A 115,343-nucleotide genomic window follows, 5' to 3' on the forward strand; every position below is an offset into this window, starting at 1 on the left:
AAAATGCTAAAACAAGTGCGCAAAAAACCACCTCACGTGGCTTAACGACCTCGTCTCCAATGTATATAGACCCCATACCCTGAAAGAGTCAACACCATTTTTATAAAAACTTACCTCTTCATTCAATAATAATATCAGAAAAATTCAAAAAGGATAAAGAATAGTGCCTTTTAAACAATAAATTGGCTTGTGATATTTTTATATAAACTTGTATTTTCGTTAGATGAATTGCATTCTTATTTTTCGTTGCTTTATACAAAAAAGAGTCTTTTCTTTCAATGAAAAGGATGTACGTTTGCTATACGATATTTTTGCTATACGATAATTTGTAATACTGTTGTAAAAACAACTTAAATTTACTAGCTTTTGACGTTGGAATATTTAAAGAATACGATGAAACTCTATGTGGGATAACCAATATCAAAAAAAAGATCCTGGGCAAGAACATGCTCTTGTCGTCAAACGCTTGAAACCTGGTCTTAGACAAGTTTCTTTGCGTTGGCTTATAGGAACTATTCTGACTGGATTGGCATCTTATATTCTTATGGCCATTGCACTTTTCACAGCTTTAGAGGGGCAGCAGCAACTTATCACCCCGTTACAATGGTTCAATGTTGATGCAGATATCCCCGATTTTGATAGAAACAAAAGTGACCGTATTGCCCCCACACGCGTGCGTCAAAGCTTTGATAGTAAGCGTCAATTTGAGTTATCAATTCTCCAAAACAAAGGCGATGCAAAAATTATTGATACACAAAAATTTGAGTGGATTCGCATGGCCTTGGCAGAAGAGCGCCCTCATCAATATACCTATCCTCAATTTGATGCTTTAAGCATGTTTACCAGAGATTGGGAAAAACAAACCCCAACCCCCTTAGGAAGTGGGCAAATTTATGGAGCAAAAACGCAAACAAAAATGACCTTACGCAGTCGTAATTTCATTGTTAATGAGATTAATTTTGACGGTACAGATACGTTTACTGATGATAAAGCGCAACAAGAAATACAAAACGCTGGATTAGCAGTGGACACAAAAAATGAATTTCTTTCAATTCTCACATTGGGTGAGCTTTTAAAGACAAATAACTTATCATCTACCCTTAAATTATCAGACAATCCTGAAGTGCGTATTACTCAAGAAAATCTTACTGTTTCATCTCAAAAAAACCGAATCGACCTTACAAAAAATTATGTTGAAGACATTATCCCCGTTCATAAAAAACAAACAATATTGGAAATACTTCAAGAATTTGAATCTGATTATAACACAGAGCAAATTGAACAAGTTGCACAAGCTTTAGCCACATTGAACAATTCAGATCTCCTTAAAGAAGAAAGTCTCTTACGCCTTGGGATCGTCACGCAACATGGTGAAGAAGACCATATTGTGCGGGCGAGTATTTATCGCAAAAAATATCATGTTCTCACAGTTGCTTTAAATGATGATAATCAATTTGTTGAAAGCACAGAGCCAGAAATGTCTCCTATTCTTCAAACTGCGTTTCAAAATGGCCTTTCCCATTCTTTAATTAACGCCGGGCGATTGCCAACAGTTTATGATGCTATCTATCGTGCTGTTCTTAGCCACGATATGTCACCTTCTGTCTCACAGCGCCTTATTCGCCTGCTCGCAACCAATATTGACATGAAAAGCCGCATCACACCAACCGATCAGCTTGAAATATTTTATGCTGTGCCCAAAGAAAACAGCAATGAAAAAGACAAAAAAAGCACACAAAGTGAGCAACAGAGCCAAAACACTCAAGAAACCCCCATTAATCAAGAATCACCCATTAATAATGTAGATCCTGAAATTCGCTATATCAGTGCCACTTTTGGTAATGTAACCTATAAATATTATCGTTATCAATCTAAAGACGGCAGCGTTGATTATTATGATTCAGAAGGAAAAAGTTCAAAGCCTTTTCTGCTCCGCAAGCCTACTCCAAATGGCACTTTTGGCTCACCCTTTGGGCCACGAAAACACCCTATTTTAGGCTATGTGCGCATGCATACTGGGGTTGATTGGATCGCACCAAAAGGATCACCCATCATTGCTGTTGGTGATGGTGTTGTAACAAAAGTGGGTGTAGCCAATGGCTATGGAAACCATGTAGTTATTCGACATGCCAATGGTTATGTGAGCAGTTATGCTCACCAAAATAATCACGCACCAGGCATTAAACCAGGGGTGAAAGTCCGGCAAGGGCAAGTAATTGGATATGTTGGATCAACTGGGCTTGCAACGGGGCCACATTGCCATTTTGAAATTATTGTTAACGGCACAAAAGTTGACCCCATGCGCATCCGCATACCCAACAGTAAAGAATTGCTCAATCAAGATCTGCAAACATTCTTGCGAGAAAAACGCAATATTGATTCTTTAATCAACAGCACCACAAAATCAACCAATGATTCTTAAATAAGGCTTTAAAATTCCAATGATTAGAAAAATGCTTAAACACATTTTTTTCAATTTTTAAAAACCATAAAAAGAGTAAAAGAGCTTATACAAACAAAACGCTCAAAATAAGCATGTTAAAAGCATATATAGAGAAAAATATATAGAGAAAATCAGGTGATACAGAAAAGGGCTTAAAAACACATAAAGGGAAATATTTTAAAACCTCCATAAAAAGCAATGTTTGGCTTTCCCTTACACAAGGAACAACACAAATAAAGTAAAACAACATAAAGGAGAGAAGAATTATTTTATAGCGCCTTTAAGAGACAGATGATGAATCATTTGCGCTACGGGTTTTCAATTTTGGCAAAGGAATGATCACCTTTGTTCCACCTAAATCAGATGTTTTAAACGATGGTTTTTCACCAAACTGCATACAAAGTTGTTCGATAACCAAGTGGCCAAGGCCTGCTTTTTCTTCTAAATTTTGGCTGTTGATGCCCACGCCGTCATCTTCAACGATCAAGATCATTTGATCATTATCTTGAGGGATAAAAGAAACATAAATATTTCCACACCGTTGATCGGGGAAAGCATGTTTTAAAGCATTTGTCAGCAATTCACCAAGAATAATCCCAAGTGTTGTAGCATCTCTTGATGATAATTGACACTCTTTGAAATCTGTATGAATGGTGATATTTTCGCGCAATTCAAGGGGCACCGCCAATTCAACATCATGAACAACTGAACTTAGAAATTCAGCCACTAAAGTTGTCTCCATATCATCACACAAACGCAAACGTCGGTGTGCAGTAGAGATTGTTTGAATACGATCGCGTGCAGCACCAAGAACAGAACGTACTTCTGCATTTTTGCTTCGATTTAATTGCAACGCAAGCAGAGAAGACACTGTACTGAGTGAATTTCCAATGCGGTGACTTGCATCTTGCAAAAGCATTTCAACACGCTGGCGTTCTTTTTCAGCATGGTTGCGTGCCTTTTCCAATTCTTGTGTTCGCTCTTTCACACGTGCTTCAAGAGCAGCATTTTCGCTATGAAGTAACAATTGATATGTTTTTAAGTAACGAACATCACGACGAAATCGGTTAATTACAAAATAAGCTGAAACAAAAGTGCTAACAACAGCAACAATCGCTGCTAATGTTAAAGCAGCACGCATCATAGCTATGTCTTTGCGTTGTTTTTGCCGTGTGGCATTATCACCATTAATAAAATTTGTCATTAACTGAGCTAAACGTGCAACTTGAAATTTTGAAATTTCAGGAGAAGATGGCAGCTTAACTGATGAATCGGTAAAAGAATCGAGAGAAACCATATGCGCAATCATAATGGCTTTACGCGCTTCGACTTCTTTTTTAAAAGCATTAAACCATTCATACCATTGCGGCTTGGAATAGACAATAAGGCTAGTATAATCAAGAATATCATCAAGATCACGAGCTGCATTTGTAAAGTGGGTTTTATCTTCCTCCCTGCGGCTACTTTCATAGCGACGGTCCGCTGCCGCCATATCAATTAAATTAATCAATACCAAATCAGCTTGTTCTCGCAATTGTGAACTTGTATTCAACCGTGCAACTTCCCGATCCACTGCGTTGGATAACAACATAATAAAGATTGCGGCTAAAAAGGCCATCAAAAGAGAGATGATAATTGCCACCCACCGCCAACGTGTAATCGTTGAACCAGAAGAAGATATTTGAGGAAGAAAATCCGTCTGTGTTGTCATAGAATTTCCATCAATAAACCTGACAATCATCATTCTTCAGTGTATAGGAGAAGGGTTTTCCTGATCATTGATATAAAAACCCTGGCAGATACCTGGTGCAGGCCTTTTTTATTTTTCCCAAAAATGCAGGCTAAATCGTTTAGAAGATCCTTCAAATGATGATTTCCTGTAAAAGTTGTAATGGAAAAACAAAAAACAAAGCTTTTAACCATCATGGTGACGCTCTTTAGCTATTAAATGAGCACAATGTACTTCCAGCCGAATAAGCATCGGGGCCATAATCGGATTCACCATCTACCTTGAGAAGTTCTTGCAAACGATTGCGCGCTCTGTTGACACGGCTTTTAATTGTCCCCACAGCACAGTCACAAATAACTGCAGCATCTTCATATGAAAAACCAGACGCACCAATTAAAATAATCGCTTCTTTCTGATCAGCAGAAAGCATGTCTAAGGCCTTTTTAAAATCTTGCAAATCCAACGATCCATATTGAGCAGGGTGAACAGCTACATTTTTAGACAAAAGGCCATCACTGTCTTGAACCTCTCTACCTCTTTTGCGCATCTGACTGTAAAATTCATTACGTAAAATGGTAAAAAGCCAAGCTTTGATATTTGTACCCATTTCAAAACTGTCTTGTTTAGCCCATGCTTTCATAATAGTGTCTTGGACAAGATCTTCTGCCTTATCGTGCTTACCACTTAAAGAAATAGCAAAAGCGCGCAATGCCGGCAGAATCAAAAGCAATTCTTGTTTAAAATTTTTCGTACCCGTCATCATAAAGGATCAAACCTCTTCTGCGCTGTTTAAAGAGGCGCGTTCTGCTTGATCCAATCTTTCCAAAAGTTCTAGAAAACGAACAGGAATAGCTTCTTCCTGAATCCCCATATAAAATTGACGCAATTTTAGAACAATCTCGTTGTTAACACCAAAAAGATTATCGCCAAGTGCAGAAGGATCGGTGAGATTTTTTTCACCACAGTCGTTCATTTTTCAGTCCCTTAACCCATATATTAACTCAAAGAAGATTTTTCTCTTCATGGTTGTAAATATAGTTGCGCTTAAAAAGTTCCATATGAGGGAAGGAACTTTTTCGTATGTTGGGAATTTTAATTTTCAAAAGCGCTTTTAAAGACAGAAGGAGTTATCAATCATGTCATTATCAATGCGTATTGCCCCCCATCTTCCTTATCTTCGACGTTTTGCAAGGTCTGTTACAGGCAGCCAATCGTCTGGTGATGCTTATGTAGCAGCGATGTTGGAAGCGCTTATTACCGATATCTCCATTTTTCCAAAAGCATCAAGCGATCGCATTGGAACCTATCGGCTTTTTTGTCACCTTTTTGATCAAACCACGCCCAATATCGCCGAGCCATTACCGCAATTTGGTCTTGAACAAAAGGCAAATGCAAAATTATCATATCTTACACCACGTGCACGCCAAGCATTTTTGCTGATTGCTGTAGAAGGCTTTAATGAGCGTGAGGCAAGCGAGATTATGAATATTGATGCACAACAGTTTCACCAATTTCTCAACCAAGCATCTATCGATATTTCAGCACAAATCGCCACACAAATTATGATTATTGAAGACGAACCCCTCATTGCGATGGACATTGAACAAATGGTGGCAAATCTTGGCCATCAAGTTGTAGGGATTGCACGCACCCGTGATGAAGCTGTTGTTATGTATCACCAAAAAAAACCTCGGATGGTTCTAGCCGATATTCAATTGGCAGATAATAGCTCAGGTATTGATGCAGTTAATGACATCTTGAAAAATGACCACATACCTGTAATCTTTATCACTGCTTTTCCAGAAAGATTGCTGACAGGGGAACGTCCTGAACCGACTTTTTTGGTCACCAAACCCTTTAATCCTGATATGGTAAAAGCACTTATTTCACAGGCTTTATTTTTTCAAGAAAATGCTTCCAAAGCCGCATAATGGAAAGCAATATTTCAATTATGAGCATCAACCCTGTTTCTACTCTGCCTATGGACAGATCTCATCTCAGCGCCCTCATGCAGGCCATCCGCAGCGCTGATATTTGTGTTTTCTATCAGACAACAAATCTGATCCATTTATGGGCTGAAAACTTGCCTCAGCATTTGCACAATAAATGGCGAGTGGGTTGCCGCGATAATGATTTTTTTTCACCTGATCTTGCCGATAATATGGAAACGATCAAATTGCAGGTCTTAGCCACTGGCAAAATGCAAACCATTGAAGTGCAATTTGAAGATATGGCAAAACAAGAAATTTGGTATAAATTCTCAATTGATTGTGACCGCAATGATCGTGGAGAAATTATCGGCGTGATCACGACAGGTGTTGAAATTTCAGGCTTGCGCCGACGCGAACAAGTATTGAAAATTTTGCTTAGAGAAGTCAGTCATCGTTCTAAAAATCTTTTAGCTATCATTCAAAGTATTGCTAGCCAAACTGCACGCTATACAGAATCGCTCCCAGTTTTTTTGCGCAAATTCCAAGGGCGTCTGCATTCTCTTTCCCATTCTCAAGATCTCATTACCGATTCCAACTGGCGTGGAGCACAATTTCGCGAATTGGTACAATCGCAAGCTTTGGGTTATCTTGTAAAAGAAATAAAGCGATTTTCCATTGAAGGTGCTGACCCTTACCTCTTTCCAAATGCGGCTTTGCATATTGGTTTGGCTTTTCATGAATTAATTGTCAATTCACTCTCTTTTGGTGCCCTGTCGCAAGAAAGGGGAAGTGTATCTGTGCGCTGTGAAATCCACACAAATACCAATAAACCAGCAAACCTCTTAATCACTTGGCATGAAAATTTTGAACCTGGAACCACTCTTTCTGAGCACAATAAAGCCTGTTTTGGCAGTACAGTTTTAGAAAAAATTGTTCCCATTTGCGTAAATGGATCAGCCTCTTTAAAAGTAACAGAAGAAGGAGTGGTTTATTGTTTATCTGTGCCTGATACTTATTTTGATCTTGATACGTTTTCTTAAAGAACATTTCAAACACAAAGAAATATACAAAGCCCCCTCACCATTCCCTAAATGATGAATGACTTTGATGCCCATCAATATCCATTGCACTCTTTTTGAAGCAAAAATTTAAAGTTTGCACTACCAGTTTTTTTAAATCAAATCGAACAACCAATCCTCTTGGCAATAAATTTACACCATTAAATTTACGCCATTACTCTCTTTAAAATAAATCGAGCTTTACTCATCTTCTGGAACAAACAAAATGTATAAGCGTTTAAGCTGCAAACCTCTCTTGTCAAAAGATTGCTTAAAGAAGCGATAAACATTTTTTCTAGAAAGTATTTTATGAACCCTATCGTTACCGTCCTGCTGCTTGTTTCATGTAACGATGATTTGAACAGCTGTTATTCCAATGACTCCATGGTGAAATTCTACCCAACAGCACAAATATGCGAGCAAGATATCGTACCATCAATTAAAAAACTCACATCCGGGCAGCAAATTTTTGCCCAGTGCACAAACATACCAATAAACTCAACTCAACAAAAAGTCTCTCTTGTTTGGTCTGTCACAAGCCAAGGCAATTTCCTGCTTCAAAGTCTCCATAACAACGATAACGAACAAATAGACCTTAAAACAAATGCCTTGTGACTTCTTTCTTGTTTTTTTAAAAACACTTATCCATTGTAAAAAAATCATTTAAAGCATAAATCCTTTAAGCTTAAAAAGAACAATGGAAAAATGCACCATGACCTACAATAATACGCATGCTTTTCAAGAAAACCATAAAGAACCAAGCACCCTACAAGATGAACCTTTAGATCCTGCAGTAGAACGGGTGAGAAAAAAGCTCATGCGTTTAATGATCATATCCATTTCAATTACAATCATTCTTATTCTTTTTGTGTTGGCGGGCGTAATCTATAAAATTATAACACCTGAAACAGCTTCCAAACAAACAAAGCCCCTTGCCCTTCAAGGCGAGAACCTACCCTTTGCTCATCACACGCTCTTACTGCCACCAAAAGCGCAGATCATATCGCAAAGCCTGTCAGACCATCACATCGCACTGAGAGTTTTAATGCCAAACGGGCAAACACATTTCATGATTTATAATTATCGCACAGGTGCTCTTATTGCAAATCTTGCCGTAACAATGACACAAGAAACACCTCTCACAAAGCCTTTTTAAGCGCAATAAACCAACACAAGCTTAGCCTTTTTCCTTCACTGAACGCGTTGGAGTTGTTTTGCGTCTACGTGGCTTTTTTGATGCCTCTTCATCAGATAAAGGAAGGGAAGAAACTTTTTTTGCAGACTCATTCCTTTTTTCAGAAAGTGCTGCGACTTGAGACAACTCACCAGAAGAAGACTCTTGAGTCTGAGCATGACGACGTGGCAAACGACGCGATTTTTTGGCGGCTTCATTCCCCTCTTCAGCAGTTCGTTTTTTTTGTTCAACAGTTTCAGTTAATTCAGAACTCTTAGCTTCTGGAGCATCAGATGAGCGTATATTTCTTTTGCTACCTTTTCGTCTCTCATTGTGTTTTTGTTGTTGCGTGTGCGTCACAGGCCTTTCATCATTGCTATCATCTATTTTAATATTTTCAGCACCTGTTTCTTCGCAACTCTTCTCGCCATTTTCATCACACTGAACTAGTTGAGAGCCATGCCCAACTGCTGCAAGGATAATACGTAAATAATGTTCAGCATGTTGCAGATAATTTTCTGACATAACGCGGTCACCAGCACCTTGTGCATCACGTGCAAGACTTATGTATTTATCAGCAATCTGCTGGGCATTACCACGAATTTTTACATCCGGTCCATTACTTTCATAGTTACGGGACAATGGATTAGGGCCACGACGATTATTGTTATTATTACGATTGCGTACCCGTCTATTTTGCTGTGACCTCATATGTATCCCTTTTATATGTATTCCTCTTGGATTATATTTTTAATTGATTTTCCTCATCGCATTATTTCTTTAATAATGCTGATCATGTTTAAAATACGGTTATGAGACTATCCCCGTTTTATTTAACTTAAATGATATTGAATTGATATCATATCAAAAGCACATATTTTTTGAAAATCACCCAACACAGCAGGGAATATCTCAGCATAATTCCCAATTTGCCTGCTAATAAACAAAGAGCGTAACGATGTTCTCATAAAATTCCAAGTGTTTTTTTTAAAAAAGCCCATATTTCTTAAAAAAAGTGATCAATCTTGTGGAAAAAGAGTAAAAACAAGCATAGTTTTTTCTAATGTTTTCTCTAACTTTCCTATTATCAACACTTCCCTTAAAGGCAACACAAAACGCTGCCATTCCTACTCCTTGCAACCTCGCAAATGAGAGCGCAATTTTAAGATAACAAGCCAAAAATCAAGTGGATCACCCTTAACCACAATGCATCAAAAGACCTTCTTTAATCAATGATGTAAAGGTTGCGCTTTAAGCATATTAAGGCTTGTATCAATTTTCACACACCATATCACGGGTTGTAACACCCTTATAATTACAAGCATAATCAAGAATATCAAGAGCCAAATCAAATAAAGAAAAAAGCATTTCTCGCTTTCTATTTTTACTGCTCATTGGCGTTTTTATATAAATTGTTTTTTAAGTTGATACAAAGCTAAGCTGTAGCTTTCTTGCAGTACACGCCCGCCCGCTATAAATTTCCTATCTCCATTCCTATCTCCATCTGACTGAATGAGAAATGAGAGGCAAGAAGCCTCTCAAATTCTTTAGAGTACTCTTAAAATTACAACGCGCTATATTATTTTAAAGTAATGCCTATTATTGGTTTTGTTTCCTGTCCATTACCTATAAAAGTTACTACTACTGGCCTGTCCAGAATGAGTGCTGTTTTAGCCAAATCCAAAATGCCTTTTCCATACAAGTCATTACACTCCCACCCTCCTAACTGGTAACCATTTGGGTTTGATGCGTATACCAACTTTAAAGAGCACTGTTTTTCATCGGTTCTAACCCAATCTATAAAGCCTGATTCATGATACGGTCCAGCGAATGCTGTTCCTATCATTAAAACCATCATACTCAAAGACAAAAGTATTTTTTGTTTAATTTTCATAATAATTTTCCTCCTTTGAACTTTAAAATAATATAAAACTATTTTTTTACTTCTTGTGTAAACGATATACTTATAAAGTATATAAATAGTATTATAAATAAATCTATTTATAATAACGGATTTCAATCAAGAATAGAAATTATTGTTCCAAGTATAGAGTAATGAGCTTTCCAAAATAACTCTGTTCCAAACTCCTGCGCTGATTTAGTAGGAAAACAAAATGACCTTGATCCGCAGTTAGCAAATTCAAACCATGGGTATTGTTCCCAAGCATAGTGACCATCGGGAAAACCAGCTAGTTGTGGTTGAGCACCTGATGATAAAAGAGTTCCATATAATCGCCCTACATAATCCGGATTAGGAACAAATTCACCAACATTCCCGCTTCTTACTCTTTCCCATCCAATAATTTGATTCCAATGAATAACACCCAATGCAGCCATTTCTAGCTCCTCCGGATGTGGTGAATACTGTCTTAATGATGCATTAACATCAATAAAATTAGGGGTAGCGCTAATATGATAAACATAACCATTATGATTAAGGTAATTATTAACCCAACTTATCGCAAATCCTCGAGAAGTTGTTGTTGAAACATAACCAGAATCATGGCGTGACATGCCAGTGGCCAATCCATGCGTATGATCCCATAAGTTTATATTTGGTGGAGGCTGATTAGGCCGCGATCCATCCATACCCCTAGGATAAAAACCACCAGCAATTTTTACACTTTCAGGAGTATCCATGGCCGCCCGATAGACTTGTTTGACATTATCGGCAAAAGCAGAACACGAAAATATAAAAATCATTAAAGAAATAAATGATTTAAGTATAGTTTTTCTCATAAAAATCTCCCCAATTATTATATAAATGACACATATATTGTATATTAATTTAAGCCCTGAAATTGAATAATAAACTGTCATCACACAGTGCAAAGAGCACCTTTCAAGTGCTTCTTTTTTAAAACACGCACTACTTCCCAAAACGTGCACTACCACCCTTAAAACTGCAGAGATCTTACTGCGTGTTCACACATAAAACTTAAAATAAGAGCATAATAAAGACAGCCCCTCTGACGCCCCCCTCTATACTAAATAAACCAAAGCCACTCCATTGTTAGAAGCTTTTTTTCGACTGCTCGCTGCCCGATATAATTTACTTGTGCGTGAAATCTTCAATAATTTATTATGTGTGAATCAAATAACCAATGGTGTTACTTAAGTAATACTCCCCCACAAATTGAAACTTTTAGTGAAACTCTTTAATTGTGTTATAAATGTGATCACTATATAATGTGGTTTAGTCAGTGATTCATCATAAGACTTAGTACCCAATAAAATCATGACGCACACTGAAAATCAGCAGTGGTTTCTTAATGTAAATTCTAGAGTGCTAAAAAACGCACTTATAAAAACACACTTAAATGATGAAAAAAGAAAAGCATAAGCGTTCAAATAAACAAGGGGAATAATTATCATGCTACAACGCAATACTCTTTTAGAAAAGAAGAGCGAGAGTAATGCTGTTCACCCCTCCCCTTGGGTCAAACTACCTGACAGGGAAAGTTTGTTCGAAAAGCGTGCACATCGTTTTATGCATTTAGCCACAACCAACCCCAATAAAGAAGATCTTTTATTTTGGGCTCATTTTTGCAATGCACAACAACAATTAACAAACACACTTAAAGATTTTTCCACAGCACTTAGCCGTTTTACGATGGTGTCTACTCCTCCTTTTGATCGATCAAAAATATTGAGCTTAGGATTTTATGATAGCGTTGTGCATAATTTTTTAAACCATATTTCAACCAGCGCACTCCCTGTGAAATATCAAGAAGCTTTCAATAAAGCACAACAGCAGCAAGACCAATGGCGCTTATGGGGGCATAATCTGTTAAATCATCCGCTTTCCCATCAACATTTAGCAGAACATATTTTCATCACCGGTGCTTTGCAAATTATTTATTGCCTCACCTCTTCACAGCTTGATCCTCAAACACTGACCCCACAACAAAATAACCTTTGCCCAGCCTGTGCAGGTACATACCTGGTCAACATCGTATGTGACTGGAAAGGGGAAGAAAAACCACAGCTTTGTTCTTGCCTTTATTGTGGCACATTATGGCGCTCTGCACATTTTCAATGCACTGTTTGTAACGCAGCACACAGTACACTTCATCATAAGTATGAAAAAGATCCAAAAAACATTCTACTAGACAACATTCTCATTGAAGTCTGTGAAGTGTGTAGACATGAACATGACGACAATCAATTCAACCAACACGAAAATTCACCTCTCAATGTTTGTGCTCATGATAATGAGCAAACTCATCCCAGATTTTTTCTTGAAAATTCACCCTCATTTGAAGCAGAAGAACTCTAACCCTTTTAAAACTAAAAAGCCAAACGGTTAAGTGTTCCCCTTTTCTCAACCACCTCATTTGCATCAATAGAAAGTGTTCACCTTGCACCTCTTTATGGCCGTTGCACTATTACAGCCATCAAAAATTAAAGAAATCAAAACACCTGGCATCTTTTAAAAAGATTTTTGTCCACAAACAAACGCACCACCTTGTAAAGAAATGGTCCACATATCAGTGCACTTCCTAATATAAAAAGCCCAATAATCATTTTTAAAAAACAAGCAAAAGACAAGCCTATAATTTTTATGCTTCAAGCCAGCCTTTTTACTTAACCAATATTCTTTAAAATAAGCATTCACTTACAGCACTATTAAAAAACTAGTGACTCCCACTCACCACGCCTATCACTTAAAATTAAACAGCTTAAAATTAAATTGAGTAATACTCGCCTTGGCTCACACATCTGCCTTTTATCGTATTTTATATGTTCTCAATTCTTCATTAAATAATCTAAAAATGATTGCGCACTTTACTACTATTTTCATCTTGTTCATTGATTAAACAATCCCGTAAGAGAAAATAATTTCCATCCCCCGGTCTGATCATTTTGATACATTTTTCCTTTGAGCTATCAGAAACCTCTTCCCACATTTCGCGAACTGTAAAATAGGCTTCACTCTCTGAGCGCAAGCAGCGTGAATAAACCTCACCCCTCATATCAGGCAAAACCGAAGCAGCAATTTCTTTACAATAAATGTACAAATCAAATTCCGGAATAACGAGCTTAACAGGCGCATGCTGTGGAACCTGTTTTGTGGAAAAAAAGTGATCAGCAATTTTTTGAACTGCAAGATAAAAAATCAACAAACACAAAAAAAATGCAAAAAGAACAACAGCAATCTTACGATATGCTTTTCTACGATAATACCTTAACCTTGTGTGGATTTTTTTGTCCATGAACTGTCTGCCTTTAACTGACTATGGCAAATTTTAATCGATCATGGCAATTTTTGAACAGTAAATAGTGCGACGAGCATAACGATCCATAAAGATCCATGAACAATCAATAGCATTATGAATTGTCTTGCACCAAAAAGCAATCACTCGTTCTATAAAGCCACCACCCTTTTCATAATCAAGAAGTCATAATCAAGAGAAGATAAAGCTTTAAATTATTCTGTAGCTCTTTTAAGTATCCTCAATCTTTTTTACTCATCATTTAATGAAACAAGCGTGCACTCCCCATCTTCTCCCCATCTTCTTGTAGGACCCACTCTCTTTTTAAAAATGGCAAATATAAGAATATATAAAAACACCACTAAAGACATTGGTGCATATTTTAAAAACCCTATAAAGATCAAAGATAGCCTGTCTTAAACACCATATCACCTCACCCATCTAAATCAAATTCATCGTTTGTGCTATCTATGCTTTGCCAACATTTTTGCATTTGATCAAAATGGTTTGTGCCCACAAATCCAGTGTGACAATAACGACTCTGTTTGAAGCAAATGTGCCGGCTTGTTAGTGAGAGGTGGTTTCATCCAATCTGCGCAAGACAGTGGATCACTCATTTGGCACCCCGCCAAGAAAACAAAAAAGAAAACGACAGACATGAAAGAGAGAAAGCGAAAAAACTTCATCATTGATTTTCTCACGTTTAAAAAGCCAACATAGTTTGGATAAGCATTTTTATCTGCTCAAAAGAGCGTTCATAAAAAAAGCCTCATACGAAGCAACAATACAAACAACAACCAAGCTCTAACCAGGTAACAAGGTCACAATTTTTCTTCTTTTATCCGAGAAAGATACACAAAAACACCTACCATCATCGCGATAATCATAATGGCTGCTAAAGCCCATTGTACAGGCCCATATCCGGTGAAAAGCCCCGTTACACCTGAAAAGGCCCCAATGACTGGTGCTAAAAATTCTGCTGTCAAAATAGAAACACCACCTGTAGCTTCCACCGCTTGATAATTGGAACAAACATAAGCCCCTTTAGCCCACAACCCCGCTTCAGCAGCACGTCGGTGCACAAGGCCTTGCAAGCGTTGCCCTTCTGATTTTGTCCATTTTTGCAATTCAGCCGGCACAGCTTCATAATCACCTTTATTGAGCTTTCTTAAAAGTGTAGAGTTACAAAAAGCGCTTGTTCCCACATTATAGCAAAAGGAAACAAGAGCTGCGAATTGCTCATCGGTCAAAGGTTGAGAAACCGCCTGTTCAACCGTTTGTTCAAATTGCGCTAAATCTTTTCGCAAAATGGCTTCTGCTTCATCTTTTGTGATCTTCATACCCTTTTGTACAACGGGCGCACCCGCCTTGGTTGTGTGTCCATAACCAATTGCCCACACATCCATGGCATCTCGGTAGGCTTCCAAACGCAAACCTTCCCATTTTTTAATCAACTCTAACCCTTCGTCTGATATTGTCCGCATTTTTTTAATCCTTAAATTTCCCCCAGGCGTTAATATTCACCACCTCAGATTATTGGCCAACACACAATTGCCTTATGCCTTGCTTTTAGTGCCTCTGTTTTCATTGTCCTGGAGAATTGTTGTCAATTGTTCTTCTAAAGCACAAACACGCTGCAACAACTGTGCAGTAACTTGAGTATTCCTTTTATCTTCGCGCCTCATTTCTTGCTGCATATTTTTTAAAAGAGCATTTAAAGGAGCATGGCCCATTCTCCCACTTGCATAAAGAACCAAGCGAATATGTTCAGGATCATCAATATCAGCAATAGAAAATGGAAAAAGTGCCATTTTGTTCTCTCATCCTTTTAGTGCTAAAAAACAACTCTTTTGGAAAATGCTTAAAATGCTCACAAACACAAACCAGCCACCCAACCACTCAAGTCAAACAAACAAGCTGCAAACGTTTAAACAAACCAAAAACCCCTCAACCCAACCGTTCAAACAAATCACACACCCCTCCTCTTTCGCAAAAAAAGGAAAGAAGCCTTCAAAACACGGGCCTGTCATCTTTTTAAATGAGGGTGTTATCCACCAATTTTCTGTATGACCTAATATTTTAATGAAAACAGTACAGTGAAGAATCTTCACATACTTGCAATATATTTAAGTTCTCATACCTTTATTTAGCTCTCATATCTTAATGGCGTAAACAACTGCAACATTGACAGGGCGTATTTCAGGACCACCTGTTTTATTGATTGTAAATGTGTGCGTGTGAATACCCGCAGGTTTTGTCAAAACCCGCTTTTCATAACTATGATATCTGGGCAAAGCACTTCCTTTAGCCGCATCAACCGTGAAAACTTGTTCTACAAATTCATGCTTATGCTCACCCGCACTATCAATTGTTCCCGTATGCGTATGAGATTTAATGGCATCATTTTGCCTGCTTCCTAAAACGCGGTCTTTATCAATTCCTCTTTGACTATCAAGCCCACGCAAAAACATTCCACGTAAATCAGGTACATTAAACGTAGTGCTTTCATCACCGCTGCCCCATGTTTCACCAATGGCTGCAAAAAGACTTGCATAATCCTTGCGCGCGTAAGCTTTACCATCACATAAAAGCCACCCTTCAGGAATTTTTTCCATGGCAAAAGTCGCAATGAAACCTGATGGAAAACTACTTACTGGTTTTGGAGCAGCCGCAGGTGTGGGATTGGTTAAATACCACCCATCTTTATCTTCTCCATCAATACCACATTGATAAACAAGTTCATAAAGACCGTTCTTTTGAATCTCTCCACCACTTAAAGGCACCAATCCATTTGGTGTTACCTTATAAACAGGCTGAGCAGGCAATTGATTTAACGCAACATTTATTGTTTTAGTATTAGCCTCTTGCGCCTTAAAGCGAACAACAATATCGTTCTGATACTCCTTAATAGGAGACTTAGTAACCAGATGAATAGATGTTTCATTCCCATCTTTTTGTGTAGTAAATTTTGCCTCAATTGCCCCGCCATTATCTGTTAAATATTCTCTAATACGTTGCATCATTGCACGCGCACTATCATTGACTGAGCTTGGTGGTTGTCCTTCTGCCCAGTTAATGATATCATCAGCACGTGCATTTTCGTGCGCAACCAGCGACCAATCATAAATCGAACTCATAGAGCTTGTCCTTCTTGCACCAAATCAATACCAGAAAAAAGGGGAGATGAAGAGGAAGAGTGGTTACTTTCAGCTGGTGTAACTTTTTCCATCTCAAAGCCAATTTTGTCATAATCAACATACAACAACTGTGTTTTGTCATCCATATGAACAGCATCAGGCTTCAAACGCACCAGATCTTGCGCCATCACCCCACGATAACGTTGAGGATCTCCTTTATAATTAAATTCATAAAGTGGGTAACCATTCTTCTCCCCCACAGACACGATATTGTCTTTAACTCTGGCATCAGAAAGGCCCATAATGCCACCAATTAATCCAAGCACTTGCTGTGCATCACGTAAAGGATCTTTGGTAACTGAAGGCACTGTCACACTCTGCCCTGTCTGAGTACCGTAATTTCCAGCTGCTGTTGTACCCACTTTTAGCAACTGCTCTAATCGATTCCACGCTTGATTGTCTTGCTCCATCCATTTTTCGCGCTCAACATCCAAAGCATGCTGGTTATTGGCATCTTGCACCATACCACCCTTTAAAGCATTGCTTTGAGCATTACTTTGCCCTTGATAGAAGTTATTTGCAGCATTAATCTGATTTTGAGTAGCCTTATCAATCATCTGATTGGCATTCATCATATTGAGCACATCTTGATTATATTGTTGTGCTGCTGCATTTGTTGCCAAAGCCCCTAACTCATCAGTTAACACACCAGTATGCGCCCCAGAACCATAGCGCCCTGCCCCTGCCATAGACTGATTAACAGCATCAGAAGTTTTAGAAAGTGCATTGTCCAGCGCATCATTAAATTTGCTATTGTTTCCAATCCAACCACCACTTGCCATATTGCTAAGATTTTGTTGACTTTGCGTGGGGCTATTTAACAACTGATTGATCGTTGGGTTGTTAAACTGGTTTGCAGCATTTCCCAACCCCTGGATAGCATTGAGCGTTGCATCACTCAAACCGGCATGGCGATCACCTTCATAAACATTTCCTCCAATACCTTGATTATATAAATCAAGAGCATCAGAACTTGCTTGTTGCAAAATACCTTGCGACCATACCGGTGGAGCATTTGTTTGTGTTGTTGTTTGAACTTGCGGAGTTTTTCGTCTACTCATAGGGTGAGAACCTTTCTATAATGAATAAGATTGATAGCATGTCCACGTTGTCTCAGCATTTTAGACCACCCAAACCTTCCCATAGTCAGCATTTCATCAGCGTGAATTGTTCGAGCCCACTTTTCAACCTGATCAATTAATTTGACCAATTTCAGCCCGCCTTTTCCAGCCAGGTCTAAAATGACAACGCGTTTTTTCCCAGTGTGCGTCATTTCAATTTTAGTGATCACGAAAGCACTAAATTGAGTTTCATTTTTTAAGATCAACCATAATTGTGCTTGTCCACCAGCAATCTCTTTTGCAATAGTGTCCAAACACACATCATCAGGAAACCGCTTGGCATATTTTTGCATCGCCGCATTAATAGCCTCTTGATAAAGGGCTATTTTTTCCCACGGCCATTGATTTGTAAGATGAATAGAATACAAATTTTGACTGTCTTGTTGAGCAGTCACATTTTGAGCTTTTTTACCCTTTTGGCAGTCAATCTCAGCATCTTTTTGTCCAACTGCCTTCACCATTTGTTGCACTTTCCTCCAACATCTTCTGCCCATCCATCCGCTCCCACACTCTTGTCTGCCCACTCGCCAACCCATTACTTGCCCTACTCACCAATCCCCTACTTTCCTACCCGCAAGCCCCCTACTCGCCAGCCACTTGTTTTCCTTACCCGCCAGCTCCTTACTCACTCACCCGCACTCTTGTCTGCCCACTCACTAGCCCCTTACTGCCTGCTCGTCAGCCCTTCGCTCACCTTCTCAACACCGCACTTTTGTCTGCCTACTCGCCAACCCATTACTTGCCCACTTACTAGCCCCTTACTTACTTGGCTCACCCACACTCTTGTTTAACAGCTCACCGTAGGCCAGCAGATTTTAACGCCACATCAAATCCGGTTATATGTGACCAATTAGCCCCTTCAGGAATCCGCAATTTAAAGCGATAAAACCGCGCCCTCACACGACAACGAACCTGACCTGTATGAGAGGAAGGTTGCCGTTCTGGAAACCAAACAATTTTTTCCTCGATCGATTGGCGCAAACGCATCCCCACAGACACATAAAATTCTGTACTATTGACCTGGGGCATAATATTGCTCACACGGGTCATTATGCCACTTGTCTGTCCCATTTCTTGCGATGTCACCACACACGCCATTGGTTCACCAGAAAATGACCCAAGCCTGCCTTTTTGATCAAACGCACCAAGAACAGGCGCTTCATTTTGCCAAACTTTACTGTCGAGAGAAAATGGCAAATCATCCAAACTACAAGAAACCCGATCAAGCCCTTCCAAGCTGTATCCAGCAGAAAAAATAGGCAAAATCACTGCAATATTAACAGTCGCCACAGACCACTTTTGCAAACCCCAATCATAAATCAGCAAGGTGCGTTCTTGCGTATTTTCATCAAGATCAATCATCCAATAAACACGCGTATAAACACCATCAATCGCAGACCACAAAATAGGTAGGCTACTTTGATTAATTCTTGTAATCATAGTCCGATCGACTTTTTCAAAGCCAATGGGTGTAATGTGTCCATCAATGGTAATTTGGTAAAATCCCCCCTCATCAATAAAAAAAGCAAGATCGCCTCGACACACAATTGATTCAGAAGTCTTTGCACCTCGTTTATCGTGGATCTTTTGAAAACTAAAAATAATCTTAGACCCAGGAATAAAGGACCCAGCATAAATAGCCGAACGCATAAAGATCAGTGGATTGGTAGTCTCTGTTGCTCCTTGCACATATCCACCATCAGGAAAATCTTGATAATCGCAGCTTTTTTTGCCCACAGTCCAAAATTCTGCATCATTTAACCCAGACCAATGCACACGTCGGGGGTGCTCAGTTAATTTCATCAAACAAACAAAATCACCCCAAACACGCACAATCCCAGCTTGTGGCGGATTTCCTCCTAAATCTCTAAAAGTTTCATCATGATCAATATCAATAACCTGTGGTTTATCGTTGGCATTAACAGCAATGACATAATCACCAAACAAAGCAAATGACCAAGGCGCATCGACATTAGCAAAATAAGTCTTTCCCTTTTGGCTAATATCTTTCCACTGCATGCTTGTATTATCGAGAAGGTAGATTTTTTGTTCCGTCCCAATAATAATAGACACACCATTTTTTGTCCTCACAGCAATAGCGCCTAAAATCGTATCAGGGCAAGGCTGAGACAAAGGACTAAAGCTTGGCATAGGAATATAAGACCCATCAGCAGGCAGCACATTGACAAGCTCATCAGTAAAAAGACCATTAATATCAGCAATATCAGGTCTATATTCAGCAACTGAAAAAAAAGCCATTTAAAACCCCATAAACCCAATCATCTAAACCCCACAATCACTTAAAACCCACAACCATCAAAACTCTCGCCAAACACCTAAGCCCAAGTACCTAAACCTAAGTACTCAAACCTCAAGTACCTAACCTTAAGCATCTAAAACCCCGTTGGCGCAATTTGTGAGCAACCCTTTTTGCGCGATGTTTCATAACGCAAAATCTGAAGCTGTTCTTGAAAATCGCCCAAAGAAACAGCAGCACATTCAGGATCTTTAAGGATATTTTTATAAAGTTCGTATTTTGCCCGCGCTTTAATAAAATCAAAAGCATGAACAAACCAAGGATGATCCTCCCCCTCCATGCCCCCTTCAACAAAACGCAAAGCACTATAGGAAAGACGAACTGTTCCAACAGTTTCAGGTGTTGGAAAAAGACCTATTTTGCGCTGACAATAAGTATAAAAAACAGGCATCCCCTGCGGTGGGTTGGACCCATAATCTTTTTGCAACGTCTTAGCAGTTTTATAGATAAGTTGTGTTCGTGTTGCACCACCATGTTCTAAAAACACACCTTCAAGAGCCCCTACTGTTTTAATTAAGCCCTCCACCGTCTTAATCAAAACATCGTCTTCTTGCCCATACCACGTTTGCCCACTTCGTGTTTTAAAAGTCACCTCTTTGTGCTCATTAAAGAAAAAAGGTTCCCGTTCACATATGCGCAAAGCAGCACAAATGGAATCATAAATTTGAACACAATATTCACCCGTTGTATCATCAATCTCATCTTGAATAAGCTCAACCATACGAGAAAAAGTTGTTGCACAACCTGATTTGAAATCAAAAGGATGAGTATCGACAGCTGGAATAGTCATTGGCATAAACAATCTCTTTATACGTGTTATCTTCTCCCCCAACAAAATGCTCTGTTGGGAAAGAACAATGTCAAAAACGCCTTAAGTACCCAAATAGGTGCATAAAAGCGCACCCTCACCTTAAAAAAGCCTCTTTAAAATAGGTGCGCCTTCACCTTTCAAACAGGTGTAAAACAGCCTCACAAAGCTACTTTAATAGGCGCACCCCAAGCCTCATCAAATAAGCACAAGGCTAATCTTAAAGACCTTAAGCAGGTTCTAAATAACCTTAAATAGGTGCTGCATAAGTTGAAATAACGATCGTTCCAAAATCCTGCTCCCCTTGGGAGTGTCCTGGCAAATGAAAGACAGGTTTTTTCATCCCAACAATCGTTTTGGCAGCCACACCAAATTCACGTTCATAGTCAAAAAGCTCTTCCACCAATTTATAGCGTGTAGCCCCACGGTCTTTACCAAAAGCAATAACAGCACTTTGCGCCCCAAGCAAAACAGCACGGCGCGTATTCTCAACATAATGATTATTTAAAATTGTCGCCACACCTTCAGTCACATGCGCAGCTTCACGCAAAATAACGCCATTATACATACCAAGAGACCCATTATAGATAGGGTTCTTCATGCGGCTTCCACTATAAATCGCTTTGGTAATATCAAGCCACTGACCAGGCTCTGTATTGGTGCGCAATTGTGTCACTTGTGTTGGGTGAAGATACATCACATAAACACTTTCCCCATCAACACGCACTGGTCTAATTTTTGGCATTGCAAGCTTAGCACGCTCCACCGCTTGATCAATCAACTGTAGAGTAAACACATCCTCTTCTTCCAGATCCTCATCTTTCTCTTTCCCATTAGGGCGGATGATGCGTTTATCGGTTGGAGCAGTTGGCTCGTTAAACCCATAATGGACAGGTTTTAGCTTAAACTCTTGTCCTTCAAAGTTTATTTTTTCTGCCGAATATCCACACACCTGAATGAAGAACATCATGCTTAAACGGTCAGCATACCAATCAACCAAAGCATTTTTAGCTTCTGCACGTAAATTATATAAAACACGTTGCTGATCGATTGTTCCTTCATTTCTAACACGCACAGCATGAGAAAGTTCATTAATAACCAAGCGATCGTTTGTAAATTTCAAGGCCTCTTCTTTGCCTTCAAGTTCCTCCCCTTCACTCACACCTTCACCACACAAATGCATACGCAAACCAAAGGTAATGGAATCACCACTTGCTTTAGTGGTTTCATCTTTCAACTGTATGATGCTATTGGAATCTCTCCCAATTAATGGAGCGATAGAAGTCGCCTTTGAAATTTCCCTATTAAGTAATTTGGACCATGCTTTTACAGTCAATGCGTTATTGACGTCGATACTAGTTACAGCCATTATTTCCTCTTATATATAGTCTTGATTAAAAATCCGGCCAAAAGCCGGTTGCCGAGTGTTCCCCCCTATCTGATAATCAGATGCCTGATAACCAGAACAGCGGTCACTTAATGATGCGTTGTGTTTTTTGGCAGATTTCTACCTCTCTTTTTAAAGATCCACATCGCCCATTAAACGATTAAAAGCAGCTTTATTGTTAGGATCATCAATCCAAGTACTAAACTCTGCCTCAGACATTTTGTCGAGCATTTCCAAAGACATAGGGCCCTTTGGATTCAAACCATTATAAGCAGAAAGTGTACGTGCAGAATTTTGCCTTTCCTGCACATGCTCAACAACATTTTGCATAGGGGCAACAGTGTTAACAGTGTTGCCTTGCTTGTTTGTATACCCCATATTGTGCGCAATAGAGTAGATCACTTGCGCAGGGTTTTGTTTGTTTTGCGCACAATCACGCAAGATCTGCTTCAACTCATTACCAATCAATGTATCAATAACTTTGGGATCGGCTCTTTCAGGGTAGAGAGAAGCGCAAGAAGCCAGCTGTTTTGCACGCATATCATAAACAAAATCAGCAGCTTGATCAAAATCATGATGCTTGTGCTTAACAGTCGCAACAGATTGATTAAAAAAGGAACGCAGCTGCTCTGCCTCTGAGGGGGCAGAGGTGTTTTTGTCGTCTTGCGCTTGCACCAATTCCTGTTGTGTCTGAGTTTTTTTCCCCAGCCACTGTACATAACCCATAAAATCTGCATTGGGGTCTGGCTGAACCTCACCCCCCTGAAGTCCCAGTGCTTCTTGAGAAACTTCGCCCTTTTGAGAATTGTCATCAAAAGATATGCTCTCGTTTTTCTCTATCGCTCCACCCTCTCCATTTCCTTGAAGAGGATCTTGTATGAGTTGGCTTTGCTCTTCTGGCGTTAATATTTCTTCATCCATTGTGCTAACCTTCTTTCTTCAATAATGCTTGCTTCTCAAATAATGCTTGTAATGCCGGCTTCTCAGGCAATGCTTCTTTTAAAAACAATGCCCTTCTTCTTAAAACAATAAGGTGTGCCTCTGCCTTCCCCTATCGCTTCACTCTCTCCACTTGTCTTTCAAGAAAACCCCGCATGCGTTTGTCCTGCTCATCTTCCAGCCTCAACGCCTCCTCATCTTCCAGCCACAACGCTTCCTCATCCAGTGTCCTCATCCACGGTACCAACTCTTGCCTCACACGAATGATCTCCCTTTAAAACAACGCTCTTTCCCCACACGCATGCCCCTACTAAATAGCCTCTCCCAGACAATAAGCCTTCCTCCTTTTAAAACAACGCTCCCCCTCACCAACTTCAACACTTCTTCATCCCCTCAAAACAACGCCCCCTCATTCCTCAGACACAACGCTTCCGCATCCAGTGTCCTCATCCACGGTACCAGCTCTTGCCTCACACGAATGATCTCCCTTTAAAACAACGCTCTTTCCCCACACGCATGCCCCTACTAAATAGCCTCTCCCAGACAATAAGCCTTCCTCCTTTTAAAACAACGCTCCCCTTCCCCAACTTCAACACCTCTTCATCCCCTCAAACAACGCCTCTTCATCTTCTAGCCACAACGCCCCCTCATCTTCCAGCCACAATGCCTCCTCATCCCTCAGACACAACGCTTCCGCATCCAGTGCGCCCCTCCTCTTTAAAGGCAACACCTTTCTCCTCAACAAAACCCCACCCCATCACCCATAAGGGGCAATGAAGATACATTTCTTACCCATTAGGAAGTTTGTTGGGCATTTTGCGCCATACGCAAAAGAGCTTGAATCGCTTGCTTTGTCTCTTGTGCACTCCCATCTTGTGTCCCAACTTGTTGGTCACTTTGCAATTGCCCCTGCTGCTGCCCAGCTTTTGTAGCAATTTTGTGAATGAGCGATGCCGGCAAAGGTGAATAGCGTAACAAATCGAGCATAATATCTGGTGTTGCAAAATTTTGCATCAAAGGAAGCAACTGCGTAATTACAGCAAAGGTACGCTCTTTTTCATTAGGGCTTGTTGGAGCATCATCCACCACAATATCATATTCCAAACTTGTAATGTCTTCGCGTGTCAGCGGAACATATTGAGCATTTTCTTCCCCAGCAATGCGCACCAATCGCCCATCAGAGAGATAATTTTGAATAAGATAAAGAATAATTTTTCCCTGTCGCTGTCGATAGCGTCGCAAACCATCAAAGAAGGATGCCAACAAATTAAGCGATGATTGACGACGTTGTTCTTCAAGAACACCCGGTTGGTTTACCGCACGTGTTCCAACAAATTCCGCAGACAATCCTGTAACTTGAGAAATAGCCCCCTTTGCTTCATTAAAAAGCTGGAAAAAGCCATTGGGGAATTGCCCAGCAGGTTTTGGCTGTATTCTTCCACCAGCCAAAGCACCACTCTTAAGCCACGTAATACTATCAGCCCTTGCCCAGCTTTCCATAGCTTGGCGATCATCATCAAAAGCATCTCGTTCAGCCATCACCCCACCTTTGGATTGGCTATTGAGCAAATGCATCACTTGACTAAAATACTTATTAGCCCACCGTTGTGGATCTTTTGCAGGTTTTACAACCCCGTAAAAATGTCGACTGAATTTATCAAAATAGCCCGTAATGCACTCCCATCCCAATTGATTAGATGGCACCAATGGCTTATCAGGGGCTTCAAGCAATCTTTTGCCCAAAAAAGCACGTTTAACAACTTTTCTTGTCAATCTTGTTGCTTGGATATGCGGATTATTTTTGCGCAAAAATTGAAAATCTTCCTCAGAATAATCAATATATTGCCCTGTTTCTAAGTTGAGAACTTTATAATAAACCTCACGTTCAAACCACCGGCATTCAGCCAGTGTCACCATTGTGCGCTCATGATAGCTAAATTCATCGTCGATTGTATCTCCATAACTTTGTGCACCACTTCTACCTGAGCGTGTTGAAACAAGGTGGTGTGCCCAATCGGCGTGCAGATCACTCCAATGAACATCGGGAAACATTTCTTGCGCAATCTCTAAAGGCTTCTCATCAATATACCATAGACGCTGCGCATCAATAAGATTAGGCTTAACAGCACTTGCATCCCATACCATTTTCATAGGATCCAAGCGCGCAATTACAGGCTTTCCATTAGGGTCATCTTCATAATCAAGCCGCGTATCAGTCCAACCCATTCCACAAATAATGGCATCTTGGAAAGCGTCAGAATCTTCATATTCCCCATCAGCCTCATCACGAAACCATTCAGCCGCTCCCGTTAAAATCTGATTGGCCAGAGCTGCTCCTGGTTGCCGAGGAATAAATTGAACCTGCCGTTTATTGTTGCGCTCAGCTCCAATTACAGCATTCACCAAAGGAGCAATGCGGTTAAAAGTCATCACCGGTCTATTATGTTCTCGCAATACAGCAAGATCTTGCTCATTCCATTGGCGCCCATTATAAAAGTCATAATCTTCTTGAGCGTTTTTTCGCCACTGTTCGACATGCGCAATATCTTCCTGATACCAAGCAACAAGCTTTTTAAACAGTGCCTGATGTTGAAGCGTCTCGATCGGATCGATGAAAGATGTCTGTTGGTCCATTAAAAAATCACCCATAATGTTAAAAACCCATCCACGATGGTAAATTCACTTACAATGTGCAAAACCTCGCACAAACCTTACCCCCTCACAAACTTAATCCTCGTCTTCACGGTTTTTCCCCTTCGTGCTCTTCACCCCTCTCATATCGCTTAAAACACCCATATGCTTCAAAACAGCTACAAGCTTAAAAAGCCACCCAATACACCCACGAACCTTCATATCCTTAATCCTCTCATATGCTCAAATCCTTCTCCCAGCCCCAATTCCTCTCACAGCCTCAAACTCTTCTCCCAACCTCAACCCTTCTCCCGGCCTCAATTTCCAACAAGCTCAAATCCCGCCTACTCTTCACACGAGTTTCCCCCTCACAACCTCAAATCTCACCTTCACGCTTACTCCCCTCGTGGCCATTCTCATCCCTCTTACAAGCTTTCACCCCTCATACGCTTCAAACCCCCATGAGCCCCCTCAAGCCACCCAATACATCCACGAACCCCCTCATATCCCCAATTCCTCTCACAGCCTCAATTCCTCTCATATCCCCAATCATTCTTCCCAACCTCAACCCTTCTCCCGGCCTCAATTTCCAACAAGCTCAAATCCCGCCTACTCTTCACACGAGTTTCCCCCTCATAAACTCAAATCTCACCTTCACGCTTACTCCCCTTGCAGCCATTCTCATCCCTCTCACAAAATTTCACCCCTCTCATACGCTTCAAACCCCCATGAAACCCCACAAACCACCCATGGCATTTCAAAGCATCTATGCGCTCAAAAAGCCATCCACGAAGTTGAAGAACTCTGAGAAGAACGATAAACATTTTTTCGCGGTTGAATATTGGGCTGTTCATAAGCAACACACATCAACCCAAAACTATCAGCCCCATGGCTTGCCCAATCATGTTCAGCACCCAAACCAATATTACGCTGTTCGTCGCGCTTTTCATGGTACCACGCAAGTGCTTTTCGTCCTGCTGTTGTCGTATCACGATTAAACCATATAGCTGGAAATAAACGCCTCACAGCTTCAATACGCATTTTGACAGCACCCACCCCTTGGTTTGGAATAATTTTGGTCTGAAAACCAGCGTGTTGGAGAGCACTTTCAAAACTAACATTACAAACACGATCTTTTGTCGCCCCATCATGGGGCAAAACCATTAAAGCCTTGTCATATCCCCTTTGGCACATCCATCCAATATGTTCAGATAAAGGTTGCCCTTGTGCTTCATAATAATCGAGAACACGGATCTCGCGCCCAATAAACTGCGCAACCCACAAAGCCGTCGCATCAGCCTTTGCTCCCGTTCCACCAATATCCCAAAAGATCTTGATCTGAATAAGCGGGTCACGCGGCACATGAGTAATGCGTCCTTCCTGCTCAGCCTCAAGTAATAATTTTTGATAATATGCTCCTTGCACAGCCTGTAAATATTCTCCTTCCCAAATATGATTGTACTGCTCAGGTCTTTGCGTAAAATCAGCTTCCCTGGCACGATTGAGCCTATCAGGAAATTGAGGATTATCCCTCCAATTGATTTCAACTCCCTTGATATGGGGGTCCTTCACAGCACGAAATCGCTTTTCAACAGGGGCATTCTCGCGTAAAGGGTTCCACGTAACCCATAATTCACAATGCCAATTTTCCCCTTCTTCTCGCAAAGTTGGAATCAATGTTTGCCAAGCAGTCTCAGTAACAGGCTCAGCCTCATCAACCCAGCAAAGCAGAATGCGCCCCATTGATTTAATGCTTGCAATATTGCGATCCAAACCAGCAAATGCATAAACAATACGTCCATCTTTTGATCTAACGTATTTATCACCAATCTCATAATAGTCTCTCAAGAAACTGTAAGATTCAATAGCGCGTTTAATTTCTTCTAGCGAACTTTCATTCAGCGAATTTTGGAACTGTCTTGCACATAAAATAATACCTCTCTCCCCTGCCTTTCCATGCCGATATCCAACCACAGCCGACATCAGGGCAAAAGAGCGTGTTTTACCAGATCCACGTCCTCCCCAAGCAGCACGCACATCAGCCTGACCAGAAAAAACAGGGATCAATTTCGGAATAAGAGCAATTTGAACAGTCGTCATTACGAGATATCATTGTAACATTATGAGAATAAGCCAACCCCATAGCAGATCAAGCACAATACCATCCATCCCCTCATGAAGGCACAGCCTCCCTCACCACATGGCCTTCTTCACTATGCCATACAGCCCCTCTCTACTGCATACAGTCCTCTCCACTGCACGCATACTTCCTCCAACACCACACACATCCCCTCACCAATTACACAAAACTTCCTCCCGTCATGGTGAGCGTCCTCACCACACGGGGGTCTCTCCTCACCACACAAACCTTTCCACTACATAAGACCTTCATCAACCACACCAGAGCCTTTTTGCCACACAAGCTCTTCTAGTTATCACACAAGCCCCCTCCCCACGTGGCCTTCCTCACTATGCCATACAGTCCTCTCCACTGCACGCATACTTCCTCCAACACCACACACATCCCCTCACCAATTACACAAAACTTCCTCCCGTTATGGTGAGCGTCCTCACCACACGGGGGTCTCTCCTCACCACACAAACCTTTCCACTACATAAGACCTTCATCAACCACACCAGAGCTTCCTCACCACATGGCCTTCCTCACTATGCCATACAGCCCCTCTCCACTGCATGCAGTCCTCCAACACCACACACAACCCCTCAACAACTCCATAAAACTTCCCCCGCCACGCGAGCCCTCTTCATTAAAACCTCTCACCCCTACAGCCAAACTGGTTGCACCGAAAAATCACTGCTCCACCATTAACCAAGAGCTCCACATAAAAAAACAGAATTCAGTGCTAAAATGCACGAGAAATTGAACACAAACCCACTGCCAACAAAACACTCACACACAAACAACAGAGCAAAAATTTTAGAATGTCATACATCAAAAACAGATGTCTTACGATCATCCGTTACTGCAGCTTTAGGAGCCACCGGCACAATTTCAACACGCGACACTGTCTTAACATCACTGCCTCCTTCCCCACTTACTTGCAAAGGCAAAACCTTTGCTAAAAGCGAGAAAAAAGACACCGGATTATTAATCGCATGATATTCAAGATAAGACACCAAGCCATCACGACCATAGTGATCTCCTGCTTGTGTAGCAGCCGCCAAAAGAGCATCTTTGAGTAATTTCGTGTTTTTGTTCAATGAGCCTTTAGGCCGCCCTCTTCCACGCACAGGCACAGACTGTTCTTTCGTCACATTAACATTCCTTTATCGGCTATAAACAAATTTATCGCAGCCCTCATAAACTCTAACACAAAGCCACTCATTCACCTGTTTTATGTAAAAAAGCTCGAAACTAAACACCAATCAAAAATCAGTAAGCACTCTAATGTTTCCAAACAAGAAGAACTCCATAACCTCTAAAAATAAGGACTTCCCACAATAAAGAATGGGCACCACCCAATCACAAAAAGCCCCTCTCACTTCATGCTGCCAAACACATCGTATCAATCACACGCCCCACTAATAATAATACGATTTCCCCACAAAGAAATAACTACGCATGAAAAGGTAAAAAATCTCCCCTCTCAAGGCATCCTACGCCCAAAGACCTGTAAAACCACTCCAGTCACCCCTCCTCATGAATCCCACCACGCCAATAATCTCCCCCATAAATCCACAGAAGATACACTCAAATGACAAGCAAACAACACTCCCATCAGGGCGCAAAACCATCAGCACATCACAGAAAAGCTTGAGAAAATTGTAAGCTCAATCACACATAAAACCGTGAGCAAAACCCCACTCAAATAACAAGCAAACAACACTCCCACCAGGGCGCAAAACCACCAGCACACCACAGAAAAGTTTGAAAAAACTGTAAGCTCAATCACACATAAAACCGTGAGCAAAAACCCCATTCAAATGGCAAGCAAACAACACTCCCACCAGGGCGCAAAACCACCAGCACATCACAGAAAAGCTTGAGAAAACTGTAAGCTCAATCACACATAAAACCGTGAGCAAAACCCCACTCAAATAACAAGAAAAGCGCAAAACCTAATCAAAAAATGACACGCAAATTATAAAAACACGATAAATCTGAAACAGTGAAAAAAGCTCTAAACACACCACGCACAAAACACAAGGCACAAACCCCAGACATAAGCCACTAAAACCTCTCTGGCCCGCCTACGCCCCAAACACCTTCAAAAAGCTCTTAACTTATTTTAAAAAGCTCTCACTTTAAAAACTCTCATCACCCAAGTAACAAACAATTGCAAGCAACTTCCCCCTCACAATTCACCCCTCAGCCCCTTCTCACAAGAAAGGCACAAAACTTATCCCGTCTCTCATATCGTCAACACCCTACATCGCCGGTAGTTTCCACACTCGCGATAACTCTTACATTATCAACATTTCACCGACATTTGTTTACTTATTCACCGTGTTCACTTGTTCACCGACATTTGTCATAAAATCATCATGTCTTATGAAATCTCGCCTATAATAGGCCACCACAATCACACCACACCCCTGCGCGGCAGATAACACGGCAGATACCATCCCCACGAAAACCTATTTTCAAACATTTATGGATGAGAGATACAATTGTGATTATGCTATAATAATATCAGTTTACGTTCACCTTGTCAACTCTTATTAACTTTTTCTCTTTTGATTCTAAGCACTTGTGGGCTAACCCGTAATAGGGGAAAAAGCCAAACGATCACCAGTTTTTATAATAGCAACTGTTGTTTCATCACCAATAGCCCCAAGCAAAATATCTTCAGCCAAAGGATCTTGAATTTCCTTTTGAATAATGCGCTTTAAAGGCCGTGCCCCATAAAGCGGGTCATAACCCTTATTTGCTAAAAATTCTTTTGCTTCTTGCTCGATCTGGACTGTAATTTTGCGCTCACCAAGCAAATTTTGTAAATGTTTGATCTGAATATCAACAATTGCTTCCATATCTTTACGTTGCAATCGCTCAAAGAGAATAATCTCATCAACTCGGTTTAAGAACTCAGGCCGAAACGCTGCTTTAACAATACGCATAACATCATCTCTAGCCGCATCGGTTGTTTGTCCTTCAGGTAGAGCCGTTAAAATATCAGCCCCAAGGTTAGAAGTCATAATGAGCAAAGTATTACGAAAATCAACTGTGCGCCCTTGGCTATCGGTTAAACGCCCTTCATCAAGCACTTGCAATAAGAGATTAAAAATATCAGGATGCGCTTTTTCAATTTCATCAAAAAGAATAACCTGATAGGGCCTGCGTCTTACAGCTTCTGTCAATACACCGCCTTCTTCATATCCAACATATCCAGGGGGCGCACCAATCAGCCGTGCACCGGCATGTTTTTCCATATATTCAGACATATCAATGCGCAGCATTGCATTAGAGTCTTGGAATAAAAAAGCCGCAAGTGCCTTTGTTAATTCGGTTTTTCCAACACCCGTTGGCCCTAAGAACATGAAAGACCCAATAGGCCGGTTGGGATCTTGCAATCCAGCACGGGCACGGCGCACAGCACGGGCCACAGCCTGAACAGCATCTTTTTGCCCCACAACACGTTGGCCGATCTCATCTTCCATACGTAACAACCGCTCACGTTCTGCCTCAAGCATCCGATCAACAGGAACCCCCGTCCAGCGTGAAACAATCTGTGCCACATGTTCAGCCATCACAATTTCTTCAATCAAATTGTTGCGTTGCTCATCATTTTCAGCAGCACTTAGTTGCTTTTCAAGATCAGGAATCACACTATAGGCCAATTCCCCAGCTTGTTGAAATTGCCCATTGCGCTGTGCAATAGCCAAAGCATTTCGCGCCTCTTCAAGCCTTTTTTTCAAATCAGCAGCATGCCCCAATTTTTGCTTTTCAGCCTGCCAAGCCCGCGTCATTTCAAAAGACTGTTTTTCTAATGTATCAAGCTCAGCTTGCACCGTTTGCAAACGCTCTTTTGCCGTAGGGTCAACTTCTGTTTTCAAAGCTTCTCGCTCAATCTTTAACTGCAAAATTCGCCGATCAATATGATCAAGCTCTTCTGGCTTGGAATCAACCTGCATACGCAACCGCGCCGCAGCCTCATCAATAAGGTCAATCGCCTTATCAGGCAAGAAACGATCCGTAATATACCGGTTTGAAAGGCGTGCAGCAGCAATCAAAGCACTATCAGCCAAGCGCACTTTGTGGTGCTGTTCGTATTTTTCTTTAATCCCACGTAAAATAGAAATCGTATCATCAAGTGTGGGCTCAGGCACAAAAACAGGCTGAAAACGGCGTGCTAAAGCCGCATCCTTTTCCACATATTTGCGATACTCCTCAAGCGTAGTCGCCCCAATACAGTGGAGCTCCCCGCGAGCTAAAGCAGGTTTAAGCAAATTAGAAGCATCCATAGGTCCGTCAGATTTTCCAGCACCAACAAGATTATGCAATTCATCAATAAACAAAATAATCTGCCCATTTTCAGCTTGCACATCTGCTAAAACGGCTTTTAAACGTTCTTCAAATTCACCACGATATTTTGCCCCCGCAATAAGCGCCCCCATATCAAGCGCATAAAGATGTTTATCGCGCAACGTTTCAGGGACATCCCCATTAACAATACGCAGTGCCAAACCTTCAACAATTGCAGTTTTTCCAACACCAGGCTCCCCGATCAAAACAGGGTTATTTTTAGTCCGGCGTGATAAAACCTGAATAGCCCGGCGAATTTCTTCTTCCCGACCAATAACAGGGTCAAGTTTCCCTTCACGTGCATCTTTTGTCAAATCGCGCGCATATTTTTCCAAGGCATCATACTGGCTTTCAGCATGCGCACTTGTCGCCGTTTTTCCCTTTCGCATCGCATTAATTGCATGATTGAGAGCCTGTGGTGTCACCCCTGTGTTGGATAAAATATCGGCAGTTTTAGCCGCTTTCTCCATAACAAGCGCTTGCAACACACGCTCCACAGTCACAAACTGATCACCAGCCTTTTGCGCCAAATCCTCAGCCATTTTTAAGACTTTCGCCAAAGGCTGCGACATATAGAGCTGGCCATTTCCACCCTGCACTTTAGGCAAAGCATTAAGCGCATCTTCAAGCGCATCTTTAAGCGCGGCCAAATCACCCCCAGCTTTTTGGATCAAAGAAATAGCCAAACCTTGACTATCCTCCAACAGTGCTTTCAACAAATGCTCAGGCATAAATTGCTGATGATCACAAGCAAGAGCACTACCTTGTGCTGTTTGTAGAAACATCTGCAGCTGTTCGCTATATTTATCCACGTTCATTGTTTTTCCCTCTCTTGCACTCTCACATGCCTATCCCTAAAAACACCACTTAAAGAACTCTCTTTAAGGCCACACTCCAATTGTTCATACATACAATAACACTAAGCAATCACCCACTGTAACAAATGAACACACTGTAACCAAATTATCACACCTTAAAATATGGGTTCTCACAATAATCATGGCAAGAGGGAAATGTGCCAATCATGGCAAAAGGCGGGCAAATAACAAGTATAATAAAAAGAGAATAAGCAATAGCATTATTGAAAAACATGATAACACGCATAAAAAGCGCACTTTTTTTAAGTGTTCTTTCTTTTTATATTTTTTAATCCCACACGCTTCTTTATTCTACAACATTCTACAACGCTTCTTTTATTTCAGCATACTTCTTTTAATCTATTCCATTTTTATTTTATTCAATTTTTACTCTACTCCATTCTATTCTCATTATCCTCATTCTATTCCACTTTATTCCACTTTCACGCCACTCTATTTCATTCAACATTTCATTCAACTCCATCACTTTCACTTAACTCCGCTACAGTCGCGATAGTGATGTATATTCTACTCCATTAACAACTCCTCCATTAACAATTAACCGTGTATTTTTGGCCAATCTTTTATTCTTCTTCATCTATTCTTCTTCATCTGTATTGTGTGGTGGTGGCGGTAAAATATAAGCACCTGAAAGCCACCGATTTAAATCAATTGCCCGGCATCGTGAGGAACAGAAAGGATAAGAATCCTGCTGTGACATTTTCCCGCATTCTGGACAAGGGCGCAATGGGCGCCGTGGTGTTGATTGTTCCTGCATCACTTCTCCTTTTTATAGATTTTCCTTCTCCTTATACATCATCCTCCTTCTTTTCACCCCCTCAAATTCATCCTCTCCAATCAAAACCCACAAGCACACACTCATACCACCCTCACACTCCACATCTCTCTTCTCCCTGCCTAGACTACCCCACACCTCTCTAGCTCTCACCCCCTTCATCTACAACTCTCCCCCCCCACTACCACTACCCCAAACAAGCACTCAACGCTTCTCCCTCAAACACTCCCTTCACCCTACAGCACCTCCTCTTCTCACACTTTCCACCACTCCAAGCACATCCCCTCTCGCATATCAATCTGCCTGTAAATCCACCTTCGCAACCCTACTCCCTCAATCAAAGCCTCTTACACCATACAACGCCCAACGCCTTTCCCTCTTACACTAACCTCATAGTAGTACCCACCAGCTCATACCCTCCTACAAATGCAACCCCTTCACACCCTATTCCTCTACAAACGCACCCCACATGCCCCGCAAAGCACACCTTCTCCCTCCTCATCCCCAGCTCTCCTCCTGCCTCTTCACTCTACAGCGCCTCCTCTTCTCACACTATCCACTACCTCAAGCAATCCCCCTCTTGCGCATCATTCCCCCTCCAAACCTACCTCTCAAACCAAAGCCCCGGTATCCCCCCAGCATTCCTCCACACTGATGCAACTAACCCGCTCCACAGAGCACACCCCTCCCCACAACTTTGTCCCCAGCTCTCCCCCACTCCTATTATCCCACACAAGCACTCAAAACTTCTCTCCCAAATACTCTCTTCACCCCACAACCTCCTCATCATACCCTAGCTCAACGCCTCTCCTTGCGTCTCTCTCTCACACACTATTCTCCCTCCAAACCTACCTCTCAAACCAAAGCCCCCAGTATCCCCCAGCATTTCTTCACACTGATGCAACTAACCCGCTCCACAGAGTACACCCCTCCCCACAACTTTGCCCCAGAGCACTCTCCCACTACCACTACCCCGCACAAGCGCTCAATGCTTCTCCCTCAAACACTCCCTTCACTCTAAACACCTCCTCTTCTCACACTTTCCACCACCCCAAGCACCCCCTGCATCATTCCCCTTCTAAACCTACCTCTCAAACCAAAACCCCCAGTATCCCTCAGCTCTCTCCCTCTCGCACTGCCACTACCCCCAACCCCTTCTCATCCACAAACCCTTCCTACAACCCGCCCCAGCACTCTCCCACCCTCACTGCCACTACCCCATACAAGTGCTCAACGCTTCTCTCTCAACACTCCCTTCACCCTACAGTGCCTCCTCTTCTCACACTGTCCATCACCTCAAGCAATCCCCCTCTCACACATCACTCTCCCCCTAGATCAACCATCTCAAACCAAAGCCCCCGATTCTCCCCAGTATTCCCCACACACTGATACAACCAACCCCCTTCTCATCCACAGATCCTCCCTACAACCTTGACCTCAGCACTTTCCCACCCACACTGCCACTGCCTCACACAAAGCACACCTTCTCCTCCTCATCCCCAACTCTCTCTCGCCCCTTCCTCCAACACCCTTCCACAATACAACGAACCCAACCCTCATCATTCAGCATTCTTCCATACTAATACAACCATTCCCCTTCTCATCCACAAACCCTCCTACAACCTCACCCCAGCACTCTTTCCCTCTCGCACATCACTCTCCCCCTAGATCAACCATCTCAAACCAAAGCCCCCGGTATCCCCTTAGCATTTCTTCACACTGATGCAACTAACCCGCTCCACAGAGTACACCCCTCCCTACAACCTTACCCCAACACCCTCACTGCCACTACCCCACACAGGCACCCAACACTTCTCCCTCAAACACTTCCTTCGCCCTACAACACCTCCTCCTCACACCATACACCTCCAGCTCTCCCTCACTCACACACCTCCCTTTTCCCTTTATTCCCACACATCACCTCCCTTTCACGTGCACCACTCCCCACCACACAATACTTTCCTGCCCCATACTACCACCCTTCTTTACGCTATCTAAGCAGCACCTTAGCCTCCTCATTTTTAAAGAGTATATTTTAAGTCCACTTGGAGAGAACAGGGTAATGATAAGATGTTAAAAGATCCATTGTTTGAGCCAATGGCAAACCAACCACATTGGAATAAGAACCAGAAATATTGGTAACAAAAGCCCCAGCTTTACCTTGAATAGCATAACCTCCAGCTTTTCCTTCCCATTCCTGGCAAGCTAGATAAGCCTCAATCATTGAAGGGGTCAAACATCGAAAACGAACACAACTTTTGACCAATTGAACAGTTTTTCTCCCACATTCATTCACAACACAAACAGCACTATATACATTGTGAGAACGCCCAGACAAAAAGCTCAAATATTCATAAGCTTCCTCTTTGCCACCGGGTTTAGGAAGAATAACACGCCCAACAGCAACAACAGTATCGGCAGCCAAAATCAGACATTTTTTCGACAACACAGCATGTTCGCTAACATGATCAGAACATAACAGGCTTTCATAAGCGTTGAGTGCTTTTTCACATGCCAAGCGCTTAGCCAGATGAGCGGGATGTTCTTTTGGTTTTGGCGTCTCATCGATCACAGCCGCATAAACCCGGCTTGGACTAACACCAATTTGCGCTAAAAGTTCTAAACGCCGTGGAGAAGCAGAAGCAAGTACCAAATCGATTTCCATAGCGAAAACCCCTTTCAGATTGCGTTAAAACGCATCACCTGACTTTACTTTGACACTCTTTCCCCTACAAAAGGAACTTCTTAGAGCCACCAGACCTTTTTGGCAACCATCAAACTTTATTGTGTGAACTTTATGCCACACCCCACTTTGCTTACGACCCGCTTTTCCCCCACAAACAACTTGGAATTTTTAAACACATGCACCAAATCGTTTTAAAATTTCTGCATTTTTGAGCAACTTTATGAACTTTTATTGAAGCAATTGGGAAAGTTTTGAGAAAGCAGCCCCTGCATTCCTTTATTTATAGCGATACGTAATACGTCCCTTTGTCAAATCATAAGGGGTCATTTCAACCATAATTTTATCACCAGCCAACACACGAATACGGTTTTTACGCATTCTTCCAGCGGTATGAGCAATAATTTCATGATCATTTTCTAGTTTTACGCGAAACATTGCATTAGGCAAGAGTTCGGTTACAATACCAGAAAACTCCAAAACTTCTTCTTTGGACATAAATAAAAGGCTTTCTTTATAATGAATTGATTGGATTTTATTTTACTGACTTTATTTTTATTTTACTGACTTTATAATGCAAATTTAATGTAAATTTATTGATTGCTTATACATCGCAAATTATTGCAGGGTACTCATATCGTATTTTTACGGTTTTGTGAACAGGGATTTAACAAAGAATGAGATTTTCCTTTGCATTTATTAACAATCATGATCAAAACAGTGTTGATTTAGGGTTTTCCTGCCTGTTTTAATTTAAGAGTTTTGATCTTAAAAATCCTACTTTCATCGTTCTCTCCCACCTCTTTCCAACATGCCCCTCTCGCACATCACTCTCCCTTCAAATCCACCCTTGCAAACCCACCCCCTCCAACCAAAGCCTCCCCAGCATACACTCAACGCCCAGCACCTTTCTCCCAAACATCCCCTTCCAATCCTACAACGCCCCTTCCCCTCACACCATAACCTTCCACTAACGCATCCAATCTTCCCTACAAAGCACACCCTTTCCCTCCTCATCCCCCAGCTCTCTCCCACCCTTTCCTCCAACACCCTTTCACAACACAACAAACCTAGCCTCTCATCGCCCAACATTCACCACATACCTCGCAGCTCTTCCTTCTCATTCACAGCCCCTCTCCACAACCTTGCCCCCAGCACTCCCCCACTCGCAACCACCCCACACAGCACTAAACGTTTTTCTCCTCATCCCTCAGCTCTCTCCCGCCCCTTCCTCCAATACCTTTTTCACAACACAAAAAACCTAACCTCTCATCGCCCAGCATTCACCCCACACCTCTAGTTTCCCCTCCAGAACCATCCTCACAAACCTATCCCCTCCAACAAAAGTCCCCGGCATATCCCCCCAGCATTCCTCTACACAAACGCACTCAACCCACCAAAAACACCCCCACACTCTCATCACACACCGTGCACACTTCCATCACCCAATAACCTTACCCCATTATCTCCATTTACCTCCTGCAAAGTACAATCTGAGATAAGTCAATTAAAGAAAAACAGTTGACGCTTATTATTCAACTCTGCAAAAAATTACTTTGATCGTGCAAAAATTAACTTTGCAAAAAAATGGAAAACTTTTAGAATGGCAAATTTTTAAAAAGCAAGAAAGTGGATCTTTCAAGCAAGAAAGCAGGTCCCTTTGACAACACATAAAGTCTGGCAACAAAAAAGGATGTGGAATGGCCAAACACGCATTTGACGTCGCGATTGTAATGGGCAGCCAATCAGATTGGCAAACAATGCGCCATAGCGCGGATATTTTAACACAGCTTGGCATTTCTCATGTCTCACAGATCATTTCCGCCCACCGCACCCCTGATCGGCTTTATCACTTTGCAAAAGGGGCAAAAGCAGCAGGCTTTAAAGTTTTGATAGCAGGCGCTGGGGGGGCAGCACATCTTCCCGGCATGCTTGCAGCCTTAACTCCATTGCCTGTTTTTGGCGTTCCCGTGCAATCACGTATCTTATCGGGTCAAGATTCTTTACTTTCCATAGTGCAAATGCCTGCAGGCATACCAGTTGGCACGTTGGCAATAGGTAAAGCAGGCGCCATTAACGCAGCGCTTTTGTCAGCAGCAGTAATGGCTGTTTATGATGAAAGCCTCGCTAAGCGCCTTGAAGAATGGCGAAAACAACAAACAGAAAATATTGCTGAATACCCTATGAATGAGGTTTTAGATGCCCCATCCTCCTGAGAGTTTACAACCGGGAAGTATGATTGGCCTGATTGGTGGCGGGCAATTAGCTCGTATGTTAGCGATGGCAGCAGCAGAACTTGGCTACCACACAGTTGTTCTTTGCCCTGAAGCACATTGCCCAGCAGCGCAAACAGCCAATCATCATATCGTTGCCCCTTATGATGACGAGATAGCGTTAGATCGTCTGATTGAAATGTGTGATGTTGTTACATATGAATTTGAAAATCTTCCTCTCCAAACAGCTCATTATATTGAGAAAGAAAAACGCCTTTATCCCTCATCTAAAGCTTTGGAAATTGCGCAAGACCGGGTTCTTGAAAAAACCTTTTTAAATGAAAAAGGCATTCTCACAGCTTCATGGTATGCCGTCCATAACCGCGCTTCTTTAGTTTCAGGGCTGTCTGCATTGGGTGGACATGGCATTTTGAAAACAAGGCGCTTTGGCTATGATGGCAAAAACCAGGTTGTTCTTCATCACCCCAGTGAACAGGCCATTGACGCAGCTTTAAGCACCCTTCACTATCAACCCTCGATTTTAGAAGAAATTGTGCCCTTTTCATCAGAAATTTCAGTCGTTTCATCCCGCTCACCCCAGGGAGCTTCTACTGCTTATGACTGCCCTGAAAATCAGCACAAAAATGGTATTCTTCATAAAACATTTGTTCCATCAAAAGTTTCATATGCCATCCAAGAAGCTGCGCAAGAGGTAAGCTCTATGGTTATGCGCACGCTTGATTATGTTGGTATCTTGTGCATTGAATTTTTTGTTTTAGCAGATGGCCGTTTTCTTGTGAATGAATTTGCCCCTCGTGTACACAACTCTGGTCATTGGACGCAAAAAGCATGCATAACCTCACAATTTGAACAGCATATCCGTGCCATTTGTGGCCTTCCTTTAGGCAGCACATACCGCCATAGTAATTGTGAAATGACCAATCTTCTTGGCCATAATTTGGATGACTTCAAACATTTTCTCACACAAGAACGCACATCAGTCCATCTATATGGTAAAAACTCTGTACAACCAGAACGCAAGATGGGTCATGTCATCCAATTAACAGGGCCAGCCACTCCCTCTCCTCATCTTCCATAATCTACCACCCTTTGCCCCCATAAAGCCCCTCCCAAGCACTCCCCTCTCATTTTCCATCCTTTTCCCTAATATCCTTCCCACTCCTTAGCCCCACACCACATTGCGCACTCAACGCTTCTCCCACTCCCCATCCACAGATCCCTTCCCTCACAGCTCTTCCTTCCCACCAGTACACCCCGCCCATCATCTACTCTCAATCTCTCCCTTTACCACTCGCACACCATTCCCCTCCAAACCCGCCTTCTCAAACCAAAATCTAGCATCTTCTCTCCCCACCATTCTCTCGCACCAATACAACTAACCTATTCTCATCAATGCTCGTTTGCTTCCCCCATTTCTCCTAAACTCCCCCTCACTACCAACGCCCCATACCCTCTCCCTCCCAAGCATTCCCTCCTTTACCCGGACCCTTCCTCTTACCTTCTAACCTATATCCTCCTATTACCCAGTACACCGTGCACTCAACGCTTCTCCCACTTCCCATCCACAAACCTTCTCGCCTCTTGACCACCCTTAACACACCCCCCTTCCCACACACCACACCGAAGCCCGCACCCCTCTATCACCCCAGCACAAACTTCCCCCTCAGCACACCCCAATTCGCCCTCAAGCCCTCTTCTTCCAACACCCCCTTATCTGCAACACCATTTCCCCTCCAGATCCACCTTCTCAAATCAAAGCCCTCGACATCTTCTCCAGCATTTCCCCTACACCAATACAACCAACCTGCTCCCACCAACACACTCAAGCACTCCTTTCTCACCACACATCACCCCCACCTACACAACGCCCATACCTTCTCCACCCCCATGCCCCATATCCTCCCTCTCCCACACACACTAACCCACAGAGCCCCCACAACTTGTCCCCCCACACCACACCGTAGCCCGCGCCCCTTTATCAACCCAGCACAAACTTCCCTACCAGCACACCATACACTCAACGCTTCTCCTACTTCCCACCCACAAATCCTCTCGCCTCTTGACCACCCTTAACACCCCTCTTCCTAGACACCATTCTTGCGCACCGATACAAACAGCCTATTCCCACCAACACTCACCTTTTTCCACACACTTTCCTCCTCTCCCTCTCAAACTACCCTCCCCGACAACCTCACTTGTTACATTCTCTTCCCAACACAAACTCCCCCATCAGGATCCTCAATTGTCCCTCAAGCCCTTTTCTTCCAACACCCCCGCACCCGCATGCCCCCTCCAAATCCGCTCTCTCAAACCGAAATCCCCAGTCTTCCCTCTATATCAATGTACTCATAACTTCTCCCACCAATGCTTACTTACTTGCTCACGCACTTTTCTCCTCATCTTATTAAATTCTTCTCCCCTACAACCCCTACCTGCTCCTCCCACGCACACTCCCCCGCTCCCCCCTATCCTCGCCTTCAATATCTCTCCCACGCACACTAACCCAACAGAGCACACACAACTTGTCCCCCACACCACACCGTAGCCCGTGCTCCTTTATCAACCCAGCACAAACTTCCCTACCAGCGCACCTCACCCACCAGCCTGCTCCCACCAACGCCCTCAAGCACTCCTCTCCACCCACACATCACCCACCTACACAACACCCCATACCTTCTCCACCCCCATGCTCCATATCCTCTCCCTCCCACACACTCTCTCCCCCGCTCCCCCCCATCTTCTTCCCTAATATCCCTCCCACTCACTCACTCACACTAACCCAACAGAGCGTCCACAACTTACCCCCCACACCACATCTCAGCCCGCACTCCTCCCCACCAACACATCACCCACCTAGACACCCCATACCTTCTCCACCCCCACGCTCCATATCCTCTCCTCCCTCACTTGTCCCCAAGCTCTCCTTGCCTTCACACCTCACACCAGCCTCCCCTACTCAACAATACACTCAATACCCTTCTCTCTTTTCCTTAATTCCACAGCAAATGCTTAGTTGACAAAATTAAGACACCCTGCTAGAAATTTATCTTTCTTCTTATTCATTAGCGATGAATGGTGTTATCTCTTTAAGAGAAGCGTAGTGTTGTTTTAAAGCGGTGATGAGAGAAACTATGTATGATGATGCCAAAAGGGTATCGTATCATGAGTATGCGTTATAAACGGTGATTATTATGAAAATTAAAAATTCGCTCAAAGCACTCAAAACACGTCACCGCCACAATCGGTTGGTGCGCCGCAAAGGTCGTATTTACATCCTTAACAAAACCAATCCGCGGTTTAGAGCACGTCAAGGTTAATAATGGTGTGGCCTGCTGTTTTTTGCAGGCACTTTGCTTTTTGAAGGCTCTCAAAGCTTTTCTTATAACATATCTTTTTTGATGACACATTTTCTTCCTCTGTATTTCAAGACTTTGAAAAAACAGATATTTATTTCAGTCTGTGTCAGCGCTCTTTTTTTGCTTTCTCACGGTAATGGATATATCCCTTCATTCGCATTCGCCTCATCTACTCCTGCCTTATCTTCACCCACAACCTCACCCTCCTTGCCAATTATAACTTCACCCCCACCTTCTCTTAGTGTGTCCTCTCTCTCATCATCTCTACCCACCCCACCTCTACCCACCCCACCTCTACCCGCACTATCTCTACCCACACCATCTCTACTTACTGCGTTTTCACCACCACCGCCTTCACTTGTGCATTCTTCATTTTCACCTACTCCACTTGTTTCTGCTGCATCTTCCCCATCTTCACCATTTGAAGAACCTTCCCCACAATCACTCCTACCGTTGGATGATCTCATCCCGAATCAACCATCAACAACACCTCGTGAACCAGATGCGGGCGCAACTCTTTTAGAAGATCAAAAATCGCCATACCACGGCCACGCTCATCAAACTAAACAGCGTAAAGAAAAAGAGATTGTGCGTTTATTGAAAGAATTAAAATACTGCGCCAATGCAAAGGAAGCTAAAACTATAAGTCAGCAAATTCAACGATTATGGTCGCAATCTGGCAGCGAAACCATTGATCTTTTGATGACATGGGCTGAACAAGGCATTAGCGCAGAAAATTATGGCCTTGCCTTAGATTATCTTGACACAGCAATTGCACTTTCCCCCACCTATGCTGAAGCCTGGAGCAGACGTGCATGGATACACATCCAATTAAGCGACTTCAAACTCGCAATGCTAGACCTTCATCACGCCCTTCAACTTGAACCTCGCAATTATATTGCATTTTTTGAGCTTGGAATCGTCATGGAAGCAACAGAAAGACCAGACCTTGCCATCAAAGCTTACAAAACAGCTTTAACATTTTACCCACAAATGCAACAAGTCCAAAACCGTATTGATACGCTTTTAAGCAAAGATTTTGATCAAAATATTTGAGCCATTTTAAAAAATCATAAAATAATTTTTTTCTAGTAGAAATCATTAAACTACCCTATAATGAAAGGTGGTGTTCTGCGCTTCTCGATAGGAAATAACATATTCCTGAGACCTTATTGATTCCCAAGGGAGCTGTCCCTGAAAAGGCTCGTGGGCCTTTTCACACGGCACCCACCTAGTAGCCTAGGTCCTCGGAATCAAACTTTTCCATCGGTCGTTGCGGTTCACCATTTTCCCTTCCACTCAAGATACCCTCTCCCCCCTAGTCATCTTCCTTTCCCTCTAGCGACCTTTCCCCCTCCAGCATTCCTCCACACCAACACATCCATCCTTCCAACCCCCACCACCCCCCCAATACCTTTACACCAGCCTCCTATACAGCCGGTATAACCAATTTGGTTTCCACAAACTCTTGGCCTGCTCCCACGCATCTTCACACCTCCACCAACGTAGCTCACCTTCCTCCCCAAAACACTCCCAAATCTCCTTTAGAAAAGCCCCCACGACACCCAATGTTCCTCTCCCCATCACCAACAACTCTCTCCACCTCTCCTTCCAATACTCTTCCACAACACGAATGAACCCCGTCCCCATCACCCAGAGCATTCACCGCACACTTCTAGTTTCCACTCCTCACCCACATGCCCTCCCCACAACCTTGCCCCCTCCTTGCTCGCACCAGCCTCGCCCATCCCCCACAAAACTTCCCACACACCAATGTTAAGCCAACATCCCCTCAACAAGCACACTTAAATCTACCCTTAAAAGCCCACACCCGCTCTTCCTCCTATACATCTGTCTTTGTAACACCTTCCTTTTACCCATCCTTTCTTTTATACTGATTGAAATAACCAGCTCGTCCCCACCCAAAACATTTTTCAAATGTGATTGCTTTTTATTGATTGAAGAGATAACAAACTGAACAATGCCCACAACCTCCCAACGTTCGCAATCCATTTCGTCTGAGAGATCACGTTTGCGTACTCTTGGCATATCACAGCGTAATGCCCTTTGTGCACATGAGCGCACCGCCTTTTCGCACCGTGCCTGTTCCCACATCGCACATTATCTTGAACAAATGACTGGGGATTGTTCACATACAATTCTTGCCGGCTACTGGCCAATCCATTCAGAAATAGACCCACGCCCTTTGTTCGATTTTGTCTCATCGCGTGGGGGGCATGTAGCACTGCCCGCTGTTATTGATGAAACAACAATGGTTTTTCGAACATTTGCATCAACAACACAGCTAGAGCTAATGCGGTTTAACACATTTGGCCCCAGCGCAAATAATGCAGTTGTCGCCCCCACCGTGATCATCGTGCCGCTTTGTGCGTTTGATAACCAGTGCCACCGCCTTGGTTATGGTGCAGGCTACTATGATCGCGCCATTGAGCATCTTCAAAAACATGGGCACCGTGTACATTTATGGGGCTTAAGCTTCTCATGTCAGGAAGTGGAGTCTATCCCTGAAAGAAAGCATGACCTTGTTTTACAGAAAATTTTCACAGAAAAGGGTTTTATAGAACGCTAAATTATGCTTAAAACCCTTATGCGATTTTTATTTTTAGGAGACATTGTGGGGGAAATAGGCTGCTCTACTGTTTGTCACACACTTCCCCAACTCATTGAACATTGGCAACTTGACTGTGTTGTTGTAAATGGTGAAAACGCTTCTCATGGCTTTGGCATCACGCAAGATGTGTACCAAAATCTCTTAGCAGCAGGCGTTGACGTTGTCACCACAGGCAATCACGCTTTTCACCATAAAGAAACTTTGAAATTTGCCACTTATAGTGAGCGTTTTTTACGTCCTGCCAATTTTGTCCAAGGCACCCCTGGTAGAGGCTCTTGTTTCATAACAGCAAAAAATGGAGCGCAAGTTCTCGTCGCCAATGTTTTGGGAAGCGTCTTCATGCCGTGTACCACCGACGATCCATTTGAAGCAGCTGAAAAGATTGTTTCCGCCTGCCCTTTGCGTGAACAAGCAGACGCTATTATCTTTGACTTTCATGCAGAAGCCACAAGTGAAAAGCAATGTTTTGGCCATTTTCTTGACGGTCGCGTCAGCGTCATCGTAGGAACCCATACACATATCCCCACAGCTGATGCACAGATTTTAGAAGGAGGCAGCGCTTATTTATCAGACGCAGGAATGTGCGGAAATTACAATTCCTCTCTTGGTATGGATAAGGAAGAGCCTTTATACCGTTTTCTTTATAAGAAAAAACGGAGTCGTTATGAACCCGCGCAAGGCCCGGTAACACTTTGTGGATTTGCCGTTGAACTCTCAGATCGCACAGGCCTTGCCCAACATGTTTCAGCCATACGCTTAGGCCCCCGTTTAAAGAATGAGGTTCCAGATTTCTGGGAAGCGCTCCCCGAAAATTTTCAGCTATAAGACCACACTTCTCCCAAGCCCCCTGGCCAGCTTTTCTCCAGCATCCTATTCACCCCATCCCCCATTCATGCCCCACACCTCCCTCTCCCACAGGGCTTTTCCAAACCTGCTCCTCTCCTGAACTTAAAGCCCCCTCCTTTCCTAAACTCAAAACCTCATCCCCTTTCTCCCCAACTTTATGCAACCTCTCACACTCACGCCCCCATCAGATTCACCCTCAAAATACGGTTCCCCAACCCCCGCACTTCTCCCTCGCTCGCACGAGCCTTGCACCCTTGCCTTTCATGCTCTTTAAAAAACATCCCTCGAAGATGGGCCCCATCAAAGAAAAAATCCCCTCGAAGAACGCCCTAAAGAGAGCATTACTCAAGCCGTTATACGTTGAATATTGGCCCCACAATTGGACAATTTCTCTTCCAACCGTTCAAACCCACGATCAAGATGATAAACACGGCCTACAATTGTCTCTCCTTGTGCAGCAAGTGCAGCAATAACAAGAGAAACGGAAGCACGTAGATCTGTAGCCATCACTGGTGCCCCTTGCAAATGATCGGTTCCATGAATAATGGCCGTGTTTCCATCAAGCGTAATCTGCGCACCCAACCGCACCAATTCTTGCACATGCATGAATCGATTTTCAAAAACGGTTTCAGTAATCCTCGCACACCCTTGAGCACACACCATCAAGGCCATAAATTGTGCTTGAAGATCAGTTGGGAAAGCAGGAAAAGGGGCAGTTGTAATATCAACTGGCGTAATCTTTGTTTGTGTATGATCGCGGGTAACTTCAAGACCATCTGGTTTGTGTTCAATAGTAAGCCCCGCCTTTTGCAACACTTCAAGCACTTCAATAAGATGATCAGGGTTTGCATGTTTCAACAACACCTGTCCACCGGTCATTGCCACAGCCATTGCATAGGTTCCTGCCTCGATTCGATCAGCAATCACACCAACCCGTGCACCGTGCAATTTTTCAACCCCATGAATTGTAAGGGTTGAGGTCCCTTCCCCGGTAATATTAGCCCCCATCGCTTTGAGTGCTTGAATAAGGTTTGTCACTTCAGGTTCACAAGCTGCATTTTTAAGAACAGTTGTGCCCTGTGCCAAGGTAGCAGCCATCAGCATAATATGCGTTCCCCCAACAGTGATTTTAGGGAATTGATATTGCGCCCCTTTTAATCCCTGGGGTGCTGTGGCATGAACATATCCCTTTTCAATGGTGATCTGTGCACCTAAACATCTGAGCCCATCGAGGACAAAATCAACCGGCCTTGTTCCAATAGCACATCCCCCAGGCAATGAAACATTTGCTTCCCGGCACCGTGCCAGCAAAGGCCCAATAACCCAAAAGCTTGCACGCATTTTTGTCACAAGTTCATAAGGAGCACGCGTTGATGTGATTGTTTTTGCAGTAAAATGGATTGTTCTTGAATCGGCACAATCTTTATGAACTTTGCGTCCTTCAACAGCATAACCGACACCATGATTATTCAAAATTCGGATCAAAAGCTCAACATCGCTCAAATGAGGAATATTGTCTAAAATCAATGTCTCCTCGGTAAGCAATGCTGCAATCATCAAAGGCAAAGCAGCATTTTTAGCGCCCGAAATAGGAATAACCCCCTGGAGTGTATTTCCTCCAATAATTTTAATCGAATCCATCGTATTTGCACTCTATCCTATTGTTATCTTACTCTACCTTACTGTCTATTCTACTCTACCTTATCCCATCATATATTCTATCTTTTTGAGATCTCTTTTCACAATAATGTCATTTTTGGGGCAGTGATTCTTTGCTCATGGTTTAGCACTCATTCATTAAAACCACACTGGTGTATGGTGTAAACAATGGCGTCACATTTTTTAAACCATGCGTTCTTTTTCGCAAACTGAAAATTCTTTTGTACACTCTTCTTGCGAGCGTTTTCGACTTTGTTCTTTTCGTCGTCTCAGATTGTCGCGCAATTGCTTTGTCAGCCTTCGCTCACGTTGTTTTTTCTTATCATTTTGGGCATCTTTTGTTTGTGTATTCTGGTTTTGATGTGTCATAGCAATAACTTTTACAACCCTTGCAATAACTCTTATAGCCCTTTAGCTTTCACAAGCTTTTTGCTTTTATAACCTTTTGGAAGAATAATACATTTTAAGTCAAGAATTTCTTTTAAAAAACGTCTACGTCATGCCATAAGAAGCGTTTTCTTGCAAGAAGAGATAAATGCTCTCTTGCCTATTTTATAACAATATGGCACAAGGCAGCGCAAAGACTGACAAGTGCTGCGGTAGCTCAGTGGTAGAGCACTCCCTTGGTAAGGGAGAGGTCGAGAGTTCAATCCTCTCTCGCAGCACCATTCCACCGGCCTCTTCTCCCCTCCAAATTTTCCAATCTCCCATCCCCTCTCCTCACACTAAATCCCCTAGCCTCTTCTCATCAAACAATCTCCCAATCTCTCGACAATCACCATCAAACCTCAACCTCCCCGGCCTTTCCTCCTTGGCACACCTTCAAACAACCACCTCCCCCACCGGCACACCCCAATCTTCCCACCCCCTCAACCTTTTCTCCACCAACGCAATCTGCTTTGCGCCTCCTTTCCACACTCTTTCTAAACATCTCCCCATACCCAATCATCACCCTCAAACGCCATCCAACATCCATCCCCTCAAACCCCAGCCTCTTCTCATCAAACAACTTCCCAATCCCCCAAGCCACCTCCCACAGCCGCTATTAAACCTCGCTCATCCTCTCAAACCCCCAGCCTCCTCTCCTCGGCACACTTTCAAGCAACCACCTCCCCCACCGGCACAGCCCAATCTTCCACCCCCCCTCAACCTCTCTCCTCCACCAACGCAATCTGCCTGCCACCCCTCTTTGCCACGTTCTTGCCAGATATAGCCCTTCTCAAGCGCCCCCTAAATCCCCCATAAAAAAGCCATTTTCCAAAGAAAATTCCCTTAGAAGAAAGGGCCAAATCTTCCCCCTCACCTCCCTGACCTCTCCCCCTCACCTCCCACTGGCACACCTTTAAGCAACCACCTCCCACTACCAACACAGCTAAACCTTTCCAGATCCACCTTTTAACGCATCTCTCTAGGCCCGTTTCCTCGCACTATTGTGAAGAACCCCCTGTCGGCTTGTTGAATTTTATGCACCATATTTTCCAAAGCATCATTAAAACGGTTAATTTCAGCTTCAAGCCTACGAATATAAGGTTCATCACGATAAGCACGTTTAATTAAAGGCGGCATATCAGGCCAATAAAGCATCAAATCCACCCATTCACGTTGAGCAATCCATAACCCTCCCTGGCATTGTGCCTTATGCTCAACAGGAAATATATTTTGATAAAAATGAGGGATCAAAATTTCAGGTTTTTTCGTTTTAATTTCCAACAAACCATTTTCCCCAATAAAAGCATCGGGCGAAAAACCTTTCTTACGATCATCAGCTAAAACAAAACCAATACATTCAGGCTCTGTCTGCGTAAACATCCCATATAGCTGGCGTGCACTTGGTTCCAACTGTGTACCACGTCGCATAGATGGTGTTGTCCCCTCTTCTACAGATTTTCCTGTGATTCTTTCTCCAGCAAGTTTCATCATCACACAGTGATATTTCTGTGTTTTTTGTCCATCTCTTTTGCGCGCCATAACCATCTCAAACAAAGAAGCTGTAATCAAACCATTGCGTACCTGGCGCCATTCATCTGTTCCTTGAACACAATCAATAATAATTGGCATTTTCTCTCCATCTCCCTTTCTTTATTCTCTTCTCACCCCCCCGAACCATCTCCCACAGCCGCCACCAAACTTCACCTAATCCTCCCACCAGTACCACCTTAAACAACCACAACACCACCGGCACACAGCCTGATCTCCGGCTTCCCCAACATCTCCTCCATCAATAAAAGGTGCCTACTCCTCTACTCTCTTGCCAAACCATAACCTCCCACACTCTCTCACCACACACTTTCTATGCGGCCTCTCAAACTCATGCAGCCTGCCGAAATCACACCCCTCCTCTCCAACCCATGCTCTTCATAGATTTCATCCCCCAAAGCTCATGCTTGGCCTCACCACATCTCTTCCCACACCCCCCCGGACCATCTCCCACAGCCACCATCAAACTTCACCTAATCCTCCCACCAGTACCACCTTCAAACAACCACCCCACCACCGCGGCAAACCCAACCTGGCTCTTATCTTCCTCCACCAACGCACAGAGCCTTCACCCCCAAACGCCATCCTCCTCTCACCAACACAATCGACACCCCTTTCTCCACTCGCACCAGCCTCAACACCCCACACCATACGCTCTTTTAAAAATCCCTCTCGAAGAGAGCCCTCCCAAACCCACCTCTCACACTAATGCCCCAGCCATCTGACCATCTCCCACAGCCACCATCACACTTCACCTAATCCTCCCACCAGTACTACCTCAAACAACTACCCCACCACCGCGGCAAACCCAACCTGGCTCTTATCTTCCTTCACCAATGCACAGGGCCCTCACCTCCAAACGCCATCCTCCTCTCACCAACACAATCTACATACCCCTTTCTCCACTCGCACCAGCCTCATCCCCCCATCATATGCTCTTTTAAAAACCCGCTCGAACAGGGCCCTCCCAAACACGGCCCCTTATAAAAGCCCCATACATAAAGATTCCCCCCTCTCTATAAGAAAATCTCCCTTAAGAGAGGGGGCAAAGCAACCAACCTATGGCACTACATAAAAATCGTTTTGGGGTGAACGGCAGCTCAAATTATAAGCAACACGCTGAGCAACCTTTCGCGAAATAAAAGGAACTGCCTTGTGTTTTTGTGGTTCAAGCCTAATCGTGTTGCGAAGAGTTCCAGCATAATAAAGGGGAACCCCATGATAAATTGTTTGAAGATAGTTTGCCATAATAATTTACCTCCAATAACGGTCCAAAACATCACACGGGCGCAAGCGATGCTGCTCTTCATAAGACCCATAGACACTATCCTGATACACACGGGTAGCCTTGTCTTCTAAATACTCATGATACACATCACTATCGAGAATAAAGGGATGAAAGTAACCATCTTGCTCATCAAGATCGTGACATTTCATATACACTTCAGCAACTTGCTCACTCACATCATCAGCATGGAGAGTCTTTAAATCGAGCCGTAAAAATCTTTGAACAGCATCACATTGCTCCATAAGGTCCAAAACCTCCTCAAGGTAATCAATAGGCCCAACGTAAACATCATCATCTGCATCCTCACCAAGAATGATGAGGATTTCATCCTCTTTAACGAATGGAATGTCTTTCATAAATTTCTCCCTCAGACAGTTGATAAAGCTAAACTCTGTCTTGACATAGTCAAATATAGCGTTAGTCTTATCTCCTCTATGGGAGATATGTCAATTGTTTTATCCTTAATAGAAGATATATTTTTAATTTTTACGAACATTCTAACAGTGCGTAAAAATTGACTAATTTTCTATCCCATTTTCACATTGTTCTCTATTTGTTCTAAATAGACACAAAAACAAACAAAAGAGCACAATAAATAGGCAAAAACAGATGAGTCAATAAACACAAACAGATTGGGAGAGCTGAAATGAGTGATTTAAAATTGATACAGTATTGGGGAAATCTTGAGCCTGAAAGTCAAAGAGCTGTTATGGTTTTACTTCGTCAGTTGGTCTGCGCAAGAGAGTTAAAATTGCCTGTCGTTCCTCAGGAGAAACCTTTGCCAGAAGATCAATAAATTCCCGATCTTCAGGGGCAGGATTTTCTCCATAAAGAATATAGCTCATACTCACATTAATTGTCTGACACACGTTTGCAAGCGATTCAATCGTGGGGTCTTTCCCTTCAGAAAGAATAGAGTGGAGATAACCAGCTCCTTTTCCTGCTGCAAGGGAAATAGAGCGCTTTGATCGTCCACTTTTTATAAGTGCTTCATTTAATCTATGACGCCAACCATCAATATTCATAAGTCTCACCCTTAGCTGTCTTCAATAAAATACACAGTCTTTCATAAAATTGACTTGCAATATCCTTTAAAGAGGATATAAAATTATAAATAAATTTTATTTTAGGGAGTGAATTCTACATTTTATCAAAAAACAATGAAACACCCCAAAAGATACAAACAGCCCACCTCCAAAGCCTGTATGTCTTCTGTATGTATTATTTATCCTTTACAGTTTATGCAACCTCAAATTGCAAACTCCATCCCTTCTAGTAAATACGACTGACTTTCAGATGATTTAAGAGAAATACAAAAATGAATACAACACTCTAACAAATAATAGAACAAAATGAAACAAAACCAAAACAAATCAGAAACATTTTACAAAATCGTAAATTTTGATTGCGCGCATTAAGGAGGAAGAAAAAGGCTGTTTTTAGTTTTTTTCTTTCACAAAAGCCGCCTTAATCAAAACCTTTTAAACAAAAAACGAAACCTTAAAAAAGGTTTATCCCCTCATTTAAGAAAGCTTATCCCCCCCATGAAACAAGCTGAACAATCTGAATTTCCCAATTATGAATCGTCTACACTTCCTTATGTTTGCTGGTATCAAAATGACTTTTTAGGTGGGGTACGTGGAATGCGTGCGCACGAAATTGGAATTTATACAATTCTTCTTAATGAAATTTATGCAAGGGGCCGTCCTTTAGATTTATCAGAAGAACGTTTAGCACGCCTTTGCGGTTGTGATAAGCGAACTTTTATCAGTGTTTTAGAAATGTTGATTGCAGAAGGCAAAATTTTAAATTTAACCTGTGGATTATGGAATAAGCGATGCGAAAATGTGTTTCGTGAGCGTGCACAATTGCTTGAACAAAAATCTTCTGCAGGTCGCTCTTCAGCACAAAAACGTAAAAAAATCAATGCAAAAATTCAACATCTGCTCAACACATGCCCTACAGATGATGAACTTAACTCAAAAGCTCAGAAGGAAGAAAAAGAAACACCTAACGGTGTTTCACAAAAGAAGGATGTCTATTCTGATACCAAACCCCACTCCACAAAACATCTCCCCACACAATCCCACTCCACAAAGCACCCTGCTGAACATCCCACCGAACAGACCGCTCTACGCCCATCCACCACCCACTCATCCACCACCCACTCATCATCCACCGAGCACTACCCTACCAAGCTCCTACCCACTGGGCTCCTCGCACCAGACCTTGCCACCACATATTCTGAAACAACCCCCCACTCCACAAAGCACCCTGCTGAACATCCCACCGAGCAGACCGCTCCATGCCCATCCAGCGCGCATTCTTCCACCGCCCTCTCATCATCCACCCCCCTCTCATCCAGCGCGCATTCTTCCACCGCACTCTCATCTTCCACCACTCCCCTCTCATCCACTGGGCTCCTTGCACCAGATTCTGCCACCACATATTCTGAAACAACCCCCCACTCCACAAAGCACCCTGCTGAACATCCCACCGAGCAGACCGCTCCATGCCCATCCAGCGCGCATTCTTCCACCGCCCTCTCATCATCCACCCCCCTCTCATCCAGCGCGCATTCTTCCTCCACAAAAAGTTTGAAAGGCCACCGCCTTCCTGCCAACTGGGTGGGTGACATTCACGCAGCAATCTCAGAAGGTCTAAGCGAAGAACAAGCCCGCTGGCAAGAAAAGAAATTTCGCGACTATTGGCATGCTAAAAGCGGCAAACAAGCCCTAAAGGTCGACTGGTCAGCCACATGGCGCAATTGGTATCGGCGTGAAATCGAGCGATTAAGAGAAAACCAAGAAAAGCTTTGCGCTTTATCATCTGGTTCAAACACACGGCCTCACAGCACTCAAGAAGATGCCCTTTACCGTAACCTTATCAATTATCAAGCAAAGTAACAAAAACCCAAATTAAAAACCAAAGCCAACACAACCAAACAAACAAAGCAACATAAGAAAACCAATGCAAACATAACTTTAAGCGCCATACAAATACAACACAAACATAAACTTCAAACACAACACAAACACGATATAGACGACTACAAGCAGGGGAACATGAGCACGATTTTTGAAATCAAACAAAAGCTTGCATCTCAAGCAGAATCGGTTGCACAAATGCTTCTCCCACAAGGAAAAAAACGCGGTAATGATTGGATTGTGGGCAGCACACAAGGTGAACCGGGTCAAAGTTTATCGCTTTGTTTAAAGGGCAGCAAAGCAGGTTTGTGGTATGATTTTGCAGAAGGAAGTGGCGGTGACCTTTTAGACCTGTGGTGTGCTGTTAAAGCAATCAGCCTTTCTCAAGCATTAGATGAAGCCCGTTCTTACTTAAATCTTTCACGCCCAAAACCCTTTATGGCCCCGCGTCATTCCTATCGCCTTCCCCCTGTTCCAAAAGGGGGCGAACCCCGCCATGAGGTGAAAAATTATTTACACACAAAACGGCATATCCCCTTGGATATCTTAAAACGTTATCGCATCCAAGAAGATGGAAACCAGATCATTTTTCCATTTTATAAACCCGATGGTACGCTTGCATTGGTAAAAGCGCGCACTGCACAAGAAGGCGCAAAAGCAAAACCCACAGCTTCTCATTGTGAACCGATTTTATTTGGCTGGCAGGCTCTTTGCCCAACACAGCGCACCCTTGTTATCACCGAAGGTGAAATTGATGCGCTTTCATTAGCAGCCTATGGGTACCCAGCCCTATCAGTCCCCTTTGGAGGGGGCAAAGGGGGCAAACACGCTTGGATTGAAAATGAATTTGATCACCTAGAACCTTTCGAGAAAATTTTCTTAGCAACCGACATGGACAAACCAGGTGAAGAAGCCGCCCTTGAAATTGCCCACAGGCTTGGTCGCCACCGGTGTTATCGTGTCCACTTGCCATGTAAAGATGCCAATGACTGTTTAAAATCAGGTGTTAAGGCTTCAACCATAAAAGCCGCTTTTTCAAAAGCCCAAAGCTTTGCACCAGAGGGATTAAAACGTGCATCTGATTATCACAACCAGGTGATCGAGCTGTTTTGGCCCACTCCCAAACAGCATCTTGGTTATACACTTCCCTATCCAAAGTTAAATGGCAAATTGTATTTTCGCCCAGCAGAATTAACCCTCTGGAGCGGTGCAAGTGGTGCTGGCAAAAGCCAATTGTTATCAGACTGTATTGTCCATTGGATTGCGCAAAAAAGCCGTCTTTGTTTAGCCTCACTCGAAATGAAGGGGGAACAATCGCTTCGCCGTTTAATCAGACAAACAGGGGGAGATAACCAACCAACAAAAACCATGATCGAACAAATTCTTCATTTTTTAGATGATGGTCTCATTTTGTATGAGCACGTAGGCAAATCAGACATCCAAACCCTGCTTGATGTCTTTGACTATTGCCGTGCAAAATATGGTTGCGATCAATTTATTATCGATAGTTTGATGCGCCTTGGCATCGCTGCAGATGACTACACAGGGCAAGAACAAGCAGTCTATAAAATTGTTGACTGGGCAATTTTAAATGCCGTGCACGTTCACCTTGTCGCCCATGCACGCAAAAGTGGTATAGAGAGAGATATTCCTGGCACTGAAGATATAAAAGGAGCCTCAGAAATTGGAGCCAATGCATTTAATATCATTACAATCTGGCGCAACCGCTCTTTAGAGGATAAAATTCTTTCAGCCCAACGTGCAACAGAAAAAGCTGAACTAGCAGCCCGCCCCGGGGTAATTATGAACATCGCCAAACAACGCTCAGGCGATTTTGAAGGAAAAATCGGTCTTTGGTTTGACCCTAAAACCTACCGCTACCGTTGCTCTTCAACACCCCACCAAGAACCACGCCATTATCTTGAATTCACAGACAAACACCCCTCATCACAACCTCATTCTCATCCCCCCTCACAACTCCATTTTTCATCACAACCCCAAGAGCACACAAACACACAACCCCCACAATCACAAAAGAAAAACACAACCTCCCCTCTCTTACAACCCTGCCCAACAATGCAGCCTTGCCCCACCCCTTAAAGCAACCCACCACCCAACACACACCACACCTTTAAAACAGATCACCCCTTAAAAACAAAACCATACAAAAACAAAACCATCCCCTAAAGAATACTCCCCTGTCCTTAAAAACACTCCACAGCGTAAAAAACACTCACACCATAAAGAGCCCATGTTAACACACACCATTTCAGTAATTTTTTCTCACTTAAAACCCCGTTTCCACCCATCCCCATCATTCTTTACTCATTCCCCTCAGTCTCATTCATTCACCCCCGTTTTACTCATGCTCATCACCCTCATTTACCCCCTCATTTTCATTTACCCCCTATCATTTTTACCAACCACCCTCTTATGTTCACTCATCCCCTCCCATTTTCTTAAAACCCCCATCCTTATTTAAAAGACCCTCCCACTTTAAAGCCCCTCACTCATTCTCATTTAATCCCTTTCATTTCCATTTGAAAATCTTCTGACACATTTTTCATCTTAAAGGAGGAAAGCAATGAAATATCACCACGATAAAAATACCAATGCACTCAAAAAAAACACTGTAAATTATGCACACCCATATACAAAACACCAGCACATTGGCCACCTAAAAACAGAAGAAATGCTTATCGAAACAAGCAATCCTTATTTTCAACCAACCCATCAAGAAAGCCCCAGCAACCCACGCACCATTGTTGTAGTGGCCGACGCCCACAGTCGCCCCATTGCCCTTTTATATGCAAAAGGACACATCAGCAAAGCACAATATAAAGCAGCAGAACGCTTTTATTATTATTGGAACATACAACAAGGTAACACACACATGGGCATCGATTACACTCGTCAAAAAGTCGATGGCGGCCATTATTATACAGATACCCTTGAACGCCAAATGGAAGCAACAGATCAATTACAAGCGATTAAGATTCAACTGGGTGTTCTTGGCTATCAACTTGTTGAGCAAGTAATCGGCTATAACCAATCAATCAAAGACTTAAGCCCTGTAAAACGCAGGCAAAATTCTCTTGCCGATCATTTGCGCGACTGTCTAGACCTAATGGCAACCTATTGGGGTTATGCGAAAACTTAAATAGTCTTAAATAAATGCATCAAAACTCCCCCACTCCAATCCAAAACAGCCCCCTCACTCAACCAAGGGGGTAAAATCCCTACCCCCTACCCCCACTCACTTAAATTGAAAAAACAGCATACACCCTCGGGTCTCTCCCAAATAAACGCGCACCTTCATTCACATTCTCAAACCACAAGACAAACCACTTCCCCACTCCAACTCCAAAACAGCCCCCTCACTCAACCAAAGGGGGGTAAAATCCCTACCACCTCCCCCCATGGCACCTAAATTGAAAAAAACAGCACACGCCCTCGGGCCTCTCCTAAGCAACCGAACCTTCATTCACACTCTCAAACTACGAGACAAACCGCTTCCCCACTCCAACTCCAAAACAGCCCCCTCACTCAACCAAAGGGGGGTAAAATCCCTACCCCCTCCCCCCACTCACCTAAATTGAAAAACAGCACACGCCCTCAGATTCCCCAAATAAACGCACCCGTTCATTTACCCAAGTAAAAATCCATGCCTGGAAGAAATTTGTCTATGGTGCGGGTGGTCGGACTCGAACCGACACTCCTCTCGGAACCAGATTTTGAGTCTGGCGCGTCTACCAGTTCCACCACACCCGCACACTGCAGCTTTTATTACACTGTATTTATCAAGACATAAGGCAAGCTTGTGCCCTTTTCTCTTGCACTATATGAAGAAGTAGAGATTCGTCAACACTGGACTTTCATTTTTTAACTGGACTTTTGTTTTTTTAAGTCTATGCATCATGTTTAACCCATCAAATTGACCTGCTTTAATTTTGAAAGTATGTGCAAAAAACTATAGGGGAAACTATACTATAGGGGCTTTAAAACCATGATGTTAAACAAATTAAAAGCATGGGTTGTATCATTAGCACAGCGTCGCACAGCACCACATTGGCTTGGGTTTATTGCTTTTTTTGAAAGTTCCTTTTTTCCTGTTCCGGCTGATGCCTTGTGCATTCCAATGGCGCTTGTTCGCCCGCAAAAAGCCTATCACTATGCATTAATTGGCACATTGTGTTCCACTTTAGGTGGTGCATTTGGCTGGATCATAGGTTTTTATGCTTACGATACCATCGCCAAACCGATCTTAGAATTCTACGGTAAATATGAAAGTTTTCAGACATTTCAAAATGCTGCAACACTAAAATTTCTCGTAATTTTACTGATCACATCAGGGCTTTTCCATTTTCCACCCATCAAGCTTGTCACGCTTTTATCAGGGGTCATGGGCGTACCTCTCCCGCTTTTTATTGTCATCTGTCTCTTAGCGCGTGGGGCTCGTTTTTATCTTTTTGCCTGGTTTATTCGACGTTTTGGTCAAAAAGCGATCGATCTGCTCCTTCGTCACTTTACATGGTTTGTGCCCATTGGTTTGATTATTCTCTTGTTAGTCTATAACCTCTTAGTTTATAAATTATACTCTGCTTTTTAAAATCATTTCCTCGTCTACTTGAAGGAATTGTTAAAATGAATGCCTCTTTGCCTTGCCAATGCTTTATAAAGAAACATCTTTATCGCAAACAAAGCAATAAAGAGCAAAGTTTGTGGGCCTTTTTTCTAACCCTTTGCCTTGCCGCCACACTGGCTATCGCACTAAGCTTTGAAATTATCGGTGGTTATTTTCCATGCCACTTATGCCTGCTTGAGCGCCTGCCCTATTACGGTGCTCTCCCGCTTTTAATCTTAGCAGGCCTTTTAGCATGGGTTTCTTGCCTGTCTTCTCTGGTACGGTTTTTATTTATATGCGTTTTTGTGCTCATGGCAACAAGCCTTGGGCTTGCAATCTATCATACCGGTGTTGAATATCACTTTTGGCCAGCACCAGCCCACTGCAGCTTAAATACAACAACACTCACAACAGGTGTAGACCAGCTTTTTACTTCACTGGAAAAGCCTCCAGCATCTCCCTCTTGTGCTCAAGCACCAGTGCGCTTTCTTTTTCTGTCATTTGCTGGGTGGAATGTCCTTGCCAGTTTGTTGTTCATGCTCCTTAGTCTGTATGTAGCATCCAAAGGGCTCCTCTCAAATGATGGATGAACAATAAACACCATAAAGCAAAAACCTGCAAAGCTACAGCACCGCCCTCTAACACAAGGCACATCCCCCCCTCCAACACGCGCCACCCGTGTAACACACCCGCACACGCTTTTTAAGCGCATCCCTTCCCCTACACACCCTAACACCTACAACACAAGACATACCACCCACAACCCAAACTGCCATCTTGCAACACAACCCGCACCCCCACAGTGCAGCTAAACTTTAAGGGCACTTTATACCCAAAAATTGACTCTACACTTAAAATTGACTCTACATCCCAAATTAGACCTTACATTTAAGATTGATTTTACACCCAAGATTTGAGTTTTGATATCCAACCCAACGATATCTAAATTTGACTTTTGTTTGATGCCCCCTACATTTTAGAATTATTCTAATAATGAGAGCAACAATGTCAAAGTCCTCCTCCCCCTCTTCACATCATAACACTTTTGACCCCCCTTTATGCCAAGAAATGGTCGCTTATGCTCTCAAATTACAAGAAGAACAAGCAGCACTTTATTTAAAATATGCCAAAGCTCTACAAGAGCATTGTCCAGAGCAAGCAGCAATCTTTGCCAAAATGGGCACCAAAGAGCTTGAGCATTTTCAAGAATCTCTGCGTACAGCTTGCAATATTCCTGCACCAACCTCAGAGCTTTCATCTGATGAGCCTACTCTTTCAGACATTTCGAGCAATGAAACAAATTTTCAAACAGCACAAGAAGAAGATCAAACCACCTCATCACAAACGCAAGCATATAAACAAACACTTTTAACGTGGATTCAACCTGGCCTTGCAGGTCTAATGGACGGGTCTGTCTCAACCCTTGCCCCCACTTTTGCAGCAGCCTTTGCAACAGGTGATACCTATCAAACTTTTTTGATAGGTTTTTCTGCTGCAATTGGTGCAGGTCTTTCAATGGGCTTTACTGAAGCAGCCCATGATGATGGAAAATTATCGGGGCGTGGCTCTCCACTTAAAAGAGGCATTGCCAACGGCGTCATGACAATGCTTGGGGGGCTAGGCCATGCTCTTCCCTATCTTATTGACAACTTTTACCTTGCAACAACCCTTGCTTGCCTTATCGTATTTTTTGAACTCTGGGCTATTGTCTGGATCCAAAATAAATTTATGGCCACACCTTTCTGGCGCGCTTCTTTCCAAGTTATCGTGGGTGGAGCCTTAGTCCTTGCAACGGGTATCCTCATTGGCAGTATATAAACAATCCCACCTTGCCTCTTCCCACCCCACCAAACCACCTTGCCTCCCTCTCTACCTCCCTCTCGACCGCACCGCCTCATCCCTCCTCCCACTTTATTCTTTCTCCCATCTCATCTCTCTTCACCTTCCTCCACCTTGCCTCCCCTTTTTCCATCTCATCCAACCGCCTTGCCTCACTCCCCTATCCCACTTCATCTCACCTCTTCTCCCACTTCATCCTTCCTCCCATCTCATCTCTTTCCACCTCCCTCTCTACCTCGCCACCTCATCTCCCTCTTACCTTATGCCACGCTTCTCCCACCTCCCCTCTTTCCATCTCATCCAACCGCCTTGCCTCACTCCCCTATCCCACCTCATCTCACCTCTTCTCCCAATGCTTATGCACATGAGCCAAAAGAGCAGCACCCCTTGTGACCTTCCTCCCCCCTCTTCATGCTCCTTGTACCTCACCGATAAATCTTCATTAGCACCCCTTATCAACAAACCTCCACACTAACACACCCCCCACCGATAAGCCTTTCATCAGCAGCCCCTTCATCAGCACACACCTTTACCGGCTTGTCTTGCTTGGAAGCTTTTGTTAAAGTGGCTCGCTGTCATTTATATTTTGGAAACTCCACGTTATGTCTCATCCCTCCTCCACTTCGTCTCACCCTTCCCCTAATGCTCATGCACACAGCCAAAAGAGCACCTCTACCTCTTCTTGTGATTTTTCCTCCGCCCCTTCACAAAAGCTTACCCTTTCGGTAGAACGCCTTGCTCACGGGCAAAATTTAGATCTTCCCCAATATGCCACAGCCGGCTCTGCTGGTCTTGATTTGCGGGCAGCATTGGCAGAAAATGAAACAATCGTTTTAACTCCCGGGCAACGTGCCCTCATCCCCACAGGTTTAATTTTCCACCTCTCACCTGGCTATGAAGCACAAATACGTCCACGCTCTGGCTTGGCTTTAAAACATGGTATTACATGCTTAAACACCCCCGGAACGATTGATAGTGACTACCGTGGTGAAGTGAAAGTTCTTCTCATCAATCTAGGGCAAGAAGACTTTCCCATTCAACGTGGAATGCGCATTGCACAAACAGTCATCGCACCTGTTACTCAAGTCGATGTACGTGTCATCAAACCAGATCAGGAAAATACCTCATGTAAAACACATGAAGGAAACCACACACAAGGGCGTGGAACAGGCGGGTTTGGCTCAACAGGGCACAATTAATAATCCCCCGCGGCCCTAATATCTACCCTCCCCCCGCTCCTGTGTAAGGTGCGCTGGGGTTCTTAGCGTTTTTAAAAACCTATTCTCCTGCCTTTAAACGCAACCTTTTAGCGCACTTTTTATAAGAGAGTGCCTCTCCCATCACCATGCAAGTAATATAAACAATCCCCTCTCCACTTCTGGAAAACGAAAGCTCTTTTATCTTAAAAAACAGCTCACCCACTATTTTCAAGAGAAAGGCTCTTCTTTTTTCAGGCTCATAAAAAAACCTTATTCATGAGAAAACGTGGTATCTGCTGCAGGCTCTTTGCTACCCCCGCTACCCCCCTCACCATTGTTTCCTCCATTGCCCCTATTTCCCCCTTCACCATTGCTGCTCCCATTACCATCCCCCTCACTATTACCACCGCCCTTGCCATTATTATCACCATTACCCCTATTTTCTCCCTCACCATTATTTCCCCTATCACCCCTGTTTTCTTCCCTACCATTTCTCCCTTCACCATGGTTTAAAGTTTTGTGCATTCCCACAAGACCAATTTTGGTATATCCGGCTGCTTGCAACTGATCCAGCACATTAACAACGCGGCCATAGTCAATTTCTTCATCTGCTTGAATCAAAATCTTTGTTTCTAAATTTTCTTGAGTTTCCCCAGACAAGATCTCAATAAATTCTCCCTCCTCCACAAGAGTGTCGCCAACATAAAAAGAATGATCCTTTTGTAAGGTAATATAAAGAGGCTTATCAGGCTGGGAAACAGGCGTTTTTGTTACAGAAGGCAACTGAACAGAAATAACAGATGTTGCCAAAGGTGCAGCCACCATAAACACAATAAGAAGCACCAAAACAACATCGATAAAAGGTGTTACATTGATCTCACTTTGGACCTGAAAATCATCGCCCTCATATTCATTATGATAGTCTGTTTTCATTGTTTGCGGCTTTTTTGCTGTCTTTGTTGGTCGAGTTCACGGCTCAAAAGCCTTTCAATAGCCGCAGCAATATCTCCTAAATCATTTCGATATCCATTAAGAGCACGCGTTAAACCATTATACATAACAACAGCAGGAATAGCGACAAAAAGCCCTATAGCCGTTGCAAGCAAAGCTTCAGCAATTCCCGGCGCCACAACATCCAAGCGCGTTGTCTGAGTTTGAGCAATTCCAATAAAAGCATTCATAATCCCCCAAACGGTTGCAAAAAGCCCAACAAAAGGCGCAATAGCACCAATAGTTGCAAGAACAGCAGTCCCACAAGCCATGTGTCTTGTAGCCGCCAACACACACCGGGCTAAAAGCAAATGCACCCGTTCTTTCACCCCCTCATTGAAAGCACACAAAGCACTATCGTCATCTTTTCGTTCTCTGGTACCTTGAAACTTGATGAAGACTACCTGCTGAGTAGAAAGATTCACCTCTTTGAGCGTTTCTTCCAAAAAAACTGCACCTGCCCCCAGAAAGACCGAATTCGCTTCTTGCTGATTTTTGAAATCAGAGGTCAAATGCGTGAAAGTTTGAGCATTTAGAACAAACTGCAACGCACGATGTGCCTTGCGTTTTGCCCACGTTATTTCAACAATTTTAGCCAGAGCAATTGTCCAAGATATAAGAGAAGCAAGCATCAACACAACAATCACAGCTTGCACAACCCCATCGGCAGCCATAAACATCGAAAAGGGAGAAAAATCACCCGCTGAAAATAAAGTAAAACTCTTATCTAAAGCCCCTGTTTCAGATTCCATTGTTTCTCACAAATCTCCAAAATAACCCCACCCCTCCTTTTTAAAATGGTTATAAAAAATAAAAGAAGACAAATCAAGTCCAGTTTATAATAAAAAGTGCCATCACTTTTACTCACAAAACCCAATCATTCACCACCTCACTCACCCTCTCACACCTCAACATCCCCCCCACTCACACACCTATCACGCACACACATACCTCACGCACCTAACCTATCCCACACAGCACACCTTCTCCCCTCAAGCGCACACTCCCAACCCTCCCTCACTTGACTACCCTGACCACCTTTCCCTCTCACACTAATCCCACAACAGCACCCACAGCTCAGCTCGTATCATCCCTCCAAGCTCGCACACCACAGCATCCCCCACTCACACCTCTCACGCAACACCTCCCTCACGCACCTAACCTATCCCACACAGCACATCTTCTCCCCTTCTCAAGCACACTCCCAACCCTTCCTCACTTGACTACCACAACCACCTTTCCCACTCACATTAATCCCACAAACAGCCCCCACAGCTCAGCTCGTATCATCCCTCCAAGCTCGCACACCACAGCATCCCCCACTCACACCTCTCACGCAACACCTCCCTCACGCACCTAACCTATCCCACACAGCACTCCTTCTCCCCTCAAGCGCACACTCCCAACCCTCCCTCACTTGACTACCCTGACCACCTTTCCCTCTCACACTAATCCCACAACAGCACCCACAGCTCAGCTCGTATCATCCCTTCAAGCTCGCACACCACACAACACTCACAACCTCCTCGCTCTCATCCCCCCTTCCCCACACATTACTCCTCTTCTCAAGTCTACCCCGCTCATTCCCACCCTTTCAAACCAAAGCCCCAACCATACACTCACATACCCCTCATTCACCATCTCATTCCTCACTCACCCTCTCACACCTCAGCATCCCCTCACGCACACCTCTCGCACGCACCCAATCCATCACACACAGTACATCTTCTCCCTCTCACGCATATCTCTCTTACGCATACTTCCCCTCATGCACTTATGCGTTCTTCCTAAAGAGAGCTCACACTCCCTAAAGGCTCGCATATACAACCATAGGTTTATCTATAAAACCTAACAACTCAATCACAAAGGGGGGCATAGACTGCCGCAAAACTTCATGAAAAAAAGAATCATAAAAATTTTGTCCATGCCATCATGTCCTCTTTTTCAAGGTTTTTTTGCGTAATCTGCCTTATACCGTTAAGAATCTCTAGGAAAAACAATATTTATAAAAAAATACACTTATAAATTGTATTAAGCATGGAACCAATATGATTTGGGGGCGTTAAACACTAACGAATGTTCAAATCTTTGACTCAGGTGATGGCCTTCACCATGAATCAAAAATAACACAAGAAAAAGAAGGAAGAATCATTATGGCAAACAACAAAGCAGCAGATGACAGAGCAACATCAACAGAAAAAGACCTGCACGCTCAATTGAAACAATTACGCAGTGAAATGGCAAACATAACCTCAGCACTAAGTGACCTTGGTTCAAACACATTAAGTGAAGCCAAAAACAAAGCAACAAAACTCTACGCTTCAGTAAAAGACAATGGTGAAGATATTGCATCACAAGCCAAAGATGTTTTAAACGATTTTGAACATAACTTAAGCAGATGTGTACGCAAAAATCCTAGCAAGAGCGTTTTGGTTGCAGCGGGCATTGGTTTTGTTCTCTCTTACCTGATCCGCCGTTAACTCATGCAAACGTCTATTGTATCCTTACTGTACCAATTGACTGGTGGAAATCTCAAAAATACGATCAAACAGATTCGTATCCAAGCAATTTGCTGTGGAATTATTGGGTTTTCATTATTGATGGCTCTAGTATTTTTAAATGTCTTAAGCTTCCTTGCTTTGTGTTTAGTGATGCACCCAGTTGGTGCAGCCACAACAATGGTATTCATTTGGTTTTTTGTTGCAGGATTAAGTGTTTTGCTAAGTCGGTTTTTCAAAGCATATCAACAACGCAACTATCAAAGACACTATGAAGAACAGCACCGTAAGTTTATGACAGAGTCAACCCTTTCCAGCATCGCAATGCTGGGTAAATACTTGCCTCTTGTTAAATTAGGGTTACCAGCCTTGGGACTTGCAGCTTACTTTTTGTGGCAAAAAGATAAAAAAGATCACTTTTAAAACATATAGCTATTGTGATTCACCCCCCAAAGGCACATTCTTTCTATACTAAGAGAATGTGCCTTTTTCCTCTGCAAAAAGCACAACCATTCCACAAGAGCACATCTGCCCCCTCTCAAAGCACATCTCCAACCCCCCTCATGCTTGACTACCTTCAACACCTCTCCCACGCGCACTGACCCCTCAAGAAAACCCACAGCTCGCATCATTCCTCAAACGCACTCAACCTCAATATCCCCTCCAACCAAGCACACACCACAATAACACCTAAGCCTCTCGCTCAGCCAAAGCCCACACACCCATCTTCCTTCCCCGCACATTCACCTTGTGCAAAAGCACACACACCTTTAAATCAAACTTGCTCATAAAATATTGAAAAAACCTCAGCACACAAAGGATACGAATAAAATACCCCCCATTACCCTCATTAAAATGATAAACGGAATGAAATTGATTTAATTCAGCCTATAGCCGCGATTTGTTTCCTGTTTTCACCAGCCTTTAAGGGAAAGAATAATCCTTAACCATCCAAAATCCCGCGCAAGATAAGGCGCTTTAGACCTCTCTTAAAACACCCCCTCCCCCAGGAAGGGCATTCTACATCCACCCTTGGAGCACTCTAAACACGATCATTGCGCACAATAACATCTGCAATATCTGCCGCAATAGTTTCAATGGCTTTAGTATCATCACCTTCAACCATCACACGGATCAACGGCTCAGTTCCAGAAGCACGAATAACCAACCGTGTTTCTTTTCCCAGCCCTTCTGTCACTTGATCAATCGCAGCTTTGACCGGAGATTTATTCAACACATTTTTATCTTTAATTGTTATATTTTTCAAAATTTGGGGCACAGGCTCAAAACGCTTACACAGCTCGCTCATCGAAAGTTGGCTTTCTTTCATGCACGCTAAAATCTGCAAAGCAACAACCAACCCATCACCTGTTGTTCCAAAATCACTCAAGACAATGTGCCCACAATTTTCCCCACCAACATTATAACCCTTCTCACGCATTGCTTCGACAACATAGCGATCCCCAACCTTAGTACGCACCAAATCCAAACCCTTAGCATTTAAAAAACGCTCCAACCCAAGATTTGCCATAATGGTTGTCACAACACCATTGCACTGCAGCCGCTCAGTTTTGTGCCAATGCTCAGCAAGCACCGCAATTAATTGATCACCATCCACGGTTTGGGCTTTTTCATCAACCATTAAAACACGATCACCATCCCCATCAAGAGCAATCCCCACATCGGCACGCACCTCATGAACTTTCTCTTTTAAAGAAGTCAGATCAGTGGATCCACATTCTTGATTAATATTAAAACCATTAGGCTCATTATTGATCGCAATAACCTCTGCACCCAATTCCCATAAAGCAAGTGGTGCAGCCTTATATGCAGCACCATTGGCACAATCAACCACAATGCGCAAAGAATCCAAACGCACATCACGTGGCAGCGTGCGTTTTGCATATTCAATATAACGGTAAATATCCCCTTCAACCCGTTTTGCACGCCCAATTTCTGCACAATTTGCTAAAGAATGTGAAAGATCTTTCTCAAGTAATTGTTCAATTTTTGCTTCAATTTTATCTGAAAGCTTAAAACCATCAGGGCCAAACAGCTTAATTCCATTGTCGTAATAAGGGTTATGAGAAGCAGAAATCATCACTCCAATATCTGCTCGCAGAGAACGGCAAAGCATGGCAACAGCAGGGGTTGGCACAGGCCCAAGCAAAAAAGCTTCCATTCCAGCAGCAGTAAATCCTGAAACTAAAGCATTTTCGAGCATATAGCCAGACAATCGAGTATCTTTACCAATCACCACACGGCACGGCTGCCCTTGTGAGCGAAACAAAACACCCACAGCCATCCCCACCTTCATGGCAAAATCTGGTGTCATAGGAAAACAATTGGCTTTCCCCCGAATCCCATCTGTTCCGAAATATTTTTGCGCCATCTTTTTTCCCTTTCCACCCAGAAGCCCCTTCGGGTCATCAACCTTCCAAATTAATTACCAATCACTCTACCACAACCTCTTCAGGAATCATCGCCCCCTCAAGCTATCACCCCTTTAAACCACAAACCACTCAGCTTACCAAAATGCCCCCACCAATTCTGCCAAATTACCAACCACTCCTCACAAACCTCGCTCTTCAAGCCCCTTCAGCTTATCAACCTTTCAAACTAATTACCAACCACTCTACCACAACTTCTTCAGGAATCATCGCCCCCTCAAGCTATCACCCCTTTAAACCACAAACCACTCAGCTTACCAAAATGCCCCTATCAATTCTACCAAATTACCAACCACTCCTTACAAACCTTGCTCCTCAGGCCCAATCTTTAGACCCCTCCTCACAAAGCCATCAATCTTTTAAAAAAAAACCAGCCTCTCGCACGAATCTATTAAGATAAACAACCTTTACCCACGCACAAAAATCCTGTTCCCAATAGATAACTCACTAAAGCAACACCTTAACACTCTTCCATCTCTTCAAAACTTATCTGCACGCACAAGAAAGTCTACACACCCAGCCAAAGACCTCTCACTTATTGTTAAAATCTTCGACTTAAAGTCAGCAAAACCTCCTGCTTACTGCTTTACTCAAATCTTAAAGGGAAGTTTTTTGTATTGAGCACTATTTACCCATTTCTAAGCATCTGGATTGCTCGCAGAATCACTCTTTGCTTTCACCTTCTTGTCATTATTTGCTTTTAGCGTATTTTTAGAAGCACTTTTAGAACTACGCACCTTTTTCTCAGCAACATCAGTTTTCTTTTCCACAATAGAAGATTTGGGCTTTTCTTTTCCACCCTTACCACCTGTCTTAGGCACAGATGAAGTACGTGAAGGCACATGATCATTACCCTGTGTGCGTGAAGGTGGTTTACCCGCAATCACTTCGTTAATTTCTGCACCAGTTAATGTTTCATATTCTAACAAGCCTTGCGCCAACGCAAACCATTGTTTCTTTTTTGTTGTAAGAATTTTTGTTGCACTTTTATAAGCATCATCAATGAGTCTACGAACTTCCGCATCAATCATGCGTGCCGTTTCTTCAGAGACATTTTGCGTTCTTGCAACCGAATGACCTAAAAAAACTTCATCCTGATTATCGCCATAAGCAACATTGCCAAGCATATCAGAAAATCCCCACCTTGTGATCATAGCACGTGCCAATTTTGTGGCTTGTTCAATATCAGAAGCCGCACCAGATGTGATATTTTCCTTTCCAAATTTTAATTCTTCGGCCACTCTTCCACCCATCATAATCGCCAAGCGTGAAATCATCCACCGATAGCTCATGGAATAACGATCGCCTTCAGGCAATTGCATGACCATCCCCAAAGCTCTTCCTCTTGGCACAATTGTTGCTTTGTGAACAGGGTCAGCAACAGGCACATTTAAAGCCACAATAGCATGCCCCGCTTCGTGATAAGCAGTCAGCTCTTTTTCCTCTTGTGTCATAGCGGTTGAACGGCGTTCAGCCCCCATCATGACTTTATCTTTCGCGTCTTCAAACTCTTGCATTGTCACCACTCTTTTGTTGCGGCTTGCAGCCATTAAAGCAGCTTCATTAACAAGGTTCATCAAATCAGCACCGGAAAATCCTGGTGTTCCTCTTGCCAAGACTTTCAAATCAACATTGGGTGCTAAAGGCACATTGCGCACATGAACTTTCAAGATCTGCTCACGCCCAGCAACATCAGGGTTTGGCACAACAACTTGTCGATCAAAACGCCCTGGTCTTAACAAAGCAGGGTCAAGCACATCTGGCCGGTTTGTTGCAGCAATTAAAATAATGCTTTCATTAGGTTCAAACCCATCCATTTCAACAAGCAACTGGTTTAATGTCTGTTCACGCTCGTCGTTTCCACCGCCAAGTCCTGCACCACGGTGGCGCCCAACCGCATCAATTTCATCAATAAAAATAATGCAAGGAGCATTTTTCTTAGCTTGTTCAAACATATCACGAACACGGCTTGCCCCAACACCCACAAACATTTCCACAAAATCTGACCCTGAAATGGTAAAAAATGGAACATTAGCTTCCCCAGCAACAGAGCGTGCAAGCAAGGTTTTCCCGGTTCCTGGTGGCCCAACAAGTAAAACCCCACGGGGAATACGCCCCCCTAAACGCTGAAATTTTTGTGGATCACGTAGAAAATCAACAATTTCTTGTAAATCCTGCTTTGCTTCTTCAACACCAGCAACATCTTGAAAGGTGACCCGTCCATGCGCCTCGCTTAGCAATTTTGCTTTTGATTTTCCAAACCCCATTGCACCACGTGATCCATTTTGCATTTGTCGCATAAAAAAGATCCACGCCCCAACGATAATAATAACAGGAAGAAGAGAGAACAATAAATTGAGAAAGATACTATTCCCAGAACTTTCAGGCACAGCCTTCACATTAACCTTCTTATCTTCCAACTTCTGTACCAAAGAGGGATCTCTTGGTGCATAAGTTGAAATGATTCGACGATCAGCCGTATGTCCTGTTAACTTTTGACCTTGGATAGTCACAGTTGTAAACTCGTTATTCTCAACCTTCTTTAAAAAATCAGAATAGGAAAGCTCACTATTCCCAGTCCGCTGGGTGCTTCCATTAAAGAAAGAAAATAACGCAATGAGTACTAAGGCAATGAGCCCCCAAATCATGAGGGAGCGGTAATTGGAATTCATATTCAGTCCATTTATCAGATATAAATTTTTATAGAATTATGAGTAACATATAATCTTGTCCACGCCTTGCCAAGACATGAATGAGATGTTTATCATTTTTTAAAACGATTTTTCTGCATCTTTTTCACATAATGTTTTCATGTAATGTTAAAAAAAGGTTCTACAACATTAATAAGAGCGGCATCTTCACGCAACGATAGCCAATTAAAGGGTGCAAGAATGCGCTGCACAGTCACTTTATGGCAACAAGAGAGGTGAGAAAGCTCTGGAATATCAATACCTTTGGCCCCTAAAACCAATGGAAGAGATTGCAACGAAGGAAAATGAGGTCGTTTACGATCAACCATAGCTTCAAAATCAACCATATCCCCAATCACCTCACCCTCCCCAATTATATGAGTATTGGAAAAATATTTTCCATACCTAAAAAACTGTTTTAAATGAACAAGATCAGCTGCACGCACTTTAAGGGCATCTCTCTCATGATTGGTGATCTGATAGCGCCCATCCCATAAAAAGGTTTGCCCAGGAAGGATGATTGCTTCTTGAATATTTCGAGCTTCACGCCAAAAAGCAATCCCCTTTTGACTATATTCGATAAGAGACCCAGCCAAAGTAAAGCGCTTTTTTTCTAAAGAGTGGAGACACAATTTTTGATTAAGAGCATTCAATTTTTGAGATGCAAGCAAATAAGGGCTACCCCCCATCAACACAGCAAATAACCCCACAACAAATGGAAAACCAGGATGACGGCATAAAAAAGGCTCAGGCCTTTTAATAAAACATCGCCCATACTTAACAACAATATCCAAGGCTAGAATCAAATCAGCAATCATCTGCGCGTATTGACGCCGTTTTAATGCAGCTTCATTGACCTTTTGCGCAACCTCGGAAAAGTCTTTAAAATGAATAGAACGACGCACACGTACGCGTTCAAAACGCAAATCATCATTCGTGGGATCATCAATCCACTCTATTCCTCGCAAACGCAAATAAGCACGCAAAGTATCGCGCTTGATGCCAAGTAATGGGCGAATCAAACGCACTTTTCGGCGCAACAATGCCTCACGCGCAATACAAGACAAACCACGTTCAATCAATTCACCATTGTCTTTCAAAACACTAGCGCCTTTTAACGGGCCTGTTACACCCATTTCCTCCCATGTATTATTATAATCACCCCGCTCCCCCTTTTGTGAAACACCCGCAGCCCCAACACCACACCGCGCACCAGCAGCCTCATCATCCTGTTCTACACCAACACCCCCCTCACCCTTTGATCTTAAAGCAAAAACCTCATCACCCCACCCCCCCTGTTGTGAAACACCCGCAGCTTCAACACCACACTGCGCACCAGCAGCCTCATCACCCTGCTCTACACCAATAACCCCCTCACCCTTTGATCTTAAAGCAAAAACCTCATCACCCCGCCCCCCCTTTTGTGAAACAGCTTTACCCTTCAAGACACGTTGGCAGCGCATGTAATAGGTTTCAACCTGATCATTGAGAGTGTGCCCTGTCATAATGAGCGTTGCACCCTGTTTTTCAGCTTCTTGGAACAATAAATCATACCGTGCAACACGTGCTTTTTGAGAAATATCTGTCTTTGGCTTCGTGCCTTCCCACCGCACAATGACATGCTTAATCTGATAAGCGCGACAAATCTCTGCCACCTTCTGAGCTTCACACGCTGATTCCTCACGCAATTGATGATCAACCGTAACAACAATAATCTCAGGGGGAGAAAGCAGTGTCTTAAAATAATCTTTAAGCAAAAACAACAAAGCCAGCGAATCACCCCCCCCAGAAGCTGCCACAATCAACTTCTGACAATGGGTAAAATCTGACTTCTTAAAAATTTTTGCTAATTGAATGAGCACTGAGAACGACTCTGTTCTTGTTTAAGACGTTTACAAAAAACGCACTCTAACGTTTGGTAGTGTTTTGGAATGTCAGCAAAAACATCACAAGCTGCTTTATTTTGACCAAGAGCAGAAACACTCATCGCTAATTTTAGCAAAATTTCAGAACCATATAAGGTATTTTTATACGTATACCATACATACAAATAAACCTGCGCGGCTTCATGATAGCGTTCTTGCCCAAGCAAAGATTCTGCTAACCAAAAAACAGCATCACCAACTAAAGGGTCTTGTTTATAACGCTTGTGAAAAGCACAAAAAGCTTTTTCAGCTTCAGCATAATTGGCAGAAAGAATAAAATGATAGCCCTCTCTATACAGTTTCTTAGGCAATAAGCGTTGATCTTCATCCCCGTCTAGCTGTTTGGCAGCACCACCCTTTTCACGCTCTTGCTCCCCACGCTGTAAAGGCCCACCATGCCCTGCTTTTATGCCATTTTTACGCTCATCATCCATACCATCAACAGCACCACTCTTATCCCCTTTTCCACTGTGCTTGTTTTTCCTCCCTTGCTCTTTACTGTAACTGTACTTGCCAGCTGGAACCGCTTTCTCTTGACTTTCATCCCGGCTTCCACCTTGCCCCTTAATCACCTGAGCTGTCTCTTTTAAAGCTGTCTCTTTTAAATAAGGGTTATTCGAAGGGCAATAATAACGAAAAGAGCCCTCTTGATTAAAAAGATCAAGCAAATGTTGCCGAAACAAACGCTCTTCCCTCTCTCCTCGTTTATCGCGCTCTAAAACCCCCTGTATTGCACGCAAAAGAAGATCCAAATCTTTGTCTTTCAGAAGAGTATCCTGACGATCCGCAGCCACCTTTTGCCCCGCATCTACATTGTAAACAAAAAGTGGGTCCATGCTCGGGGGAAGAGATGGACCCACGCTTTGGGCAACCAATGTGCCCAAACTCTGGTCAGAAGATGGACCCCTGCTCGGGGGGAGAGGCGGGTCCATACTATGGGCGGACGATGTACCCAGACTCTGACCAGAAGACGGGTCCATACTCGGGGGAAGAGATGGACCCATGCTTTGGGCAACCAATGTGCCCAAACTCTGGTCAGAAGATGGACCCCTGCTCGGGGGGAGAGGCGGGTCCATACTGTGGGCGGACGATATGCCCAGACTCTGACCAGAAGACGGGTCCATACTCGGGGGAAGAGATGGACCCATGCCTTGGGCACTCAATGTGCCCAAATTGAGATCAGAAAATGGATCCATACTCGAAGGGGGGGGAGATGGACCCACACTTTGGGCACCCAATGTACCCAAACTCTGATCAAAAGCCGAATCCATACTCTGGGGGAGAGATGGATCCATGCTGTGGGCAACCAATGCGCCCAAACTGTGACCATAATATGAATTTAAACCGTGATCAGAAAATTGAATAGCATTTTGAGGTGTACTTTGAACAGGCCAAAAGAAACAAACCACCACAATTAATGTAAAAACGCAAGCATGCCAGAATGATAATTGATACAAAAAACCAGCTTTCCAGCTCTTTTTGCGCCCAGCATGCAAAATTTTTTTTCCCCTAAATAATTGTTAATGATCTCAATAGACCATTGATTTCACTTCTTTGACCACCATTGACCTACGGTTTTAATCCACCGCTTATAGATTTAATAACCCCCATTTCCGGAATTGATTGTCAAAACAACACGCCGATTTTGATTCCAACATGAAATATCATCACATACAGCAACAGGTCTTTCTTTTCCATAAGAAATTGTTTTCATCCGCTGTGAAGAAACCCCAAGAGAAACGAGATAATCGCGAACAGCAATAGAACGGCGCTGCCCAAGGGCTAAGTTATATTCGCGTGTTCCACGGTCATCAGCATGCCCTTCGACAGTAACAAAATAATGAGGATAACGCAACAACCACTCGGCTTGACGCTTCAAAACATGCTCAGCATCAGGCTCAATAGAAGAAGAATTAAGACTAAAGAAAACACGGTCTCCCACATTCACCGTAAAATCTTGTGTTGAACCACTTGCAGCACTACTAAAATTTGCATCCCCCATAGAAGAATGCATGCCACCAGCCTCATTGAAATTCTTTTTGGCACAACCAACAACACTCAACAAAACAAAAAAGACCACAATCAGTGGACGACGAAGCATGTTCTGGATAAACCCCATATGCTGATTCTCCTTAATAAAAAGCACCAAAGTTAAGGAATTTTAACACATTATCCCCTAAAAATTTTTTATCACAAAAAAGTAAATATTTGACTTAAAACAGCACTCCTAAAAACAACACTCTCAGCAATACTTTCTTTGTCATTTACCTATCTTTTTCTTTTTCGCATTTTCTTCCTTTTTGATATTCTCTCCCTTTTTGCAGCCCTTTTCAAGTCTTTTCAAACTGCTTTTTACTCTTTTCGCGCAACCTTTAGTGCTTTAACAAGCCCTTAAAGTCCCAAGGCCCTTTCAAGCTATAAATATTCTACACGCTCGCTTTAGCAACCTAAATGGCCTCTTAAAAATATATTGAGCTCGGCAAAAATATTACAAGCTTTTACCTATAATTGATTACCCCTTGATTCCCCCAACATTGGCAATTAATTTCAACCTCACCAACATTTAAATCATCCTTTAAAATCACTCTCGTTTAAGATACGCTCTCATTTGAAATATGCCATTACTTGAAATACACAATCATTTGATGAGCGTCTTACTTTAAAATTGACGATCACGTGTTTGAAATTGACAATCGCGTGAGATTGGCTGATCACTTGAGATGCGAATTCTTCTTCTCAAAATTTTTTTCTCAAACAAGAGGGGTGCGAAATCTTAAAGCCCCTTTGCATAAGAATAAACCACCACCACTTTATACACTTTCAATGCTAAATAATGCTACTATTCGTTATCGGAATGATCTTTTTTAAGCGCATTTAGTTTGGCAAAAACCTTATCAGCATCAAAATTGTTGTCCACCATTGGTCCATCCTCAACATTGGCAGCCGATTGAGACTCACCACCACCAAGAGCAAAATTTTCTGTCACTGATGCAGGAAGCAAAGTTTCACTTTCTTGTTGTGTAGGCAGAGGGCGATTTTTTGCAGCCCGTTGGAGTTCAATATCCAAATCAATTTGCAAGCACAAACCAAGTCCCACAGGGTCAAGAGGAACTAAATTAGCACTGTTCCAATGTGTCCGATTGCGAATTTGCTCAATGGTTGTTTTTGTTGTTCCAATCAATCGTGAAATCTGTGCATCTTTTAACTCAGGGTGATTAAGCACTAACCATAAGATTCCATTGGGGCGATCTTGGCGTCGAGACAAAGGGATGTAGTGAGCGCGTTTGCGTTTTGGCGTTGGAATACGCACCCTTGATTCGCAAACCTTTAAACGTGCTTTTGGATCAGCCTCCACACGAGCAATTTCACTGCGTGTCAATTGCCCAGAACTAATGGGATCAAGACCTCTAACCCCATGAGCAGATTCACCATCAGCAATGGCTTTTACTTCCAAAACATGCAACTGACAAAATTCTGCAATCTGATCAAAAGAAAGTGCCGTGTTATCAACCAACCACACAGCTGTCGCTTTGGGCATCAAAAGTTTTGTTGCCATCTTTATACTATCCTTTTGTTTGCCTTTTTTAAGACTAAAGGCAAGTTACTGCCCACTTTAGGAACTCTGGGCGTTTATCTTTGAAATGTCCAATGGCTTATCACGGCTTCCAATGAAGAGCCATAGAGTAAACCATTTTTCCACGAAATCTCCTCCTTTTTCATGAAACCGCCTTTATAGCGTGATTTTTCTACCACGACAAGACATCTGTCTTTGGATGATCATAACAAGAGTGTATTTACCTTTGTCGTGAATCTTCTTATAAAGTCTTTTTCAATCTGCACACCCTATGCTGCAACACATATATTATTTGCTAGACAACATATATTATTTTGCTAAACAATATATTTTGCCAGACAATCTATAAACATATATCTTGCCAGACAAGGTTATTTTGCCAGATAAGGTATGTGATCGTCCAAACTGAAAGGGAAGCCATGGCAGGCCACTCACAATTTAAAAATATTATGCACCGTAAAGGGCGTCAAGATGCGATACGCTCAAAAATGTTCTCTAAACTTGCGCGTGAAATTACAGTTGCAGCCAAACAAGGTGCTCCTGATCCAGCAATGAATCCGCGTTTAAGACTAGCTATCCAAAACGCTAAATCGCAATCCATGCCAAAGGATAACATTGAACGCGCCATTAAAAAAGCCTCAGGCGGTGATGTCGAAAATTATGATGAAGTGCGCTATGAAGGCTATGGCCCAGGCGGTGTTGCAATTATTGTTGAAGCTTTAACCGATAACCGTAACCGCACCGCTTCTAATGTGCGTGCTGCCTTTACAAAATCTGGCGGGGCTTTAGGGGAAACAGGATCTGTCAGTTTCATGTTCAACCGAATCGGTGAAATTATCTATAATCTTGAAGCCGGCACACCAGATACTATCATGGAAGCAGCCATTGAAGCTGGTGCTGAAGATGTCCAAACAGAAGAAACTGGACACCACATTTTATGTGCCTTTGAAAATATTGGTGAGGTTTCAAAAATGTTGGAAGCAACACTTGGTGAAGCACAGTCTATTAAAACCGTTTGGAAAGCAACCACCCTTGCACCCGTGGATGAAGAAAAAGCCCTGTCTATCCTACGCCTTCTCACCACATTGGAAGACGATGATGACGTGCAAAATGTTTATGCCAATTTCGATGTTAGTGATGAAATTTTAGCCAAGCTATCTCCATAAAACTGGCTTAAAATCATCACCTGCTCTACTACCCACGAAGTTTAATTGAATGCATCAAAGAGTATCTCTTTGAAAGCAGCAAGGGGGGTTTTTTAATTTTTTTAGTTTTTGTAATTTACACGCTTGAGCATTTTTAATTAAAAATTTCCAATGCATGATTCAAATGCATGATATTGAGCATTCAGTATACAAAAGTCTCTCATCACACGCATATTCACCACATGCATAAAATTTTAACGTTCATTCCCCCTTCAAACATTCAACTCATCCCCACGTGATTTCAACTCTCGCAAATCGCCTCAAACCTCATACACCCGTATTCTTGAAAACGGATTTTACCTTTAAAATCAGCTGAACACCCACTTAGACTTCAAAAAAACTTTATCTCCCCCTTAAATCATCACGCTCCCCACGCGATTTTCAATTCTCGCAAATCGCCTCAAGCCTCATATATCCGTGTTCTTGAAATCTGGTTTCACCTTTAAAATTGTTGAACACCCCCTTAAGATCTCAAAACCTTACACCCCTTCAAATATCTACTCATCCCCACGTGATTTCAACTCTCGCAAATCGCCTCAAGCCTCATACATCCGTGTTCTTGAAAACGGATTTTACCTTTTTGAAATCTTGGATGCGCCCCTCCCACATCACACGTCAAATCCACGTGCTCAAATGCGCTCAATTCTCACATTGCAAACTTCACAAATACTGTTTTTAGAAGTTAAATATTTTAAACGCCGAGATTACCAAAGCGATTTTTGAACTTAGAAACACGACCACCACGATCGACCAATGTCTGAGAACCACCGGTCCAAGCTGGGTGGGTTGTAGGATCAATATCTAGAGAAAGGGTATCTCCCTCTTTTCCCCATGTCGAGCGAGTCTCATATTTAGTTCCATCAGTCATAGCAACATAAATCATATGATAATCGGGATGAATATTCGCTTTCATACGGCATACTTTCGTTTTTACATAACGAAAAAGCGCTATTTTGCTTTTTTAAGTGCGCTCGCTTCGTCTTTTTGATACATTAATTGAATTGAGATTCTTATAGCTGAGCGTACATAAAAAAACAAGTGTGCAAAGCCTATCAATCCATAAAGTCTTATAAGGAATAAAAAAGTCTTATAAGATACAAAAAAAAGATAAGGAATAAGATGAACATGCACACCACCACAAAGTCATCAAATCATTCTGACAAATTTGCAAAGCCTTCTAAAAAAAGAGTTTCTTTTGCTTTGCTTGCAACTTTTGCTCCTTATATTAAACGCCATCACTGGCTTGTTCTTTATTCCTTTGTCGCTTTATTTATTGCCGCTTCTGTCACATTGGCCTTGCCCCTTGCCATTCGTCAAATGCTTGATCACGGTTTTTCCGCTTCAAGTCACGGTAATATTAATTTTTATTTTGGCATTTTATTTGTATTAGCCTTACTTTTAGCACTTGCTTCAGCATGCCGTTACTATTGTGTCATCACATTGGGCGAGCGCATTGTTGCTGATTTACGCCGTGATCTTTTTGTTCACATCACACAACTTTCACCTGATTTTTTTGATCATTCTCGCTCTGGTGAAATTATGTCTAGGCTTTCCACAGACACAACACAAATTAAAACAGCTGTTGGGTCAACAACCTCGACAGCTCTGCGTCATCTCATTGTGGTAATTGGCGCAATTGTGATGATGGTCATCACCAATCTTAAGCTATCTCTTCTTGTTGTTCTTGCCATCCCCCTTGTTGCCATTCCACTGATTATCTTAGGGCGTAAAGTCCGCCAACGCACACGTACTGCGCAAGATTGTTTAGCAGATGCAAATGCTCTTGCATCTGAACAGATAAACGCTATTCGAACTGTACAAGCCTTTACATCTGAAAACTTTATTGCTTCTCGCTTCACATCTCTTGTTGAACGCGCTTTTCAAACAGCGCAATTGTCTGTGGTTTTGCGCTCTTTTTTCACTGGTTGTGCAATTTTCCTAGTTTTTGGAAGCATTGTTGCCGTCTTATGGATCGGCTCACGTGATGTTTTAAATGGCACCATGTCTGGTGGTACACTTGGTCAATTTGTTCTTTATGCAATTTTCGGCGCCATGACCTTTGCACAATTATCCGAACTTGGTGCAGAATTAGTACAAGCAGCAGGTGCAACAGAACGAATTGCCGAATTGTTGCAAGAAAAACCAACCATCACAACACCAGATTCCCCCTTGCCTTTAGCTCACCCGGTTCAAGGAGCCATTGTTTTTAATCAGATTGATTTCAACTACCCTTCAAGACCCCAAGAACAGGTTTTGCAAAATTTATCCTTTTCCATCAAAGCCGGTGAAACTGTTGCTTTTGTTGGTTCCTCAGGGGCAGGAAAAAGTACTCTTTTTTCTCTCATCTTGCGTTTTTATGACCCCCTAAAGGGGCAAATCCAATTTGATGGCGTTGATCTTAACCGCCTCTCTCTTTATGATTTACGCTCATCAATTGCTTACGTCCCGCAAGAAGTCGTTATTTTTGAAGGCACACTGCGCGACAACATCATCTTTGGTACAAAAAATGCTGATGAAGCACAAGTCATCGCCGCAGCAAAAGCAGCAAACGCACTTGAATTTATCGAATCTCTTCCTCAAGGCTTTAACAGCCAGGTTGGAGAACGTGGAATTATGCTCTCTGGTGGGCAAAAACAACGCATCGGCATCGCGCGAGCGATTTTAAGAAATGCCCCGCTATTGCTCCTTGATGAAGCCACATCAGCCTTAGATGCACATAACGAAAGACTCGTGCAAGAAGCCTTGGAAGGCCTCATGCACAACCGAACAACATTGGTGATAGCACATCGTTTAGCAACAGTTTTAAAAGCAGACCGCATCCTCGTGCTCGACAAAGGAACCATCATTGAAGAAGGAACCCATACCCAATTGATTGAGCAAAATGGGGTTTATGCACATTGGGCTCAACTGCAATTTTCACCAGACCAAAAATCATAAAAGATTTTTTAAATATCCAGAAGTCTTAAAACACATCAAAACATAGCACTCAAATAATCTCTAAACATTTAGAGTGCTATCAACTATACCCCTCACAGGCTCCATCAACTATACCCTCATGAGCTTCAACCAACGCTGAAAACTAGGCACCCCCTACCCTCTAATCTCGCAAAAACAGCAGGCAGCCTCTCCTTCCTTACAAGCTCCAACAACTCTACCCTCACAAGCTCCAACCAACGCTGGAAACTAAGCAACCCCTATCAACAATCTCATAGAAAAGTGGATAAGCTCTTCCCCTCTCATCTTATGAACTCACACGCTTGGCGCATATCTCAATTGCCAGTTATAATCTGGCCTTTCACACACCTTTTTTAAGGGTTTGACTTAATTGGGCATGAATAAACTCATTACCAGCAATGATGTTTTTTGTGCCAAACATAGCACTCCCACCATCTTTATCACTAACAAAACCACCCGCTTCACGAACGATGATGATTCCAGCAGCCATATCCCAAATTTGCAGGTTATCTTCCCAGAACCCATCTGTTCTTCCTGCAGCCACATATGCCAAATCAAGAGAAGCCGCACCAAAACGGCGAACACCAGAAACTTCACTCATAACATTGCGCAACTCAACAAGATAGTGCCCATGATTGCGCCCTCCAAAATGGGGCATTCCTGTTGCAATCACACATTCCCCCAATTTACGCCGTGCCGCCACACGGCAGCGCCGATCGTTTAAAAAAGCTCCACACCCGCGTTCAGCTGTAAAAAGCTCATCTAAAATAGGGTTATAAATCACGCCAGCAACAATCTGCCCTTGACGTTCCAAAGCAATAGAAACAGCAAAAAAAGGAATACCATGTAAGAAATTTGTTGTACCATCTAAAGGATCAACAATAAAACGATGTTGAGAATCCTCCCCAATAATTTCTTCTGATTCTTCCATTAGAAAACTAAATTTAGGCCGCGCCTTTATCAATTCAGAAAAAATAATCTTCTCAGCTTTGCGATCTGCCTGGCTCACATAATCAGCCGGCCCCTTTAAAGACACTTGTAAGTTTTGAACCTCACCATAATCACGCACCAAAGAGCGGCCAGCCTTAAGGGCAGCTTGAACCATGATATTCATGATTGCAGAACGTGCCATATTTTATCCCTTTTCATTTGTGCGACGCACATAAATTAATTCATTGGTGTCAACAACAACACGTTCCCCAACCTGAATGAAAGGTGGCACGAGAATACGAATACCATTTTCTAAAATCGCAGGTTTATAAGATGAGGTAACAGTTTGCCCTTTAATTGCAGGTTCAGTCTCAGCAATTGTCACAACAACCTGATCAGGCAGTGATATGCCAATTGGTTTTTCTTGATAAAGCTCAACCGTGACAACCATTCCATCTTGTAAAAAAGCAGCGCGATCACCGACAAAATCTTTGTGCAATTCAAGCTGTTCATAAGAACTTGAATCCATAAAAACCAACATCTCACCTTGCTCATAAAGGAATGTGAAATCCTTTTGTTCAAGCCGCACTCTCTCAACAGTCTCAGCAGCACGAAACCGTTCATTGAGTTTTGTTCCATCAATCAGATTTTTCATCTCAACCTGGTTAAAGGCACCACCTTTTCCTGGCTTGACAGCATTACATTTAACAGCAACCCACAAACCTCCTTGATGCTCGATAACATTTCCAGGGCGAATTTCATTACCATTAATTTTCATCGTGTATATTCCATTTGATCCCTTTAAAGACCCACTAATTTTTCCAGGTCTTATCTGGCTTTTTCAAGCCATTGCATCTTTTAAAGCTTCATTAAGCTTCATTTTATTCTTTCAAACCATTATTATTTTCTCAAACCATTATGGTTTTTAAAACCTCATTTGGTTTTTTCAAATAAGAATCGTTGTGTACCCTAGCTTTTCAGCTTTTTGCAAGACTATAAAGCACCTTGGCAAAAAACCTTAAATAATTTTGCAAAAAAACCACCCTTATATAAACAATCACCCTATAGGATTTGCAAAAAAACACTTTTATGAAAATTACTCAAAAATGATTTGGTGAAAATAATCTCCTAAAACCATCAATCAATCTTCACCCAAAATGCGCAATCTTCACCCAAAACGCGCTTAAAGAACAGGTATGAATGCGATCGCTTTTTGTTCTGCTTCCTTTAATTGAGTCTCATCCATTCCCTGGAGCATCACTTCAAGATCAGAAGCTTGCACTTTCGCCTTCTTTGCCACCATATACCACGCAGCAGCAGTAACAATATCGCCCTCTACCCCTATTGCATCGCGATAAAGTCTTGCCAGATTAACTTGTGCCACCGCAACCATCTTAACGGCATTATCAAACAGCAAATAAAAAGCCCGTTTAAAATCGGTTTCCCCACCACGACCTTCAATCAACCATTGTGCCAACAGCATTTGAGCCATAAGGTGCTTATTTTGGGCTGCAACCTCAATCAATCTTCGTGCGTTATAATCATCTTTTGGTTTTGTTAAAGTTCCCTCAGACAAAATCTTTGCAGCAGCAAAAGCAGCCTCAGGGTTACCAAGAGCAGCACCCTTTAAAAACAACTTCAAAGCCTGTTCTTTTGCTTCATCTTGTTTGTTTTGTAAAGTCACACCCTTAAGATCGTTTTTTTCATCAAACGCTTTATGAAGAAGAATTTGCCCATAATAAAAATAGGCTTCCCTCACACCAGCATGTAGCGCTTTTTGAACAAATTCTATGCCACGCTCTTTGTCTTTTGTGACAAAGGTCCCACTAAACAACATAAGGCCATAGCGCAGTTGTGCTTGTGGGTCCCCGTGTTTTGCAGCGCTTCCAAACCATAAAGCAGCACGCTCACCATCAAGGGGAACGGCATATCCTTCCATATACATTTGACCAATCAAAGTTTGCGCAGCTGGATCATTGTATTCAGCACGTTTGAGTGCTTCATGAAAAGCTTTTAAATAATTGCCTTGCATATAATAATCATAGGCTTCATCATATTGGCCTGCTTTTAATATTTGAGCAGAACTCTCATGATCTTGGGCTTTTGCAGTGTTTTCAGACACCTTTAAAGTGGATTCATCTGGTGATTCTTCTGTCTTACTAGATTCAACTTCAACATCTTGTGCTTCTTCTCCCACAGGGTCTGCAACAGCAGAAAAAGACAAAAAAGCTGTAAAAATCAACACACACGCAAACACTTTACTCATAAGATACCCTCTGCCCGCTAATTATGAATATCCTTATTCCTATGATAAAGGATGATTTTTGCATTTTTCTTTAACCCTATCAAGTACAATAAAGGGGTGATCATGAGCAAAAATCATCTCTTCAATGGCAATAAATTCGCATGTCGTCTCTAAGGTTTCATCAATAGTTGCAAGATCACTGCCTGCTTGAATAATAGCAGGTACTTCCATAATCTCAGCCCACCATTTTGCCAATGCAATATTTCGAGGATGGGAGGATGGCTTTTTATCAGCACCTAATTTCCCAAAAAACACATAATCAACCCCAGCTTCAGCAACACTCATAGCACAATGACGTGTTCGTAAATTCCCAAAACCAACTATTTTTTGGTTTTTTTTCTGATTTTCCAACACGTCAAAAGCATCAAGACCACCTTCCAAATGCATCCCATCAGCTTTAATTCTGCCAGCAACACGGCTATCTTCAGCAATAATAAGGGCAGCACCATTGTGTTGAATATCATCAGCATACATCTTGGCACTATTTTGTAAAAAAGCACCATCGCCCTGATCAACAAATGAATCATATAAAATAATGCACGCAAAGGACTTTGTTTGAAAGAGCTGGCATAAAAATGCAGGCTCAATAACACGACGAACATCCAATGTTAGAACCAACTGAGGAAAAGAACAATGTTCAATTGGTTTATTTTTCTGATGGACCATACAGCCTCCCTTAAAGATTAAATTAAATAAAGATTTATTTTATCATCACGCTTTGTTAAAGGCAGGTTTACCCCTTTCATCATGAAGAAGGATTTTTCGATGGCGCATCATAGCACTTCCCCTCACGATACACTTCCTTCAAATTATGAAAAGCATAGCCCCCCTTTATCTTACCGTGATACCCGTATTGATGTATTGCGTTCTTTAGCTCTGTTGATGATTTTCATCAACCATATTCCCGGAACATTTTATGAGCATCTCACACACAAAAACTTCGGTTTTTCTGATTCGGCAGAAATATTTGTTTTGCTTTCAGGCGTTGCTCTTGGATTAAGCTTTCATACTCACACCCTCAAAAGCTGTTTTACTTCACATGTGCACAAACTTTGGAAGAGAGCTTTTGTACTCTATAAAGCACATCTTTTTACCACTTTTACTACATTAGCCCTCTTTTTGGGAGCCTCTCTCCTATGGCACTCAGAACAACTTTCATCTCAGAATAATGTGGGTATATTTTTAACACAACCTTTCATCACATTTTTAAGCATTTTAAGCCTTGGCCATCAACTAGGCTATAATAATATTCTTTCCCTTTATGTTGTTTGCATGTTGTTTGCCCCTTTTGCCCTTTATCTGACTGGCAAATATAAAGGGCCTCTTCTTTTCATATCATTAATGATATACCTTATATGTGGCTTTTATAGCATTGCACCACCTTCTTATCCACTCCAAGGGCAGTGGTTTTTAAACCCTTTATCGTGGCAGTTTCTTTTCATTATCGGGTTAACAAGCACTATATACCTCAAACAAGGAGGGAAAATCATCTTTCGTCCTTTAATTGTGATTGTCTCAGCAAGCTATCTCGTGTTTGCACTGTTATGGGTGCGCCTAGAGTGGTGGGGAAGTTTTGGTTCATCTGACTGGTCTTCACCCCTTATGAATTTTAATAAAACATTCTTAAGCCTTCCCCGCTTGGTGCACATTTTAGCCTTAGCATCTTTGATCCTTTGCCTTCCCTGTTTGCATGAACGATTTCACGTCTCCCCAAAGCATCCCTTAGCGATTTTAGGCAAACAGAGCTTACCAGTTTTTATCACCGGCACCATCTTTGCAATGTGTGGGCAAATTTTTAAAACACTAACGACAAGCACATTTTTTTCCGACACTCTCTTGATAATAAGCGGTATCGCAATACAATTTGCTGTAGCATACTATTATGAAAGCCAAAAAACATATCGTCTTGCACCTTCCAAAAGATAAAACAAATTTATAAATATTTATAAATATTGTCCATCTTGCTCATTAACCTTAGCATAAGAAGTGTATTGCGTAATTGTCTTTAAAAAGGCATCCTCTACAACAATGAGAAAATGAGTCTTTAAATCGGTCTTTAGTGTCATTATTTTTCTCATATCACAGTTTGGAGTATAAAGACGTGAATGCACATGAACCTTCAAAAGATAAAACCATTATCATGATGGAACACGATGCTTTTGAAAGTGTTTTTAACCGCCTCTATGAAGAGACGATGGACCTTATTGAAGAAACAGCAGACTATATTGATAAAGAAGGTAAATGCGCTGCTCGTCACCTTCCAGTCGAAACTTCTGCACTTTATGCAAAAGAAGCCATGTATTTAAGTACACGGCTAATGCAAATTGCCTCTCGACTGTTGCTTTTTCGTGCAGGGCGTGAAGGGGAAATGTCTCCCGAACAAATACAAAAAGAGATCGCAAAAATTTCTCTTCATACACCATCACTAGGACCTCAGGCTGCTCATTGGACAGAATTGCCAGAAATTTTCCGCCACTTTGTAGCACGTTCTTTGCGTTTAGAAGAACGTATGCGCCATGTCAGTTATGATATCGATCAAGCCTCTTGCAAAACCTTAAAAAAGAACAATCCTGTAACCAAACAAATTCAATTGCTCAAACGTGCTTTTCGACGCTCTTAAAAAACCTTGCCACCATTTTAAAAAAACCAGCCTCCTCACCACCGCTACCAGCACCTTCAACCTTACACCTCCCCCTTCCCTTACCTTTTAAATGCCATCCTCTTCCTCCAACATTTCCCCCAAACTCCTGACCCTCTTCCCCCAAGCCATCTCTCCAATCTTCCAAGCCCCCATCCTCTCACATTATAATACCCCACCTTCCACCAACACAGCTCAATCTTGCTCTTAAATCTTGCTTCCATCAATGCAAGCTTCATGCTCCTCCCCACCCTTACCAAAACGCCTCCACCAACGTTTCCCCCAAACTCCTGACCCTCTTCTCCCAAGCCATCTCCCCAATCTTCCAAGCCCCTGCCTTCTCATATTATAATACCCCACCTTCCACCAACACAGCTCAATCTTGCTTCCATCAATGCAAGCTTCATGCTCCTCCCCACCCTTACCAAAACGCCTCCACCAATACTCCCACCCCTCACCACTTTAAAACTCTCCATTCCCTTCATCCATTTTCAACCTCCTGCCCTTTCCCATCATCATCAAACCTCTTTGAAATCTTGCCTCCACTTAAAAAAACCAACTCCTCACCACCGCCACCAGCACTTTCAGCGCTACACATTTACACATTTGCCTTCATTAAGAGAGCCCAATTCTTTTTTAAAAAACCATTTTTATTATGCTCTTTTAGTATTTCATTGTATTCTTTTAACGTTTTTACTGTATTCTTTTGGATTGTATTAATGTTTCTATGTTCTTTTTATGTATTGCATCTATTCAAGAACAAAGAAATAACATAGGCTTAATCATATGGTAAAAGCGATTCGTATTATAGGCATCGATCCTGGATTACAGCGAACAGGGTGGGGCGTCGTTGATCTATTAGGCAATCATCTACACTTTATTGCATCAGGCACACTGCGCTCTGATGCAAAAAGCCATCTTGCTTCCAGGCTGTATCAACTTCATCAAGGGCTGTCTGATGTTGTGCACCGTTTTATGCCCCATGAAGCAGCTGTTGAAAATGTTTTTGTCAACAAAGATGCCACTGCCACTTTAAAACTTGGTCAAGCACGTGCCATTGCACTTCTTGTACCAGCTCAAGCAGGTCTTCCAGTTTCTGAATATGCCCCAAACACCATCAAAAAATCCGTTATTGGTGTGGGCCATGGCGCAAAAGAACAAATCCATATGATGGTCAAAACTCTTCTCCCACGCGCTGAATTTGACAGTAGTGACGCAGCTGATGCATTGGCACTGGCACTTTGCCACAGTACCCACCGTACTAACTTATCCTACAGCTCACAAGGTTAATACATGATCGGCAAATTAAAAGGCATACTCGACAGTATCTGTGACGATCACATCATTCTTGATGTGCAAGGTGTGGGGTATAGCGTTTTTGTGTCAAACAGGCTTTTATCTTCTTTACCAACCCTTGGTGAACATTTAAACCTATTTATTGAAACGCATGTTCGCGCAGAAGCCATTCGCCTTTTTGGTTTTACCACAAAAGCTGAACGAGATTGGTTTTGCCTTTTGCAAAATGTGCCAGGGGTAGGTGCAAAAGTTGCCCTAGCTATTTTAGGAACTTTATCACCTGGTGAACTTGCCCAAGCAATTGCATTAAACGACGTGGCAATGATCAAACGTGCTCCTGGCATTGGTCAAAAAGTTAGTGAAAGAATTATAAGCGAATTCAAAAACAAAGCACTGCCCTTTAATGAAGAAAGCAAAAATACCGCACATCTTGCTTCCAACCTTCAAGCGCAAGAAACCAATCAACCAGTCAACGATGCACTATCAGCTTTAATCAAGCTTGGTTTTGATCGTGATCAAGCAGCACAAGCTTTGTCTTGCGCCCTCTCTAGCCTTGAAGAGGAAACTGTTTCCTCAGCGCTTCTCATTCGCCATAGCCTTAAACTGCTTTCCAATTCATCCAACACAAGGTAACTTTTTAAAATACAATCAATATTTTCTGCTCAGACAATATAAGGTAACTATACAAGGTAACATATATACAAGGTAACAATGCGTAAAGATGAAAGCCAACGCCTTCTTGGTGCCATACCCCTTCCCAATGACCCAGACCGTTCCTTAAGGCCACAAGTCCTTGATGATTTTATTGGTCAAGAAGCAGCGCGTGCAAACTTAAAAATATTTATTGAAGCAGCAAAAGCGCGCCAAGAAGCTTTAGATCACGTTTTATTTGTAGGGCCGCCAGGGTTGGGAAAAACAACACTTTCGCAAATTATGGCTAAGGAATTAGGCGTTAATTTTCGTTCAACATCAGGGCCAGTCATCGCCAAAGCAGGTGATTTAGCAGCCCTTTTAACCAACTTAGAAGAACGTGATGTTTTGTTTATTGACGAAATTCACCGTTTAAATCCAGCCATTGAAGAAATTCTTTATCCAGCAATGGAAGATTATCAACTTGATCTCATCATTGGTGAGGGGCCAGCAGCACGTTCAGTCAAAATTGAGCTTGCTAAATTTACCTTAGTGGCAGCAACCACCCGTTTAGGGTTATTGACCACCCCTTTAAGGGATCGTTTTGGCATTCCCATCCGGTTAAGTTTTTATACCATAGAAGAATTAGAATATATCGTTAAACGTAATGCTCGCCTCTTTTCAGTCCAGATAAGCGATGATGGCGCCCATGAAATTGCATGTCGTGCACGTGGCACCCCGCGTATTGCAGGAAGACTGTTGCGCCGGGTTTGTGACTTTGCTCTGGTTAAAAGTGCAGAAAAAATTGACCGCTTCATTGCAGATGAAGCCCTCTCGCGCCTTGAGGTTGACCACCTCGGTCTTGACCCTCTAGACAGGCGCTACCTGATCCTCATTGCACAAACTTTTCTAGGTGGCCCCGTTGGCATTGAAACAATTGCGGCTGCTCTCTCAGAGCCACGTGATGCCATTGAAGATATTATTGAACCTTATTTGCTGCAACAAGGTTTTATTCAACGTACCGCTCGCGGGCGAATTATTACAGAAAAAGCTTGGGCACATTTAGGGCTTTGTCCCCCTGAACCAGCAGCCTCACAAAAATCTACCCCATCAGCTGACACACAAGATCATTCCTCAACACAACCCACTCTATGGGAAAAAGAAGATGACTAAAACCACCACCAATAACACGCACACAACCAACCTCCACGCTAACAACCACCCCAACAATACTGGCACCAGCAACACGCTCCCCAATACCCCCCACGCCGACATCCCCCACACCATCCCCCATACCAACAATTCTCATCCCAACGACACCCATCCCAACAACCCTCACGCTAACAACCCTCACACTCATAATCTTCATGCCAACAATACTTGTATCAACAACACTTCACTCAATCACAGTGGTGAGAGTTTAGCTTATGTTCATGACCTCCCCACAAGAGTTTATGTTGCAGATACCGATTTTTCTGGTGTCGTGTATCATGCGCGTTATTTGGAATTTTTTGAGCGCGGGCGCTCAGAGTTCTTGCGAAACATAGGGTGCAATAACACACAGTTAGCATCAGGCGCACGATTTGCATCAAGCACAGGGGAAAAACTATTTTTTGTCGTGCATCGCATAGACATTACTTATTCCCGCCCTGCACATATTGATGATCTCTTAACGGTTAAAACACGACTAGAATGTGTTCAAGGGGCACGTTTTTTCATGAATCAACAAATCATGCGTGACAACACCCTGTTAGCTGAAGCAAAAGTAACACTTGCTATTATGAATCAAGCAGGAAAACCACGCCGTTTGCCCAAAGATCTTTTTTCTTCCACACTTGTTTCAAAATGAAACTGCCTTATTTTAAAAAATAAAGGGGCAAAATAAGCCGGTTTTAAGCGTTTTTTCTGCTTGAATATCTTTTTGTTTAGGAACTTAAAACTTTGTTTTGTCAAATTTAGAAACTATAAAACAATATGCTTTAATGAGATTTTATACATAAATCTTTCATTTAAAGGAACGATACCATGGCGCACATAGAACTGGCCTCTCCAGATACCCTTGGAATGTGGAGTTTGTTTATGCAAGCCAATTGGGTTGTCAAAGCTGTCATGATTGGGCTTATTCTTGCATCAGTATGGAGCTGGGCGATCATTATCGATAAAATATTCACTTACCGAAAAATACGCTATGACATCAAGCAGTTTGAGCAAACTTTTTGGTCAGGCAAATCTTTAGAAGAGCTTTATGTAACCTATCAAAATCAGCATACCAACAGCATCTGTGTTGTTTTTATAGCAGCAATGACGGAATGGAAAAAATCTCTTACCAAAGGGGTTCAACCATCATTGAATCTACAAAGCAGAATCGAAAAAGCTATGGATCTAGCCTTAGGGCGTGAGAGTGCAAAAATAGAATCAAAATTAGGCTTTTTAGCCACACTTGGATCAGCAGCCCCCTTTATCGGTTTATTTGGAACAGTTGTTGGAATTATGAATTCATTTCTTTCAATTTCGGCTTCTCAAAATACATCTCTTGCAGTGGTAGCACCAGGCATTGCAGAGGCTCTTTTAGCAACAGCAATTGGCCTGTTAGCTGCCATCCCAGCAGTGATTGCTTATAACAAACTCATGCATGAAAGCACTCAAATCATAACGCATATAGAAGGCTTTGCTGATGAATTTTCAACGATTATGTCACGGCAAATTGATGAGAAAATAACCTCAAACTCATTACAATAGGTGGTTTTCAATGGCACTTTCTCTTGCTTCTCCTTCTCAGAAAAACACACGAAAACGCCGTCGCTCGCAAAGTCATTTAATCAGTGAAATTAACATCACGCCTTTTGTAGATGTTATGCTTGTTTTACTGATTATTTTTATGGTTTCTGCGCCCCTTTTGGTCAATGGTGTTCCTCTTGATTTACCCCAAAGCCAAGCAGGAGCAGTGCAAACAGACCGCCCCCCCTTAACGGTTTCGCTTGATGCACAAGGGCGTTTTGCAATCAATCAAGACTATTACTCTACATCACAAGCATTGATTGCAAAATTAAAAGAGCAATTATCAACCGATCAAACATTGCAAAACCAACGCATTTTTGTGCGCGCTGCCAAAACTGTTGAATATGAAAAAGTTTTACAACTTCTCGCAAATATTCAAAAGGCCGGTTTTTCGCAAGTTGCTTTGGCTAGTTTAGCGCAATAAAACCATAATATCATAAAGAACTAGATGATCGGCAAAAGGCGCACACAAAACCATACAACAGTACCATAATAGTATCATACAATAGTCGATCAACAGTAAAAAAAGGCTAAGGCTTAAAGAAGATGAATATAAGTTCTCATCATAGCATGAAAAAAAGCTTAGCTTTCTCACTTGCAGCCCATATAGCCATTCTCATCTGGGGTGGAATACATTTGACACATCCCACCTCTTTTCCTCAACACCAATTAGAGGCCATTCCCATCACCTTAGCCCCTCTTGATCAAGAGCTTGCAAGTGCACAAGGCTCAGAAAATGCACCATTTAACGAACGCCCAGCACCAAAACCAACCACGCGGACACAAGAAAAAGAAGATGCACACCACATAGGTGATGGAAAACTCGACACTAAAGCCCCCTTAAAGCCAAAAGAAAAACTACAAAATAAAAATGTTGAGACAACACCTCTCTCTTTTGGTGAAAAAGATGCATCTGAAACACAAGCCCAATCCCTTATAACACCAGAAAAACAAGAAATAAAAACACAAACTCCTCCACCAACAACGCCAGAAATTACCTCAAAAACCACTGAAGAAACACCAAAAAATGAAAATATAACACTGCCAGAAGAACCACAAACACCAGAAATACCTGTTCCAACAGAACCTGAAAATAAACCACAGCCAACCACCGTTCAGCTACCAACAAATGTTCCTCGTCCAACGACAAAAATGAAGCCAAAACCTACCAAACAGGCTTCCTCCCAAAGCGCACAATCTTCTCCTAAAAAAGGTGAACAAACCATTGAAGATATCTTAGCAATGGATGAAAGCAATCTAATCAACCGTGCACGCACACAAGGAGGTGGGGCAAAACGCTCTAAAGAACAAGAATCTCAAGGGGCACGAAAAGATATTGGCGACACCACAAAAATGGCACAAACCCTTGTCAATCTTGCGGGCGCATGTATTCAAAAAAAGCTTAAACTTGTTGCTATTGGTGGAAATTTAAATAACCGTCCAGTTGTGCGTTTGCAGTTTCAATTAAACCGTAATGGAATGATTATAGGCACACCCATCATTGAACCCTTAAAAGGTGATGAAAGCCAACAAGCCGTCATGGTTCAACAAGTATATGCCGCCGTTTTTGCATGCCAACCCTACCCAGATCTCCCGCGTGACCAATATAACTTATGGGGGCAAGGTTTTGATTTTAATGTTGATCCCCTTCAAGAGAAAGTTCTATAACAAGAAAAAACTCTATAATCTTAAGAGAAAGCTCTTAAAAAGAAAAAACCCGTATAATATGAAGATATTGTCTCTCTTAAAAGAAAGGATAAATCCAGCATGACAGGAATGAGATACACTCTTTTTTCGTGGTTAATTGTTACCATAAGTGTATGGCTTTCCAGTTTTTCATCAGCCCACGCACAACTGAAGGGGACTATTTCGAGCGCTGATTTTAACCCCATCTCGATCGCAATCACAGATTTCATATCCAACGATTCAATAGGGCTGAAGATTGCTGCTGTCGTTGCAGCAGATCTTGAACGGTCTGGACTTTTTTCACCACTAAATAAAGCATCTTTTCCTGAAACAATCATCAATCCCGACAGTCAACCACGCTTTCTCGAATGGCAGCATACCAATATTCAAGGGTTGGTCACCGGGCATGTTAATAGAGAAGCAAGTGGACGGCTGAGAGTTGACTTTCGTCTATGGGATGTCTTTGGCAACCGCCAAATCAAAGGGCGGCGATTTTATACAACCCCAGAACACTGGCGACGCGTTGCGCATATGGTTGCAGATGAAATCTACAGTAAAATGACAGGCGAACGTGGCTATTTTGATACACGCATTGTTTTTGTTGATGAAACAGGCCCGCGCGATGCACGCGTTAAACGCTTAGCCATTATGGATCAAGATGGTGCAAACCTAACCTATCTTTCCGATGGGAGCGAATTAGTCCTCACACCTCGTTTTTCACCCAATAGGCAAGAAATTACCTATATGGCATATGATAAGAATAAAACGCCTCATGTGTATCTTCAGCAAATTGAAATGGGGCAAAGAGAATTAATTGGAACTTTTGACAATATGACAATTGCCCCTCGTTTTTCGCCAGATGGGCAAAAAGTAATTATGAGTTTATTACAAAATAATGGCAGCGCAAACCTTTACACAATGGATCTGCGCACACGCACCATGACGCGCTTAACCACAACTAAAGCCATTGATACCTCAGCCTCTTATTCACCTGATGGCAAACAGATCGTCTTTTCATCTGACCGTGATGGCACACCACAAATTTATGTCATGAATGCCGATGGCACTAACCCTCACCGTATTTCTTTTAATGAAGGCAACTATTCCACCCCCGTTTGGTCACCGCGCGGTGACTATATCGCTTTTACAAAGCAATTTCAGGGACAATTCTCCATTGGTGTTATGCACCCCGATGGGCAAGGCGAACGGCTTTTAACCACAGGTTTTCATAATGAAGGGCCCACTTGGGCACCCAATGGTCGTGTGCTCATGTTCTTTCGTCAAAATGCAGGTGTAGGAACAAAAATTTACACAATTGATATTACTGGGCGCAATGAACGCCAATTACCAACCCCCCATGATGCCTCTGATCCAGCATGGTCAGCCTTACTTACTGTGCATTCATATAGCAAATAAACAAAAAACCAACCAACACACACCTATCTTGCAATGGCGCTTTATTAATTTTCCACAAACTATAATGAAACCGCCCCCACTCTAATCTAAATACTGCCACTCTCTCAATCACCGCATCTACCTATCACCACCCACTCACTTCACTCTATACATACACCCCCACCCCAATACACCACAACCACTCTACAATCGCATCTCTTATGCGCCATCCAGCGCACGTTTTCACCCCATGTCCATAAGCTTCCACCCTACGTAGATTTCCACACCCCATACATCCACCCTACACACTACTATCTACCATAGGCATGCTTGAAAAGCCTTCACTTTAACACCATCACTATAACCTCTCCCACATGAGATAAACAGATGCACCTTAAGAGAAAAAACCAACCCCGATCATGATCGGTGCACACGAATCAACACGTCAACAACAACTGGCCCAGGCCCACAATCACCGTATCTACCTATACATTGCCCCCACTCTACAATCGCATCTCTTATGCGCCATCCACCGCACATTCTCACACCATGGCCATGGTTTTTGCCTATGTAGGCTTCCACACCCCATACATCCATCCTACACACTACTATCCACCATAGGCATGCTTGAAAAGCCTTCACTTGAAACACCATCCACCACAACCTCTCCCACAGCAGACACAAACAGATGCACCTTAAGGGCAAAACACAACCCCGATCATGATGATACGCGCGATCAACGCGTCAACAACAACTGGCCCAGGCCCACAATCACCGCATCCACCTATAATCGCCCCCACACCTTACGCATCGGGCCATCCACCCTATGCACGCATCCCCATCTATAGGCACGCTTGAAAAGCCTCTACTTCAACACCATCAACCACAGCCTCTCTCACAGCAGACATAAACAGATGCACCTTAAGGGCAAAACACAACCCCGATCATGATGATACGCGTGATCAACGCGTCAACAACAACTGGCCCAGGCCCACAATCACCACACCTACTCTATACACCACAACCACCCTACATATCGCATCTCTCATGCGCCATCCAGCGCCACGTTTTCGCCCCATGTCCATAGCTTCCATCCTACGTAGACTTCCACACCCCATACATCCATCCTACGCATGCATCTCCACCCGTGGGCATGCTTGAAAAAGCCTCCACTTGAACACCATCCACCACAGCCTCTCCCACATAACACAAACAGATGCACCTTAAGGGCAAAACATAATCCCGATCATGATGAATGCACACGAGTCAACGTCAACGCGTCAACAACAACTGGTCACTCTCACGATAATCGTGTTTTGCCCACATAAATGGTCAAGCACAAGAATGTTCGTGCTCTTTTGTCCATTGTCCTAAAGCTGCCAGATGGTTCATCCGTGCACGGTGATAAAAAGCCTTTTGTGCAGCTGCAACATTGTCCTGTTTTCCACCCCATGTCTTCAAAGCAGCAGATTGCAACGCACGACCATAAGAAAAAGTCAATGTCCAAGGCCACGGGCCTGAAGCATTCATAGCGGATAAATGAGCCGTGGCTTCTTCATCTGACTGGCCCCCTGAAAGAAAAGCAATCCCTGGAACAGCAGCAGGAACAGTCTGTTTGAGAACACAAAGAGTTTTTTCAGCCACTTCTTCAACACAAGCTTTGCGCGCATCTTTCCCATCAATCACCATATTGGGTTTTAAAATCATACCCTCAAGTACGACCCGTGCCTCGAATAATTCTGTAAATACTGTCTTTAAAACCGCTTGTGTCACCTCAAAGCAGCGCGCAATTGAATGCTGGCGCGACTGGCCATCCATCAGCACCTCTGGCTCCACAATTGGCACAAGACCTGCCTCCTGGCATAAAGCAGCATAACGTGCCAAAGCTTGCGCATTTTGGCGTATCGCTCCTCTTGTTGGCAAAGAATGCTCATCAATAGCAATCACCGCACGCCATTTGGCAAAACGTGCTCCCAAAGTAAAATAGTCCTTCAAACGCTCCCGAAGGCCATCTAACCCTTCTGTAATCGTCTCATGAGGAAAAGCTGCCAAAGGCTTAGCGCCCGTATCAACCTTAATACCTGGCAGTGCACCAACATCTCGAATAAGGTCGGTCAACATTTGACCAGAGGATGCTTTTTGACGAATGGTTTCATCAAATAAAATCACACCAGAAATAGCGCACTTCATCGCGTCCTTTGCAGTAAAAAGCATTTCACGATAAGCCCGGCGATGATCCTCATTTGCTTCTAAACCAATTGATTCAAACCGTTTACCAATTGTCGCATTGCTTTCATCTGCGGCCAAAATACCTTTTCCTGCACTGACCAAAGAAAGCGCTATATCTTCAAGACGTTCTTTCATAAAAAGCTCCTCTTTTTTCCCAATTTCTCTCAACAACAATCAACAACAATAGCTCATCAGAAAGCTTCCCATAAGCCATCATATATGCATAACTTATTCAAGCCTGCACTAAAGCCAAAACACCAGGAAGGCTTTTTCCTTCCATCCATTCCAAAAAAGCCCCTCCAGCGGTCGAAAGATAAGTAAAATCATCCGCAACACCCGCATGGTTGAGCGCAAAAACTGTATCACCACCCCCAGCAATTGACACTAACTTACCTTGTTGCGTACATTTTGCAACATGGCGTGCAACTGCAATCGTCCCCTGATCAAAGGGGGAAACCTCAAAAACACCAAGTGGCCCATTCCACACAACAGTTGCAGCAGTATCAATCATCTCATTAATCTGGGCAATAGAACGCGGGCCAATATCCAAAATCATCTCATTATCAGAGATATCCTCAAGATCACACTGACGATGCGGGGTATTTTTTTCACAACGCAATCCAACCACCACATCCACTGGTAAAACAAGCTCACAGTCATACTCGTGCGCTTTTTCAATAATTTCTTCAACCGTTTCCATTAAAGTGTGCTCATAGAGTGATTTACCAATAGCATAGCCTTGTGCTGCTAAAAAACTATTAGCCATACCACCACCAATCACCAAAGCATTAACCTTTTGAACCAAATGATTGAGCACAAAAAGCTTACTTGAAACCTTAGCACCACCCACAACAGCCGCTAGCGGATACGTTGGGTCACCAAGCCCTTGTTGTAAAGCATGCAATTCGCGTTGCAAAGAACGCCCCGCATAAGAAGGCAAAAAATGCGTAATTCCCTCTGTTGAGGCATGAGCACGGTGCGAAACAGAAAAAGCATCATTCACATAAATGTCAGCACTGCATGCTAAAGCTTCAGCAAAAGCATCATCATTTTCCTCTTCATCTTGATGAAAACGCAGATTCTCAAGAAGCAGAATCTCACCCTCTTTTAAGTCTTGAACAGCAGAACGCACCTCAAGACCAAAACATTTGTCTAAAAAAGAAACTTCCTGCCCCATGATTTTGGAAAGAGCCTGCGCAACAGGACGAAGCGAAAGCTCTGGAACCTTTTGCCCTTTAGGGCGACCACAATGGGAAATCAGTATAATCTTAGCACCGCGCTTTTGCAGTTCAACCAGCGTTTCTTTATGTCGCTTAAGACGTGTCTCATCACATACTTTTCCCTGCAACATCGGAACATTAAAGTCCACCCGTACCAACACACATTTTCCTGCAACATCAGCCTCATCAATTGTCCGAAACCCCATTACTGCTCCCTCTTTTTGATTCTTTTCATCAATTGTTTTAGCTTAACTCTTTTATCCAAAAAGTTCTCGCAACCCACATATCTCTTTTTGAAACCTCTCAATTAAACAGCAATACTTTTCTTTAAGTTCAAGAGTAAAAAACAAACGTTCATCTCCATTCTTTTTAAAAAAGACACTTTCTTTTTTAAAAGAAATTTCATGAAGCTTGCTGCACAAAGAAAACTCTCGCTAGCATGCCCATTAAAAAGAAACCAAAGCTCCTCTTTTTGTCCTCTTTCTTTACAAGGTTTTGGCAAAAGCCACAGCAGTATCAGCCATGCGGTTTGAAAAGCCCCATTCATTATCATACCAAACAAGAACCCGGCAAAGCTTACCATCAACAACTTTAGTTTGCTCAGCTTGAACAATGGCTGAATGCGGATTATGATTAAAATCACTGCTGACAAGTTTTTCTTCTGTATAGTCTAAAATGCCCTTAAGCTGGCCTTGCGCAGCCTCACAAATGGCAGCATTAATCTCTTCAACAGTTGTGGAACGCTGAGCTGTAAAGGTCAAATCAACAACAGAAACATTAGGCGTTGGAACACGAATGGCCACCCCATCTAACAGACCTTTCAATTCTGGCAAAACCAATCCCACTGCCTTAGCAGCCCCCGTTGATGTAGGGATCATAGAAAGAGCAGCAGCACGAGAACGGTAAAGATCACGGTGCATTGTATCTAAAACAGGTTGATCACCCGTATAGGAATGGATTGTCGTCATAAAGCCCTTTTCAATGCCAACAACCTTGTGGAGCACTTGCGCAACAGGTGCCAAACAATTGGTTGTGCAAGAAGCATTCGACACCACCTGGTGTTCTTTACTTAAAATCTGGTGGTTAACCCCATACACCACAGTCAAATCAGCATCATTAGAAGGTGCAGAAATAAGAACACGCTTTGCACCTGCCACCAAGTGGGCACTGGCTTTATCGCGCTCGGTAAAAAAACCTGTACATTCCAGAGCCACATCAATACCCAAATCCTTCCAAGGTAAATGCGCCGGGTCACGCTGTGCTGTTACCTGAATCAAACCATTCCCAACATCAAGTGCATCACCCACCACCTTAACAGGTGCACCAAAACGCCCGTGCACCGAATCATAGCGTAATAAATGGGCATTGGTTTCCACAGAACCTAAATCATTGATCGCAACAACCTCAATATCTTTGCGTCCACTTTCAACAATAGCACGCAAGATACAACGCCCAATACGACCAAATCCATTAATTGCAACGCGAATACTCATTTGATTTTTCCCTCATTGATTTGTTTCAATCTTTCTTCAACAACAGCAACTACATTTTCGCATGTAATCCCAAAATGCATATAAAGATCGTCCATCGGTGCACTTGCACCAAATCCTTCCATACCAATAAATACACCATCACTACCAATAAAATAATCCCATCCTTGCCGAATGGCTGCCTCAACAGCAATTTTAAGGGGGGCATCGCCAATTAAAGCATTTTGATAGACAGCAGATTGTTCAAAAAACAACTCAAAACAAGGGACAGAAACCACACGCGTTGGAATACCCTTTTCTTCTAAAATAGCATGCGCTTTTACAACAATTTCCACTTCTGAACCTGAAGCAAAAAGAGTAACTTGAGCTGTATCACTTGCCATGAGTAATTCATAAGCACCAAGCATACATAAATTGTCTTCTTTATAATCCCGGCGCAAAAGTGGTAAATTTTGCCTGCTCAAAGCCAAAGTAGAAGGCGTCTTACATGCCCTCAAAGCCAATTGCCAACATTCCACCGTTTCCACAGCATCAGCAGGCCTGAAAACAAAATGATTAGGAAGTGCGCGCAAAGCAGCCAAATGCTCTACTGGCTGATGAGTCGGCCCATCCTCACCAAGACCGATGGAATCATGGGTCATCACATAAATTACCCGCAACCCCATTAAGGAAGACAAGCGCATGGCAGGGCGCATATAGTCAGAAAAACATAAAAAAGTCCCACCATAAGGAATGAATCCTCCATAAAGAGCAAGGCCATTCATCACTGCACCCATTGCGTGTTCGCGAATACCATAGTGTAAATAACGGCCTGAAAAATCCTCAGCAGTAATGCTTTTCATCTGGCTTGTTTTTGTACAGTTGGAACCGGTTAAATCAGCAGAACCACCAATGGTTTCAACAACCACCCCGTTAATGACTTCAAGAGCCATTTCAGAAGCTTTACGCGTTGCAACATGCGGACAATCTAGAACCAATTGCTTTTTATATTCATCAAGCACACTCTCAAAGCTACTTACAAGATCGCCACGCATTAACCGCTCAAATTCAGCCCGCTTTGACACAGGTAAAGCAGAAAGCTGTGCTTCCCATTTTTTGCGCTTTTTTGCAGCACTAAGACCTGCCAAACGCCAACTATCAAGAATATCAGCAGGAACAACAAAAGGCTCTTGTGCCCAACCTAAAGCTTTACGGGTTGCAGCAATTTCTTCTGCCCCCAAAGGTGATCCATGAACCTTATTAGTCCCCCCTTTACGAGGTGCCCCAAAACCAATAATTGTTTTACACGCAACAAGAGTGGGTTTATCAGAAGTTTTTGCCGTCTCAATGGCTCGTGCCAATGCACTTTGATTATGCCCATTGACCTTAATGGTATTCCAACCACACGCTTTAAAACGTGCCACTTGGTCTGTACTATCTGTAAGAGAAATAGCCCCATCGATCGATATATCATTATCATCCCAAAATACAATCAGCTTATTTAGTTTTAAATGACCAGCAAGCGAAATTGCTTCTTGGGCTATGCCTTCCATTAAACAGCCATCGCCGACCAAAACATAAGTATAATGATTGATCAAATCACCAAAACGTGCGTTTAATAAACGCTCACCCAATGCCATCCCCACAGCATTAGCAAGCCCCTGCCCAAGTGGCCCGGTGGTTGTCTCAACTCCTGCACCATGACCATATTCTGGATGCCCCGCAATTTTAGAACCCATTTGGCGAAAATTGCGGATATCATCAAGAGAGATATCTTCATAGCCTGAAAGATACATTAAAGCATAAAGCAACATTGACCCATGCCCGGCCGATAAAACAAAGCGATCGCGGTTGGGCCAACGAGGGTTTTTTGGGTCATGCACTAAAAATTTTGTGTAAAGAACTGTCGCAATATCAGCCGCCCCCATTGGCAAGCCAGGGTGACCAGACTGTGCTTTTTCAATCGCATCAATAGCAAGAAAGCGAATAGCATTGGCCATTTGATTTTGTTGTTCAGTATTTGTCATGAATGATCGACCATTTTTTTAATTTGTTATTTTTCCACAACTTGAAGACATTTTATAATACGTATATACTTTGCTGTATATGTCTTGTAATTACGTCTTTCTATTTTCTTTCTTACACTTTTTATGCCTCTAATTTTACGTTTTTACGCCCTTAAACTATGCCCTAACATGCATGCCAATTATGCTTATAACATTTATGCCAACAGTGTTTAAAAATCCAGTTTTTAATTAATATCAACATCCTGTTTTTCTTGCCAAAATATTCTTTATCTTTCACAATAAAATGCATGCAACAAAAGAGAATGAGTGATTCGTCTTTATAAAAAGGCTTAAAGTTAAAGGATATAATCACTATGAACCAAGAGACTGATATTCTGCCACAAGCTTTAAAGCAACTAGAAAAAGCACTCAGAAACTTAGAAGCTGCCATTACCAATCAGCATACTATTATCGACAAACACAATGAATGGGAAGCAGAAATTCAACAAATGAACGCTGATCGTAGCCGCCTTGCTCAAGAACTTGATAAATCAGAAGCCCATGCAGAGCGGCTAGAGATAACCAATAAAGAGGTTTCCAAACGGTTGATTCGTGCTATGGAAACAATTCGTATTGTACTTGACAGGTAAAGGTTTAAACCATGGAAACTGTTTCTGTCACTATTGATGGCAAAATTTATCGTATGGCTTGCGATAAAGGGCAAGAAAGCCACCTTCAGCAGCTTGCTGCCCAATTAGATCAATATATCACACACCTGAAAAATGATTTTGGGGAAATCGGTGATCATCGCTTATCCGTTATGGCCGGCATTATGATTATCGATGAAATGGAAGAAATAAAACGAGAAAATAAAAAATTGCAAGAAAGCTATGCAACTCTCTTACAACAAAACTCTGAACGAGACCAAACCTTAAGCAAAATTGTGCACGAAACAACTGAGCGTATTGAAAAGCTGACCAATCAATTACTCCTGCAAGACGATGAGGCTAATCTCACACCCTCTTAAAATAACAGAAAAAAGCATAAAGATAAGGTTTTCATGCGTCCAAAAAATCATTCAAATGTCAAATAATCATTTAAATATCACTTAAATGTCAAAGCTTGCAAACACTCAAAGCACAAGCCACACATTTTCTAAGCCTTACAGCTTTCAAGCTTTTTGCTAAAAGTTAAGAGTACGCATCTGTTCAACAGGTTTCTTTGAGCACCTTTTTTAAAACACCTTTAAGGGTCAAACACTTTTTGTATTGTTTAAACAACAAGAAGCAATACGCAATAAATTTGTTGCACCAGGCGTTCCAAAGGGAACCCCAGCAATCACAATAAACCGATCACCCGCCTGACAAAAGCCTTCCTGAAAGGCAATTGCAGCTGCACGATGAACCATATCATCTAAATCATGCGCATCCTCACTAACCACACAATGAAGCCCCCAAACCAAAGCCAACCGCCGCGCTGTTTTAACAATCGGCGATAAAGCAATGATAGGTCTGTTTGGGCGTTCACGTGATGTACGCACACCTGTTGCGCCTGAAGCAGTATAAGCAACAATAGCTTCTAACTGCAGTGTTTCAGCTATCTGACGGGCTGCAAAAGAAATCGCATCTGGCCCTGTTGCCTCTGGCTTGGGGCGCTGCGCATTAACCATTGTAGCATAGGTGTGATCACACTCAACCTGCTTTGCAATACGGTCCATCATGCCCACAGCCTCTTCAGGGTAAAGACCAGAAGCTGATTCTGCCGATAACATCACTGCATCAACACCAGCATAAACAGCTGTAGCCACATCAGAAACTTCTGCCCGTGTTGGTACAGGCGCCGTAATCATTGATTCAAGCATCTGCGTTGCAACAACCACAGGCTTTCCTGCCAAACGGCACGCTTTGATAATCTTCATCTGAAGAGATGGCACTTGTTCTAAAGGCACTTCCACCCCAAGATCTCCCCGCGCAATCATAAGACTATCAGAAACATCAATAATGTCTTCTATATGCTCTAAAGCCTGAGGTTTTTCGATCTTAGCCATCAAGGATACTTTGCCTTGCGTTAGCTTGCGAACCGATAAAATATCTTCCGGGTGTTGGATAAAAGAAAGCGCCACCCAATCAACGGACTGTTCTAAAACAGCCATAAGATCAGCATGGTCTTTTGATGTCATCGTCCCACAAGGCAAAACCGTATCAGGAAGATTAATCCCCTTGCGATCAGAAATATGTGTTCCAGCAATCACACGGCACTCAATAGAAGCACCATCACAAGCTTCAGCCAAAAGTTCAAGCTTCCCATCATCCAGCAATAAACGATCACCGGGTTTAACAGCCGCTAAAACTTCCCTATGGGGTAAAAAAACACGCCGTGCATCACCAAGCACATCTTTATTATCTAACGTAAAACGCTGCCCAATAACCAAATTCTCTTTGCCATTTTCAAAACGCCCGATTCGTAATTTTGGCCCTTGCAGATCTGCTAAAATGCCAATAGGCCGACAAACCGCCTTTTCAACAGCCCGTATACGCTCAACCACATCACGCATTGTCGCATGATCTGTGTGGCTCATATTAATCCGAAAAACATCCGTTCCAGCTTTAAAAAGCTTTTCAATCATTGATACTGAAAAAGAAGAGGGACCAAGTGTGGCAATGATTTTAATGTTACGTGCACGTTTCATGGTGAACCCTCCCCTAAAGTATTAGGAGACTTTGAAGTTGAATTATTCAAAAAAGGCTTATCAGTTAACTGGACCATCCAACTGGTTTGATTACCTGTATCAATTTCTTCAAATGTAGCCTTTTGAAACCCCCTAGCAAAACAATCATGAACGCCCTCAATAACAAATTTGCTATCCTTTACACACATTGTGATAGAACCAACCCAACTGCCCTTTTTTTGTGCATCTTCTGCATATAAATAATAAAACCGTGATGAAAGTGGCCCATCAATCAGGGATTTACACACTGTAGGTGGAATAACCCACCAACCTTCACTCACCCAATCTGAAAGTGTGCGATAGCCAAGGGCAATACCCACTGTTTTTTGAGTCATATTACAAACCCGAAAATCAGCTTTTACATATCCGGTAAATAAGAACAAAAGAAGAACGTTTAACAGAAAAACCTTCAACTTTTTATACCTTCCCTGTCCAAACATACTTTTGTGCTTTTTGACATTTTCAAGCCCAATTTTACAAAAACAGTCCTTACAATAAAACATTCATCCCTTCTTTTCTTTTTTCTTCAAAATACTGCAGCTTTAAAGTGTGATTTATCATATTTTTATTTTATTTCTTTTTTATCTTCTCTTTATCCATGTATAAGCTTATCTTCTCTTTATTCACGCATATATTTTTTCATTCACACTATTTAAAGCGAATTTGTAAAAAAGTGAAACGATTGACTTTTTTCCCACTCTTCAGGCACCCTTAATGTATCAGGCACCCTTAATGTAAGAGTTTATTATTCAAAGAGTTAATTTATAACACACACCTTGGAGAAAAATATAATGAGCACTCTAGCCGATGAAACACAAGCCGTATCCGCCAATCAATTGCGCGCTTTTATTGAACGTATTGAACGATTAGAAGAAGAAAAAAAAGCAATTTCCGACGATATTAAAGACGTTTATACAGAACTTAAAGGATCTGGCTTTGACAGTAAAGCCGTGCGCCACATTATACGACTGCGCAAAAAAGAAGATCATGAACGTAGCGAAGAAGAAGCTATCATCCAACTTTATAAAAATGCACTCGGCATGGATTAATTTAAATAATGGATTAATTTAAGCAATTGTCTTTTTCAATAGCTTCACGCAAAAGTTCAAGATCCAACCATTCTTCTTCCTTTTGCGTGCACAAATTCTTTTTCTCTTCAAGTGCTGCAGATAAACGCTCAAAACGAGCCTGATCACAGCTATAAAGTGCAGGATCAGACAATTCTTTTTCAAGGTTTCTGATCTCATTTTGTAAAAGCGTTATGTGTTCAGGCAAGTGCTCTAGCGCATAAACTTGCTTATAAGACAATCTGCGCGGCGTTATTTTTGAAGAAGAAGCTGTTTGTTTTTTCCGATCACGTGCAACAGGCTTTTGCAATTCTTGACACTGCGAAAGCTCAGCCTGCTTTCTTTGTGCCATCATATCACTATAACCACCAGCATAAAGGGTCCAGCGCCCATTACCTTCAGGTGCCAAAACATGAGACACAGTTCGATCTAAAAAATCCCTATCATGGCTAACCACTATCACTGTTCCTGCAAAATCAGAAATAAGTTCTTGAAGCAAATCCAATGTTTCCATATCAAGATCATTGGTTGGTTCATCTAAAATCAAACAATTTGCAGGCTGTAATAAAAGCCGTGCTAACATTAAACGGGCTCTTTCCCCCCCTGATAATTCTTTAATAGGGGTATAAGCTTGTTCAGGCAAAAACAAACAATCTTTAAGATAAGAAACAACATGGCGCTGCTGCCCATTAATGAGCACACTATCACCCCTGCCACCTGTTAAATAATGGGCTAAAGTTTCTTCCCCATTTAAAATCCGTTGTTGATCAAGCAGAGCCATCGTCACATTAACCCCATGCTTAATCACCCCACTGTCTGCCAACTCACGGCCAATTAAAATAGAAAGAAGCGTTGTTTTTCCAACACCATTGGGACCTACAATGCCAACCTTGTCACCACGCTGCAAACGCAATGAAAAATCTTTAACAATAACGCACTCACCATAAGACTTAGAAATCCCTTTTGCTTCAAGCACCAATTGACCACAATCTTGGCGCTCAGACACGGCAAAAAGTGCGCGTTCTGCAGGCCCTTTATAGGTTCGATGAAGTTTTCGCATCTCCTTTAATGCGCTCAAACGCCGTTCATTACGCTTGCGCCTTGCGCTTACTCCATAGCGCACCCATTGCTCTTCACGAACAATCTGACGCTCCAATTTATGATGATCACGCGCCTCTTTTTCCAGCTCTTTATCACGCCAACTCTCAAATGCAGAAAAACGCTTTTCAACCCTTTTAGTCACACCCCGATCAAGCCATACTGTTGAATGCGCCACTGTTTCTAAAAATCGCCGATCATGCGAAATAACAACAATAGCTGAACGTAAAGAACACAAAACACCTTCAAGCCACTCAATGGTTGATACATCAAGATGGTTGGTCGGCTCATCTAATAAAAGAATATCTGGCTTTGCTGCAATCGCCTGCAGTAAGGATACGCGCCGCTTTTCTCCACCAGAAAGCGTTGCTAATTTCTCAGTCCCTACAAAACCAAGATCTCTAAGAAGGGTCTGCACCCATTGAACATCATACCCATCGTTTAAACCAGCCTCTACACAAGTATAAACATCATCACCCCCTGAAAAATCAGAGCTTTGTGATACATAACGCACATGCGCGCGAGGGTGGTGAAAAATTTCACCTTCACTGGGTTCCAATAGACCAGCTGCAATTTTTAAGAGTGTTGACTTTCCACACCCATTGCGGCCAACAAGAGCAATACGTTCCCCCTGCCCAACCGATAAGCAAGCCTGATTGAGCAAGGGGGTTGTTCCAAAAGTTAAAACAATACGATCAAGTCGTAAAAGCGGTACACCCATTAATAAGGCTGTACGGGTTGCGGGCAAGGAGCCTGATAAAGCTGACCTCTCACATCACGATAAGTGCACAATTGTGGTACAGGTTGTGGGCAAGGAGCTTGATAAAGTTGACCTCTCACATCACGATAGGTGCACAATGGTACTTGCTGAGGCATTTTCTGTTTTTTCTGAGCAGCAGCAGCACCTGTTACTGTACCTGCAATAGCACCAATTGCTGCACCTGGAACCGCTCCAGAACTGCTTCCACTAATCGCTGTTCCGGCTAAAGCACCTAATGCAGCACCACCAACACCATACCCTGCAACTGTTTGCTCAGTTGTTGTGCAAGCTACCGAGCTTAACCCAACAATTGCAACAACCGTCATTGTTAAAATTGACTTTAACATATCAAAACCCTTTCTTTGTTAAAAACAAAATAAAGTTACATGTATCTATCAACTCTTACCCTTTTTGCTCTCACTATTTTATTCTTATACATTGAAAAGAGCTTCGTAGAATAAGTATAGATATTTATAATATAACTTTGCTATACCATAAATGGCAATAAAAAGTTCTACAAATACAATTAGTTTACAATGGTATAAATCATAATAATATGAATATTGTACCAGAAGCCACTTTAAAAAAACTCCTGAAATTTCTGTATTTGCTTAAAGCACCCTCAACCAAAACATGAACAGGGCACCATGAACATTATAATCTGCAGTTTATTGCTTAGTTGTTGTATAAACTACAAAATCTAACTTAATGATTGAAACAACCACCATTTGTTAAAACTGATCTTAAGTATATCAAAATTCCCTCCTTGTAAAAATAAAACCATACGCCTTATTAGCGCTTATCTTTAAGGCCCCCGCTATTTTATTTATAGATTAAGAGAAAGCTTGGTGGAACTAAATATAAATGCTCACTCTATTAATTTTACCACACTATAACATGGCAAAAAGCTCACAAATACAGTTAATCCGCAACAGCCACCAATTGCTGCACCAAAACCGCTCTAAGAGAAGTTTTTCAGGAATCTGTAACCCCTGCCAAACTATTTTTTAAACATAGAACCATATGTTGCAATCTGTTCGTCAGTAGGAGTACAAGCCACTACACTCAAACCAATGATTGAAACAGCTGTTAATGCAAAAATTGATTTTAACATATTAAAACCCCTTCTTGTTACAAATAAAACAAAATTACACCCCATCAGCACATATCTTTCTGCCCCCGCTATTTTATTTTATGCATTAAGAAGAGCTTTATGGAATTAAGTATAGATGCTTATAATATAAGTAATATACTATAGCGTTCAATAATATAGTCTCCACATTATAAATAACAATAAAGAGTTGTACAAATATTTAGCATTCAGCGGCAATTGCGCTGCTGCACTCACAGTTATCGCAAATTTTCTTAAGTTATCTCCAAGAATTATCTTTCCTGTCACACATGCCTGGTGCATAATCAACTGGCAAATCACTAAAAAGAGCATCTAACAATTCTGGATCAACGTGCCTACAAGCCATCGAACTTAAACCAACAACTAAAACAATTACCATTGTTAAAATTGGTTTTAACATATCAAAACCCTTTCTTTATTAAATACAAAATGACTTTATATGTTTTATCAGTTCTTATACCTCTTGTATTCTTGCTTCTTTACTCTTACACATTAAGAATAAGCAGGTATAGATGCTAATATTATAGCTTTGCCATAGTATAAATGACAATAAAAAGTTCCACACACACGGTTAGAAAGTGTTAAAGAAGACCCAAAAGACACATTTTGGTTCAAAATGGGCCATTGAACACCTGACATCGTTAAACCTTGCAAATCAGAAAATCCGATAATACTTAACAGACAACCGTCAGGTAAATCACACGAAAAGGGCTTTGGTACAATCGGCCACCCTTCTTCACGACCACTCGTCAACAAAACTGAAATACCTTGCTCTTCTAGGGCTATTGCTTGTGTCATATGAGAAAGGCTATGATCACTACGCTCACCTCCAAAAGCACCGCATAAAATAAGCCGTTGAGCTCCCTCTCTTAAAGCTCTCTGACATGCTAATGCACCATCTGTTGCATCTTTATCAGTAGGAAAAGCTTCGCGGGGAACATCACCATATGTGTGCAGTAAAGTTTGATCACAAGAATCAAAATCCCCCAACCAAAGTTCAGGCATCACATTTAATGCTGCAGCATGGCGCATCCCCCCATCAGCAGCAATGACTCGGCTTTTGCGAATTTGGTTGAGCAAACGATCGGTGACAAAAATATCTCCATTTAACAATATTGTAAATGTTGTCATGACATATTATGCCTTTCATGAAGCTTCTTTTATTATCATTTCTATAAGCTATCATCATAAAGAAGCCAAAAGGACCCTCGATTGTAACAAAACAAACAAAATACACATGAAGTTTTTAAAGAAAAATATTCAACAAACAAGGTGCACAATGATCCAAGGCATCAGATTTCTGATCCAAAGCATCAGATTTTTTCAGCAAATAGGCGTTTTTAGTAAAATCTGGTCAATAGCGATCATAAGCTTCCTGTTTTTATTGTCTGCATGTCAGACTGCTTTCCAAGTGAACAATAAGCTTCATTCTTCCCACTCTCCTGTTACAGAAGGGCACACTGGTGAAATAGTCGACCAAACCAACAATAAAAATGATCTCTACACGACACTGGGCGCTACATACCATTCACGTATTTTGCAAACATATGGTGGTCAATATTACAACCCAAAACTTGAACACATGTTAGTAAAAATCGTAAACAGACTAACAGCTTCCTCACAAAATCCTGACCAAACCTATCATGTTACTATTTTAGACACAGAAAATATCAACGCATTTGCCCTTCCAGGTAGCTATATTTATGTCACCCGTGGCATGTTGGCATTAGCCAATGATACTTCAGAAGTTGCAGCAATCTTAGCCCATGAAATAGCACACATTACAGCCAATCATGGCATCTTGCGTCTTCAAAAAGAAATTGAGTTAAAACTTGCAGATCATGCTGCTACAAACATACTAGAGCATTCTAGCACCAAATCGCACAATATTTTGAAAGATAAAAAACAACTGGCGCAATTTACGCGTAGTCAAGAACTCCAAGCCGATTTAATAGGGATCGAAATGCTTAACCAAGCTGGCTATAATCCATTTGCATTTCCACGCTTTCTAAAATCAATGGAAGCTTATAGTGCCTTTCGCAATAGCTCATCGTCCACAAATGTTTCACTTGATTTTTTGGCAACCCATCCAACCACTCCGCAAAGAATCCAACTTGCTATAAAAAAAGCTCACGAAATCAGTGCACCTAACATTGGAGAAACCGATCGTGACAGTTTTTTAAAATATATTGATGGTATGATTTTTGGTGGAAGCCTTCACGAAGGATATATCCGAGGAAACCAATTTATTCATCCACAATTACATATAGCTTTTTCTGTCCCCAATAATTTTACCATAAACACGTCAGGATATGCTGTTGTTGCCAGTGGCCCAAACAAAACCGCCATTCGTTTTGATGCAGTACCCCTGCCTGAAAATATGTCTGCTAGTGATTATCTAAAAAGTGGATGGGTCGCAGGGCTTGATCAAACCTCTGTTAAGTCCACCACCATCCAAGGTTTAGCCGCAGCTTATGCCCATGCATCCAATGAACATTGGCAATTTGATGTTGTTGTCATTCCCATTAAAGATCAGGTCTTGCGTTTTCTCACCGCCGCCCCTCATCACCCTCAAAACTTTAACCATATTACTAAAAGCACCATCGAAAGTTTTCATTTACTTTCACCGCGGGCGTTAAATAAACTCAAACCTCTAAGGCTTCGCGTTATACGCGTAAAAAAAGGAGAAAGTGTTGCAGACCTTGCTGAAAAAATGCAAGATACAGCCCATAAAGAAAAGCTGTTTCGCATTATGAATGCACTTTCTCCAACCCAAATTTTACATGAGGGAGAACGCGTCAAAATCATTGCTGAATAAGATGTAAACAGCTCAATTCTTCAAGAAACTTTTAATTTTAAAGCAACTTTTAAGGCTCATTTAAGCGTTTTACTGGTTTGAGCACTTCAAATGACTTATACTTTACGCCTAATGCCTTCACTTCAAACGCTTATGCTTTAAATACTTATAGTTATACTTTAAATACTTACACTTCATAAGCATCAGCTGGGTTAACATTAAGCAAAGCACAACGCAGCTTTTGCAAAGCGCGCGCTTCAATTTGGCGCACCCGCTCTTTTGAAATTCCTAATTTCTCACCTAAAAATTCTAAAGTAGCACTTTCTTCATTTAAGCGGCGAAAACGAATAATTTCAAGCTCTCGCTCATTTAAAATTTGTAAAGCATCATAAAGCCACTGTGTGCGTCTTTGACCATCAATCACTTTTTCAATTAAAGAATCAGGAAGCGGCTTTTCATCCACTAAAGTATCAAGTTTAGTAACTGAATTATCATCATTCTCAGAAACAGACATACTCAATGAATTATCAGTACCAGAAAAGCGGAAGTCCATCGTTTCAACATCGCTCACTGAAACACCAAGCTTTTCAGAAATAACGCGAAAAATATCTTGTTTGCTCATGGTGCTATCATCTTGCACCAATTGAGCCCGCAAACGACGAAGATTAAAGAAAAGAGCTTTTTGGGAAGAACTCGTTCCCCCTCGAACAATCGACCAATTGCGCAAAATATAATCTTGAATAGAAGCACGAATCCACCATGTTGCATAGGTTGAAAAACGCACATCCCGGTCCGGTTCAAAACGCGCAGCCGCCTCTAAAAGCCCCACATATCCCTCTTGAACCAAGTCGCTTAATGGCATTTTAAAGCGCTTAAAACGACTAGCAATTGAAATAACCAAACGCATATGCGCTGCTGCAATTTGGTGCATAGCTTTATCATCACGCTTGTCCTTCCAGCGTAAAGCTAAATCATGCTCCTTCTTTTTCTCAAGATAAGGCGCCTGCATTGCAGAACGCATCATATTGCGTCCCAGACTTTTGTCAGCATCGCTATAATTTTTGCTACTTTTGTAAACTGCATTTGAAAGATTACGCATTACAACCCCTGCGATTAAAATTATCAAATTTGCTTTGATAACGACCCACTTGCTCTCTCATATAAAAGAACGTAAAAATTGTTTATTGCGTCTATACTACTTTAACGTGTAGTTTGCAACTTATAATTGTTTTGTTGTAATGGAACAATTTATGCGATGGAAATTTAAAAGGTAACGCGCAATAAAAAATAGAGAAAACCTCACCTTTAGCAGTAAAGCAAAGCACTCTCCCCTCACATCTTTATCGCCACAAAAACAAGGCCATGAAGCATGAAAAAAACACAGATTTTTTTGTTGAATGGTCAATAAATTGTTTTTTATGTTGGAAGATCCATCTTTATGCTGGCACTCTTTTAACACAACCTATACTTGTGAATATACACGCGCAAAGGGTCAACTGAATAAAGCAAAAAAGAAATTTTCAAGCAAAAATGATGCAAAGAAACATTAAAACCACAAGAATGATTGAAGAAAGCGCAACAAATGTGCTAGAGAAATGGCATAGATACTAAAGTGCCAAAAACACATCTTCTTGCCCATAAAAAGCCGAGAAAGAAACAACGATGGATAGCGAAACTGTTCACAAGAATGATCTTCGTGTCGAAAACCCTGAAAATGGCAGATTTGAGGGATTGCGTTTTTATGCCCATAAAAGTGGCACAGATACAGAAGTTGAAACACACAATACAATAAATAATGAAGATTTAGCCACCGCCTTTGCGCAACGTGTTACACGTTTTTGTGCTTCAGCTAATGGAGATTTCACCCTTAGCTGCGATGGAATTGTACGCTGGATTGGCCAAGCAGTGGCACAACTAACCTCAACTGATAATATTTTAAAGCCCAAGCTCATTCTTTTAGCAGATGCACAATTAACTGGTGAAGCCCGCGATAAAGTGGTCGCACGATTGGAGCGTTTTGTAACTTTTCATTTTGAAACAGCCTTAAAACCACTTTTTGATTTACGCAATGCTGATACTTTGAGTGGACCAATGCAGACTCTTGCTCTACAACTTGTAGACAATTTGGGCATTTTACCGCGTCGAAAAGTGGCTGAAACTGTCAAAAATCTTGGTCAAGAATCACGTGCAGTATTACGACAACTAGGGGTTCGTTTTGGCGCTTTTCATATCTACCTCACAGGAGTGCTCAAGCCCACTGCAGCCCAAGCCATTACACTTCTTTGGAGCCTTCATAAAGAAGAGCGTGACCAAATTGGTTTAAGTGAAATTTTAGCCGCTTTAACTGCTGGGCGAACTTCACTGATTATTGATCCAACATATAATCCTCAAATTTATCATCTTGTTGGTTATCAAATTTTAGGGCGGCGTGCTGTACGTATCGATATTTTAGAACGTCTTGCCAACCTTATTCGCCCTGCACTTCATTGGAAGCCAGGCATAGAACCCAAACCTGAAGGTGCCTATGATGGCAAAAGTTTTTTCGTCACACCAACGATGATGTCCATTCTTGGTGCCAATAGTGCAGACATGGAAGAAATTCTCAAAGGTCTTGGTTATCAATCACAACCCAAAAGTAGCGCTGAACTTCAAAAAGAGCTTACACACAAAGAATCCTTTGCAAGTGATGTAATAACAAAAGAAAACTATCCTTTAGCAGAATTTGTAGGCAATCAATGGCAAGACATCCTAGCATCAGAAGCAACACAGGAAGAAAAAAAGGCTTTATCTTCATCTGCTTGTATTGAAGAACCATCTTGTTCAAAAGATCATTTACCAGCTGCTGAACCTGATTTACCAGCTGCTGAACCCGTTGGCGCTTTTGCACACAAAAACTGCCTAGCAGCAGAAGATAAAATTGTTTTATTATGGCGTTATAATTATCAGTACAATCGCCTTTATAGCAATCGCGCTAAATCTGAGCAAAAACGGCAAAACAAACACAGAAAAACTTTCAAAAAAGAAGCCAATCCAAACAAAGCCCCCTTCAAAAAAGAAGCATCACAAACCACCTCTACTCATAAATACACTAAAACATCCACTCAATACGCAAAGAACAAACCATCTCAAACACGAAAACACCCCGATCCTGATTCACCTTTTGCAAAATTAGCAGCGCTTCGTGACCAACTTCAAAGCGATAAGGATGTACATATCATTCCCTTTAAAGGTCATTAAAATGGGAAATGGAGTTTAATCTTGGCCTACGTTGTAACCGATAATTGTATCCAGTGTAAGTACACTGATTGTGTTGAAGTTTGCCCTGTTGATTGTTTTTATGAAGGTGAAAATATGCTTGTCATTCACCCTGATGAATGCATCGACTGTGGTGTATGCGAACCAGAATGCCCTGCTGAAGCCATTAAGCCTGATACAGAACCAGGGCTAGAAACATGGTTAGAACTCAATCGCGAATATGCAACTAAATGGCCTAATTTAACCACCCAAAAAAGTCCTCTTCCCCAAGCAAAAGAAATGGATGGTGTTCCCAATAAATTAGAAAAGTATTTTTCAGAAAATCCAGGAAGTGGTGAATAATAACTCCATAATGTATTGTTCTCTTTTGAAAAAAACTTAGATTATTTCATGTAATAACAAAAATCTTATGTGAAATGATTGATTTTTTTCATTTTAAATGTTAACAATGTCCTAATAAAGCCATTTTGCTAAGTATTTTGTTTCGCTTTTTTATAAAGCGAAGTGTTTTTTTATTTGTAACTGGAAACACTCAACTTCTATGCTATATCGACCAGCATAATATGCATAAGTTGCAGAAGACTCAGTTTTCAGGCGTTTTAACTTGTTCTCCGACATCATTGTTGGTTACAAAGGGAGTAAATTAATATGGCGTCCCAGCAAAAGAAAACCTCTAGTGTTAAAGGGTTTTCAACCTCTGAATATATCGTCTACCCCACACATGGAGTGGGGCAAATTATAGCAATTGAAGAGCAGGAGGTTGCAGGGCATAAATTAAAGCTTTTTGTCATCCACTTTGCTAAAGATAAAATGGATGTAAAAGTGCCAGTTGCAAAAGCACTTTCCATTGGAATGCGTAAATTATCTGAGTCTGATTTAGTTGAGCGTGCATTAAAAACTCTACAGGGAAAAGCACGTGTTAAACGAGCTATGTGGTCACGCCGTGCTCAAGAATATGACACGAAAATCAATTCGGGAAATCTCGTTTTCATTGCTGAAGTAGTGCGCGATCTTTTTCGTTCAGAATTGCAATCTGAGCAATCTTATTCCGAACGCCAACTCTATGCTGCTGCACTTGATCGAATGGCGCGTGAAATTGCTATCATTAATAATCTTTCTGAAACAGAAGCTATCAATTTGATAGAAACGCACCTTACCAAAGAATCCAAACGCAAATTTAAAGCTGGAATGGATGAAGAAAAAGATAACAGCAGTGCTGTCTATGCTGCATAATAAACTATAAAATGTATATAAAAAAGTATACTAAAACCCGTGCACTACTTATGTGAGCACGGGTTTATTTTTTTGCTTAACTTAAAGCCGGCTAGAAAATAAAAACACTTGTAAAAAAGTACTTCCTAAATAAGAGAGCACAAATAGTTTTCTTCAAGCGTCTTTACACACACGAAGAGCTCTATACATACCGCATGGCGTTACTGCAAAAGCCTTTTGCTTTATAATAATCTAATTTATCGGTAATTTTACACCCCACCTAAAAAGCCTTACGCCTCAACAATGAGGCTTGCTTACAAGAAACATTAAAAAGCTCCCTGTTTACTCATCCACTCTATTAGATAACAAGGGCGTGGAATTTCAGCACTCAATCTTTAGGAGGTAAAACTGAACGCCCACGATACATGCCTGTTTTTAAATCAATATGATGAGGGCGACGCAATTCACCAGAATTTTTATCTTCAATATAAGTTGGTGCTTTCAAGGCATCAGCCGAACGGCGCATACCCCGCTTCGATGGAGAAGTTTTTCGTTTAGGTACAGCCATAAAGAGATACTCCAAATAGACTCGAAAAAGAACAAATAACACTTAAACAATAACATTTGTTGTCACTTTTATGTCATTTTTGACAACAGTAATGTCACTTTTGACAACAATGTTATAGCTTCCTATACACTGATTAAAATCTTTTGACCAGACTTTCGTTTAATTTTTTATCCGATTTTACGAGCCTATTTAAACATTTTTAATGAAAATAACATCGGTAAAGCATCAAAAAGAGAAATTCATTTTTTAACAAGCCAGGTTAAAACCAAAAAACAATCTGTAAACTGATGGCAAATAGCCCCCATAAAGGTCTCTTAAACTGATCGGCAAGAATTGTAACTTCCCTTCAAGCAAGATAGACCAACCATAATTAATCCTTAAAAGACTAAACAACATTAAAATAGCACAATCTTCTTCCCGCTTATAGCCACCCACTTTATCACATCATACATCATCAAACTGCAAATCATGCATCACCACGTGAGAATATCTAAACAACCAGACA

General features: G+C 42.2%; 115 protein-coding genes, 2 tRNA genes, 1 other RNA gene and 1 pseudogene. 43 read left to right on the forward strand and 76 right to left on the reverse strand.

Annotated elements, in window-relative coordinates; translation table 11 throughout:
* The first annotated feature begins 403 nt into the window (after positions 1-403).
* The gene (locus GGR10_RS02375; RefSeq protein WP_182479752.1) at positions 404-2,422 is read left to right on the forward strand and encodes a M23 family metallopeptidase; all 2,019 of its coding nucleotides are present in this window, start codon (positions 404-406) and stop codon (positions 2,420-2,422) included.
* Positions 2,423-2,723: 301 nt separating this feature from the next.
* Here GGR10_RS02375 and GGR10_RS02380 read toward each other — a convergent pair whose 3' ends face one another.
* From GGR10_RS02380 to GGR10_RS02390, 3 genes are all read right to left on the reverse strand, one after another.
* A complete protein-coding gene (locus GGR10_RS02380; RefSeq protein WP_182479753.1) occupies positions 2,724-4,154 on the reverse strand; it encodes a sensor histidine kinase in 1,431 nt (476 codons plus the stop codon).
* Positions 4,155-4,380: 226 nt separating this feature from the next.
* The gene (locus tag GGR10_RS02385; protein ID WP_182479754.1) at positions 4,381-4,935 is read right to left on the reverse strand and encodes an RNA polymerase sigma factor; all 555 of its coding nucleotides are present in this window, start codon (positions 4,933-4,935) and stop codon (positions 4,381-4,383) included.
* A 6-nt stretch (positions 4,936-4,941) separates the two neighbouring features.
* The gene (locus GGR10_RS02390; protein ID WP_182479755.1) at positions 4,942-5,145 is read right to left on the reverse strand and encodes a NepR family anti-sigma factor; all 204 of its coding nucleotides are present in this window, start codon (positions 5,143-5,145) and stop codon (positions 4,942-4,944) included.
* A 163-nt stretch (positions 5,146-5,308) separates the two neighbouring features.
* On the opposite strand from GGR10_RS02390, the gene GGR10_RS02395 reads away from it, so the two are divergent.
* The 4 genes from GGR10_RS02395 to GGR10_RS02405 all read left to right on the forward strand — a co-directional run bounded on the left by GGR10_RS02395 (position 5,309) and on the right by GGR10_RS02405 (position 8,317).
* On the forward strand, positions 5,309-6,103 hold the full coding sequence (locus GGR10_RS02395) for a response regulator (RefSeq protein WP_010704274.1): 795 nt from the start codon (positions 5,309-5,311) through the stop codon (positions 6,101-6,103).
* A gap of 20 nt (positions 6,104-6,123) precedes the next feature.
* On the forward strand, positions 6,124-7,143 hold the full coding sequence (locus tag GGR10_RS02400; RefSeq protein ID WP_034990304.1) for a sensor histidine kinase: 1,020 nt from the start codon (positions 6,124-6,126) through the stop codon (positions 7,141-7,143).
* A 327-nt stretch (positions 7,144-7,470) separates the two neighbouring features.
* A complete protein-coding gene (locus tag GGR10_RS06830) occupies positions 7,471-7,776 on the forward strand; it encodes a hypothetical protein (RefSeq protein WP_246316828.1) in 306 nt (101 codons plus the stop codon).
* 97 nt (positions 7,777-7,873) lie between these two features.
* Complete coding sequence (locus GGR10_RS02405) at positions 7,874-8,317, forward strand: hypothetical protein (RefSeq protein WP_182479756.1); 444 nt, start codon at positions 7,874-7,876, stop codon at positions 8,315-8,317.
* Positions 8,318-8,338: 21 nt separating this feature from the next.
* On the opposite strand, the gene GGR10_RS02410 is transcribed toward GGR10_RS02405, so the two are convergent.
* From GGR10_RS02410 to GGR10_RS02420, 3 genes are all read right to left on the reverse strand, one after another.
* Positions 8,339-9,046: a DUF4167 domain-containing protein gene (locus GGR10_RS02410; RefSeq protein WP_182479757.1), complete on the reverse strand. Its 708-nt coding sequence runs from the start codon at positions 9,044-9,046 to the stop codon at positions 8,339-8,341.
* A gap of 868 nt (positions 9,047-9,914) precedes the next feature.
* A complete protein-coding gene (locus GGR10_RS02415; RefSeq protein ID WP_182479758.1) occupies positions 9,915-10,229 on the reverse strand; it encodes a hypothetical protein in 315 nt (104 codons plus the stop codon).
* Between the two features lie 122 nt (positions 10,230-10,351).
* A complete protein-coding gene (locus tag GGR10_RS02420; RefSeq protein WP_210268765.1) occupies positions 10,352-11,074 on the reverse strand; it encodes an enterotoxin A family protein in 723 nt (240 codons plus the stop codon).
* Positions 11,075-11,708: 634 nt separating this feature from the next.
* Between GGR10_RS02420 and fdhE the strand changes: the two genes are divergently transcribed.
* Positions 11,709-12,614 (forward strand): formate dehydrogenase accessory protein FdhE domain-containing protein, encoded by a 906-nt coding sequence (gene fdhE / locus GGR10_RS02425; protein ID WP_182479759.1) that lies wholly within the window; start codon positions 11,709-11,711, stop codon positions 12,612-12,614.
* Positions 12,615-13,104: 490 nt separating this feature from the next.
* Here fdhE and GGR10_RS02430 read toward each other — a convergent pair whose 3' ends face one another.
* From GGR10_RS02430 to infA, 20 genes are all read right to left on the reverse strand, one after another.
* Complete coding sequence (locus tag GGR10_RS02430; protein WP_010704280.1) at positions 13,105-13,551, reverse strand: hypothetical protein; 447 nt, start codon at positions 13,549-13,551, stop codon at positions 13,105-13,107.
* Between the two features lie 821 nt (positions 13,552-14,372).
* A complete protein-coding gene (locus tag GGR10_RS02435; RefSeq protein WP_182479760.1) occupies positions 14,373-15,035 on the reverse strand; it encodes a lysozyme in 663 nt (220 codons plus the stop codon).
* Positions 15,036-15,107: 72 nt separating this feature from the next.
* A complete protein-coding gene (locus GGR10_RS02440; protein ID WP_010704282.1) occupies positions 15,108-15,362 on the reverse strand; it encodes a hypothetical protein in 255 nt (84 codons plus the stop codon).
* Between the two features lie 342 nt (positions 15,363-15,704).
* Entirely contained in the window at positions 15,705-16,688 is a 984-nt protein-coding gene (locus tag GGR10_RS02445) for a phage tail protein (protein WP_182479761.1), read from the reverse strand.
* Positions 16,685-17,809, reverse strand: coding sequence for a tail fiber domain-containing protein (locus GGR10_RS02450; protein WP_182479762.1), 1,125 nt, complete (start codon positions 17,807-17,809; stop codon positions 16,685-16,687). The genes GGR10_RS02445 and GGR10_RS02450 overlap by 4 nt, the downstream gene beginning before the upstream one ends.
* Positions 17,806-18,264 carry a hypothetical protein gene (locus tag GGR10_RS02455; protein ID WP_182480073.1) on the reverse strand — a complete coding sequence of 153 codons (459 nt, stop codon included), beginning with the start codon at positions 18,262-18,264 and terminating at the stop codon, positions 17,806-17,808. The genes GGR10_RS02450 and GGR10_RS02455 overlap by 4 nt, the downstream gene beginning before the upstream one ends.
* A gap of 34 nt (positions 18,265-18,298) precedes the next feature.
* Entirely contained in the window at positions 18,299-18,421 is a 123-nt protein-coding gene (locus GGR10_RS06935) for a hypothetical protein (protein ID WP_281371261.1), read from the reverse strand.
* Positions 18,422-18,664: 243 nt separating this feature from the next.
* A complete protein-coding gene (locus tag GGR10_RS02460) occupies positions 18,665-20,128 on the reverse strand; it encodes a hypothetical protein (RefSeq protein WP_182479763.1) in 1,464 nt (487 codons plus the stop codon).
* A 134-nt stretch (positions 20,129-20,262) separates the two neighbouring features.
* Complete coding sequence (locus tag GGR10_RS02465; protein ID WP_034990315.1) at positions 20,263-20,976, reverse strand: phage adaptor protein; 714 nt, start codon at positions 20,974-20,976, stop codon at positions 20,263-20,265.
* 268 nt (positions 20,977-21,244) lie between these two features.
* Entirely contained in the window at positions 21,245-22,363 is a 1,119-nt protein-coding gene (locus GGR10_RS02470; RefSeq protein ID WP_182479764.1) for a N4-gp56 family major capsid protein, read from the reverse strand.
* A 150-nt stretch (positions 22,364-22,513) separates the two neighbouring features.
* On the reverse strand, positions 22,514-23,302 hold the full coding sequence (locus tag GGR10_RS02475) for a hypothetical protein (RefSeq protein WP_182479765.1): 789 nt from the start codon (positions 23,300-23,302) through the stop codon (positions 22,514-22,516).
* 813 nt (positions 23,303-24,115) lie between these two features.
* Positions 24,116-25,969 carry a portal protein gene (locus GGR10_RS02480; RefSeq protein ID WP_422614130.1) on the reverse strand — a complete coding sequence of 618 codons (1,854 nt, stop codon included), beginning with the start codon at positions 25,967-25,969 and terminating at the stop codon, positions 24,116-24,118.
* A gap of 78 nt (positions 25,970-26,047) precedes the next feature.
* Positions 26,048-26,173, reverse strand: a complete 126-nt coding sequence (locus GGR10_RS06940; RefSeq protein WP_281371262.1) for a hypothetical protein — start codon at positions 26,171-26,173, stop codon at positions 26,048-26,050.
* 552 nt (positions 26,174-26,725) lie between these two features.
* Positions 26,726-28,051, reverse strand: a complete 1,326-nt coding sequence (locus GGR10_RS02485; protein ID WP_182479766.1) for a PBSX family phage terminase large subunit — start codon at positions 28,049-28,051, stop codon at positions 26,726-26,728.
* Between the two features lie 846 nt (positions 28,052-28,897).
* Complete coding sequence (locus GGR10_RS02490; RefSeq protein WP_182479767.1) at positions 28,898-29,227, reverse strand: hypothetical protein; 330 nt, start codon at positions 29,225-29,227, stop codon at positions 28,898-28,900.
* Between the two features lie 1,443 nt (positions 29,228-30,670).
* Complete coding sequence (gene clpB / locus GGR10_RS02495) at positions 30,671-33,253, reverse strand: ATP-dependent chaperone ClpB (RefSeq protein WP_182479768.1); 2,583 nt, start codon at positions 33,251-33,253, stop codon at positions 30,671-30,673.
* A gap of 637 nt (positions 33,254-33,890) precedes the next feature.
* The gene (gene yacG / locus GGR10_RS02500; RefSeq protein WP_010704294.1) at positions 33,891-34,070 is read right to left on the reverse strand and encodes a DNA gyrase inhibitor YacG; all 180 of its coding nucleotides are present in this window, start codon (positions 34,068-34,070) and stop codon (positions 33,891-33,893) included.
* Positions 34,071-34,082: 12 nt separating this feature from the next.
* The gene (locus tag GGR10_RS02505) at positions 34,083-34,250 is read right to left on the reverse strand and encodes a hypothetical protein (RefSeq protein ID WP_182479769.1); all 168 of its coding nucleotides are present in this window, start codon (positions 34,248-34,250) and stop codon (positions 34,083-34,085) included.
* Positions 34,251-36,123: 1,873 nt separating this feature from the next.
* Positions 36,124-36,753, reverse strand: coding sequence for a Maf family protein (locus tag GGR10_RS02510; protein WP_182479770.1), 630 nt, complete (start codon positions 36,751-36,753; stop codon positions 36,124-36,126).
* A 297-nt stretch (positions 36,754-37,050) separates the two neighbouring features.
* Positions 37,051-37,269: a translation initiation factor IF-1 gene (infA, locus tag GGR10_RS02515; protein ID WP_004857577.1), complete on the reverse strand. Its 219-nt coding sequence runs from the start codon at positions 37,267-37,269 to the stop codon at positions 37,051-37,053.
* Positions 37,270-38,471: 1,202 nt separating this feature from the next.
* Between infA and purE the strand changes: the two genes are divergently transcribed.
* Both purE and GGR10_RS02525 read left to right on the forward strand, forming a co-directional pair.
* Complete coding sequence (purE, locus tag GGR10_RS02520) at positions 38,472-38,987, forward strand: 5-(carboxyamino)imidazole ribonucleotide mutase (protein ID WP_182479771.1); 516 nt, start codon at positions 38,472-38,474, stop codon at positions 38,985-38,987.
* Positions 38,971-40,083, forward strand: a complete 1,113-nt coding sequence (locus tag GGR10_RS02525) for a 5-(carboxyamino)imidazole ribonucleotide synthase (protein ID WP_182479772.1) — start codon at positions 38,971-38,973, stop codon at positions 40,081-40,083. The genes purE and GGR10_RS02525 overlap by 17 nt, the downstream gene beginning before the upstream one ends.
* A gap of 46 nt (positions 40,084-40,129) precedes the next feature.
* On the opposite strand, the gene GGR10_RS02530 is transcribed toward GGR10_RS02525, so the two are convergent.
* The 4 genes from GGR10_RS02530 to GGR10_RS02545 form a co-directional block, all read right to left on the reverse strand.
* On the reverse strand, positions 40,130-40,270 hold the full coding sequence (locus GGR10_RS02530; RefSeq protein WP_182479773.1) for a hypothetical protein: 141 nt from the start codon (positions 40,268-40,270) through the stop codon (positions 40,130-40,132).
* A gap of 168 nt (positions 40,271-40,438) precedes the next feature.
* Complete coding sequence (locus GGR10_RS02535) at positions 40,439-40,594, reverse strand: hypothetical protein (protein ID WP_182479774.1); 156 nt, start codon at positions 40,592-40,594, stop codon at positions 40,439-40,441.
* A 258-nt stretch (positions 40,595-40,852) separates the two neighbouring features.
* A complete protein-coding gene (locus GGR10_RS02540; RefSeq protein WP_182479775.1) occupies positions 40,853-41,026 on the reverse strand; it encodes a hypothetical protein in 174 nt (57 codons plus the stop codon).
* A gap of 558 nt (positions 41,027-41,584) precedes the next feature.
* Positions 41,585-41,770 (reverse strand): hypothetical protein, encoded by a 186-nt coding sequence (locus tag GGR10_RS02545; RefSeq protein ID WP_182479776.1) that lies wholly within the window; start codon positions 41,768-41,770, stop codon positions 41,585-41,587.
* A 426-nt stretch (positions 41,771-42,196) separates the two neighbouring features.
* On the opposite strand from GGR10_RS02545, the gene ykgO reads away from it, so the two are divergent.
* On the forward strand, positions 42,197-42,322 hold the full coding sequence (ykgO, locus tag GGR10_RS02550) for a type B 50S ribosomal protein L36 (protein WP_034990194.1): 126 nt from the start codon (positions 42,197-42,199) through the stop codon (positions 42,320-42,322).
* A gap of 167 nt (positions 42,323-42,489) precedes the next feature.
* Here the strand turns inward: ykgO and GGR10_RS02555 are convergent, their stop codons facing one another.
* Positions 42,490-42,828 (reverse strand): hypothetical protein, encoded by a 339-nt coding sequence (locus GGR10_RS02555; RefSeq protein ID WP_182480099.1) that lies wholly within the window; start codon positions 42,826-42,828, stop codon positions 42,490-42,492.
* Between GGR10_RS02555 and GGR10_RS02560 the strand changes: the two are divergent.
* A pseudogene (locus GGR10_RS02560) lies at positions 42,764-43,417 on the forward strand (tetratricopeptide repeat protein); the annotation flags it as partial. The gene GGR10_RS02555 and the pseudogene GGR10_RS02560 sit on opposite strands and share 65 nt — an antisense overlap.
* A gap of 69 nt (positions 43,418-43,486) precedes the next feature.
* Positions 43,487-43,647: non-coding RNA, 6S RNA (ssrS, locus tag GGR10_RS02565), on the forward strand.
* A 36-nt stretch (positions 43,648-43,683) separates the two neighbouring features.
* Here ssrS and GGR10_RS02570 read toward each other — a convergent pair.
* On the reverse strand, positions 43,684-43,875 hold the full coding sequence (locus tag GGR10_RS02570; RefSeq protein ID WP_182479777.1) for a hypothetical protein: 192 nt from the start codon (positions 43,873-43,875) through the stop codon (positions 43,684-43,686).
* 135 nt (positions 43,876-44,010) lie between these two features.
* On the reverse strand, positions 44,011-44,166 hold the full coding sequence (locus GGR10_RS02575) for a hypothetical protein (RefSeq protein WP_182479778.1): 156 nt from the start codon (positions 44,164-44,166) through the stop codon (positions 44,011-44,013).
* Between the two features lie 176 nt (positions 44,167-44,342).
* On the opposite strand from GGR10_RS02575, the gene GGR10_RS02580 reads away from it, so the two are divergent.
* Positions 44,343-44,951, forward strand: a complete 609-nt coding sequence (locus tag GGR10_RS02580) for a 5-formyltetrahydrofolate cyclo-ligase (protein ID WP_182479779.1) — start codon at positions 44,343-44,345, stop codon at positions 44,949-44,951.
* Positions 44,952-44,954: 3 nt separating this feature from the next.
* Positions 44,955-45,818, forward strand: coding sequence for a TIGR00282 family metallophosphoesterase (locus GGR10_RS02585; protein ID WP_182479780.1), 864 nt, complete (start codon positions 44,955-44,957; stop codon positions 45,816-45,818).
* A gap of 366 nt (positions 45,819-46,184) precedes the next feature.
* On the opposite strand, the gene murA is transcribed toward GGR10_RS02585, so the two are convergent.
* Positions 46,185-47,480: a UDP-N-acetylglucosamine 1-carboxyvinyltransferase gene (gene murA / locus GGR10_RS02590; protein ID WP_182479781.1), complete on the reverse strand. Its 1,296-nt coding sequence runs from the start codon at positions 47,478-47,480 to the stop codon at positions 46,185-46,187.
* A gap of 201 nt (positions 47,481-47,681) precedes the next feature.
* Positions 47,682-47,867 carry a hypothetical protein gene (locus tag GGR10_RS02595; RefSeq protein WP_182479782.1) on the reverse strand — a complete coding sequence of 62 codons (186 nt, stop codon included), beginning with the start codon at positions 47,865-47,867 and terminating at the stop codon, positions 47,682-47,684.
* Between the two features lie 224 nt (positions 47,868-48,091).
* Here GGR10_RS02595 and GGR10_RS02600 point away from each other — a divergent pair.
* Positions 48,092-48,166: transfer RNA gene (locus GGR10_RS02600), tRNA-Thr, on the forward strand.
* Positions 48,167-48,279: 113 nt separating this feature from the next.
* On the opposite strand, the gene GGR10_RS02605 is transcribed toward GGR10_RS02600, so the two are convergent.
* The 7 genes from GGR10_RS02605 to GGR10_RS02635 form a co-directional block, all read right to left on the reverse strand.
* Entirely contained in the window at positions 48,280-48,528 is a 249-nt protein-coding gene (locus GGR10_RS02605; RefSeq protein WP_182479783.1) for a hypothetical protein, read from the reverse strand.
* 115 nt (positions 48,529-48,643) lie between these two features.
* A complete protein-coding gene (locus tag GGR10_RS02610; protein ID WP_182479784.1) occupies positions 48,644-48,868 on the reverse strand; it encodes a hypothetical protein in 225 nt (74 codons plus the stop codon).
* Between the two features lie 25 nt (positions 48,869-48,893).
* The gene (locus GGR10_RS02615; RefSeq protein ID WP_182479785.1) at positions 48,894-49,556 is read right to left on the reverse strand and encodes a lambda exonuclease family protein; all 663 of its coding nucleotides are present in this window, start codon (positions 49,554-49,556) and stop codon (positions 48,894-48,896) included.
* 381 nt (positions 49,557-49,937) lie between these two features.
* Positions 49,938-50,126: a hypothetical protein gene (locus GGR10_RS02620; protein WP_182479786.1), complete on the reverse strand. Its 189-nt coding sequence runs from the start codon at positions 50,124-50,126 to the stop codon at positions 49,938-49,940.
* A gap of 408 nt (positions 50,127-50,534) precedes the next feature.
* Entirely contained in the window at positions 50,535-50,723 is a 189-nt protein-coding gene (locus GGR10_RS02625) for a hypothetical protein (protein ID WP_010704306.1), read from the reverse strand.
* A 6-nt stretch (positions 50,724-50,729) separates the two neighbouring features.
* On the reverse strand, positions 50,730-51,119 hold the full coding sequence (locus tag GGR10_RS02630; RefSeq protein ID WP_010704307.1) for a hypothetical protein: 390 nt from the start codon (positions 51,117-51,119) through the stop codon (positions 50,730-50,732).
* Positions 51,120-51,470: 351 nt separating this feature from the next.
* Entirely contained in the window at positions 51,471-51,788 is a 318-nt protein-coding gene (locus GGR10_RS02635; protein ID WP_010704308.1) for a transcriptional regulator, read from the reverse strand.
* Positions 51,789-52,307: 519 nt separating this feature from the next.
* On the opposite strand from GGR10_RS02635, the gene GGR10_RS02640 reads away from it, so the two are divergent.
* From GGR10_RS02640 to GGR10_RS02650, 3 genes are all read left to right on the forward strand, one after another.
* A complete protein-coding gene (locus tag GGR10_RS02640; protein ID WP_182479787.1) occupies positions 52,308-53,669 on the forward strand; it encodes a YdaU family protein in 1,362 nt (453 codons plus the stop codon).
* A gap of 159 nt (positions 53,670-53,828) precedes the next feature.
* Positions 53,829-55,790, forward strand: coding sequence for a toprim domain-containing protein (locus GGR10_RS02645; RefSeq protein WP_182479788.1), 1,962 nt, complete (start codon positions 53,829-53,831; stop codon positions 55,788-55,790).
* A gap of 484 nt (positions 55,791-56,274) precedes the next feature.
* On the forward strand, positions 56,275-56,850 hold the full coding sequence (locus GGR10_RS02650) for a hypothetical protein (RefSeq protein WP_182479789.1): 576 nt from the start codon (positions 56,275-56,277) through the stop codon (positions 56,848-56,850).
* Between the two features lie 526 nt (positions 56,851-57,376).
* Here the strand turns inward: GGR10_RS02650 and GGR10_RS02655 are convergent.
* A tRNA-Leu gene (locus GGR10_RS02655) sits at positions 57,377-57,461 on the reverse strand.
* 235 nt (positions 57,462-57,696) lie between these two features.
* On the opposite strand from GGR10_RS02655, the gene GGR10_RS02660 reads away from it, so the two are divergent.
* From GGR10_RS02660 to dut, 5 genes are all read left to right on the forward strand, one after another.
* Positions 57,697-58,299, forward strand: a complete 603-nt coding sequence (locus GGR10_RS02660) for a YqaA family protein (RefSeq protein WP_182479790.1) — start codon at positions 57,697-57,699, stop codon at positions 58,297-58,299.
* A gap of 35 nt (positions 58,300-58,334) precedes the next feature.
* Complete coding sequence (locus tag GGR10_RS02665) at positions 58,335-58,904, forward strand: disulfide bond formation protein B (protein ID WP_182479791.1); 570 nt, start codon at positions 58,335-58,337, stop codon at positions 58,902-58,904.
* A gap of 478 nt (positions 58,905-59,382) precedes the next feature.
* Entirely contained in the window at positions 59,383-60,132 is a 750-nt protein-coding gene (locus GGR10_RS02670) for a VIT1/CCC1 transporter family protein (protein ID WP_422614137.1), read from the forward strand.
* A gap of 39 nt (positions 60,133-60,171) precedes the next feature.
* Positions 60,172-60,546 carry a hypothetical protein gene (locus GGR10_RS02675; RefSeq protein WP_182479793.1) on the forward strand — a complete coding sequence of 125 codons (375 nt, stop codon included), beginning with the start codon at positions 60,172-60,174 and terminating at the stop codon, positions 60,544-60,546.
* Between the two features lie 209 nt (positions 60,547-60,755).
* The gene (dut, locus tag GGR10_RS02680; protein ID WP_182479794.1) at positions 60,756-61,352 is read left to right on the forward strand and encodes a dUTP diphosphatase; all 597 of its coding nucleotides are present in this window, start codon (positions 60,756-60,758) and stop codon (positions 61,350-61,352) included.
* Between the two features lie 270 nt (positions 61,353-61,622).
* Here the strand turns inward: dut and GGR10_RS06785 are convergent, their stop codons facing one another.
* Together GGR10_RS06785 and exbB are read right to left on the reverse strand one after the other, a co-directional pair.
* Positions 61,623-62,285, reverse strand: a complete 663-nt coding sequence (locus GGR10_RS06785) for a biopolymer transporter ExbD (protein ID WP_208431765.1) — start codon at positions 62,283-62,285, stop codon at positions 61,623-61,625.
* A complete protein-coding gene (gene exbB, locus GGR10_RS02690) occupies positions 62,282-63,094 on the reverse strand; it encodes a tonB-system energizer ExbB (RefSeq protein WP_182479795.1) in 813 nt (270 codons plus the stop codon). The genes GGR10_RS06785 and exbB overlap by 4 nt, the downstream gene beginning before the upstream one ends.
* 1,401 nt (positions 63,095-64,495) lie before the next feature.
* Here exbB and GGR10_RS02695 point away from each other — a divergent pair.
* Positions 64,496-64,822, forward strand: a complete 327-nt coding sequence (locus tag GGR10_RS02695) for an ElaB/YgaM/YqjD family protein (protein WP_182479796.1) — start codon at positions 64,496-64,498, stop codon at positions 64,820-64,822.
* A 3-nt stretch (positions 64,823-64,825) separates the two neighbouring features.
* Complete coding sequence (locus tag GGR10_RS02700) at positions 64,826-65,263, forward strand: hypothetical protein (protein WP_010704319.1); 438 nt, start codon at positions 64,826-64,828, stop codon at positions 65,261-65,263.
* A 619-nt stretch (positions 65,264-65,882) separates the two neighbouring features.
* Here the strand turns inward: GGR10_RS02700 and glmM are convergent.
* The 6 genes from glmM to GGR10_RS02730 form a co-directional block, all read right to left on the reverse strand.
* Positions 65,883-67,232 carry a phosphoglucosamine mutase gene (glmM, locus tag GGR10_RS02705; RefSeq protein ID WP_182479797.1) on the reverse strand — a complete coding sequence of 450 codons (1,350 nt, stop codon included), beginning with the start codon at positions 67,230-67,232 and terminating at the stop codon, positions 65,883-65,885.
* Between the two features lie 696 nt (positions 67,233-67,928).
* Positions 67,929-69,962: an ATP-dependent zinc metalloprotease FtsH gene (gene ftsH / locus GGR10_RS02710; protein ID WP_182479798.1), complete on the reverse strand. Its 2,034-nt coding sequence runs from the start codon at positions 69,960-69,962 to the stop codon at positions 67,929-67,931.
* A 137-nt stretch (positions 69,963-70,099) separates the two neighbouring features.
* The gene (gene tilS, locus GGR10_RS02715; protein WP_182479799.1) at positions 70,100-71,842 is read right to left on the reverse strand and encodes a tRNA lysidine(34) synthetase TilS; all 1,743 of its coding nucleotides are present in this window, start codon (positions 71,840-71,842) and stop codon (positions 70,100-70,102) included.
* Entirely contained in the window at positions 71,827-73,401 is a 1,575-nt protein-coding gene (locus GGR10_RS02720) for a tol-pal system YbgF family protein (protein WP_182479800.1), read from the reverse strand. The genes tilS and GGR10_RS02720 overlap by 16 nt, the downstream gene beginning before the upstream one ends.
* Positions 73,402-73,502: 101 nt before the next feature.
* Entirely contained in the window at positions 73,503-74,024 is a 522-nt protein-coding gene (gene pal / locus GGR10_RS02725; RefSeq protein WP_182479801.1) for a peptidoglycan-associated lipoprotein Pal, read from the reverse strand.
* Positions 74,025-74,744: 720 nt separating this feature from the next.
* The gene (locus tag GGR10_RS02730; protein WP_010704325.1) at positions 74,745-75,461 is read right to left on the reverse strand and encodes a DUF1013 domain-containing protein; all 717 of its coding nucleotides are present in this window, start codon (positions 75,459-75,461) and stop codon (positions 74,745-74,747) included.
* Positions 75,462-75,898: 437 nt separating this feature from the next.
* Between GGR10_RS02730 and GGR10_RS02735 the strand changes: the two genes are divergently transcribed.
* Positions 75,899-76,645 carry a YebC/PmpR family DNA-binding transcriptional regulator gene (locus GGR10_RS02735; protein ID WP_010704326.1) on the forward strand — a complete coding sequence of 249 codons (747 nt, stop codon included), beginning with the start codon at positions 75,899-75,901 and terminating at the stop codon, positions 76,643-76,645.
* Positions 76,646-77,375: 730 nt separating this feature from the next.
* Here the strand turns inward: GGR10_RS02735 and rpmE are convergent.
* Entirely contained in the window at positions 77,376-77,597 is a 222-nt protein-coding gene (gene rpmE, locus GGR10_RS02740) for a 50S ribosomal protein L31 (protein WP_007476551.1), read from the reverse strand.
* Between the two features lie 212 nt (positions 77,598-77,809).
* Between rpmE and GGR10_RS02745 the strand changes: the two genes are divergently transcribed.
* Entirely contained in the window at positions 77,810-79,621 is a 1,812-nt protein-coding gene (locus GGR10_RS02745) for an ABC transporter transmembrane domain-containing protein (RefSeq protein ID WP_422614132.1), read from the forward strand.
* Positions 79,622-79,979: 358 nt separating this feature from the next.
* Here the strand turns inward: GGR10_RS02745 and GGR10_RS02750 are convergent, their stop codons facing one another.
* The 4 genes from GGR10_RS02750 to GGR10_RS02765 all read right to left on the reverse strand — a co-directional run bounded on the left by GGR10_RS02750 (position 79,980) and on the right by GGR10_RS02765 (position 83,540).
* Positions 79,980-80,771, reverse strand: a complete 792-nt coding sequence (locus GGR10_RS02750) for an inositol monophosphatase family protein (RefSeq protein ID WP_182479803.1) — start codon at positions 80,769-80,771, stop codon at positions 79,980-79,982.
* Positions 80,772-80,774: 3 nt separating this feature from the next.
* Entirely contained in the window at positions 80,775-81,347 is a 573-nt protein-coding gene (gene efp / locus GGR10_RS02755; protein ID WP_078690184.1) for an elongation factor P, read from the reverse strand.
* A gap of 405 nt (positions 81,348-81,752) precedes the next feature.
* Complete coding sequence (locus tag GGR10_RS02760; protein ID WP_182479804.1) at positions 81,753-82,835, reverse strand: tetratricopeptide repeat protein; 1,083 nt, start codon at positions 82,833-82,835, stop codon at positions 81,753-81,755.
* Between the two features lie 39 nt (positions 82,836-82,874).
* Positions 82,875-83,540 carry a thiamine phosphate synthase gene (locus GGR10_RS02765; protein ID WP_182479805.1) on the reverse strand — a complete coding sequence of 222 codons (666 nt, stop codon included), beginning with the start codon at positions 83,538-83,540 and terminating at the stop codon, positions 82,875-82,877.
* A gap of 99 nt (positions 83,541-83,639) precedes the next feature.
* Between GGR10_RS02765 and GGR10_RS02770 the strand changes: the two genes are divergently transcribed.
* Positions 83,640-84,800 (forward strand): OpgC family protein, encoded by a 1,161-nt coding sequence (locus GGR10_RS02770; RefSeq protein WP_210268766.1) that lies wholly within the window; start codon positions 83,640-83,642, stop codon positions 84,798-84,800.
* A gap of 17 nt (positions 84,801-84,817) precedes the next feature.
* On the opposite strand, the gene GGR10_RS06945 is transcribed toward GGR10_RS02770, so the two are convergent.
* Entirely contained in the window at positions 84,818-84,940 is a 123-nt protein-coding gene (locus GGR10_RS06945) for a hypothetical protein (protein WP_275039593.1), read from the reverse strand.
* A 35-nt stretch (positions 84,941-84,975) separates the two neighbouring features.
* On the opposite strand from GGR10_RS06945, the gene GGR10_RS02775 reads away from it, so the two are divergent.
* Positions 84,976-85,494: a DUF1465 family protein gene (locus GGR10_RS02775; RefSeq protein ID WP_010704333.1), complete on the forward strand. Its 519-nt coding sequence runs from the start codon at positions 84,976-84,978 to the stop codon at positions 85,492-85,494.
* On the opposite strand, the gene GGR10_RS02780 is transcribed toward GGR10_RS02775, so the two are convergent.
* From GGR10_RS02780 to GGR10_RS06950, 3 genes are read right to left on the reverse strand one after another with little or no spacing between them, the layout of a single operon-like run.
* Positions 85,469-85,660: a hypothetical protein gene (locus GGR10_RS02780; RefSeq protein ID WP_182479806.1), complete on the reverse strand. Its 192-nt coding sequence runs from the start codon at positions 85,658-85,660 to the stop codon at positions 85,469-85,471. The genes GGR10_RS02775 and GGR10_RS02780 overlap by 26 nt on opposite strands.
* Before the next feature lie 59 nt (positions 85,661-85,719).
* Positions 85,720-85,857 carry a hypothetical protein gene (locus tag GGR10_RS02785; RefSeq protein ID WP_182479807.1) on the reverse strand — a complete coding sequence of 46 codons (138 nt, stop codon included), beginning with the start codon at positions 85,855-85,857 and terminating at the stop codon, positions 85,720-85,722.
* A complete protein-coding gene (locus tag GGR10_RS06950; RefSeq protein WP_281371263.1) occupies positions 85,854-85,988 on the reverse strand; it encodes a hypothetical protein in 135 nt (44 codons plus the stop codon). The genes GGR10_RS02785 and GGR10_RS06950 overlap by 4 nt, the downstream gene beginning before the upstream one ends.
* A 310-nt stretch (positions 85,989-86,298) precedes the next feature.
* Here GGR10_RS06950 and ruvC point away from each other — a divergent pair, with 310 nt between their 5' ends.
* The 3 genes from ruvC (at position 86,299) to ruvB (ending at position 88,611) form a co-directional block, all read left to right on the forward strand.
* Positions 86,299-86,802, forward strand: a complete 504-nt coding sequence (gene ruvC / locus GGR10_RS02790) for a crossover junction endodeoxyribonuclease RuvC (RefSeq protein WP_010704334.1) — start codon at positions 86,299-86,301, stop codon at positions 86,800-86,802.
* 3 nt (positions 86,803-86,805) lie between these two features.
* Positions 86,806-87,441 carry a Holliday junction branch migration protein RuvA gene (ruvA, locus tag GGR10_RS02795; RefSeq protein ID WP_182479808.1) on the forward strand — a complete coding sequence of 212 codons (636 nt, stop codon included), beginning with the start codon at positions 86,806-86,808 and terminating at the stop codon, positions 87,439-87,441.
* A gap of 78 nt (positions 87,442-87,519) precedes the next feature.
* Positions 87,520-88,611 (forward strand): Holliday junction branch migration DNA helicase RuvB, encoded by a 1,092-nt coding sequence (ruvB, locus tag GGR10_RS02800; protein ID WP_010704336.1) that lies wholly within the window; start codon positions 87,520-87,522, stop codon positions 88,609-88,611.
* Here ruvB and GGR10_RS06835 read toward each other — a convergent pair.
* Positions 88,541-88,798 (reverse strand): hypothetical protein, encoded by a 258-nt coding sequence (locus GGR10_RS06835; RefSeq protein WP_246316838.1) that lies wholly within the window; start codon positions 88,796-88,798, stop codon positions 88,541-88,543. The two genes, ruvB and GGR10_RS06835, sit on opposite strands and share 71 nt — an antisense overlap.
* 24 nt (positions 88,799-88,822) lie before the next feature.
* Between GGR10_RS06835 and ybgC the strand changes: the two genes are divergently transcribed.
* From ybgC to tolB, 5 genes are all read left to right on the forward strand, one after another.
* Positions 88,823-89,287 (forward strand): tol-pal system-associated acyl-CoA thioesterase, encoded by a 465-nt coding sequence (ybgC, locus tag GGR10_RS06840; RefSeq protein WP_208431726.1) that lies wholly within the window; start codon positions 88,823-88,825, stop codon positions 89,285-89,287.
* Between the two features lie 176 nt (positions 89,288-89,463).
* On the forward strand, positions 89,464-90,177 hold the full coding sequence (gene tolQ, locus GGR10_RS02810) for a protein TolQ (RefSeq protein ID WP_078690190.1): 714 nt from the start codon (positions 89,464-89,466) through the stop codon (positions 90,175-90,177).
* A 10-nt stretch (positions 90,178-90,187) separates the two neighbouring features.
* The gene (gene tolR, locus GGR10_RS02815; RefSeq protein WP_182479810.1) at positions 90,188-90,640 is read left to right on the forward strand and encodes a protein TolR; all 453 of its coding nucleotides are present in this window, start codon (positions 90,188-90,190) and stop codon (positions 90,638-90,640) included.
* 122 nt (positions 90,641-90,762) lie between these two features.
* Positions 90,763-91,884, forward strand: a complete 1,122-nt coding sequence (locus GGR10_RS02820; protein ID WP_182479811.1) for a cell envelope biogenesis protein TolA — start codon at positions 90,763-90,765, stop codon at positions 91,882-91,884.
* Positions 91,885-91,983: 99 nt separating this feature from the next.
* Positions 91,984-93,318 (forward strand): Tol-Pal system beta propeller repeat protein TolB, encoded by a 1,335-nt coding sequence (gene tolB, locus GGR10_RS02825; RefSeq protein WP_182479812.1) that lies wholly within the window; start codon positions 91,984-91,986, stop codon positions 93,316-93,318.
* A 145-nt stretch (positions 93,319-93,463) separates the two neighbouring features.
* Here the strand turns inward: tolB and GGR10_RS06955 are convergent, their stop codons facing one another.
* The 7 genes from GGR10_RS06955 to tkt form a co-directional block, all read right to left on the reverse strand.
* Positions 93,464-93,589 carry a hypothetical protein gene (locus GGR10_RS06955; protein ID WP_281371264.1) on the reverse strand — a complete coding sequence of 42 codons (126 nt, stop codon included), beginning with the start codon at positions 93,587-93,589 and terminating at the stop codon, positions 93,464-93,466.
* Between the two features lie 125 nt (positions 93,590-93,714).
* Positions 93,715-93,951 carry a hypothetical protein gene (locus tag GGR10_RS02830; protein ID WP_182479813.1) on the reverse strand — a complete coding sequence of 79 codons (237 nt, stop codon included), beginning with the start codon at positions 93,949-93,951 and terminating at the stop codon, positions 93,715-93,717.
* A gap of 308 nt (positions 93,952-94,259) precedes the next feature.
* Positions 94,260-94,415 (reverse strand): hypothetical protein, encoded by a 156-nt coding sequence (locus GGR10_RS02835; protein WP_182479814.1) that lies wholly within the window; start codon positions 94,413-94,415, stop codon positions 94,260-94,262.
* A gap of 214 nt (positions 94,416-94,629) precedes the next feature.
* Positions 94,630-95,661, reverse strand: coding sequence for a class I fructose-bisphosphate aldolase (locus GGR10_RS02840; protein ID WP_182479815.1), 1,032 nt, complete (start codon positions 95,659-95,661; stop codon positions 94,630-94,632).
* A 97-nt stretch (positions 95,662-95,758) separates the two neighbouring features.
* Positions 95,759-96,952, reverse strand: coding sequence for a phosphoglycerate kinase (locus GGR10_RS02845; protein ID WP_182479816.1), 1,194 nt, complete (start codon positions 96,950-96,952; stop codon positions 95,759-95,761).
* A gap of 279 nt (positions 96,953-97,231) precedes the next feature.
* Positions 97,232-98,239, reverse strand: a complete 1,008-nt coding sequence (gene gap / locus GGR10_RS02850; protein ID WP_182479817.1) for a type I glyceraldehyde-3-phosphate dehydrogenase — start codon at positions 98,237-98,239, stop codon at positions 97,232-97,234.
* Positions 98,236-100,242 carry a transketolase gene (gene tkt, locus GGR10_RS02855; RefSeq protein ID WP_182479818.1) on the reverse strand — a complete coding sequence of 669 codons (2,007 nt, stop codon included), beginning with the start codon at positions 100,240-100,242 and terminating at the stop codon, positions 98,236-98,238. The genes gap and tkt overlap by 4 nt, the downstream gene beginning before the upstream one ends.
* Positions 100,243-100,595: 353 nt before the next feature.
* On the opposite strand from tkt, the gene GGR10_RS02860 reads away from it, so the two are divergent.
* On the forward strand, positions 100,596-100,871 hold the full coding sequence (locus GGR10_RS02860) for a DUF4164 domain-containing protein (protein ID WP_007476510.1): 276 nt from the start codon (positions 100,596-100,598) through the stop codon (positions 100,869-100,871).
* A gap of 11 nt (positions 100,872-100,882) precedes the next feature.
* A complete protein-coding gene (locus tag GGR10_RS02865) occupies positions 100,883-101,248 on the forward strand; it encodes a cell division protein ZapA (protein WP_010704347.1) in 366 nt (121 codons plus the stop codon).
* A 225-nt stretch (positions 101,249-101,473) separates the two neighbouring features.
* Here the strand turns inward: GGR10_RS02865 and pyk are convergent, their stop codons facing one another.
* Both pyk and GGR10_RS02875 read right to left on the reverse strand, forming a co-directional pair.
* Positions 101,474-102,910 (reverse strand): pyruvate kinase, encoded by a 1,437-nt coding sequence (gene pyk / locus GGR10_RS02870; protein WP_182479819.1) that lies wholly within the window; start codon positions 102,908-102,910, stop codon positions 101,474-101,476.
* Entirely contained in the window at positions 102,907-103,452 is a 546-nt protein-coding gene (locus GGR10_RS02875) for a DUF1036 domain-containing protein (protein ID WP_182479820.1), read from the reverse strand. The genes pyk and GGR10_RS02875 overlap by 4 nt, the downstream gene beginning before the upstream one ends.
* A gap of 288 nt (positions 103,453-103,740) precedes the next feature.
* Between GGR10_RS02875 and GGR10_RS02880 the strand changes: the two genes are divergently transcribed.
* On the forward strand, positions 103,741-103,998 hold the full coding sequence (locus tag GGR10_RS02880; RefSeq protein ID WP_010704350.1) for a DUF2312 domain-containing protein: 258 nt from the start codon (positions 103,741-103,743) through the stop codon (positions 103,996-103,998).
* A 13-nt stretch (positions 103,999-104,011) separates the two neighbouring features.
* Here GGR10_RS02880 and GGR10_RS02885 read toward each other — a convergent pair whose 3' ends face one another.
* From GGR10_RS02885 to GGR10_RS02900, 4 genes are all read right to left on the reverse strand, one after another.
* Entirely contained in the window at positions 104,012-105,835 is a 1,824-nt protein-coding gene (locus GGR10_RS02885; protein ID WP_182479821.1) for an ABC-F family ATP-binding cassette domain-containing protein, read from the reverse strand.
* Positions 105,835-106,221 (reverse strand): glycine zipper domain-containing protein, encoded by a 387-nt coding sequence (locus tag GGR10_RS02890; RefSeq protein WP_182479822.1) that lies wholly within the window; start codon positions 106,219-106,221, stop codon positions 105,835-105,837. The genes GGR10_RS02885 and GGR10_RS02890 overlap by 1 nt, the downstream gene beginning before the upstream one ends.
* Positions 106,222-107,244: 1,023 nt before the next feature.
* A complete protein-coding gene (locus GGR10_RS02895) occupies positions 107,245-107,406 on the reverse strand; it encodes a hypothetical protein (protein ID WP_182479824.1) in 162 nt (53 codons plus the stop codon).
* Between the two features lie 92 nt (positions 107,407-107,498).
* Positions 107,499-108,137: a thiamine diphosphokinase gene (locus tag GGR10_RS02900; protein ID WP_182479826.1), complete on the reverse strand. Its 639-nt coding sequence runs from the start codon at positions 108,135-108,137 to the stop codon at positions 107,499-107,501.
* A 280-nt stretch (positions 108,138-108,417) separates the two neighbouring features.
* Between GGR10_RS02900 and GGR10_RS02905 the strand changes: the two genes are divergently transcribed.
* Positions 108,418-109,824 (forward strand): M48 family metalloprotease, encoded by a 1,407-nt coding sequence (locus GGR10_RS02905; protein ID WP_422614133.1) that lies wholly within the window; start codon positions 108,418-108,420, stop codon positions 109,822-109,824.
* 166 nt (positions 109,825-109,990) lie between these two features.
* Here the strand turns inward: GGR10_RS02905 and GGR10_RS02910 are convergent, their stop codons facing one another.
* The gene (locus GGR10_RS02910) at positions 109,991-110,902 is read right to left on the reverse strand and encodes an RNA polymerase factor sigma-32 (RefSeq protein WP_010704355.1); all 912 of its coding nucleotides are present in this window, start codon (positions 110,900-110,902) and stop codon (positions 109,991-109,993) included.
* A gap of 563 nt (positions 110,903-111,465) precedes the next feature.
* On the opposite strand from GGR10_RS02910, the gene GGR10_RS02915 reads away from it, so the two are divergent.
* From GGR10_RS02915 to GGR10_RS02925, 3 genes are all read left to right on the forward strand, one after another.
* Entirely contained in the window at positions 111,466-113,040 is a 1,575-nt protein-coding gene (locus GGR10_RS02915; RefSeq protein WP_182479827.1) for a hypothetical protein, read from the forward strand.
* Between the two features lie 21 nt (positions 113,041-113,061).
* Positions 113,062-113,400 (forward strand): ferredoxin FdxA, encoded by a 339-nt coding sequence (gene fdxA, locus GGR10_RS02920; RefSeq protein WP_010704357.1) that lies wholly within the window; start codon positions 113,062-113,064, stop codon positions 113,398-113,400.
* 306 nt (positions 113,401-113,706) lie between these two features.
* Positions 113,707-114,291, forward strand: a complete 585-nt coding sequence (locus GGR10_RS02925) for a CarD family transcriptional regulator (protein WP_182479828.1) — start codon at positions 113,707-113,709, stop codon at positions 114,289-114,291.
* Positions 114,292-114,658: 367 nt separating this feature from the next.
* Here GGR10_RS02925 and rpmF read toward each other — a convergent pair whose 3' ends face one another.
* Entirely contained in the window at positions 114,659-114,838 is a 180-nt protein-coding gene (gene rpmF, locus GGR10_RS02930) for a 50S ribosomal protein L32 (RefSeq protein WP_004857790.1), read from the reverse strand.
* Between the last annotated feature and the right edge of the window lie 505 nt (positions 114,839-115,343).

The sequence above is a fragment of the Bartonella chomelii genome, from assembly GCF_014138465.1.
Classification (GTDB): domain Bacteria; phylum Pseudomonadota; class Alphaproteobacteria; order Rhizobiales; family Rhizobiaceae; genus Bartonella; species Bartonella schoenbuchensis.

Bases quoted from the DNA above. Each gene is read 5' to 3' on its own strand.
- GGR10_RS02375 (WP_182479752.1), top strand. From the start codon at position 404: ATGTGGGATAACCAATATCAAAAAAAAGATCCTGGGCAAGAACATGCT.
- GGR10_RS02380 (WP_182479753.1), bottom strand. From the start codon at position 4,154: ATGACAACACAGACGGATTTTCTTCCTCAAATATCTTCTTCTGGTTCA.
- GGR10_RS02385 (WP_182479754.1), bottom strand. From the start codon at position 4,935: ATGATGACGGGTACGAAAAATTTTAAACAAGAATTGCTTTTGATTCTG.
- GGR10_RS02390 (WP_182479755.1), bottom strand. From the start codon at position 5,145: ATGAACGACTGTGGTGAAAAAAATCTCACCGATCCTTCTGCACTTGGC.
- GGR10_RS02395 (WP_010704274.1), top strand. From the start codon at position 5,309: ATGTCATTATCAATGCGTATTGCCCCCCATCTTCCTTATCTTCGACGT.
- GGR10_RS02400 (WP_034990304.1), top strand. From the start codon at position 6,124: ATGAGCATCAACCCTGTTTCTACTCTGCCTATGGACAGATCTCATCTC.
- GGR10_RS06830 (WP_246316828.1), top strand. From the start codon at position 7,471: ATGAACCCTATCGTTACCGTCCTGCTGCTTGTTTCATGTAACGATGAT.
- GGR10_RS02405 (WP_182479756.1), top strand. From the start codon at position 7,874: ATGACCTACAATAATACGCATGCTTTTCAAGAAAACCATAAAGAACCA.
- GGR10_RS02410 (WP_182479757.1), bottom strand. From the start codon at position 9,046: ATGAGGTCACAGCAAAATAGACGGGTACGCAATCGTAATAATAACAAT.
- GGR10_RS02415 (WP_182479758.1), bottom strand. From the start codon at position 10,229: ATGAAAATTAAACAAAAAATACTTTTGTCTTTGAGTATGATGGTTTTA.
- GGR10_RS02420 (WP_210268765.1), bottom strand. From the start codon at position 11,074: ATGAGAAAAACTATACTTAAATCATTTATTTCTTTAATGATTTTTATA.
- fdhE (WP_182479759.1), top strand. From the start codon at position 11,709: ATGCTACAACGCAATACTCTTTTAGAAAAGAAGAGCGAGAGTAATGCT.
- GGR10_RS02430 (WP_010704280.1), bottom strand. From the start codon at position 13,551: ATGGACAAAAAAATCCACACAAGGTTAAGGTATTATCGTAGAAAAGCA.
- GGR10_RS02435 (WP_182479760.1), bottom strand. From the start codon at position 15,035: ATGCGGACAATATCAGACGAAGGGTTAGAGTTGATTAAAAAATGGGAA.
- GGR10_RS02440 (WP_010704282.1), bottom strand. From the start codon at position 15,362: ATGGCACTTTTTCCATTTTCTATTGCTGATATTGATGATCCTGAACAT.
- GGR10_RS02445 (WP_182479761.1), bottom strand. From the start codon at position 16,688: ATGAGTTCGATTTATGATTGGTCGCTGGTTGCGCACGAAAATGCACGT.
- GGR10_RS02450 (WP_182479762.1), bottom strand. From the start codon at position 17,809: ATGAGTAGACGAAAAACTCCGCAAGTTCAAACAACAACACAAACAAAT.
- GGR10_RS02460 (WP_182479763.1), bottom strand. From the start codon at position 20,128: ATGGCTTTTTTTTCAGTTGCTGAATATAGACCTGATATTGCTGATATT.
- GGR10_RS02465 (WP_034990315.1), bottom strand. From the start codon at position 20,976: ATGACTATTCCAGCTGTCGATACTCATCCTTTTGATTTCAAATCAGGT.
- GGR10_RS02470 (WP_182479764.1), bottom strand. From the start codon at position 22,363: ATGGCTGTAACTAGTATCGACGTCAATAACGCATTGACTGTAAAAGCA.
- GGR10_RS02475 (WP_182479765.1), bottom strand. From the start codon at position 23,302: ATGGATGAAGAAATATTAACGCCAGAAGAGCAAAGCCAACTCATACAA.
- GGR10_RS02480 (WP_422614130.1), bottom strand. From the start codon at position 25,969: ATGGGTGATTTTTTAATGGACCAACAGACATCTTTCATCGATCCGATC.
- GGR10_RS06940 (WP_281371262.1), bottom strand. From the start codon at position 26,173: ATGAAGGTTCGTGGGTGTATTGGGTGGCTTTTTAAGCTTGTAGCTGTT.
- GGR10_RS02485 (WP_182479766.1), bottom strand. From the start codon at position 28,051: ATGACGACTGTTCAAATTGCTCTTATTCCGAAATTGATCCCTGTTTTT.
- clpB (WP_182479768.1), bottom strand. From the start codon at position 33,253: ATGAACGTGGATAAATATAGCGAACAGCTGCAGATGTTTCTACAAACA.
- yacG (WP_010704294.1), bottom strand. From the start codon at position 34,070: ATGCAGGAACAATCAACACCACGGCGCCCATTGCGCCCTTGTCCAGAA.
- GGR10_RS02505 (WP_182479769.1), bottom strand. From the start codon at position 34,250: ATGAAGGGGGTGAGAGCTAGAGAGGTGTGGGGTAGTCTAGGCAGGGAG.
- GGR10_RS02510 (WP_182479770.1), bottom strand. From the start codon at position 36,753: ATGGAAATCGATTTGGTACTTGCTTCTGCTTCTCCACGGCGTTTAGAA.
- infA (WP_004857577.1), bottom strand. From the start codon at position 37,269: ATGTCCAAAGAAGAAGTTTTGGAGTTTTCTGGTATTGTAACCGAACTC.
- purE (WP_182479771.1), top strand. From the start codon at position 38,472: ATGGCCAAACACGCATTTGACGTCGCGATTGTAATGGGCAGCCAATCA.
- GGR10_RS02525 (WP_182479772.1), top strand. From the start codon at position 38,971: ATGCCCCATCCTCCTGAGAGTTTACAACCGGGAAGTATGATTGGCCTG.
- GGR10_RS02530 (WP_182479773.1), bottom strand. From the start codon at position 40,270: ATGATGGGCGGGGTGTACTGGTGGGAAGGAAGAGCTGTGAGGGAAGGG.
- ykgO (WP_034990194.1), top strand. From the start codon at position 42,197: ATGAAAATTAAAAATTCGCTCAAAGCACTCAAAACACGTCACCGCCAC.
- GGR10_RS02555 (WP_182480099.1), bottom strand. From the start codon at position 42,828: ATGAGATCATCCAACGGTAGGAGTGATTGTGGGGAAGGTTCTTCAAAT.
- GGR10_RS02580 (WP_182479779.1), top strand. From the start codon at position 44,343: ATGCCCACAACCTCCCAACGTTCGCAATCCATTTCGTCTGAGAGATCA.
- GGR10_RS02585 (WP_182479780.1), top strand. From the start codon at position 44,955: ATGCTTAAAACCCTTATGCGATTTTTATTTTTAGGAGACATTGTGGGG.
- murA (WP_182479781.1), bottom strand. From the start codon at position 47,480: ATGGATTCGATTAAAATTATTGGAGGAAATACACTCCAGGGGGTTATT.
- GGR10_RS02595 (WP_182479782.1), bottom strand. From the start codon at position 47,867: ATGACACATCAAAACCAGAATACACAAACAAAAGATGCCCAAAATGAT.
- GGR10_RS02615 (WP_182479785.1), bottom strand. From the start codon at position 49,556: ATGCCAATTATTATTGATTGTGTTCAAGGAACAGATGAATGGCGCCAG.
- GGR10_RS02620 (WP_182479786.1), bottom strand. From the start codon at position 50,126: ATGGTGTGGGGTGTTGAGGCTGGTGCGAGTGGAGAAAGGGGTGTCGAT.
- GGR10_RS02625 (WP_010704306.1), bottom strand. From the start codon at position 50,723: ATGGCAAACTATCTTCAAACAATTTATCATGGGGTTCCCCTTTATTAT.
- GGR10_RS02630 (WP_010704307.1), bottom strand. From the start codon at position 51,119: ATGAAAGACATTCCATTCGTTAAAGAGGATGAAATCCTCATCATTCTT.
- GGR10_RS02635 (WP_010704308.1), bottom strand. From the start codon at position 51,788: ATGAATATTGATGGTTGGCGTCATAGATTAAATGAAGCACTTATAAAA.
- GGR10_RS02640 (WP_182479787.1), top strand. From the start codon at position 52,308: ATGAAACAAGCTGAACAATCTGAATTTCCCAATTATGAATCGTCTACA.
- GGR10_RS02645 (WP_182479788.1), top strand. From the start codon at position 53,829: ATGAGCACGATTTTTGAAATCAAACAAAAGCTTGCATCTCAAGCAGAA.
- GGR10_RS02650 (WP_182479789.1), top strand. From the start codon at position 56,275: ATGAAATATCACCACGATAAAAATACCAATGCACTCAAAAAAAACACT.
- GGR10_RS02660 (WP_182479790.1), top strand. From the start codon at position 57,697: ATGATGTTAAACAAATTAAAAGCATGGGTTGTATCATTAGCACAGCGT.
- GGR10_RS02665 (WP_182479791.1), top strand. From the start codon at position 58,335: ATGAATGCCTCTTTGCCTTGCCAATGCTTTATAAAGAAACATCTTTAT.
- GGR10_RS02670 (WP_422614137.1), top strand. From the start codon at position 59,383: ATGGTCGCTTATGCTCTCAAATTACAAGAAGAACAAGCAGCACTTTAT.
- dut (WP_182479794.1), top strand. From the start codon at position 60,756: ATGTCTCATCCCTCCTCCACTTCGTCTCACCCTTCCCCTAATGCTCAT.
- GGR10_RS06785 (WP_208431765.1), bottom strand. From the start codon at position 62,285: ATGAAAACAGACTATCATAATGAATATGAGGGCGATGATTTTCAGGTC.
- exbB (WP_182479795.1), bottom strand. From the start codon at position 63,094: ATGGAATCTGAAACAGGGGCTTTAGATAAGAGTTTTACTTTATTTTCA.
- GGR10_RS02695 (WP_182479796.1), top strand. From the start codon at position 64,496: ATGGCAAACAACAAAGCAGCAGATGACAGAGCAACATCAACAGAAAAA.
- GGR10_RS02700 (WP_010704319.1), top strand. From the start codon at position 64,826: ATGCAAACGTCTATTGTATCCTTACTGTACCAATTGACTGGTGGAAAT.
- glmM (WP_182479797.1), bottom strand. From the start codon at position 67,232: ATGGCGCAAAAATATTTCGGAACAGATGGGATTCGGGGGAAAGCCAAT.
- ftsH (WP_182479798.1), bottom strand. From the start codon at position 69,962: ATGAATTCCAATTACCGCTCCCTCATGATTTGGGGGCTCATTGCCTTA.
- pal (WP_182479801.1), bottom strand. From the start codon at position 74,024: ATGGGGTTTATCCAGAACATGCTTCGTCGTCCACTGATTGTGGTCTTT.
- GGR10_RS02730 (WP_010704325.1), bottom strand. From the start codon at position 75,461: ATGGCAACAAAACTTTTGATGCCCAAAGCGACAGCTGTGTGGTTGGTT.
- GGR10_RS02735 (WP_010704326.1), top strand. From the start codon at position 75,899: ATGGCAGGCCACTCACAATTTAAAAATATTATGCACCGTAAAGGGCGT.
- rpmE (WP_007476551.1), bottom strand. From the start codon at position 77,597: ATGAAAGCGAATATTCATCCCGATTATCATATGATTTATGTTGCTATG.
- GGR10_RS02745 (WP_422614132.1), top strand. From the start codon at position 77,810: ATGCACACCACCACAAAGTCATCAAATCATTCTGACAAATTTGCAAAG.
- GGR10_RS02750 (WP_182479803.1), bottom strand. From the start codon at position 80,771: ATGGCACGTTCTGCAATCATGAATATCATGGTTCAAGCTGCCCTTAAG.
- efp (WP_078690184.1), bottom strand. From the start codon at position 81,347: ATGAAAATTAATGGTAATGAAATTCGCCCTGGAAATGTTATCGAGCAT.
- GGR10_RS02760 (WP_182479804.1), bottom strand. From the start codon at position 82,835: ATGAGTAAAGTGTTTGCGTGTGTGTTGATTTTTACAGCTTTTTTGTCT.
- GGR10_RS02765 (WP_182479805.1), bottom strand. From the start codon at position 83,540: ATGGTCCATCAGAAAAATAAACCAATTGAACATTGTTCTTTTCCTCAG.
- GGR10_RS02770 (WP_210268766.1), top strand. From the start codon at position 83,640: ATGGCGCATCATAGCACTTCCCCTCACGATACACTTCCTTCAAATTAT.
- GGR10_RS06945 (WP_275039593.1), bottom strand. From the start codon at position 84,940: ATGACACTAAAGACCGATTTAAAGACTCATTTTCTCATTGTTGTAGAG.
- GGR10_RS02785 (WP_182479807.1), bottom strand. From the start codon at position 85,857: ATGAGAAGGCAGGGGCTTGGAAGATTGGGGAGATGGCTTGGGAGAAGA.
- GGR10_RS06950 (WP_281371263.1), bottom strand. From the start codon at position 85,988: ATGGAGAGTTTTAAAGTGGTGAGGGGTGGGAGTATTGGTGGAGGCGTT.
- ruvC (WP_010704334.1), top strand. From the start codon at position 86,299: ATGGTAAAAGCGATTCGTATTATAGGCATCGATCCTGGATTACAGCGA.
- ruvA (WP_182479808.1), top strand. From the start codon at position 86,806: ATGATCGGCAAATTAAAAGGCATACTCGACAGTATCTGTGACGATCAC.
- ruvB (WP_010704336.1), top strand. From the start codon at position 87,520: ATGCGTAAAGATGAAAGCCAACGCCTTCTTGGTGCCATACCCCTTCCC.
- GGR10_RS06835 (WP_246316838.1), bottom strand. From the start codon at position 88,798: ATGAGTGTGAGGGTTGTTAGCGTGAGGGTTGTTGGGATGGGTGTCGTT.
- tolQ (WP_078690190.1), top strand. From the start codon at position 89,464: ATGGCGCACATAGAACTGGCCTCTCCAGATACCCTTGGAATGTGGAGT.
- tolR (WP_182479810.1), top strand. From the start codon at position 90,188: ATGGCACTTTCTCTTGCTTCTCCTTCTCAGAAAAACACACGAAAACGC.
- GGR10_RS02820 (WP_182479811.1), top strand. From the start codon at position 90,763: ATGAATATAAGTTCTCATCATAGCATGAAAAAAAGCTTAGCTTTCTCA.
- tolB (WP_182479812.1), top strand. From the start codon at position 91,984: ATGACAGGAATGAGATACACTCTTTTTTCGTGGTTAATTGTTACCATA.
- GGR10_RS06955 (WP_281371264.1), bottom strand. From the start codon at position 93,589: ATGGGGTGTGGAAATCTACGTAGGGTGGAAGCTTATGGACATGGGGTG.
- GGR10_RS02830 (WP_182479813.1), bottom strand. From the start codon at position 93,951: ATGGTGTTTCAAGTGAAGGCTTTTCAAGCATGCCTATGGTGGATAGTA.
- GGR10_RS02835 (WP_182479814.1), bottom strand. From the start codon at position 94,415: ATGGGGTGTGGAAGTCTACGTAGGATGGAAGCTATGGACATGGGGCGA.
- GGR10_RS02840 (WP_182479815.1), bottom strand. From the start codon at position 95,661: ATGAAAGAACGTCTTGAAGATATAGCGCTTTCTTTGGTCAGTGCAGGA.
- GGR10_RS02845 (WP_182479816.1), bottom strand. From the start codon at position 96,952: ATGGGGTTTCGGACAATTGATGAGGCTGATGTTGCAGGAAAATGTGTG.
- gap (WP_182479817.1), bottom strand. From the start codon at position 98,239: ATGAGTATTCGCGTTGCAATTAATGGATTTGGTCGTATTGGGCGTTGT.
- tkt (WP_182479818.1), bottom strand. From the start codon at position 100,242: ATGACAAATACTGAACAACAAAATCAAATGGCCAATGCTATTCGCTTT.
- GGR10_RS02860 (WP_007476510.1), top strand. From the start codon at position 100,596: ATGAACCAAGAGACTGATATTCTGCCACAAGCTTTAAAGCAACTAGAA.
- GGR10_RS02865 (WP_010704347.1), top strand. From the start codon at position 100,883: ATGGAAACTGTTTCTGTCACTATTGATGGCAAAATTTATCGTATGGCT.
- pyk (WP_182479819.1), bottom strand. From the start codon at position 102,910: ATGAAACGTGCACGTAACATTAAAATCATTGCCACACTTGGTCCCTCT.
- GGR10_RS02875 (WP_182479820.1), bottom strand. From the start codon at position 103,452: ATGTTTTATTGTAAGGACTGTTTTTGTAAAATTGGGCTTGAAAATGTC.
- GGR10_RS02880 (WP_010704350.1), top strand. From the start codon at position 103,741: ATGAGCACTCTAGCCGATGAAACACAAGCCGTATCCGCCAATCAATTG.
- GGR10_RS02885 (WP_182479821.1), bottom strand. From the start codon at position 105,835: ATGGGTGTACCGCTTTTACGACTTGATCGTATTGTTTTAACTTTTGGA.
- GGR10_RS02890 (WP_182479822.1), bottom strand. From the start codon at position 106,221: ATGTTAAAGTCAATTTTAACAATGACGGTTGTTGCAATTGTTGGGTTA.
- GGR10_RS02895 (WP_182479824.1), bottom strand. From the start codon at position 107,406: ATGTTAAAACCAATTTTAACAATGGTAATTGTTTTAGTTGTTGGTTTA.
- GGR10_RS02900 (WP_182479826.1), bottom strand. From the start codon at position 108,137: ATGACAACATTTACAATATTGTTAAATGGAGATATTTTTGTCACCGAT.
- GGR10_RS02910 (WP_010704355.1), bottom strand. From the start codon at position 110,902: ATGCGTAATCTTTCAAATGCAGTTTACAAAAGTAGCAAAAATTATAGC.
- GGR10_RS02915 (WP_182479827.1), top strand. From the start codon at position 111,466: ATGGATAGCGAAACTGTTCACAAGAATGATCTTCGTGTCGAAAACCCT.
- GGR10_RS02925 (WP_182479828.1), top strand. From the start codon at position 113,707: ATGGCGTCCCAGCAAAAGAAAACCTCTAGTGTTAAAGGGTTTTCAACC.
- rpmF (WP_004857790.1), bottom strand. From the start codon at position 114,838: ATGGCTGTACCTAAACGAAAAACTTCTCCATCGAAGCGGGGTATGCGC.